Genomic DNA, 115,343 nt, shown 5'->3' on the forward strand with positions numbered 1-115,343 from the left:
AGCATTAAAGCCATTATTATCTGCAAATTGCTTCAGCCACATTGAAATAATGGAATGATATTGGACAGGCGAAGCCATATTATCCACCCAGGGCAGCCATTCTCTTAAATGCTGGCGGTTGCGGTCAACTAGGTTGAAAAGTTCTTCCGAATGATGAAGCTGAAATAATTGCCATTCGATTTCCTGGTCAACTTTTAAGCAAAACACAGCAACACTCCTTCAACTATTAAATAGTTTTATAATAATAGGAAACTATCAAAAAATACATATTATTATGGAAAATATATCAAAAAAGCGAATAAGTTTCGTTCATTAGCAAATAAGTTGTAAAATGGAAGTATTAACCAAAAAAGGATCCATATAAAACATTATGAGTGAAACACACAATAAAGGCTGAATCTTATAAACTAATAGTCAGCCTTAGTTAATTTATAGAATCTGTTCAGAGGTAGGAAGGATAATGCTAAAAACTGTCCGTTCAGTATCAGAGTCACACGTAAGTTTTCCCTGGTGTTTTTCAATAATTTCCCTGCAAACAAATAAACCTAGTCCCGTTCCAAGTGTTTTGGTCGTGACAAAAGGCTCGAAAATGGAAGAGACCAAATGATCAGGAATCCGAGGCCCATTGTTGGCGATATCTAGCTTGATTTGTCCGTTTTCTGTTAACCTGCTTTTTATATCGATGACTGGATCGCTACGGTATTGGGTTAAGACATCGATGGCATTAAAGATTATATTAATCAACACTTGCCGAATTTCATCTGAATAGCCGTTCAAGTAAATGCTGTCCTGCATATCCTGCAATATTTTTACTTTTCCGTCCAAAATACTCGGATATAGGAAAATCAGCACTTCTTCTATCAATTCATTTAAGGAGAAAGTGATTTTCTCTTTTCCAATCAATTCTTTCTTAGAAAGCAGCAAGAATTGAGATATGCGAAAGTTCAGCTGTTCCAGCTCATTGGATATAATGTCTAAATACTTCATGGAAGGGTGCTCTGATTTTAACAGCTGTATAAAACCCTGTACGGAAGTGAGCGGGTTTCTGAACTCATGAATGAAACTGGATGTCATTTGCCCAAGTAAAGTTAACCTGTCTTTATGGGTTGAATCAATAAATTGGGTTTTTTCTTTAATAATTTGGTCTTTAGCATCTGTATATCTTGAAACGGCATAATATAAAAATTTATCGAAGCAGTAATTGATCTTTTCATGGTATTCCTGCAGCTTCTGGAAGGTAATCTCAGAGTGATTCAAATATTTTTGAACAATTGACCGGCCCATATTCACATTATAAACAAAGTCTCCAATGTTTATGTCCGCTTCCACTCGCTGTTCTGCAATAGAGTAGGCAAGCTGCTGAATGAACTTTTCGAGATCATTCTCTTCTCTTGATAGAAATTGAATTATAAGATGGAACATCATTTCACCGTTGTCGCGAATCTTATCTTTATAAGGATCCTCATCGGTAATGAGGATTTTTTCTTTCCATTCACTCAAAAGGGCTTCTTTCTCGCTTCGCAAAAGTTCCAATACGACCTCATTTGTTTCGATTGCCATTTTAACCTCCACTCTTTCACATAAAAACAGTCTATTCCATAAATTTCGATAGAATCTATCAAAATCCTTTGTCAATTTAATGGAAAATTACAGCAGACTCCCAAAATAAGAAACTAATCTGATTGCAACAGTGATAAAAAAACTGCAATCCGATAAAAAAAATTGATATATAAAGAATTCCCTTAAACACAGATTAGGTAAAGAACATCCTTGGGACATTCATTACTGTGATAAAAGAATTAAACTTTAAAAAGGCTCAATTTACTGTTAGGAAAATAAACTGCTGTTTGGTCAGCTAGGTTATTTTATTTGTAATTTTGACACTATTTCTTTTATAATAAAATAAACAGTGTAAATTTACACCATAACAAAAAAGGAATGAAGCTGCATTGACAAGAGATGAAATTATTCTAAAGGTATCTGATAAAATTCGACTTATCCGCACTGAAGCGGGATATACACAGGATAAAATGGCAGAAATTATTGGCGTTTCCAAGAAAACTCTTGTACAAATTGAAAAAGGAAGAGCGGTGGCCGGCTGGTCAACCGTAGTGGCTGTTTGTGCATTGTTTAGGGAAACAGAAACAGTAAGATTTCTATTCGGAAATGAGCCGCTTGAGGTCTTGGAAACGGTAGCCAGAGAAGGTATTGATTATAGAAAGGAAAAGACGCTTGGCGGGAAAATCTGGTGGCGTGAAGTAAAAAAAAGCAATGGCCTCATATTGCAGCAGAACATAATTAGCCAGCATTACCGAATTATTGATCAGGATCATTTTAGGATTTATAGCAGTTTTGATGAGATTTCTTCGAAAGAACGGTTTGAGGAACTGGCAGCGGAAAACGATGGTTTTCTGAGTTAAGAGGTAAAAGCAGTTGTACACCACTTTTTTTATAAGTCCCATGTGCCTCCAATGAAAAGCATCTTTCAAGGATAGAAGAAAAAAGGACTTTAAAAGAAAAAGCAGCCCAGTTTCGAGCTGCTTTCAGATGGATTATGTTACTTCAGTTCTGCCTTGTCTTTGGCGACCAAAACAGGACATGGTGCATTTTGAGCAACTTTTGCACTTGTACTGCCGAGAAACATCCTTTTAATTCCGCCTTTGCCCGAGTTTCCGACAATAATCAAATCCGCCCCCTCAGCTGCAGCATATTCACATATACTATCAGCAGGGTTTCCCTCTAGAACATCAAACTTGGCATTAATGTTATAAGTCTTTAGAACTTCCCTTGCATTGTAAAAGGCCTGTTCCACACTATGTGTCACTTTTGCGTGTGTAGTGGTATTGGCTTCTTCATGATAGACCGGAAGTGGGGGGATTTGAATTCCTTCAAGCAGATAGCCATTTGTTCTGACTGGTTCCACCACTTTTTCATTGCTATTGCTAACAGGAATATTCTCAATTTTTTCTTCAAAGACCTGGGCTATCAGCAATTGGGAGTCAGGGTTTTCCTTGGCTAACCCAATACCCAGATTTAAAGCATACTTGCTTCCTTCTGTATCATCATAACCAACTACAATGCGGTTAAACTGCATGCCCATAATTATCACCCTTTCAGTGAGGAATAGAATTTAAATTTCCCATATACGTATATATACCCGCCTCAGCAGAAGTCAATCTAGTTATCTTCTTGTAGGAATAAGATTACTTAGATGCCCCCATAAACACCAACAAAGCTGCGTACACTTTAGTAATACTTTCACATTAAAAAATGTCTGCAGCAACGTGATCTCCTGCAGGGAGAACAAATCGTCTAAATAGATTGATGTAAGCAAAAACTGAAAGGTCCGCAAGATCGTCAGCTGCAGTTGGGATCCTGCACGGAATTGAAAAAGAAAGCATTCGGATTCTTCGATTGCTTTTTTTTGATGTGAATTAAGTCGATAAATTAAGTGTTTAATGGCATGGATATTGGGTAAATGTATATGTCATATGAATTTTGTTTTCTAGTTGGCAGCAAAATCCTATATGAACACTAGATTTTTGCAGTTATGCTGATAACGGTATAGACTAGTAGCTGGCTAAAGGAGTCATTTCATGCGGCAAAAATAAAGAAGTTTTATAGCAAGACACTGGAGGACATATGAGAAATAAAAAGACTTCATTTATTAACAGATTTCAAATAACTTGGAAAAAACTGCATTTAACCCAGGTAGCTATCCTGCTTGGATCCACTTTGGTTCTGGCATTTTTAAGCTTCGTTTATTTTTCATATAAAGATGCCGATATTAGTGCCCTTGAAGCCGGCTTGGCACAATCGACGATTATCTATGATGCAAATGGAGAAATTGCCAGTAAAATCTCGGCAAATAAAAATGAAGGAATATCGATCGACGAAATACCTGATCATATGAAAAATGCCATTATTGCGATAGAAGATCACCGTTTTTATGAACATGGCGGGATTGATTTGAAAGGGATCGGGAGAGCTTTTTTTACAAACATGAAGGCAGGGGAGATCGTTGAGGGGGGAAGCACGCTTACCCAGCAGCTGACAAAAAACGCCCTTTTGTCTGACGAAAGAACTTATAAGCGGAAATTGGAAGAATTTTTCCTGGCACTTGAGATTGAAAAGGAATATAACAAAGATGAGATCCTGCAAATGTATTTAAATCAGGTCTATTTTGGAGAAGGTGCCTGGGGAATTAAGCGTGCAGCAATGAAGTACTATGGAAAAGAAGTTCAGAATCTTACAATCAGTGAAGCAGCTTTACTGGGTGGGTTGGTTAAAGCACCTTCGGCGATCAATCCTTATCAAAATGAACAAAAGGCGATCGAACGAAGGGATTTAGTGCTTGATCGAATGAGGGAACTCAGCTTCATCACTGAACAGGAATGGGAACAAGCAAAAAATGAACAGCTTGTATTTGATGATAGCGGGGGAGATCCTTTTAAGGGGAAATATCCATACTATGTAGATGTTGTACTTGAGGAAGCCATAAAAGAATATAATCTGTCACTTAACGACCTTCTTAGTGACGGATACCAAATTTATACTGAGCTGGACCAGGAGATGCAAAGCAGTGTAGAAGAAGCTTATCGAAACGATGCACTTTTTCCAACAGGAACAGGCGACCAATTGGTTCAAAGTGGTGCTATCCTGTTAGATCCCCATAACGGAGGCATAAGGGCCCTTGCAGGAGGCCGGGGGGAACACACACTTCTAGGCCATAACCGTGCTGTCCACAAGGTAGGACAGCCGGGATCAACCATGAAGCCAATCGTTCCTTATACAGCTGCACTTGAAATGGGCTGGAACATCACAGATATATTAAAAGATGAAAAAATGACATTTGGAAAAGACTATGAGCCGAATAATTTTAATGGCCAATTCCGTGGAGATGTCCCCATGTATGAAGCGTTCAAGGACTCTTTAAATGTTCCAGCGGTATGGCTTCTTGATGAAGTAGGCATAGAAAAAGGTGTGGATGCTGCCAAAAGATTTGGAATCCCGGATGATGCTATAAACCGGAACCTTGCACTCGCACTTGGGGGGACAAGTGAGTGGGTCTCCCCATTAACGATGGCACAGGCATATGCTGTCTTTGCAAATGGAGGCGAAAGGCCTGAAGCTCACTCCATCACCAAAATAGTTGATAAAAGTGGCGAGACGGTTGCTGAGTGGAAAGGCAAGAATACGCGCGTCATATCAAAGGACATAGCAGATAAAATGACAACCATGCTGCTTGGTGTCGTTCAGCATGGAACAGGCAAGGCTGCTCAGATTCCTGGAAGAGAAGTAGCCGGAAAAACAGGCAGTACACAGCTGACAATTGAAGGAATAGATGGCGTAAAGGACCAATGGTTTGTAGGATATACGCCACAGCTGGTAGGTGCTGTTTGGGTCGGCCATGATAAAACAGATGCCCAAAATTACCTTACTACCTCCAGCAGCGAGGGTACAGCTCCCATATTTAAAGAAATCATGTCTGAGGCCATAAGAAACCAGGAACCAAAATCTTTTCATGTTCCCCAAATTGCGGCACTTATGGAGCAAAGACAGAAAGAGCAGCAAAGAAAAGCCTGGGAGGAGAGCATTAGAAAAGAAACAGAAAAGATAAGGGAAAAGATCGGAAAAGAAAAAGAAAAATGGAAAAAGAAATGGAATAAAGGGAAAGAAAAAGATAAGGGTAAGAATAAAGAGAAGAAGGATTAATGGTATTAAATGTTTAGAGGGTGTCCCAAAAGCATAATGTGGGCACCCCTCTTTTTAAACTCTATATAAAGTTAGAATAACCAGCTAATTAGAGCACCGATTACCACGATAGCTCCCACTACCATAAAAATAGTTCGTATCATAAATATTCACCCCGTCCCCATTTCAATCTTATCTGTATTTTGGATTAAATTTGAATGGTTTCTGAAGAATTAATAAAATGCTTCTCTGTCATGCGCAATACAGAAACATGGCTTGTGCACATTTCTTTGATTTTTTGAAGATGATTCTGAACCTCGCTTCCTTCAACAATGATTTTCAATGTTGTTTGAGGTTTGACTGTCAGCAAGAAAGAAACCAGTTTAGACAAGTTAGAGGCATCAACAGCTTTATGTTTGCTGTAAAGATATGTAGTGCCTTTGAATTGTTTTGATGTCTGATAGATTTCCAGCATTTTTTTCATGGTGAATTTATTCTGTACAAGAACGTTGGTAGAAATAATTTCTTTCATTTTAAAATCTCCTTTGCAGTAGTTTTTATATTAATCGATTAATAGGTGAAGTCGTTTGTACTAGGAATTTACCCAGGGTGCTAAAAAGGTAAACCCCCCCTATGAAAGTGTGAATATTTACCTAAAGATTTGAGAATAAGAGGCAAACGCAAGTTTTGAGGGAGGATACTGTATCTCAGTCAGCAGCAGGAGATAAAATTCTGGAAGTTTTTTATTGCAGCTTTTAGCCGATGTGAATTACAGCACTGTACAACCAAAGTTAACGAAAGCTCCGAAAAAAAAACCAGAAACACATTATTTGGAACAAACTGGTACAGTATAATGGTATTAGCAGGTTAAAGTCCCTCAAATAGGGATTTTTCGTGTGTAAGAAAAGATTTTATTAAATAATGAACGAATTCATCTCTTGAGCGTCTTATGAGTGAAAAAACAGTTAACAATGGAAGGATAAGGAAGAGAGGAAAGAAGCTAATGGAGGAGAAAGATCTTATAATAAGCGCCAAACGTGGAGATCAGCTCGCTTTTGCCATGCTTTTTAAAAATAACTATCCCTTTCTTGTTAAGTACTTAATCAAGATTACGATGAATCCTGACATAGCAGAAGAGCTTGCTCAGGAAACGATGGCCAAATGTGTGGAAAAAATCGACATGTTTAACGGCAAAGCCAAATTTTCATCTTGGCTGATTTCAATTGCGACCAATTTATATATTGATCAGCAGCGTAAGTCAATAAGAGAGAAAAAGTGGAAACAGCAGGAGAAAGATTTCAGGAGAATGAAGTGGCAGCTCGAAAGCCGAAAGGAAGAATGGAATGAAGCCTTATCTGCTCTTGGGAAGCTTAAAGAAGATGTCAGGATCCCTATTATTCTTAAACATTATTATGGCTATTCTTACGAAGAAATAGGAGACATGATGAATTTATTCGCTGGTACGGTTAAATCAAGAGTTCATAACGGAATAATGGATGTAAGAAAGGAGTTGAGACTTCATGACGAATCGAAAAGTGCTGCCGCTCGAACATGAACATCAAGATGAAAAGTATCAGGCTGCTTTAAAGCAATTAAAGGACGGATTGGGATCGCTCGAAGAAAATATTCCAGTGTATACACCTGATCTGCAATACTTTGAACAATTGGCAGTGGAGCAAAAACAAACAATGAGAAAGAAATTAATGAGGGATTTAGCTATCTTTACTGTTGTGGGGCTCCTCGTTGTAAGTTCTGTTTTATTCATGCTCTATCAGCTTCCGGCTGCATTTTTTATTCTGCAGGGCATTGTCACATTAATTATTTTTGCTTATAGTACAGTAAGCTATGTTAAGCAGGTGAATGGCACATGAATAATGAAGAACTTTCACTTCCTTTATTAATCGTTGTAGGGCTGATATTAATTGCTCAGAGTATTTTTTTATTTGTAGATGCACGAAGGCACGGCCATAATTATTGGCTATGGGGGATTGCTGGCTTGATTCAGGCTCCCATGCCCACGCTGTTTTACTTAATTTTTGTCAGGAAGATTTGGCAGAAAAAAGAAAAGTATTGAGGGATGGAAGAATGAAAAAGTTAAAGCAGATGCTGCTGCTTATAGCGGCAGGCGGCCAGCTTCTAGGCATTGCTATGCTTTTCATTAATATTAAAGCAGCAATTATGTTTTATATATTATATGCAATGATGATTTTTGCGATTTTTATTGTACTGTTGTTTGAGAGAAAGAAAGAAAAAGAGGAGGATGACCAAAATGATTATCTTAACTACTGATATCGTCCCTGGAAGAGAAATTAAGGATGTAAAGGGTTTTGTAAGAGGAAGTACAGTTCAGACAAAACATATTGGCAAAGATCTATTAGCCGGTTTGAAAACAATTGTAGGCGGAGAAATTAGCGAGTACACTGAAATGATGGATGAGGCACGACAAAAGGCAATTGGCAGAATGGTAGAGGATGCCAGAGCAAAAGGGGCAAACGCAATCATTGGCATGCGCCTTCAAACTTCAGCAGTTATGCAAAATGCTGCAGAAATTATTGCTTATGGAACGGCAGCAGTTATTGATGGAGATTAATAGTAAACGAACCAGCTGATTACAGACAGCTGTCTTAATTATGAATAGCCCTGGATTTTGCAGAAGAGCGAACGTATTTATAGAAAAAAGTTTTGGCAATAAATACTTTAGAAAAACAAGGTATATTAGATGATTTCTTTGATGAAACTCATACAATAAGGTGAAACATTTTCTTCAATCCGTTCAAAAGGTTAAAGAATAACCTTTCAGCCGGCTCGTCTTTTGCTTGTTGTCGGGGGTGGTCAAGGCGTCTTGTGCTTTTCTTATGTTTTATAGGGAGAAAGAAGAGAGATAAGTTTAACTTTCTTGAAATTGAAATTCACCATCCAATTTGCTAAGTGCCTTACAGAAGGCTGACAAGAGAGTGGAAGGGAACGAATAGCATTGAATAGTCTCACTAACTGAGGAAAGTTGAGAGCTGAATGGACTAATTACCTTAATAAGTGCTGTGCTTATTTAGGAGAATTCTTGTTCATAAAAAATTCACTTCTCCGACACAGAATAGTACCGAGTTAGGTGGTCCAGGTCAAAAATCCCATGATAATTTTAGAATATTATTTATATGGAGGGATGGAAGTGGAGGAATTTTCAATTACGTTAGTCATAGCAAGTATTATGGTACTTGGCTACTTCATCGGTTATACTATTATAAAAGCATAGCTGCCGGCTGGATCAGCCAGGCAGTTTTTTTTTATGGCAATTCTCACTAATTCCAATTTTTATCATTAAAGTTTGACAATCAGGGAAAAGAATATATATGAACAATAGTGACATTTTAAGGAGGTATGACAATTGGCTGATTTTCGGATTGAGCGAGATACGCTTGGCGATGTCAAAGTTCCAGCTGATAAATATTGGGGAGCGCAAACACAGCGGAGCAAGGATAATTTTAAGATTGGCATTGAAAAGATGCCGCTGGAAGTGATCTATGCATTTGCAAAGGTTAAACGGGCAGCGGCTGTTGTCAATCATAAAATAGGCAAGCTTTCGAATGAGAAAAAGGAAGCAATTACAAGGGCTTGTGACGAAATACTTGGTCATAAGTTTGACAGCCATTTTCCGCTGGCGGTTTGGCAGACTGGCAGCGGGACGCAATCGAATATGAATGTCAATGAGGTTGTGGCAAAAAGGGCAAATGAGATATTGGAGGAACAGGAACATTCAGACATGAAAATCCACCCGAATGATGATGTCAATATGTCTCAAAGCTCCAATGATACATTTCCGACAGCCATGCATATAGCGGCTTATATTGAAGTGGAAGAAACGCTGATTCCTTCACTGAAGGAATTAAAAGAGACCGTTGAAACGAAAGAAAATGCCTTTAACAATATAGTCAAAATCGGAAGGACCCATTTGCAGGATGCAACTCCGCTTACCTTAGGCCAAGAAATAAGCGGCTGGCGTGCGATGCTTGAAAAGAATGAAAAAATGATTAACGATGCAAGGCAATACCTTTTGGATTTGGCGATTGGAGGTACGGCTGTAGGAACAGGCATTAATGCAGATAAGGCATTCGGAGATGAAATGGCAGAAGAAATATCCAGGCTGACCGGCCATCCATTCCGTTCTTCGGAAAATAAATTTCAGGCTCTGACCAGCCATAATGAAATCGTCCATGTGCATGGGACGTTAAAAGCTCTCGCCGCCGATCTTATGAAAATGGCGAATGATGTCCGCTGGCTTGCAAGTGGCCCGCGCAGCGGAATAGGAGAATTATCGATACCAGCCAATGAGCCTGGCAGCTCTATTATGCCGGGAAAAGTAAATCCTACACAAAGTGAAGCTCTTACGATGGTGGTTTGTCAGGTTTTTGGAAATGATGCTGCTATTGGCTTCGCAGCAAGTCAGGGTAATTTTGAATTAAACGTATTTAAACCGGTGATTATTTATAACCTTCTTCAAAGCATAAGAATCCTTGGAGATGGAATGGCATCGTTTAATGAAAAATGCCTGTCAGGCTTAGAGGCGAACGAAGATGTGATATCAGGTCATGTTGAAAGGTCATTAATGCTTGTAACAGCCCTTAATCCATATATCGGATATGAAAAAGCAGCTGAGATTGCCAAGCTCGCATTCAAGGAAAATACAACATTAAAGGAAGCAGCACTAAAAACTGGTTACATTACAGAAGAGCAATATGAAGAATGGGTTGTGCCGGAAAAGATGGTGTAAATTAAAGGGCCCTCTTTAATGAAGGAGGGCCCAGCCAAATTTATTCAATTGTTATCTTGCTTTATTAGAAAGAACCGCCGCCAAGCTGTTGTTCTGCCATTTGTACAAGGCGTTTTGTGATTTCTCCACCAACAGATCCGTTAGCACGTGAAGTTGTTTCTGCACCAAGGTTTACGCCAAATTCAGTAGCGATTTCGAACTTCATTTGGTCAAGTGCTTGTGCTACTCCTGGTACTAGTAATTGGTTTGAGGAATTGCTTCTGCTAGATGTTTGGTTGTTCATGTGATTTTCCTCCTCATAAAATTTTGTTGGTTTTTGGTTGGGTTAGCTGGAATTGCACCAGCGCAAGGATCAAATCCTGTTCCACTGCCTGGCTTAACCCATCGGTATTGGTGTGCGGTGGCTTGCTGCCGCTGTGTTTACTCTCTATTATGTTTGATTTATAAAAGTTTATTCTTTAATTAAATCGGGAATTTTTTCCTGGAGTGTTACCTGTTTAGGTGTGTTATATAACAAAGCAGAAACAAACAAACTATATAAGAAATATACTCTGTAAAACGAAAGCGAGAGGTTCTGAAAATGGCAATTTGCCCTGTTTGCAATGGTTTTGAAAATTTGGAAGCAGCTTGCTGCTCTTGCGGAAAGAAAATGGAGGACAGCGGCAGAATCATGGATTTTTACGATGATTACAGTGCTTATATGCCTATTGATCAAATGAAAATGGAAGATGGCTTTCCTCAAGATTTTCAAAAAGAGGAATGTCCGCATCTTTTGAAATGTCCATCATGCGGCCAGGATTCAGTGATGTTTATAAAAGAGTAAATTAAACCAAAAAACCCCGTCTGCCTGGCCTGACGGGGTCTCTTTTTTTAATCTTAATGTGAGCGGATTCTGCTTTCCGTTTGGGCATCAAAGAAATGGGCTTTGTTCATATCAAATGCCAGCTCAAGGTTTTGCCCTGGGTTAATATCTGTACGGGAATCAACGCGTGCAACGAAATCCTGGCCTTCAATGCTAGAGTAAATCATTGTTTCAGCACCAGTAAGTTCGGAAACGTCAATCCGTGCATTAATTTTAGAACCTGAGGAAGCATCAATAAAAACAGGTTCGTCATGAATATCTTCCGGGCGTATGCCAAGAATGATATCTTTTCCCACATAGCTTTGGTCACGAAGTACCTTCATTTTTCCTCCTGGAACGGTAATTTGTGTTTGGCTGACAACAAACTTTCCGTCTTCAAGCTTGCCGTTGAAGAAGTTCATGGCAGGAGAGCCTATAAAACCGCCGACAAAAACATTTTCAGGTTTCTCATATACTTCTTTCGGTGCACCAACCTGCTGGATTATCCCATCCTTCATAACAACAAGACGGGTTGCCATTGTCATGGCCTCTGTCTGGTCATGTGTTACATAGATGGTTGTTGTCTGCAGACGCTGGTGCAGCTTGGCAATTTCTGCACGCATTTGCACACGAAGCTTTGCATCTAAATTGGATAATGGTTCATCCATCAGGAAGACTTTTGCATCACGGACAATCGCTCGGCCTAATGCAACACGCTGGCGCTGACCGCCTGATAAAGCTTTCGGTTTGCGGTCAAGGTATGGTTCAAGCCCGAGGATTTTCGCAGCTTCTTTTACGCGGCGTTCAATTTCGTTCTTTGGAAACTTACGAAGTTTAAGCCCGAAAGCCATGTTGTCATATACGGACATATGCGGATAAAGGGCATAGTTCTGGAAAACCATCGCGATATCACGATCTTTGGGCGGCACATCATTCACACGCTTATCATCGATATAAAAGTCACCCTTTGAAATTTCTTCAAGGCCTGCAATCATACGAAGTGTTGTAGATTTACCGCAGCCTGAAGGCCCGACAAATACGATAAATTCCTTATCCTGGATGTGGAGATTGAAATCTTCTACTGCAGTAATTTTGTTATCATAGATTTTGTAAATGTGATCTAATTTTAGTTCAGCCATTTGGATAACCTCCCAGTATTTTTTGCTTATATTCAGTTTAAAGGAAGCAGGGGTTTTCCCATATGGCTAATCTGCACAAAATTCCTGAAGGCGGTTTTATGCAAAGTGTTCAATTTTATGGCTGTTCATACAGCAAGCAAGCAAGATAAACTGTCGCAGCGCTGTTGAAGTCCTTCAATTGGAGCCCTGTTTTCTTTGTGAATTTGTCTAATCGATATTGCAGGGTATTGCGATGGATATACAGCTTTTTGGCCGTTAATGACACGTTGGAGCTATTTTGCAAAAATATCTTAATCGTGATTAATAGTTCAGGGTCATCTTTTAGCAAAGAAAGCCGGGAGAGCAGATTTCTTTTCAAAAAAGGATCCAGGTTTACCGTGACTAAGGATGGAAATGTCTTCTCGAAAGAAAAGATCCTTTCTGAGGGCAGCATTGTATAGGCATGCTGGAAAAATTTTATTTCCTCCTGAAATTGCATGGGAAGGTCATTTTCCAATGTATTGGGACAGCCAATATAAAAAGCTGTTTTAACGAAGAAGTCGCTCTCAAGGGCATTGGAAATTGCGAGAAATTCCATGTCAGCAAGCGGATCATTAAATTCTTCGACTATGACTCCTTTTGAAGGCTTATTCCATAAAATAATAATATCTTTCTCAAAAAATGCTTTAAAAGCATCTTCCATATCTTCGCGCATCCAATCACCCTCGGCTGTTTTAAATTGGATAAGCCGATATGCTGAATGCTTGGCTGCCTTTGGAGTACGTCCGTTAGAAAATAAAAAATCAAACCAGGTTTGGGCCTCAGGGTTATGATGGGGAGAGATATCATGAAATTCAAAAAGGGTTTTTAAGATCTTCAGACTATCTTCGGTTAAATCTTTTGCAGGAATGCCGAGCCATTGTCCTGTTTTCTGATAATAAAACCAGTAGGTGCTTGAAAATGAGTGGAAATTTGGTTTTGCTTCCATCAAGATAGAACCAGGATATTTGTCGTGTAATTTTTTTAACATATTTTTTTCCTTTAATTTGATAAATTTTTGTGTTTCTTATAGTATAGCAGTTATAATTTAATTGAAAAAACTATCGGAAACGGTCTGGTTTTTATAAATAAGGGGTGAGATGTATGGAATACACACCAGAGATGAAAAACCGCTTGAAAAGGCTTGAAGGGCAAGTGCGGGGCGTAATCCGTATGATGGAAGAGGAGAAGCATTGCAAGGATGTTGTTACACAATTATCTGCAGTGCGCTCTGCAGTTGATCGTGCAATGGGTTATATCGTAGCAAAAAACCTGGAATCCTGTATCCGTGATGCAAATTCAGAAGGCAAAAACGCTGAAGATGCGATCCAGGAAGCAGTCAATATGATTGTTAAAAGCAGATAATATCTTTTCTTAACTATAAAAGGCACCTGAACGGTAACCCGCTCATGGTGCCTTTTTTATTAATCTGCGTCCTTTGTGGGCAAGGCGCCTTGCGCTTTTCTTATTCCGCTTGATAAGGCGGCTTTTCTTCATGGAATTCTCTTGCCTGTTCGATATTCATATCATCCCCGCGCCCGTGGACGGACCCTCCTGACAGGCCTTCATTAATGATTCTGTCAATATCCATATAGGTTTTGTCACGGCCTTCGTAATCTAAATCCTCTGATGCCTTTGAATTTTTATTTTTTTCCATAATGTCCTCTCCTTTTAAGAAATTGATGATCTACCTGTTATTTTCTCAAAAGGGCATTAAAGTCATGCAAAATATTTAAAGGCTGAACGGAAAGTATATATCTTAATTATTCATAAACATGGTATAACATTAACTGATGAATTTGTGATTTCAGTTCTCCCTCCTGGCTCGCAGGATTTCCGGATGTCCATTCAATTTTTCCATCGGGATGGTAAATACCCGCGATCTTTTGTTTTTTGAAGTAAAAAGAAAATGTCCATCCCGGCAATTGTTTATTTACATATAGAGGCTTGAATTGAAAGTGTGTTAGCATTCTGCGTCCTCCCGGTTGTCTTTTCAAGATATCCGTTTATAGTCCCTGAAAGAGGGAATAGAATAGATGTAGAAATATTTTAACATTAAAAGGAGGCAAAAAATAATGAAAAGAAACAATACATTTATGATGTCAGCCATGGCACTTGGAGCTGCATACTTAATGAGAAACCCGGAAGCACGTCAAAAACTAAAAGACCAGTTTCGTTCATTTGCAGGCACCTCTACAAAGAAAAATAATGTAAAAACCCCTAAAAGGCCTGTAACCTCTTAAAACAATATTTACGATTGGACTAGCGCAAGTCAAGAAATACTGTATACTAATCGCATAAAAATAGCCGTACACCTTCAGTGTGTACGGCTATTTTCAATAACGGCCATTAGAACCCCGCCCTTGCAAAAAATAAATGGGTGAGCTCTTTAATCCTTTTCTTTTCAATGGAGAGTTCATCAAAGCTCATGGGCTTTGAATTGATTTCATAGATTACATAGTTACCTTCATCTGTTCTGCCTGCATCAATAGAGAATTCACCGTAGAAGCCTTTGCTTTTTTCAAGAAGCTTTCCGGTTTGTGCAGCTGCCATTTGAATAAAGTCATCATGCTCTTGGGTTCGAACCATTTCGTACGGAATCAAGATCCCGCCATTCGGGATATGTGTTGTAATTTCCTGTCCCTGAGCCTGCCGTATGCCAATTCCGGTAACTTGAAAGCTGCCATTGCAGAAATGAACAAGAATCCTAAAATCGAAGCGCTTGCCATCAATCTTGGCAGAGCTCATTGCTTCCTGTGCAATATATGCTTTGTCTGTCAGCGGGATACTCCATTCATTCCAAAAACCTTCAAAATGGGTGTAATTAAAAGCATGGTTCAGCCCGTTTATGATTACCTTTTCTCCATCTTGCATGCTTAGGCGGTAGATTCCTTTGCCTTTTGATCCGCTGGCAGGCTTCAGATAGATATTTTTATAAGTGTGGATAAAATGGCTCAGTTTTGATTTATCAGTGATAAGAATTGTGTCAGGAATATACTTTTGCAGAGGAGGATAGGCTTTCAATAATTGGCAGACTTCATATTTATCAAGAAAGCCCGGATTAAAAAAAGGGATCTTATTTTTCTTAAAAAACAGGAAAGCCTTTTGAAAAGTCTCCTTTTGTTCTAGCTTTCTAAAGGGCACTCTATTATAGACAAGGTGGGGAAGGGGAAATCTCGCTTCGGCCCATTTATCTTTTGCAGGCAAATAGATATAGCCGTTCACGGAATCATCTTGTATGTCTTCCGCTGTAAATACAAATGAAATTCCGTTGTTTTGCAGGATTTTTTTCTGCAGCGCCTTAAATAACGGGCCATTTCCGGCGATCGATTGGTCCTTCCCCTTTCCAGAAAGAATACCTATAACTGGTCCTGCATTATCTTTTTTGTTTAATAAATTTAAAGATAATACGTTTTCGGCCTCCGTGCTGCATGATTTTAAGGGCTGAGAATTGTTTCCGAGTGTGGCATTGGATGGGCCAAACCATTCTTTGCTGGTCCAGTCGTAATAAACTTTCATCTGAAAATTTCCTCTGGTTTCATGATGGAAGCTTCCGTAAGGAAAACGGCAAATGAAAGGGAAAGCTTTCTGGTTAGAAGGTCAAACTCGCGCAGCTGGGGGTGCTTGAATATGGATCTTCCCGGTTTGGAGTTTGCTTCAAAGAGCCACACGTTCCCTTTGCGGTCCAGCCCAAAATCGAAGCCAATCTCGCCAATTATGCCTTCCATGTTCCGTTCAAGAGCCTTGCTTATTTTAAGTGCTGCTTCAGTCAGTCTTTTTAGCGAATCTTCCATCTCATTTTCCGATTCAAAAATTTCATTGATTGTCTTAATTATCCCGCCGCTTTTTACATGAGTTGTAACACTGCCGGGACCTGCAATTTTAGCAGCTGTCGCGGTAATTCTCCATTCTCCGTTTTCATCTTTATTGGTATGAATTCGGAAGTCAACAGGCCTCTGGTCATGACGCAATAAATGGATCCCTTGCTGGACGAGAATCTTGCTTAAATTCCTGCCAGCAAAAACATTTCGCATCAAACTTTCCAGGCTATTGTACTTTCTTAGCCGATTTTCATCCCTTACACGGTATCTGCAATAATAGTTTCCTTCCTTTTTATCATAAATAATTTGATGGATTCCCAGCCCAAGGCTTCCATTGATTGGCTTTAGGAATACATGACCATAATCTGCAAGCATTCTTTCTATAACAGAAAAAGAAGAAAAAGAGTGTGTCTCTGGCAAATATACACTGATCTCATCTTCGTTTTGCAGTCTTTCGTAAACATCTAATTTATTAAAGAACCCAGGATTATACCATGGAATCAAGTAGTCCTTCTGCAAGCGGTCACGGACTTCTTTAAGTTCGTTCTTTTTTTCGCTTTTTCGATTTGGGAGCCGATCATACACGACATTTGGGAAGGGAACTTCATAGGTTTCAAAGCCCTCCTGATGATAAAAAAGGCCCCGGATTGTTCCTTGTTCCCAGTTGATATGCTGGTCGCCAAACAAGAAAGGGATTGCTCCCACCGTTTTCTTAACCGACAATAGTTTTGCAAAAAACAAGGTCCTGTCTCCAATAGGCCTCAATGGGAAAGAAGTGAAGCCTGAAGTAAAAATTCCGACGAGCGGCCCGATAAACAATGTTTCGTTATTGGCAAATGCGTGAAGCGGAATATTCAAATCTGGAAAGTTAAGTGCTTCTGCGACGTCTTTGCTTAGTATAATCGAGTTTTTCTTCGTTTTATGGAGAACGAAAGCAGCATCTTCTGAATGTGTCCCAAATGCAATTTTGGTCAAATGGGTATGAAGGTTTAGCTCATTCGGGATATAAACCGTTTTGGAGGGTGAATCCAAAATTTCAATTTGATACTGTTTTCGCATGATTTGGTCTCCTTTCTTTATCTATGCCCGCTTCGAGATATTTTGCATAAAGAAGGGGAGCGGTATATAATTCTTCCCTTTTTTCAGGTTCGGTGTTTAAGATCGTCTTTCTTCCAGGCTTGGAATTGATATCAAGAATCCAGAGGGAACCATTATCGCCGATCCCAATATCAATTCCCATTTCAAATAAGGGAGGGAGTTTTTCTTCAAGTGCAGCAGGAAGTGTTTCAATAATTTCATCAAGTTCATCTCGTAAATAATTTTTTAATGAAGATGGAAAAGCAGTGATCCAGTCATCAAACCGAATATTCTTACCGCCTGCACTTAAGTTTGAAATGATGCCATCCTTTTTTCCTGTCCGGATTCCCCGTCCAATTTCGTTCCAAGTGCCTTTAGAATCCTTTTGCAATAAAATTCTAATGTCAAAGGGATGGCCATCCTTATCAGAGAGAGTGACATAAGGCTGGATAAGATACTGCCGCTTAGCAGTTAGCCTATTTAACCAGCTGATAGCCTTTTCAGTTTTTTCAAAGTGATGGGTCACCTGGGCGTCCTTTTTATCTGTTTTAACCAGTATGCCTTCGCCGGCCTTTTTAATATGGAAGATGCCCTGCCCCTGAGATCCTCTGGCTGGCTTAATAATTAGGGACTGTTCAGCTAGCAGGCTGTCAATAAACGATTGCGGGTTCGTGAAAGGCATCGTTTTCACCAAATAAGGCGAAATGTTCGTATGGGTAAGGATATCATATAATTCAAGCTTATTTGGCAAGCCGTAGCCAAGAAAACGGATATCATCTCTTGCTTTTAGCCAATTAACAATGGACATGCATTGCTTTGAGAGGGAATCCTCACTATAAAAGCATCGATCATAGAGGATAGCGGGAACGGAAAACTCTTTGTTTTCCCATCTCCCTATGCTTGGATTATAAAAATCGCCGTTGATTTTTTCCGAAATGGGGTTGATATCAGAAGGGACAAATCGATAGCAGGCAATGCCGTACTTATATGCCCTTTTAGCCATTTCCAAGTAGTAAGATTTTTCGCTGCGCTTGTTTAACGTCATGATTCCGAATGAAAGCATCCTAGTAATCCTCCTTTAAGGGTCTGCCCGAAAATGATAAGGAAACAGCATATTCAATCAGCGCTTTGGCTGAAGGCCTTATTTTTTTACAGCTGTCTTCAAAGTTTTTGGAGGGTTTTGAATTGGCTTCAATGATCCATAGCTTTCCTTTATTATCTATGCCAATATCAATACCGAGTTCACCGATTAGACCATCGGATTTTTGACTGATTATGGAGGCGGTTTCAACTGCTAGCTCCTTCAACAGTGCAAGCTGCTGGATGGCTGTTTTTTGATCTGACAAAAGTGAAAAAATCTTTATCGGTTTCATCATCTCTCCGCCTCTTGCGATATTGGAAACAAATTGCTGCTCAGCAGAAACTCGGGCAACTGCCGAAGTTGCTTTCCACGTATCCTGAAAATTTTTATGGCAAAGAATACGAAAATCAAACTGTCTGTTTTTATAGGTTTGGAGGGGGATGGCCTGCTGGGCTAAAAAGGTTTTTTTCATAAGCTGGTGCTTAAACCAATGGGTGAAACGGGTATAGTTTTCAAAGAAAAGCGTTTCTTCTTTGCGGCTGCCGGATGATAATTGTGCTATAATTTCGTCCCCATTTAAGGTAGTTCGGATGATACTGCGGCCTTGGCTGCCATGGATCGGTTTAATATATATAGACTCATGTTTAGCTAACAATTCCTTGACTGTCTGTTCATCTGCAATAACTGTATCTGGCAGATAGGGCTCCATATGGTATTCGGAATGAAGCAGCTGGTGAACTTCTTTTTTGGATAAAAAGCGGTCATTAAACATGGGGATGGTTAGGCTGCTTATACTCTTTCTGAATGATTGGAAGGCGGTGCTGGCCTCCAGCAATCTTGAGTGAATCCGGTTATAAATTACACCTGGCAGCGGAACTTCCTTTTTTAGCCACATACCATCCTGATGGCAGTATCCCTGTAGTTTTCCTGCTTCAAAATCTTTGAAGTGGAAGACATAAAAGTAACCTCCCAAATTCGAAACAACCTCATGCAATTCATAGCAAAAGGCATGAATAGAGCGGAAGTCTGGTTCTTCTCCCGTATCATTTAAATCAGTCAAGAGGCCTATGACCGGCCCGAGTGTAAGGGAATGATCTGTGTTCGAGTAGGCTGCAACAAAGTTGAGCTCTTCTATAGGCAGTAAGCATTCCTGAAATAGACGATCACTGAATAAGAACTGGTCCTTCGTCATGTTAGCCCCTTCAATGGTAATCTGAATGGAGCGCCTCCCTATATGCAGAACATGGGGGATATGCAAATCTATATTCCAGTAATGAATAAGAGAATGGCTCATTTGGATGCGAAACAGATTTTCTTGAAACCTTTTTACCGGAATAATCGTAATAGGCAATAAAGAAACTGACATGATCATTCCTCATTTGCTCGTCTTTGTATGTGCGCGTATAATGAAAAAATAGGCAAAAGCTGATACGGTATCGTATGTAACAACGCAGAAAATGGTGCAATGACGAAGCGGGGATGCTTGAGAGCAGGGGTTTTATCCCGCTATATAAATTTTTGCATGGAAGGTAGTAGATGTTAATGCAGATAACAATTACAATTTTTATCATGATTATTATAGGGGCTGTCATAGGGGGATTTACCAACTCTCTAGCTATAAAAATGCTGTTTAGGCCATATAAGCCAATTTATATAAAGAATTGGAGAGTCCCATTCACTCCTGGGCTTATTCCAAAGCGAAGGGACGAGCTCGCTGCGCAAATGGGGAAAATGGTAACAGACCATTTGCTTACACCAGAAAGCATCCAGCGGAAATTTTTAAATGAAGGATTCCAAAAGGATATGACCGGTCTTGTTCAAAAGGAACTTGTGAACATGCTTGATACTGAAAAAACCCCGGAAGAGCTGCTTGCAGTTCTTGGGATTCATAATGCTCAGGTAAAAGCTGAAGGCAAGCTTAATCAGTTTGTTGAAGAGAAATATGAAGCGCTTAAGGCAAAATATCGAAGCAGACCTCTGAGAGATGTCATCTCGCCAGAAATCATTCAAAAGGCAGATGCCAAGCTCCCGATCATTTCTTCTTATATTCTGGAAAAAGGAGCCGACTATTTTTCCAGCATTGAGGGGAAGATGCGCATCCAGCGAATGGCTGATGATTTTGTCCGTGAGCGCAGCGGTGTACTCAGCAATATGCTGCAAATGTTCATGGGGAACATAAACCTTGCTGATAAGATTCAGCCGGAAATCGTAAGGTTTTTAAAAAATGAAGGTACTGCAGACCTTATTACCACAATTCTGAAGAAAGAATGGGATAAGGTGCTTAATTGGGAAGCAGAGCGAATTGAAGAGCAATTTGAAAAAGAAAAACTTGTTAACATGATAAAGAATTTTGTTCAAAAAGCAGTCAAGCTTGAAGGCTTATTCCAAAAGCCGTTCTCTGAGCTGACCAGTTCCTTCAGAGAGAAAGTAATTGAAGAGATAGCTCCGAAAAGCGTTGAATTACTTGGCGGGTGGCTTTCCAGCCGCATTGATGTTCTCATGGAACGCCTTCACCTGGCTGAAATTGTCCGTCAGCAGGTGGAAACCTTCTCCGTTGAGAGACTTGAAGAAATGGTATTATCCATTACGAAAAGCGAACTGAAAATGATCACCTATCTGGGTGCATTGCTTGGCGGTCTGATTGGGCTTTTCCAGGGGATTCTGGTGGTTTTCATTAATTAAATGGTATCGCCTCGCGTTTGCTGTCATAGTTTGTTATAGTGGAGTGGATGTTCAAAGTACGGGAAATATTGTGGTTATTATTCTCTTTTTTGAACGAGAATTGGGAGGAGTTTACAAATGGCAGTAAATTTATATGATTCAGCTTATGAATTGGAAAAAGCAGTGCGTGAAAGCGATGAATACAAGGCCTTAAGACAGGCGTACGATGAGGTGAATGCAGATCCGTCTGCAAAAACCATGTTTGAAAACTTCCGTAACATCCAAATGGAACTTCAGCAAAAGCAAATGATGGGCCAGGATATTACACAGGAAGAAGTAGAGCAGGCGCAAAAAACCGTTGCGCTTGTACAGCAGCATGAGCAAATTTCCAAGCTTATGGAAGCAGAGCAGCGCATGAGCATGATGATTGCTGAAATGAACAAAATCATCATGAAGCCTCTTGAAGAGCTTTATGGAGCTGTTGAATAAATAAGCACTTAAACCTCCCGTGATGAATGGCGGGAGGTTTTCCAATGGGAAAAAGGCTAGATGTTTACTGTATTAAACTACCTTAAGTTTGGGTACCTTTATGTTAAATAAGGTGTAAAGGAAAGAAGGTATTTAAATGAAAAAAGCGATTTTTCTCGATCGTGATGGTGTATTAAATGAGGTATTGTCTGATAGAGTCAAATTCGTCAACAAACCTGAGCAGCTTTTTTTACTGGAAGGTGCGGCAGAAGCGGTTGCGGATTTAACCAAGGCTGGTTATGAGATTTTCGTTGTAACAAATCAGGGCGGCGTTGGACTTGGATTTTTAAAAGAGAAGGAATTAAAGAGAATTCATGAAAGGCTGCAAGAGCTGGTGAATGATAAAGGCGGCCAAATTAGAGAGGTAGCTTATTGCCCGCATAAGCCTAAAGCAGGATGTGAATGCCGGAAACCAAATGCAGGCATGCTGCTCGATCTTGCAAAAAGATATCAGATCAACCTAGCTAACTGCGTTATGGTAGGCGATCACGAGCGGGACATTGAGGCTGGAAAAAGAGCTGGCTGTAAAACTGTTTTTATCGGATCAGAGCCAACAAGTGCGGATATTCAGGCAGCATCACTTTTTGAGGCTGTGGAGGACATTTTGGAAATGCTTAAATAATTGAGTGAAAACCGCTTCTTATTAGGGAAGCGGCTTTTTAGATCGGACTAACGTGATTGTTACAATCCTAGCTCTAGAAAGAAGAATATAATTTAGTCATTGTTTCTTCTGGTGATTAAGGGATTCTATTTTACCAGCCTTTAATTATGACTTTACGCACAAAATCATCATCTATTCTTTAAAGCTCACCGTTATAAAGCTGAAGAAAGCCGAAAAACCAGGAAATATAGGCACTTGCTAATACCATAGCTATAAAAAATGCGAAAAATAGCCAATCCTTCGGTGAAACTGCGATTTTATGATAGTAATTTCTGTTTTTATCTCCAGTAAACCCTTTTGACTCCATCGCCATTGCAGTCCTCTCGGCTTTACGGATAGCCCCCGCAAGGAGAGGAACTGCATATCTCTTAAGCTCCGCAATTTTTTCCGGAAGCGACCTCGCTTTAGGTACTCCCCTAATCCGGTGAGCACTTCTGATAATCTCAAATTCTTCTTTCATCAATGGCAGAAACCGATAGCCTGCCATGATCCCGTAAGCAAGCTTTGGAGGAAGCCGGCATTGCTGCATTAAACTGAGCAGGAATTCTGATGGCTTTGTGGTTAAAATGAACAGCAGGGATAGCGACGTAAAACTTAAAACCCTTAGTCCAAGGGAGAGGGCGCGCTGTAAGCTCTCCTCAGTCAGAATTAAAATTCCCCATGACCAAAGAATGGTTTCTCCTTCATGAGTTCTTGAAAAAATGAGAGCTGACCAAATATATATAAGAGCCATGAAGATAAACGGCGAGAAAAGCAGAATCCATCTTTTGAATGACACTTTTCCAAAAATAAACGTGGCCGCTGCTGTCACGGCTAGTGTCAGCATAGGAGTAACCGGGTCAAAGAAAACGGATAAAATCAATACGCACACGATTACAGTCAGCGCTTTTATACTTGGGTTGATATCATGTAAAAGCAAGTTTTTCCCTCCTTGACATGGCGCGCAATTCGTCCTTGAGTTTTTCTATATATGGAACCTTAAGGGAGGCCAGTTTCATAATTTCCTGTTCTTTCCATAATTCTGCGGGGGTTCCTTCGTATATCTTTTCTCCGTCTGAAAGGACTATTACTTTATCGGCATATGAATGTAAGATTTCCATGTCATGTGTGATCATAACGACAGAGCTGCCGCTTTGGATCTTTTCTTCCATTAATGCCATAAGCTCACGGGCCGTTTTGGCATCCTGTCCAAATGTAGGTTCATCAAGCAGCAGCAATTCCTGTTCATTAACAAGCATTGATGCAACACTAAGCCGCCGTTTTTGTCCCTGGCTTAAGGAAAAAGGATGCATGTCACCGTGATGAAGTAAGTTCACTTGCTTCAGTGTCGTTTGAACAATCTTTTGTATTTCGTTATCTGGCATATGCTGTATTTTTAGGCTGAAGGCAATTTCATCAGTGACTGTATCCGCAATTAACTGGTGTTCGGGATTTTGAAAAACATATCCCAATTTATTTCTTAATTCATGCTCCTTCCAGCTGGAAAGGGGGCGGTCATGGTATAAAATTTCGCCAGAGGAAGGAGAGAATAATCCAGCAAGCAGTCTGGAAAGCGTAGTTTTGCCTGACCCATTTGAACCGGAAATAGCCACAAATTCACCTTTTTTTACAGTAAAGCTGATACTTTTTAGCAATTCCTTGGGGCCTATATTAAAGGAAAGGTCTTTTGCTGACAGGATTGTCTGCTTCTCCAAGCATGTCGGTGTGTTCTTCTTATTATCTAAAAACTGAAGTGCTGAATCGGGACTTATAAGTCCAGCAATCATTTCCTCGTGGTTTAGCGGAAGCTCTTTCCCAGTGAATATTCCAGCCTTTTTGGTTAGCAGGCCCGCCTTTACTGTGTTTGGCAGCCAGATGCCCTCAGCTTGAAGTTCTTCTGCATATGTATTAAAGCAATCAGCATGGCTGCCGTTGAATAAAATTTCGCCTTCCCGGTTCAGGACTAAGCAGCGGTCGGTTAAATCAATCCAATCATCCAGCTTATGCTCAATAATTAGAAGGGATAAAGCTCGCTCATCTTTAATCCTTTTGATGATTCGGGTAAGTTCATGGCTTGAAGCGGGATCCAGATTTGCTGTCGGCTCGTCCAAAATCAGGATTTCCGGTTTTAATGACAATACACATGCAAGTGCAAGTTTTTGTTTTTGTCCTCCGGATAGAGTGTGAATTAAGGCATGCTTAAATGGCAGTAAATGAACAAGCTTCAACGCCTCGTCAATTTTACATCCGATTTCTTCGGGTGGTGTTTTCATGTTCTCAAGCCCGAATGCCAGCTCATCTTCGACTGTTGTCATGCAAAATTGGCTTTCAGGGTCCTGAAACACAATGCCAATGTGCTTATTTATTTCACCAGGACGGAATTCCTCCAGCATTTTTCCCTTATATGAAACTGTACCTTCTAGTTCGCCATCAACAGCTTCCGGATATAATTTATTTAAGCAGAAGGCAAGTGTACTCTTTCCACAACCACTGGGGCCCAATAATAAAATGGCTTCCCCGGGATAAAGGGTGAAATCAATACTTTTAAAAACAGGTTTTTGCTCATCTTCATGCCGGAAAGTAAGGTGTTCGCATTTTATTAAAGACTGATTACGCAGTGAAGCCATTTTCAGATTTTCTCCTTCTTTGTTCTTTTCCAATAGGGAAACTGCTTAATGCTCCGGTTTTAGCGAGACTCTCGCTCAGCCATTTACCGAGCAATCCTGCAAGTAAAGCACCGCTGATCAGCCTGACGAAAAACATGGCAGTCACGTAACTTGGTGAAAGGGCTGCATAGCCGGAAATGAAGTAGCCCCAAATAAAACTTGTAACAGAGGAACCCATGCCGGCAGCAATCAGAACCCAAGTTCTGTAATTATTCCATCTGGCAGCGGCAAAAACAGCTTCAGCACCTATCCCCTGAATCATACCGGAGAGAATTAGGCGCGGGCCAACAGCATTGCCAATCATAACTTCGATGGCTGCAGCGATGGTTTCTGATAAAAGGGCTGCACCAGGCTTTCTGATTATATAGGCCGCGATAATCGAAACAATAAACCAAATGCCAAAAATAAGATCATACCCAATTAAGCCGAACACCCCATACAGAACGTTGCCAAATTGAAGGAATACCAGGTATACAACTGCAAACACAACAGCAAGTACAGAAAGAACAATAACCTCGCGAAGCTTCCATTTTTCGAGCATATTATTCAGCCTCCTTTTTGGAAGGACTGTTTGCAGACATATTCACTGTCATGACGATATGAGTGGTGCCACCTTTTTTACAGTTTTCGAAAGAATCTTCCAGTGTTTTGAAAACAGCATGTGCATTTCCGTCTAATCTTGAAGCATAATGGACACCTTTTGTAAACGTCCCCTGATCCTTCGCGAATATGACTTGATCCATAATGACATTCATGTATGTAGGAATCCCCATTGGATAAAGGGCGAACTGTGCAGCAGCCTCCTGGTTAATTTCAGCTGCCTTTTTTTCATTCGCTCTTTCTTCATTTTCAGCAAGATAAGCGTCGCCCGCAGTATCCCCAGGGCATCCATTTGAAAAAGTGCCGTTAAAAACAACATGGTCACCATGTTTGGCTGCTTCCAGATAAATGGCTTTTACCACATCAAAAACATGAATGGAGCGTCCTCGCACACAGGTGCTCACATCATCTGTTTCCATCCATACCTTGCTGGTATCCACTTCTTTCAAAGCTGATAGAATAACATCTTCAAACCTGTCAGTCATTGGGTAAATCGAAAATCTGCATCCTGTAATCTCACTTGTTCCGCATAAGAAATTTTCTTGCATTTTGTCATTCCTCCAATTTTTAATAAAAATAAAAAACTGCATTCCCATAAGGAAATGCAGTTGAATGTTACCCGAAAAAAATGATAGCCCTTCACCTGCACTTCCCCACGCTGGTATTATCCAGATCGGGTGATAAGAGTCAGAACGGAATGTTCTTCTCAGCCAAAAAAGCTCCCCTAGTGCAAAAATTGATATGCAGTTTTTTGTTGACTCCATCTTAATACGGAGAATACAAATTGTAAATGAATAATTTATTATTCTTTGAATTAAACAACCATTGAAAAATAGATAAACGCTGCCATTATGCAGAAAAGCATCGAGAAAAATTTCTGCGTTGTCCATGTCATGTTCTAATCCCATGCATCTCCTCATAAAAGTGTAATAGGACAATTTTACATCGAGAATAGGGGGCAAAATCAGATGATTTATCGCTTGCTTGCTTTAAATATTGACGGAACACTTCTCCAAACGAATGGAAGACTTCATAAATCGACGAAAGAAGCGATTGAATATGTACAGCAAAAAGGAATTTATGTAACGCTTGTAACTTCAAGGAGCTTTCCTTCTGCAAAGAAAGTGGCAAAAGCCTTGAAAATTAATTCTTTGCTGGTTACTCATAGGGGAGCTTATATTGCCGCCACCCAGGAAAAACCAATTTTTGTAAAACGAATTCAGGAAGATGAGACATTTGAAATCGTGCGCCTGCTTGAAGGCTTTACTTGCCAAATCAGGCTGGTGCACGAAAAATATTCACTTGCCAATAAAACTAAGCTAAATTCCAATATGCTTGCCAAAACCGTTTTTACAACTGGTGATCCTATTTTTTACTCACAGCAATTCGTAGATTCATTGAGCGACACAATTTTAGATGAACCAGTAACGCCGCCTAAAATTGAAGTCTCCTTTGAAGATAAAGAGGATCTTCGGGATGCTCAGGCAGCAATTAAAGGCATGTTTGAAAATATCGATGCGATTAAATTGAATGACCTGCGCATGGATATTGTGCCTTCAGGCGTATCGAAGCTAAATGGCTTGCTGTATTTGGGTGAATATCTGGGAATCTCACGAAACAAGATGGTCGTTATCGGAGACTCTTCAGATGACCTGGAAATGATTGAAGCAGCCGGTCTTGGCGTGGCAATGGGCAATGCTCCGGCAGAAGTAAAAAAGGCAGCCGACTGGCTAACGCGTTCCAATAACCAGAACGGCGTCAGCTATATGGTTAAAGAGCATTTCCGCAAACAGCATCCAATCGAATTTTTGAAGAAAATGAATTTATTAAAATAAAGTGAGCAAAAGAGAGTGCGATTATACTAATCGGCTCTTTTTTGCGGTAATTGAAACTGGAGGAGAAAAGAGGAGGGAACGGCGCTGAGGTAAGCTGACTCAGCATGAATTCAGGATAGCAACGCAATAGAGGATGAAGTGGACGCAAACACAATCAGATTGATGCTAAAAAAGCTTAAACGGCAAAGATCAGAACCCTTCACTACATAGAAGTATTTCAATTTATTAGGAATGTTTACCCCTGTATTGACCTGGTTACCCCATTTCTGTACACTTAAAGAAGTTTGTCATCAAAGAAAAAAACTAAATAAAATAGACTTTCGGCTGCCGTTAGCAAACAGGAAAATGGCAGTCTTTATGATAATTTATAAATAAAAAGGTGATTGCTTTGAACATTTCGATTCTAGGTATACAGGATGAGCGTTTCCACCGCCCACTCCGTCTGATTGGGAATCTCTTTTTTGAAGAGTGTGAGGTGGTACTTGGTGAATCAGCAGAAGCTGATATCACGATTGCGTTTCAGCTTGAGCATGGAACCAGTATTAAAGCCCAAGCTGCACTTACTGATAAAGAAGGCAAAGAACTCTCTGCAGCTTTTGAAAAAGAATTTGTACCTGCTGAAAATGAAAAAGAGAATTTCAAACAAGTTAAAAATGCTGTTTCGCATGTTTATCTAACTGTGTTGCAGGATTGGACAGGCATTATTCAAAAATGGGGAATTCTGACTGGTGTTAGGCCTACCAAACTTCTCCACCGGGCAATGCAAACCCAGATTCCTCAACATGAGGTTCATCAAAAGCTTAAGGAAGAATATCTGATAACGGACGAAAAAATTCAGCTTATGCAGAGAATCGTGGACAGGCAGGTTTCGGTTGTTCCCGATCTTTATGAGCTGAAAAATGAAGTCAGCATTTATATTGGCATACCTTTCTGTCCAACAAAATGTGCTTATTGTACTTTTCCAGCGTATGCGATTAACGGCAGACAGGGATCTGTAGACTCATTCCTTGGCGGTTTGCATCACGAAATGCGAAAAGTTGGTGAGTGGCTAAATGAAAATGATGTAAAGATTACTGCCGTATACTATGGAGGCGGAACGCCAACCAGCATCACAGCTGAAGAAATGGATATGCTTTATGAGGAAATGTACACGTCCTTTCCGGATGTGAAAAATATCCGGGAAGTGACTGTCGAAGCCGGACGTCCGGACACCATTACTCCAGAGAAGCTTGAAGTTCTGAAGAAATGGAATATTGACCGGATAAGCATCAATCCTCAGTCCTATATCCAGGAAACATTGAAAGCAATTGGCCGACATCATACTGTGGGAGAAACCATTGAAAAATTTCACCTTGCACGGGATATGGGAATGAACAACATAAATATGGACTTGATTATTGGCCTTCCTGGAGAAGGAGTGCCAGAGTTTTCTTATACTTTGAATGAAACAGAGAAACTGATGCCGGAGTCACTGACTGTCCACACACTCTCATTTAAACGAGCATCCGAAATGACGAAGAATAAGCAAAGATATAAGGTTGCCGATCGAGCAGAAATTGAAAGAATGATGGAAAAAGCCGATGGGTGGACAAAAGAGCATAAATATGAACCGTATTACTTGTACCGCCAGAAAAACATCCTTGGGAATCTTGAAAACGTCGGCTATGCTCTTCCAGATCAGGAGAGCATCTATAACATCATGATTATGGAAGAGCAGCAGACGATTATCGGACTTGGCTGTGGCGCTGCCAGTAAATTTATAGATCTGCAAACAGGCAAAATCACGCACTTTGCCAACCCTAAAGATCCAAAATCTTATAATGAGAGCTTTGAACATTATACAAACGAGAAATTAAAGATATTAAGCGAACTATTTAATAACACGAATCCTTAGCCGAATAGGCAAGGGTTTTTGTTTGTATATTGTTTAGAAAATGTAGAAATGTTTAAAGGATTTATTTGAAAGTTAATAGAATGATATAGGTATAACAGCCCGTGAATTTTCATGGGCGAATAAATGTAAGCGTTTACTGAAAAGGGGAATTGTAATGATGATGCAAACACCTTTGACTATGACGCAGATGATCAAACGGGCTGAAAAGTATTTTCCAAAGAAAATGGTCATTTCAAGAACGGCCAGTTGAATTCAGAGATTAACATATAATGAGATTGCAGAACGAACCAAAAAGCTGGCGGAAAGCCTGCAAAATCTTGGAGTTGAAAGAGGAGATAAGATAGGGACACTTGCGTGGAACCATCATCGCCATCTGGAGGCTTATTTTGCAATCCCATGCAGCGGGGCGGTTCTTCATACGATCAATATCCGTCTGTCGCTGAAGCATATTTCCTCTATTATAAATCATGCCGAAGATAAGATGCTGCTCATAGATCCCGATATTGTTCCGTTAATCGAGAAGGTGAAGGATGAACTAAAGACAGTCAAGGCGTTCATTATTACGACTGATGATAAAGAACTGCCGGAGACATCTCTATCACCTGTTTATCATTATGAAAAATTGATTGAGGAAGCAAGCTGCGAATATGATTATCGGGATGATTTGAATGAAAACTCACCTGCAGGAATGTGCTATACTTCCGCTACAACGGGCAATCCAAAAGGCATTGTATATTCCCATCGCGGCATCGTTCTCCATAGCATGGCACTTGGAATGGCGGATAGTGCAGCGGTAAGCGAAAAAGATATCGCTCTTCCCATGGTGCCGATGTTCCATGAGAATGCATGTGGGCTGCCATTTGCAGCTGTTTGGTTTGGAACAACACTAGTCTTGCCGGGACCTTATTTTACACCTAAGCTTCTCGCTGAACTTATCCAATCGGAAAAAGTCACGATAACCGCAGGGGTGCCGACAATCTGGCTGGGCCTTTTAAAAGAACTGGATGAAAATGAACATGACATGAGTTCGCTCAGATCGGTTCTTTGCGGTGGTTCTGCAGCACCGAAAAGTATGATTAAAGCTTTCGAGCAAAAGCACAAGATTCCTTTCATGCATGCTTATGGAATGACAGAAACAAGTCCGCTTGTAGTCATCTCAACCCTAAAAAGCTATCAGGAAGAATTATCCGCCGAAGAGCAGCTTGAGATTAAAGCCAAGCAGGGCATTCTTGTTCCAGGGCTGGAAATGAAGGTTGCCGGCAAGAACGGGGAAGCGGCTTGGGATGGCAAGGAAATGGGTGAGCTTGCTATCAGAGGCCCGTGGATTGCTTCTGAATATTATAAAGAGATGCATTCTTTGATGGCTGGCTCTATACTGGGGATGTGGTAACCATTGATGAAGAAGGCTTTATCAAAATTGTTGACCGGACAAAAGACTTGATTAATAGCGGTGGAGAGTGGATTTCTTCGGTTGATATTGAAAATGCCCTAATGGGCCATGAAGCTGTGTTCGAGGCAGCAGTTGTTGCCGTACCCCATGAGCAGTGGCAGGAGCGGCCTGTTGCGTGTGTCGTTTTAAAAGAGCAGTTTAAAGGGAAAACAAGCAAACAAGAGTTATATGAATTCCTTAAACCGCAGTTTGCGAAATGGTGGCTTCCAGAAGATATTTTATTTCTTGAAGAAATACCGAAAACGTCTGCTGGCAAATTCCTTAAGAAGGCATTAAGGGATCAAGTCCATAAACAATATACAGGAAAAGCATAGAAAATTATTGAATAAAGCAGGATCCATCCCCGGATGCTGCTTTTTGGTGGTTCTTCCGATGATTTATCGATTGCTCGATCACTCTGCGGGAGGTTTACTAAATAAAAAAATCTAAAAAAAATAACAAAATTTAAAATTTTTGGATAAAATACTTTTTAAACATAATAATACTCTTTATAATAAAAGAAGCTATTAAAGGAGGGGGAAGGATTTTGGCAATAGATTTTGTAACTGATACTGTCAGCTTGGAGATTAATGGGCGCGTGGCAACTGTTGAGATGAACAGACCGGAATCACTAAATGCATTAAATGTGGAGATGCTAAAAGGGTTATTGGCTGTTATGAAGGATGTCAGCCAAATAAATGAGGTAGATATTGTTATTTTAAAAGGGAAGGGACGAGCTTTTTCCTCCGGCGGTGATATTAAAACCATGCTTTTGGAAGCGAATGAAAGCGATTTCTCTACTGTGATGGATTGCATCAATGAACTGGTGGTAACCATATACAGCTTACCGAAGCTGACGATTAGCACAGTGGCAGGTGCTGCTGCGGGCTTAGGTTTCAGTCTTGCGTTAGCCACCGATTATATTTTGGCAGATAAGAACAGCAAGCTGGCAATGAACTTTATTGGCATAGGATTAATCCCAGATGGAGGTTCCCATTTCTTCCTGCAGCAGCGTATCGGTGAGGATAGAGCGAAACACTTAATCTGGGAAGGAAAAGTGCTGACAGCAGATGATGCCTTGCAAATGGGGCTAATCCATGAAGTAGCACAGGGTGATTTAAGTGAAGCGGTTCATGCAAAGCTGAATAAATGGCTTAACAGTCCCACAGAAGCAATGATTAAAACAAAGAAAATCCTTGCAGATAAAAACCGTTCTGTATTATTAAAAGTACTCGAGCTAGAAAAACTAGGACAGCATAAAATGAGGCAAACCGAGGATCACAAGGAAGGAATTCAGGCCTTTATTGAAAAAAGAAAGCCGGTATTCGAAGGGAAGTAAACGAGTAATAGAAAAAAGCAAAGAGCCTATGCCTTTGCTTTTTTGTTTATAGAGGTAAGAAATTCAATTGTGGGTTGAATAAATGAAAGCTACTAGATTTATCTATGGAATAAAATTAGCTTTCCTGCAGGTGAAGTGCATCGGTGAGTTGTTTCTTCCAAACCCTTTTCTTTTAATAGTTTTTCTCCGAGATCTTTTGCTTCATCATCATTTGCCGCCTGGAAGGCCTCATCTAATATTTTTCCTCCGTCCGGCCCAAAAGCAGTAAGTTTATAAGTTAACATTCTGGTAAGCTCCTTTATTATAAAATTCAGATAGTTACTATTATTTTTGCATAATTTTTGCAAATGTGCAAAAGAAATTTGTTTAGTTGAGAAATAGTTAGAAGGTCCGTCCTAAATGGAGAGCTTCTCAGATGGGAAGCGATTCAAAAGGAAGTCCTCGTCAAAGTGTCAAAGGAAATAAATCAAGATCGGCATAATTAGTTTCATACTACAGAAGAAATAAGGAGCTCAATTTTTTTCAGGAAAAATGAACCTTTTTTCCTTTCTGTCCGTATTACCAGTTAGGCAAAGGAGGAATTAGAACAATGTCATTGTTGCTTGATCATGTTACAAAGCGTTTTGGCAAGTTTATGGCGGTTGATGATTTGTCTCTGGCCATTCCCGAAAGTGAGATGTTTGGCTTTTTGGGTGCCAATGGAGCGGGTAAAACGACAACATTTCGGATGATTCTGGGATTGCTGGATCCAAGCGAAGGGAAGATTACCTGGAATGGAAAGCGAATCGATTATTCAACGAGTCCGCAGATTGGCTACCTTCCTGAGGAAAGAGGCTTATATCCGAAACTAAAGATAAAAGACCAGATCGTATACTTGGCAAAGCTTAGAGGCATGGCCAAACAGGATTCCTTAAAGGAATTGGTCTATTGGCTGGAACGATTCAAGGTGCCTGAGTATGAGAACAAAAAGGTGGAAGAGCTATCGAAAGGGAACCAGCAGAAGATTCAATTCATTACCGCTGTCATCCATAAGCCGAAGCTTCTGATTCTCGACGAACCTTTCAGCGGGTTGGATCCTGTAAATGTGGAACAGATGAAGGAAGCAGTTCTGGAGCTGAAAGAGAGCGGCACGACAATAGTTTTTTCTTCCCATAGAATGGAACATGTAGAGGAATTATGCGAATATTTATGCATCATGCAAAAAGGACGGCCAGTCGTACATGGGTCATTGAAAGAAATAAAACGTTCTTTTGGAAAGAAGAATCTTGTCATCCATGCAGATTACGATTTAAGCTTTTTGGCGAATAGCCATGGAGTAATAAAAGCCAGACAGACTGCAGAGGGAATTCACTTGCAGATAGCAGGGGAAAAGACGGCAGAAGATATTTTCAAGGAGATTGCGGAGAAGGGCTTTGTCCGGAAATTTGTATTGGAAGAACCTTCATTGCATGATATTTTCATTGAAAAGGCAGGTGCTTCCTATGAATAATTTTATGACCATACTTTTTCATACCTATTTAAGCAAACTAAAGACCAAGTCATTTATAGTTACGACTATTATAACGGTTCTGATTGTCGTGGGACTTGCGAATTTATCAGGCATAATAGACTTTTTTAATAAGGATAGCCAGGAAGAAATAGCAGTAATTGATGAGACTGGTGAGCTATTTGCCCCTATAAGTGAACAACTGAAAGCAGTTAATAAGGAAATAGGATTAGAAAATTATAATGGCACAGTGGAAAATGGTGAAAAAGCTGTTAAAGAGGGAGAATATAAAGGTCTTTTGATTTTGTCATATGACCAGGATGAACTGCCGGAAGCAATCTATAAAGCAAAAAGCATAGCCGATTCTGCCATCCCTTCAGAATTGCAAAGTGTGCTGCAGCAGATGAAAACTCAGATGGCCGCTTCACAAATAAACCTCAGCCCTGAGCAGCTAGGGAAAATATATGAACCTGTTTCTTTTAAGCAAATAGCACTAGAAGAAAATGCAAAGACAGAAGAAGAATTAAATCAGGCAAGGGGTCTAGTTTATGTTTTGTTATTTGTTATCTATTTTGCAGTTGTTTTATATGCAAATATGATAGCTATGGAAGTAGCAACAGAGAAATCATCCCGGGTAATGGAAATACTCATTTCCAGTGTCTCGCCTATCAAGCAGATGTTCGCCAAAATATTGGGCATCGGGCTGCTTAGCCTGACACAGATGGCACTCATTTTATTAGTAGGCTACTATTCCATCAAACAAAATCTTAGTTCAATGGAAGGCGGCTTTTTTGAATTCTTTGGGTTTGGCAATATCCCCGCCTCAACGATCGCCTATGCTCTCATCTTTTTCATTCTTGGGTATTTCCTCTATGCGACATTGGCCGCTTTTTTAGGATCACTTGTCAGCAGGATCGAGGATATACAGCAGATGATTACACCCATGACGATGATGGTTGTGGCTGGCTTTATGATCGCTATGTTTGGCTTGAACCAGCCTGAGGCTTCGTTCGTCACCATCACATCTTACATTCCATTTTTCACTCCAATGCTTATGTTCATGAGGGCGGGAATGCTGTCCTTGCCGGTCTGGGAGCCAATCCTTGGTATTGCGATTCTCCTTGCTGCCATTATTTTATTAGCTGTCTTTGGTGCAAGGGTTTACAGAGGCGGCGTATTGATGTATGGAAATTCAAACTCTTTCAAAGATATTAAAAAGGCGCTTCTGCTAACTAAAAATGATTAAATAATGCTGTTTTCGCAAAGGTTGTTGCTTTCGAACCAATATTAATTAATCACTGAGTTGATTGGAGGAAGGCATGAGATCCTCGAAAATGCTACCGCATTTTCTTCGTGCGATGATCATTCAAGGATGATTATTCAACGTCCTACGGGAGTTGCGTTACAAAGGAGACCTCGCAGACGCAGAGCGTCGAGGAGTCTTCCGGTAGCCCCATGTGTTGCTAAGTACCAGCAGCAGAAATCAACGGGCAGAGTTCTTAAGCAAAAACAACAATCTATACTTAAAGAAAAAGCTCCGTTCTCAAGCGGAGCTTTTTCTATTGCTAAAGGCATTCAGCCGAACATTGCTATTAAGCCTTCAAATGCAAAGTAAACACCGAATCCAATCAGGGATAATCCGGACAGAATGGAGATGATGATAATTCCTTTGGAAGTGAGGAATTTGCGGAAGCCTGTGGTCAGCCCTGCTACAAATAAATCCCAGAGCATAAGTCCCAGAAAAATCATTGAACTATATAAAAAGAGTTCAGCATTGCCGTAGGCAGCTGCCGTTTTGGCGAGAACCGATCCGTAAATACCCAGCCAGAACAATATGGAAAGGGGACTCGAAATCGACATGATGAACCCTGAAAAAAAGCACTTGAACAACGAATCCTGGCTCCGAACATAGTTAATGGAAATTTTATTCGCATTTATAATGCTTTCAAATCCTGTATATAACAGAATAAATCCACCAAACAGCCACAAAAAAATTTGAACAATGGGAGTGTCTAAAAATTGTACAAGACCTAGATAAACAATAAGCATATAAAAGGCGTCAGCAAGCATGGAGCCAACCCCAACAATCCACGCATGCCAAAATCCATTTTTTATCCCCTTTTCAAGCCTGACTGCATTAACTGGCCCGATTGGAGCTGCCAATGACAGTCCGAGAAATATATAACTTAAATAAATTCCAATACCCAAAAGTACCACTCCGCCCATTTATTTTTTCCAAAGCCAGCCAACCAGCTCTTGAAAGAGTACTTGTACATTTTTATGCACTAGCTTCTAATGCTAAAACCGGATCGCCTAATCCTAGGAAACTTTTAGGAAGAAGTTTGGCTGCTGAATTTGAATAGGAACGTGCATTCGCCTTTTAGATGGGTTAAAATGAAAGAAAAGGAATGAAAGGAAGTTCACATGAAAAAGGTAACATTTATTCATGCAGCTGATTTGCACCTGGATAGTCCAATGGCTGGATTGAAACATTTACCGTCAGCTATTTTTAAAGTACTGCAGGAAAGTACGTTTACGGCATTTACCACCATTGTTGACGCGGCTATTTTTCATGCTGTTGATTTTGTTATTCTGGCCGGAGATTTATTTGATGGAGAAGACAGAAGCATAAGGGCGCAGACACGTTTTCGAAAAGAGATGCAGCGTCTTGCTGAAAAAGGAATTCCTGTTTTTGCGGTGCATGGCAATCATGACCATATGGAGGGCCAATGGGTTCATATGCCTATGCCTCAAAATGTCCACGTATTTTCCCATGAAGTTGAAGTTTTTAAGCACACTGCTGAAAATGGTACATCAGTCCATCTATATGGCTTCAGCTATCCGAAGAGACATGTAGTGGAACGCATGATTGATCAATACACCAGGAAAAACGGAGCAGATTTGCATATTGGAATCCTGCATGGGCAGTTTGAAGGGAACAGTGACCATGATCAATATGCTCCGTTCCGGTTAAAGGATTTGCTTGGAAAGGACTTTGATTATTGGGCTCTGGGCCATATACATAAACGTGAAAGCTTAAACCAGCAGCCGCCGATCATTTATCCAGGCAATATACAGGGACGTAATCGAAAAGAAACTGGGGCAAAAGGATGCTATTTAGTGGAGCTGGGCAGTTCGAGTGCAAAGTTGGAGTTTATGGAAGCTTCAGCTGTCCTTTGGAATGAAGAGCAAATAGATGCTTCAAATGCGAAAAGTTATCATGATCTTTATGTACTGTGCAAAAGAATGCTGGAAGACAAGCGGCAAAACAGGAAGGGTACCATTTTAAATCTGGTGCTCAACAATGTCAGCCTGCCTGACCATGAAATGAAAGGCATCATAACTGGCGAACTGCTTGAATCCTTGCAGGAGGACGAAACAGAGGAAGAGCCATTCGTTTGGATTTCCAATCTTACTGTGAATGAAAATAGAATGTGGGATAAAGAAAAACTTGCACATGAATCCGACTTTTTTAGTGAGCTTTTTAAGACTGCTGATCAATTTGCTGAAGATAGTGGTTGTACGCTGGCTTTGTATGCACATCCCCTGGCTAGAAGATATCTGGGAAATCTTTCTGAAGGTGAAAAACACAAAATTGCCGGGGAAGCTGAAGAGCTGCTGGTGAATCTTTTATACAAGAACCATTGATTGCCCAGTTAGAATAAGAGGTGGTGGAAGAATGAAAATTACTGATATACATATTTATGGATATGGGAAGTTAACCGATTTTAGTCTAACGGATATTCAATCCCTGCAAGTAATCTACGGTGAAAATGAAGCAGGCAAATCTACAATTATGTCTTTTATTCATAGCATTTTATTTGGCTTTCCTACAAAAATTCAATCTGATCTAAGGTATGAGCCTAAAGAAGGAGCCAAATATGGCGGCAGGCTGACCGCAACTTTCCCTGATAAAGGGAATGCAGTGATAGAGCGAGTTAAAGGAAAAGCTTCGGGAGATGTCAGCGTCCTGCTTGAGGATGGAACAAGAGGAGGAGAAGAACTATTAAGCGAGCTTCTCCACCATATAGATAAAAGCATGTTTCAATCGATTTTTTCCTTTAATATTCATGGCTTGCAGAATGTGAATCAAGTGAAGGGAGAGGACTTAGGGAGATATTTGTTTTCAGCAGGTTCGCTGGGGACTGACAAGCTGGTGACAGCTGAAATGGTCCTTCAAAAGGAATTGGAAAGCCGCTTTAAACCAAATGGAAAAAAGCCAACTTTAAATGTAAAGCTAAAAGAGCTGAAGCAGCTTCATTATGAGTTGAAGAAAGCGGAGCAGCAAAATGAGCAGTATTTTACATTGCTTTGTGAAAAGGAAAAACTGGAAAAGGATATTGAAAGATTGCACCAAGATTTGATGTATTCCCAGAAGGAGCTTTCCCGCATAAAAGAATGGCAGGAATTATCCCCGTTCATGTCGGAGGAACAAAAGCTGAAAAAGGAAAGGGAACAATATGCAGAGGTCTCATTTCCGGCAAAAGGGATGGCAGTCCTGGAAAAAATCGAAAATCTGATGGATCCGCTAAAAGGGCGTAAAGCGAGCCTGGAAGCGAGAATAAGCGGAATTGAAATAGATCTTAAGAAGAATCAGCCAGATTATGAAATTCTCCGCAGCGAACCTCTTATCCATGCTGCATTAGAAGGGCTTCCATTGCTGGATAAGCTTAAACAAGAGGAAAGTGAATTATCAATAAAGATTGGAAATCTTTCTGAAGAAATCTTAAATCTTCAGGAAAGACTTCATTTTCAAATTGAAGAATCACAGCTAAAGCAAATTGACACAAGCGTCTTTATGAAGGATAAGATTAATCATGCACAAAAGCGCCAAAACAGCCTTCATACAAAGAAGCAGGAACTGGATGAGCGCTTTAACGAAGAGAAGTCAGACTTGGAGGCAATCGAACAGAAGATAGCTGAATTGAAGAAGCAGCTTCTGACTGAAGCGGAACGTTCTGCAATCAAAGCAGAATTAAATCGGTCAGCTGATAGGCATATGCTTGAAAAAGAATGGCAGGATACACAAGATAGGCTTCTATTTCTTCAAAAAGCAGAGGAAAAAGAACGGAAAAATAAAGAAGAAAAAAGATATCAGGAAAAAAGGCAGCTTTTGGTTTTTGGCATTCTTTTTGCAGCTTTATTCGGCTGGGGGCTATGGAGTCAAACATGGATTCTTGCCTTTGCAGGTTTGTTTGGTACTGCCTTTTGTGTTTTCATGGCGATTAAGAAACAGCCGCAGACGAATGCCGGCTTCATTCAAGAAGAAATAAAAGCTTTGGCTAAAAAAGAAAGCTTGCTTCTTGAAAAATTGAAGCAGCCTGATAATCAGTTTGCATCAAACCTTGAGGCGAAGCTTCAAAGAGACAGTCAACTTCAAAACCAGCTGCGCCATTATCATTTTCAGCTGGAACAGTCGACTGAAAAATATGAAAAAGTGATTACAGCTTTTGAAAAATGGGAGAAGGAATCTGCCGATCTGGAGGAGGAATTGCTTCATTTTGGAAGACAGCTATTACTGCCTGCAGACATATCAAAAGCCCATTTGGGAGAAGCTTTTGGACTTATTGAACAGCTTAAATCCCTTTTCAGAGAAAAGAAATATGCAACGGAGAGAAAGGTAGCAGCTGAGAAGGCAAAAAATGAGAGACTTCATATTCTTCATCAGCTAAAAGGCCTGCTGGATGATGAACCTGGAAATGTTCAGGAAATCGCCTATCAGTTGAAGAAAAAGCTAAAGGAGGAGATGGAAAATCATATCAAGCTTTGTGAAAGGGAAGCCAAGCTAAATGAGCTAAAAGTCGAATACAGTACTGTTCTTGCCGAACTAAATCACTATGAAAAAGAGTATGAGGAACAGCTTGCTCTTGCCGGAACAGAAACTGCTGACGAGTATCGGAAAAAGGCTCTAGCAGCAGAGAAATTAGCTGATCTTGATGAGCAGATTAAACAAATTACAAAGCAAATCAATATGTACACCTTCTCGCAAGAGGAGATTGATCGATACTCAAATTTAAATGCACCCGAAATAGCCATTCAAGCCCGTACAGAAGAAATAAATAAACTTCAGGGCAAAATTCCCTCTTTGCAAAGCGAGCTTGCAGAGGTGAAATACGAACTTCACCTGCTTGAAGAGGGAGGGACATATGCTGAACTGCTTCATAAATTTGTCCTATTAAAAGCTGAGTTCGAGGAAGAAGCAAGGGAATGGGCTAAATATGCAGCTGCAAAGGATATACTAGAAAAAACCATCAGTACCTTTAAAAATGAGCGCATGCCTAAGATGCTGAAACAAGCTGAAGAATTTCTTTCTTCCTTAACAAAGGGCAACTATGTCCGCATTTTTCCTAAAGAGGAAGGGAGCGGCTTTCTCATTGAAAGCAGGACTGGTGCCGTTTTTGAAGCAAAAGAGCTAAGCCAGGCAACTGCTGAACAGATATATGTTTCCTTTAGGCTTGCGCTGGCTTTGACGATTTATGGTAAATATCCATTTCCCATTATTATTGATGACAGCTTTGTTAACTTTGACCATCTCCGTACCGAAAGAATGATTAGCCTGTTGAGGAATCTTCCTGGCCGGCAAGTATTATTTTTTACTTGCCATAAACACCTTCTGCCCTACTTTCAGGAAGAACAAATACAGTCTGTCAGCAAGGAAAAGCTGTCTGTACAACTATGACAGGCAGCTTTTTATTTTAGGTTTATTAAGTAAGACAGGGTGACCAAATGCTATACTTTCGGAACACCTGCTTCATCCATGTGTTAACAGCAAAATGGCAGAGATAAGTTTAGGAGCGAAAAGGATGTGTATGATATACTAGTTTAAAAGAATTGCATGTTTGGAAAGGTTACACAGAAACAATCTAATATTTTGGACCTTTTTAAACAACCTCTTGAAGGGAGAGTCGGTGCACGTATGTCCAAAGGAATTGTTTATTACGAAGTAGGAGAGCAAATTGAACTTTTTTTACTTATTAAAAATGCAACCAAAGGCGTTGCAAGCAATGGAAAGCCGTTCTTGACACTTATTTTCCAGGACCAGAGCGGGGAAATCGAAGCAAAACTCTGGGATGTCTCAGATGAAGATGCAAAGAACTACAGTCCGGAAACCATTGTAAAAGTGGCAGGGGATATTTTAAATTATCGTGGACGCAATCAGCTAAGAATCCGCCAAATTCGGCCGGCTTCACCGACAGATCCGGTTAAACTGGCAGATTTCCTTGAGACAGCGCCATTAAGTACAGATGAAATGATGAGTAAAGTCACTCAATATATATTCGAAATGAAAAACCCCAATATTCAAAGAATCACTCGGCATCTTTTGAAAAAACACCAAAAGGATTTTCTTGAATATCCGGCGGCTACCAAGAATCATCATGAGTTTGTTTCAGGCCTGGCGTATCACGTCGTATCTATGCTTGATTTGGCTAAAGCGATTGCCAGCCTTTATCAAACCCTTGATAAAGACTTGTTATATGCAGGAGTCATTTTGCATGATCTTGGAAAAATAACGGAGCTTTCTGGCCCAATTTCAACATCCTATACGATTAAAGGAAATCTGTTAGGCCATATTACGATTATGATTAATGAGATTGGAAAAGCAGCAGAGGAACTCGGGATCGACGGTGAAGAAGTTATGATCCTGCAGCACTTGGTTCTATCCCATCACGGCAAGGCTGAATGGGGCAGTCCCAAACCGCCTCTTATTAAAGAAGCTGAAATTCTTCACTATATTGATAATATAGATGCGAAAATGAATATGCTGGATCGGGCACTTGACAGGATTAAACCAGGAGAATATACAGAGAGGGTATTTGCTCTGGATAACCGTTCATTTTATAAACCAGCATTCCATAAATAAAAGCCAGCTGCCTATCCCATTTGGGAAAGGTGGCTTTTTATTGGTATCTAAACATATTTCCTTAGTACAAGCATACATTTTATAGTACCTGGACAAACATTTAATAGAAAGAGGGGAAAAATAATGATTCCATTTTGGGTATATTTTATAGCAGCCGGAATCGTTGTAAGTGCATATATGGCCGTTAAGACGGGCAGGGAAGAGAAAAAAGTGGAAAATGACAGCATTGAACGCGAAGGTGAAATCTATATGAAGCGCCTGGAACGGGAAAAGGAAGAGCGAAAAGCTGCACAGCAATCCGCAGGGTGAAGAGCTGATCAACGAAATGGGTCTCCATATCGGAGACCCATTTCGTTTAGGCAGGTAATTATTTTTCTTCCGTTCCTGTTTCAGCTTCAGGTTCTTTAAGAATGCCTTTAAGCTCTTTATCTTTAATGTCAACATCAGCAGCCTTTAATTCTCGTTCCATTGCCTGCTGTATTTTCTCGCCATCGAGCTTGGACACTTTAACTTGATATTCCATTTCTTTTTTCATTTCTTCAAATGGTTTTTTCTCTTTTTTCTCTATTACTTGGATGATGTGGAAGCCGTGCTCAGATTTGACTGGCTCGCTGATTTCATTTACATCAAGGGCATAGGCAGCTTCTTCGAATTCAGGAACCATTTGGCCTGGGCCAAACCATCCGAGGTCCCCACCGTTTGCTGCAGATCCAGGATCTGTTGAGTATTCTTTTGCCAGGTCTTCAAATTTTCCGCCTTCATCAAGCTTTTTCTTCACTTCGCTGGCAGTCTTTTCATCTTTAACAAGGATATGACGGGCCTTAATTTCAGGCTTGTAATGATCGTAGTATTCTTTTACTTCTTCTTCTGTTGCTTCGATATCCTTAATGGCAGCTTTTTCTTGGAGGAGGCCAGTTCTGAAGGTTTCTTTTAGATCTTCTTCATCTTTATAGCCATACTGCATAAGCGCCATTTCAAAGTTAGCGCCAAGCTGCTGCTTCAATTCATCTATTTTCTGGTTTAATTCTTCATCCGTTATTTCATATTTATCAGCAAGGACCTTTTCATAAATAAGCTCTTGAAGCGCCTGTTCACCGTATTTATCCTTCATCGCTTCATAAAGCTCGTCCTTCGTAATGTTTCCTGCCTTTGTTTCAACGACAACATCACCTGACTCACCGCCAGCATTGCTGCATGCGCTTAATCCAATCACTCCAGCTGCAATGGAGAGCGATAGCATCCATTTCTTCATGTTGAACACTCCTAAGTTTTTTTTCAGGGCCCTGTAAAATTTGCCTGTTGATGATTCTTCTCTCATCAAGTTGCAAAAATCGAAAATTCCGCCTTCACAGAGCATTTTTTATTTAATCATATTCACTACTATACCATAAATGTAAAAAATAACAAAAGCAGAAGAGCACCTTAGATGGATACATATCCGATATGGTTTTTAAAAATTCTGGGTATTTGCCCATCCCATTTCGTCCCTTTGTACATATGATACATGGAAACCCTCTGATAAGAGGTTTCAAGCAGCCTAAAAAAATTGTGGCAGCCGGGTTAAAAGCCTAGCCCACAAAAGAGGCGAATGAATAGGATATGGTAGCAACCTGAAGGGGAGGTGTTATCATGGGTGCTGGATACGGCGGAGGTTTCGCGTTAATCGTTGTATTGTTCATTTTATTAATCATTGTAGGAGCTGCGTGGCTGTAATTTTTAGAGAGGTATAAGGCCCTAGAAGGGGCCTTATGCCAGAATTTGAAAGGAGGATCCTATATGTCTGGAGGACATGGATGCGGCGGAGGTTTCGCTTTAATTGTGGTGCTGTTTATTTTGTTAATCATCATTGGAGCATCTTGGCTTTATTAAGCCTTTAAATAACAATTGTTAATATAAAAAAGCGGCGGAAATGTTTCCGCCGCTTTTGCTTTTTAAGGAATTTTTATTTAGAAGAAGCAAGTAATTTTGTGGAAAAGTTGCTTGCTTACAGCTTCAGCGCCCAGCTAAGCTTTCATTCAAAATAGCATCCTTTGATATCTTGCTCGAAGCATGAGATCTAAGGGTTCGAGCAGTTTGGGTCATAAGCAAAATACCAATTACTTCCGAAGTCAGGACAAAGAACGTTTCAACAGCGATACATCACCCGACCAAAGCTCTATTTGGGCATTTTCCTGTCTTATGCCTTCCTGACTTGCACTTAATGTGCTGAAGCTGATGTTCATTAATTCTAGGCGCTTCCGCTTTTGATTTATGCATACAAAATTTCTACAAAGGAAGATATAAGCAGTATGGTAACAAGAATGTTAATGGTTCTAAATACTTTTGGCTGCCGTTCCTCAGGAATCTCTCTTTGGAGACAAAGCGAATTTGTCATCTTGTTGATATAAAATAAAATAAAAACGGCAAAAATAATAAAGATGGAGATCATCCAAGATTCCCTCCTTGGGCAGTCATTGTGTTTTGTCTGTTATTTACAATAACAAAAATCACAAAAAAAAGATAGTATAAAAGATTGCCTGTGAAAAAAGCAAAAGGTATGTAAAGGTATCCTTTTATTAAAGATCAGAAAGGTACCTTTTGAACTTAGAGATCTGTCTAGCGCAAGCAGCCTAGCTCGAGGTCATAAGCCGATTTCTTCCAGAAGGAAATACGCCTTCTTACAGGAATCGTCTTATGCCTGTCGTCCCTGGGCAGTCGCCTCCACATTTCAGTTTGTCTAGTTGCGGCTCCTAGGGACTCGGGGTCCGCAGGACAAGGAAGGCTCCGTCAGCAAATCTTTTGACACGAAGAAAAAAGCAGTAGCTTTTTTGAAGGATAAACATCGCTCGACCGAAAGCGGCAGCTGTTGGGAGGATGCGGGTCATGCAGACGTTGCCACAGGACATGGCGCTTTTAGTCTGCGTTCCTTTGTGGACAAGGTGCACTGCGCCATTCTTATACTCGATATTTGTTTATGAAGTTATTGATTTGTATGGAGCAAAATTTCAAAGCCGTCTTCATTCTCTTCAATATATGAATGATTCGGCGCTGTAAGGACATTTTTTGCACATACCATATCTGAAAAAGAAATTCCAGCATGGTAGGCAAACAATATAATAAAATAATGGACATAATGTGGGAAAATAAAACATGCTGTCAGCAGCAAGCAATTTATCACGATTGTCGGCGCCAAAATGGCAGTCAGGAAAAGCTGCTTTGAAATAGGTTCAGTAATCCTGATATAGATAATTGGCATTATGCCATATCGAAATGTCACGCGTTTATTAACGATTTTTCCTAGATGCATGATAGGCAAATAATGAAGCAGCTTATGAAGCGGGTATATAAACCATAAAGCTGCCGAAAAGAATATGAAGTAGTTATCGTAAAAGGATTCGTGCATAAATAAATAAGTAGCAGGAACATAGGCAAAAATAAACGTAGCCAGCATGGTTAAGGAAGACAATATAAAAAGTCTTTGCGATCCATATTGCTTCGTGAAGTTAATCGTCTTCCAGCAGTTCATCATAACAGTACCCCCATAAGGAGAGAATAGTAATCTTCCAAACTCACTAAGATACTTTACGATGAATATAGAAAAAAATCAATAGGGAAAAGCAGAGCATTTTGTCGAAAAAAATCTTTTTTTAAAAAGGGGAAAATTCGAGATACACAGGGAAAGGGAGGGCAGTATATGTGAAGTTGTGAGCAATATGGCACAAGACACAAAGCGAATGTGATGCATTCGCTTTGTAAGGGTTGGCATTCCAAAAAGGAAGCAGAATTATTATTTTTCTATACAAGTTCCTTCTCAACAGTTTCTTTTTTCTTTAATTTTCCTTCCTCGTCCTCAAATTGATTTTCCAGGTTGGCGAATGATTTCTCAAAGATTTCCATAAAATCGTCACCGTAAATATTACGGACGATTGCCATAATTTCAATAATATCGGGAAACTTGCCATATAGGTCTCTTAATGGAAGGGCACCTGAAAACACAGCATTTTTATCCGGTGAATAGGTTTCCATTAAGCTTAGTAGAACCTTTTCTCCATCTTCAGTCAATTTGATATAAGTATTTCTTTTATCGCTCTCTTTTTTCGAGAATTGAAGAAAACCTCGTTCTTCAAGTTTTTTGGAAAAATTGAATGCAGTTGAAACATGCATTACTCCAAACTTTGCTACATCGGAAATAGATGCTCCATTCAAGTGATAAGCAATCCATAAAATATGGTGCTCGTTAATATTCAAATCATAAGGTTTAATCCATTGCTGCCAGTCCTTCTCAATGGACTTCCATAGAGCCTTGCTTAATTGTGCAATTCTTTGGCTGAAAATCATTGCTTCCTTCATAGATACTGGTTTATCCGACATTCAATTATTCACCTACTTTGAAATATTGATAAAAAACTTCTTTTCTATTAGAGCTCCAGCTGGTCTTACTTCTTTCTTATTATCATTATGCCAATAAAACAAAAATTAATAAAGATATAATTTACAAAATTTTTAGAAATATTATTCTGCATTTCTATAAAGGGCTCTAGGATAAGCATTTTAGCACCATTTACGAATAAGAAAAAAATGAAGCATTTTTATAATATATTGGTTTTCTCCTAAAAACGAAAAAATCCTTCTTTTTTAACCAAATAAAAAGAAGGACATTTTTGTAGAGCTATTTATTAAGGTTCAAGTTTGCTTCAAGTTCGCGGATAGCAGCTTCTATTTTCTGTAATTCCCGCTGCAGTTCCTGCTGATGGGGACGAATTTCGTTTTTCCAGTTGTTTAGGGAGAATTTAATGTCTTTTGAAAACTCTTTAAAGGCTGTTTTTCCTTCTTTAGATGCAAAGGAAGCTGAGCTTTTTATATCCATTATTTCAGCCTTTAAGTCTGTTAATTGGCTTTTAAGAGTTTCTTTGCTGTCTTTTAAGTATTGTCTTGCTTCCCTTCCGGAGGCAGGTGCTGTTAATAGTGCAGATATGCCTGCAGCAGCACCGCCAGCAAGGAATCCGAGCAATAAAGATTTGGCTTTCATGACCTTCACCTCAAAATCTGTTATATGTCTATTTTACTACATAATCCGTTTTACCAAAGCTATAAATTAACAAACTCTTCCTATATCTATATATCACAAAACGCGGAAGGGTAAACTATATCCTCTCATAGCTGGCCATGTTTTGGCATACAATTTCACTAAGGGACATTCCAGCTTGTGGAACGAAGGGGGGCGATTGGTTGGCGGGAGCGGCCGTTGGCTTATTCGCATTTAGTGTGGTGCTGTTTTTAGGGGGAATACATTTTTTGCTTTCAATAAAAAAACCTGGAGTCTACCCTCCGAAATATGTTCTTAAAAAAAGGGCTGCTGCTTTAGCGGCAGGTGGAGCCGTGTTATTCTTGCTTGCTCTGATTGTAGGGAGTTTTCAATAAACAACATAAGAAAAGCGCAAGAGCCTTGACCTTGAGGGGGAAGGCTGCTTGCGCTAGACAGTTATCTAAGTTCAAAGGGATATAAATTCTGATAACACAAAAAAGCCCGCAGGCTGCGGGCTTTTGATATTCATTTACTGGCTAACCGTTTGAGTAGTCAGTTTTGTTCTGTTTGCGATAGACTTTGCCACCGGGTAAAGGATAATCATAGCGACTGTATTAACGGCTGCAGCCGGCAATACTACTGCTGCAAATAAGGCAGCAAATGGTCCAGGAAGTCCGGCGATCAGGAATGCTGAAGTTAAAAATACAATTCCGGAAATGATGGTTCCAACCGCTGTTAGTACAGCAGCACTGACAATGGATTTGCGGAATTTCTTCAGCGCTAAATAAAAGGCGAAAAATGCAAATGCTGTGACTGGCTTATCTATGATATTAGGGATTAGACCACCAGGGAAGGTTGTAGTTAGCCCGGAAATTAAACCGGTTACTAGTCCTAACAGCAAAACGCTTTTTTTATCCGGAAAAAGGATAATTCCCAAAAACATCATTGTAAGCATCATATCGGGCTTCATTCCAAGGAAAAATCCCGGAACTACTGCGTGCAGCACTGCTCCCATTCCAGCCAATAGGGAAAGGGCGACTAAATTCTTCGTATTCATTTCTCATCTCTCCTCTGCTATTCTCGAACTCTTTTAATCTTGTTTCTCCTGCAGTGCACTCTTTGCCTGCAGCCAAAAACTTTACCTTATTATAACATATCTAACCTTAAATAAAAGGTGTAAGACTTTTTAATATTTGTTTTTGAAGGTTGTCATGAATTCAGCAAGCTTATGGACATGTTCGGGCGGAACAGCGTTATAGATAGATGCACGACAGCCCCCAATAGAGCGGTGTCCGCCTAGGCCGACAAAGCCAGCTTCTTTTGCCTGCTGCAAAAAGTCTTTGGAGGCTTCTTCGCTATGCAGGTTAAATGTAACATTCATCAGTGATCTGCTGTCTTGATGAGCATGCCCTAGATAAAAGCCTTCACTTTCATCTATGACATCGTAAAGAGCTTTTGCTTTCTTCTCATTCATTTTCTGGATTTGCTGAAGGCCTCCCTCCTCTTCTGCCCATTCAAGCACTAAGGATAGCAGATAGATTGCCAGAGTAGGTGGTGTATTATATAAGGAGTTATTGCTGGCATAAGTATTATAATTCAGCATGGCTGGCAAATTTTCAGGCGATTTATTCAAAAGGTCTTTGCGGATTATGACCACAGTAACTCCGGATGGACCAAGATTTTTCTGGGCTCCCGCGTAAATTAAATCAAAATTATTTATATCTAAGGGCCGGCTTAGAATATCACTTGACATGTCTGCAATCAATGGATTTTTCTCATTTGAAGGGAACGAATGCCACTGTGTCCCGTAAATGGTATTGTTGCTCGTTATGTGAAGATAAGCTGCATTACTTTGAATATCTGCATTATATTCCGGAATAAAACGGTATTTCTGATCTTTGCTTGAACCAGCAATTAAAGTACTGCCGATTTTATTTGCTTCTTTTAATGCTTTCTCCGACCAAGACCCGCTTAACACATACTGGGCAGTTTGGCCTTCTTCAAGCAGGTTCATTGGAACCATTGAAAACTGAAGACTTGCCCCTCCTTGGATAAACAGAACTTCAAAGTCATCAGAAATGGTTAAAAGTTTTCTTAGAAGCGAAATAGCTTTATCATGTACTGTTTGATATTCTTTGCTTCTGTGGCTAAGTTCCATAACTGCCATTCCGCTGCCATTAAAATTCAGCCAATTTTTTTCTGCTTCTTTTAAAACCGCTTCAGGCAAGGCAGCAGGGCCTGCATTAAAATTAAGTGCCCGGTTCATTAATTTCCCTCCAAATTCAAATAATAAGATAAATAATTTACTATAATGCTGTGAAGAAATAAAGATATTTTATATGTTATCAAAATTTACAGTTTTGTACAGAGAAAATAATGAACATTTAGAAAATTAATCAAAGATGGGTAGGCAATATCATAGAGGAAAGCAGAGTAAAAAGCTTTCCTGCGGTTACAGGAAAGCCTTCATGGATTAAAGATGTTTATTGATGGCTTCTGAAATTTCCTGGAGGTCCGATGCGGTGTATTCTGATTGATGCGATTTCCATACAACACCTAAACCGTCACCATTGCCATAACGCGGAATTAAGTGAGAATGAAAATGGAAAACAGTTTGACCTGCCAGTTCGCCGTTATTGTTAAGCAAGTTTAAGCCAGCTGGATCAAACTCGGCTTTAATGGCTTGTGCAATTTTAGGGACAGCTTCGAAATAATTCCGGGCTGTTTCCGTATCCATTTCATATATGTTTTCCTTATGTACCTTTGGGATTACAAGTGTATGTCCTTTTGTGACCTGGCTAATATCCAGAAATGCCATTATATGTTCGTTTTCATATACCTTGGCTGCAGGAATGTCACCATTAATAATTTTACAAAAAATACAATCACTCATTTTAAAACAGCTCCTATCATATTTTCATTCTTTTTACACGATTTTACCATATTCAGCAAAAAAACGATAAAGCTGACTATCATAATTGTTAGCTCATGCACATAAGGATTAGGAATATTTGGTTTAATTACATGAACATACAGAAGTTGATTGGCTTGTCAGACTGGCTAATGTATGCTCAATAGTAAAGGCAGGATCCGCATGGAATCCTGCCTTCGGTGAAGGGGAAGCTTCTTTTAGTACGTTTCTACTTCAGGACATTCTCTTTGACAAACACCTCATTTTTTAAATGAATGTGTTTATTCTGGAGAAAATCGATCTTTGTTCAATCGGACCATCCCCTTAATTCTTTATAGCTTACTTGGGCGTATAAAGCATGGATGATAGTCTTTAACAAACACCTCATTTAAAAATGACTTAGTGATCCCTTACGGGTAAAGCGATCAAGTGTTTAAGATCATAAGGTTATTCACACTATTGTGCAATGCAACCATCCCCTTGTTAGGAACGTTTGAAGCTTAGACTGAAAGGAAACTGTCTGCAACAGACACCTCATTTCGAGTTTTGATCATTCGATTGAATCAAATGACTTGTTTTCCCCTTCATAAATTAGAATGCCCGCTTTTGAATTTTATATGCAAGCGATTTTGAAGATTTTTTTCCAAACTGGACAACTTACTTTGGCTTTTTTTACAATAGTCATACAAGCATACGGGAAGGACGTTGAAAATGGCTTTATTAGAGATAAGAAATATGACAGGCGGCTATACAAGAAACCCGGTATTAAAGGACGTTTCTTTTGAAGTGGGGCAAAATGAAATTGTGGGGCTGATTGGTCTGAACGGAGCAGGAAAAAGTACGACAATAAAACATGTAATTGGCCTGATGGAACCTCATAAAGGCAGGGTCACGATAAATGGCATGGAATTTCTTAAAGATAAGGAGGGCTACCGCAAACAATTTACATTTGTTCCGGAAACCCCAATTCTTTATGATGAGCTAACTCTAGAAGAGCATTTGAGAATCACAGCCATGGCCTACCGTGTTCCGGAAGCAGAGTATAAAAAAAGACAGGAAAAACTTCTGAAGGAATTTCGAATGGAAAAAAGACTGAAGTGGTTTCCTGCCCATTTTTCAAAAGGAATGAAGCAGAAAGTCATGATTATGTGCGCTTTTCTGGTGCAGCCGTCTTTATATATAGTTGATGAGCCTTTTGTAGGGCTTGATCCGCTTGGGATCCAGTCACTGCTTGACCTAATGAAGAAAATGAAGGAGAGAGGGGCGGGCATTCTAATGTCTACTCATATACTTGCCACTGCGGAAAGATATTGTGACCGCTTCGTTATTTTACATGAAGGAAAGGTAAGGGCAAAAGGCACTTTGGCAGAGCTTCAGGAGCAATTTGACATGTCGGGTGCGACTCTTGACGATTTATATATCCAGCTCACAAAGGAAGAAGACTATGTTTGATGAAAAACAATTATGGAAGGAGCGGTTCGGAAGGACAAGCAAGGAGCTTTCCCGCTATCTGCGATATATATTTAATGGCCATATTGTCATTGTCCTGGTCTTCCTGCTTGGCACAGCAGCATACTATTATCAGGAATGGCTAAAGACGCTGCCGGAGCCATTTCCTGTTTCAGCAGTAATGGCAGTTATCCTGGCAATTTTGCTTACATACTGCCCGATTTATACCTTTCTTTCAGAAGCGGATAAAGTATTTCTTCTGCCGCTTGAAAATCGGCTTTCTGGCTATTTCAAACGTTCAATGATGGTAAGCTTTTTAGTGCATGCCTATCTCATTGTCATGGGACTCGGGGTTCTCATGCCGATCTATGCCCGTGTGAATGAAGGTGATTTCAGTGCATTTCTGCCGTTTTTGCTAATTATGCTCGCAGCCAAAGCACTTAACTTGCTAATCCGCTGGAAAGTCCAATACTATGTAGAAACGAATGTTCATCGATTGGATACCCTTGTTCGATATGCCATCAATGCTGTGTTTCTATATTTGCTGTTCTCTGGCGCATCTTTAATATTTTTGCTGGCTGTCGGAGTACTCTTTGTCGTGCTGTATATCTATTTTAGGGCAAGGTCAAAAGAAAGAGGCCTTAAATGGGAACTCTTGATTGATCAGGAAGAAAGAAGAATCACATCATTTTACCGGCTGGCCAATATGTTTACTGATGTTCCAAATTTAAGAGATCGCGTAAAGAGGAGAAAATGGCTCGACTGGCTGCTTGGAAGCATCCCGTATAAGCAGGAAGAATTATTCAAAAACCTTTATGCGAGGACATTTCTCCGATCAGGGGATTATTTTGGCCTGTTTATTCGCTTAACCATTATTGGGGGGATGGCGATTTATTTCATCTCCTATGGAATGGGCCAGGTTTTGATGGTGCTCTTATTTATGTATCTAACTGGATTCCAGCTTTTGCCGCTTTGGAACCACCATCAAAATAAAATATGGGTAAATCTTTATCCAGTTCATGGAGGGTATAAAGAAAAAGCCTTTAAACAATTGCTGTCAGCCATTTTATCTCTTCAAACTCTAATGCTTTCTTTAGCTGTTTGGGCAAATGGAGATTGGAAAGGTTCCCTTCTATCCTTAGCTGCAGGCCTGCTTTTCGCTTATGTATATACCCACTTTTATATTCAAAAGCGTCTTGGAACCGCTGATAAAAAATAATGAATCTTTTTCGTGCTGTTTTGCGTATTTATATCAATCCTGACAAAAGGAAGGTAATCCATGAAGCAGTATGAATTAAAAGCTTATCAGGAGATAGAGGAATGGAGAAGGCAAATCAATAAACGTTCGAGCCTCCTTAACCGACTTTCAAAAAAAGCGCAAACCAAGGTGAATAGCCTAATTCCTGAAAAAGCACATAAAATTATGACAGATAGCATTAAGAATATGGTTAAAGCAACGCTTATCGGATCCCATGCAACAACCAGAAAAAACCAATCTCCCGGAAGCACGTTGGCTGATATGGATCAAAAGCTGGAGAGAAAGATTGCCGCTTACCGCAAAACAGCTGCGGTTGAAGGAGCTGGAACAGGAGCGGGAGGAATCCTCCTTGGGTTAGCTGATTTTCCTTTGCTTTTAAGCATAAAAATGAAATTCCTATTTGAGGCAGCTTCTATATACGGATTTGATGCAAATGAGTATGAAGAGCGCCTCTATATACTTCATATCTTTCAGCTTGCGTTTTCAAGCGATGAAAGAAGGAAAGAAACCTTTAAACTGATTGAAGAATGGGAAGACCGCAAAGAAGGATTGGCAGAGCTCGATTGGAAAGTGTTTCAGCAGGAATACCGTGACTACATCGACTTTGTGAAAATGCTTCAGCTCGTGCCTGGAATAGGTGCAGCCGTTGGAGCATATGCGAACTATAATTTGCTTGACCATCTGGGTGAAACAGCTAAAAATGCCTATCGCCTTAGATTATTTAAAACAGCCCCACGGCCTGATTAGGCAGGGGCTGTTTGAGTTTTTGCAGGCATGAACAATTTGTTTGAACAGCTATAACCGCATTCCTAAAGAAATAACAAACGAACTTTCAAAAAGAAAGTGGGCTAGCACACTGGACCATTTTCCTTCCTCCTATTGTCCTACCTCAACTGAATCTGTGCTTTCTTTAAAACTGTGATAATTTAAAACAGCTGCGCCGAGTGTTTTTGCAGCGATTAGCATGGCTTTTTCGTCAATATCAAACTTAGGATGGTGGTGCGGATAGTTCTCATCTGCGTGTTCCGGCTTGGCACCTGTAAAGAAGAAGGTTCCTTTTGTATGCTGGAGATAATACGCAAAATCCTCCCCCCCCATTTCAGGGTCAGCTTCTTCAATACTATTGATGTCATTGATTTTGCCTGCACATTCAACCAGGTATTCTGTTTCTGCTTTATGGTTGACCAATGCAGGATAGCCTCTATGGTAATTGTATTCATAAGAAGAGTCTGCGGTATAGCAGGTTCCTTTTACAATGCGCTCGATTTCTGCCTCGATATTGGTGCGCACATCTTCATTGAATGTACGTACTGTGCCGATCAATTTAGCTTTATCGGAAATCACATTAAAGGCGTTATCAGCCACGAATGAACCGATAGTAACAACAGCGGAGTCAATCGGATTAATCTTTCTGCTGATAATTTGCTGAAGGTTAACTACAAGCTGTGAGGCTGTTACAATCGCATCCTTTGTTTTATGGGGCTGAGCTCCATGTCCGCCTTTTCCTTGGACTGTAATTTCAAATCTGTCTGCAGCTGCCATAAATGGTCCCACTCGATATTGAATTTTTCCTGTTGGCTCAGATGCCCATAAGTGAGTTCCGAAAATGGCATCTACTCCATCCAGACATCCATCTTCGATCATCGAAATGGCTCCGCCTGGTGCATATTCCTCTGCATGCTGGTGAATCATCACATATGTGCCTTCCAATTCTTCACGCAATTCATGAAGGGCTTTCGCAAGTATAAGCAAAGTGGCTGTGTGTCCGTCATGTCCACAGGCATGCATGACGCCCGGGACTAAGGACTTGTACGGTACATCCTTCTCATCCTGGATTGGCAGCGCATCAAAGTCTGCTCTTAATGCGATTGTTTTTCCGGGCTTTTCACCATAAACTTTGGCGACAACACCGTTGCCTCCTACATGGGCCTGGACTTCTATACCCAAATTCTCATAATAGGTTTTGATATAATGGGCTGTTTTTTCTTCTTTGAAAGATACCTCAGGATGCTGATGAAGATAACGTCGGATTGATACCATTTCTTCGTAATAGCCTTCAAGTTTGGTGAATAAATTCTCTGACATGCCATTCTCCCCTAACTAATTTAATTTTTCCATTATTATAACATTCTTTAATAAGATGAAGAGGGATTTATCCGTTTCTGTAAATTTTACATAAAAAAGGTGGAAAAAGAATGATAATATAGATGGAGGCAGATTGAGGTATATTATGGAAGGGGTTAGTGTGATTGGAAATGCGAAAATCTAAGTGGGCATATGTTTTTTTGATTGGATCAGCTGCTATTTTTCTATATTTTTTATTTGCTGTAAAAAGTGGGGAACAAATAAGCTTTGACCGCTCACTATCAACAGTTTTTACAGGCCTTTTCCCGGAGAGCACTTATCCCTTTTTTGAGTTTATGGATGGCCTGGGTGGCAAAATTGGCGTGGGAATCGTTACCCTGATTTTTTTGATTATGCTATGGGTTAAGCATGGGAATTATGCGGCCATGGCAGCACTTGTTTTTGCCGTTGCTATTGGAAATGAGGTAAACAAGTGGCTGAAAAATACAATTGGCAGGGCGCGCCCAGACCAGGAACATTTGGTAAGTGTAGCAAGCCTTAGTTTTCCAAGCGGCCATGCCATGATTGGCATGATTCTCTATACTTTTATCGCATTTGTAATTATAAATGGGCTAAGGACTTCAAAAGCAAAATGGATTACTGGCGTTTTGGCGGGGATTTGGATTTTTCTGATGGGAATAAGCCGGATCGTTATGGGGGTACATTATCCTTCTGATGTTGCAGCCGGATTTGCAGCAGGTTTTATTTGGGTGTTCCTGTCGATTGTCCTTTATGAAGCAGTAAAAGCAAAGACCACTAAGGTAAGCTATAAAAAACACTCTCCCAAAATTAGCCCTTAAAGAAAATGCATTGCATACAAAAAAGAGGCTACCTCTAAAGCGATAGTCTCTTTTTTTGTGCTGAGTTTAAATAAGAAACATGGCGATAATGGTTGTAACAATCAAACCAATTGTGACCGGAAGAAGGTTTCTTCTTGCAAGCTCGAAGGCATCTACATTACAAATGGCAGCGGCAGGAATTAATGCCCATGGAACCAAAGTTCCTCCGCCAACCCAAATAGCAGCTACCTGGCCAAGAGCAGTCAATGTAGCAGCGCCTGTACCAAGTGCTGCTGAAAATAAATTAGCAATCGAGCCTGCGAGTGAAATTCCTGAGAACCCCGATCCATCAAGGCCGGTAATGGCACCTACAGCTGTTAAAGTGATGGCACCGACTTCTTTGCTTAAAGGTACAACGGATGCAAGCCCGACACCCAGGTCGTTGACAATTCCATGGGAACCCGTTGGCAGGTAGTCTCCAATCATTTTCGTGAATCCAGAATCCCCCAGGTAGAAGAAAGCTGCAATTGGAATAACTGGGCCAAATACTCTAAAACCAAACTGAAACCCTTCAATTAAATAGCTAGTTGTTTTTTCCAGCCCTTTATTTCGGTGGGCTGCAAGCGTAATGATTAGGAGGATAAAAATCGATGTACCGCCTACTAACGCAGTGGCGTCACCGCCTTGTAAATTTAAAATAAACATCGCTGCCACGTCAGCTGCAAACAATAGAGGAATCAAAAGGGCAAAAATCCTTTTCTGATTAAGGGAAAGCAAATGAGTATTGCGGCTATCTGCATGAAGCTCGTTTGGCGAATCCTTTGTAATGCCCGTTGCTGCTGTCAGTTTTCCGTTCTTCATATCCCTTTTAATCAAATAAAAAGCGGTAATAGTGGTGACTGCACCCATCACAATAACAAGCGGGATACTCGCTGATATGACATCACCCACTGGCAGTCCAGCTGCATCTGCTGTTAGCTTTGGTGCAGCCTGGATAATGTAGTCGCCTGATAATGCAATTCCGTGTCCAAATAGGTTCATTGCCATGGCAACGCCAAGAGCAGGCAGTCCTACACGAATCGCTACTGGGAGGAGTACTGCACCCATAAGAGCCACAGCTGGAGATGGCCAAAAGAACCAGGAAATGACCATCATTAATATCCCGATTGTCCAATAGGCCAGTGCGGGGGTTCTGATAAACCTGGCAAAAGGAGATATCATTACATCATTTATACCGGTTGTTGATAGTGTGCGGCTCATTGCCACTATAATTGAAATGACAAGTATAGTAGAAAGAAGCTCGGTAATAGCAAATATAAAACTTGTAAAAATGCTGCTTACTGACCCGCTTAAGGATCCTGTCGCAGTGAGGGCAATCAAAAAGATCCCTGCTATACAAACAAGTGTTGTATCTCTTCTCATGACCATAAAGCCGATGATAAAAAGAATAAAAAGTACATATAGCCAATGAATAGCGGTTAATTCTGCGCCCATCTCAAATCCTCCTTCCGAATTCCTTGGTAGAAGCGCCCCTCTGGGCGAATCACCCGGTTTGGAATGTAATACAAAATATGATGGAATGGGAAAGTTGTGATAAGTATTGAATCAGACTTAAGACGGAGGAGGAAATACTCTGGGAACCGTTTCAGTGAATGGGATGGTTGATAGAATAAAGTTAAAACAGGCTTAAAGGAAATGGTTTAGTCTTTAGAGAATATAAGAATAGGAGAAAAGAAGGAAGGAAACGCCAATGAGATACAGGTCAGTCAATCAAATACTCCTCACAGTAGGTTTATCGAAAATGGGAGTTCTTCTTCTCCCATAAACATCGGTGTCATTTCCTTGGAAATAAAAGAGCTATTTGTCGCATTTTATCCTTTCATTATTTTAATGAGGGGTGCCTATTAAAAGAAAGGCCGGATATCGTCCTGATGGATCTCCCAATGGAAGACGGGAACGGGATTGAAGCAACAAGGGAGATATTGAATTGCTGCCCCAGCAGCAAGATCCTAAGCAAAATGGGCGTTTCTGACCGACCCAGGCTGAAGTTATGCCAATAGAAATGGCATTATAATGGCATTATAAAGAAACAGGCATAAGATAAGCGCAGGGCGCCTTGACCCCGAGTTCCTAGGAGCCGCAACTAGACAAACCGAAATGTGGAGGCGACTGCCCAGGGACGACAGGCATAAGACAAGCCCTGTAAGAAGGTGTTCTTCCCTTCTGAAAGGGATTGGCTTATGACCCCGAGTTCCTAGGAGCCGCAACTAGACAAGCTTGTGACCTCGAGGAGGCAGGCTGCTTGTGCTAGACAGTTCTCTAATTTCAAAGGGATATAAATTCTGATAGCCTAAAAAAGGATGAGCATTCGTGCCCATCCTTTTCAATTTTTATTTTGATACTGCCTATTCATCCTCGGGGATATAGTACTTCGTCACATAGGAAGGGCTTGAAAAAATTTGTGGCTGTCTGTCAATACCGCTTTCTGTCCCTCGTTTTTCGTGTGCTTTTTCATATGCATATGAGTCCTGCCAATCCCTAAAGGATTTCTCATTTTGCCATAGGGTCAGGATAATATAGGTGTTCGATTCAATCGGACGCAGGACCCGGATCGCTGCGAAACCAGGTTCATTTTCGATAAGGCCAGCCCTGTTTTTAAAACGGTGTTCAAAAAGAGGCCTGCCTTCATCTGTAACAGGAATGTTATTCAGAACTGCGAATCTCGCTTGATCAAAGGAACCCGAAGAATCGATCACTTCGTAGGAACGAGGCTCTTTAAAAATGGTATCTCCTGATGTTTCATGAATTAATAAGGCATTGCCAGGATTCTGCATGGTGATTATGTTTTCATTGGGATGTTTTTCTTCTATTTTCTTTAAGTAGTCATATGTTCCGATAGTCATATATATTTTCATTTTTTCACCTCAGTAACATTATTTTTATCCCATTATAAACATACGGACATCCAGTTCATAATTTTAGTAGGTTTTAGCGTTTAATTCTCTAATTATTTCCCTTATATAGACATTAAAAAACGTCTATTTTTTGACATTTGGCATTCAAATCTATACAAGAACAGTGAAAAAAGGATATATTCATTAAAGATAGACACTAGCGTGTTTCTAATTTGGATACATATATATTACAATAATATGCAGACAAGTCTTGAAAGGTGGATAAAATTTAATGACTAAATCATTTAACGATACATTTTTAAGGGCTGCCAGAGGTGAACAGACTGAACATGTCCCTGTTTGGTATATGCGCCAGGCCGGCCGTTCACAGCCCGAATATAGAGCCATAAAAGAAAAATACTCACTTTTTGAAATTACGCATCAGCCGGAGCTATGCGCTTATGTGACAAGGTTGCCGGTTGAACAATATAACAATGATGCAGCGATCCTTTATAAAGATATCATGTCGCCTCTTCCTGCTATTGGAGTGGATGTGGAAATAAAGTCAGGCATTGGACCTGTCATCTCAAATGCAATCCATTCGCTTGCCGATGTAGAGAAGTTAGGTGAAATACATCCAGAAGAGGACGTTCCATACGTTATGGATACCATTAAACTGCTTACACAGGAGCAGTTAACGGTGCCTTTAATCGGCTTTGCCGGTGCACCATTCACTCTTGCCAGCTATATGATCGAGGGCGGGCCATCAAAAAATTATAATAAAACAAAAGCATTTATGTATGCAGAATCAAAAGCTTGGTTTGCATTAATGGATAAGCTTGGTGAAATGACCATTACTTATGTGAAATCCCAGATCAAAGCAGGTGCGAAAGCAATTCAAATTTTTGATTCCTGGGTTGGTGCATTGAATGTCGAAGATTACCGTTACTTCATTAAACCAGTGATGAATCACATTTTTTCTTCCCTAAAAGAAGAACATGTACCGCTTATCATGTTTGGTGTCGGAGCAAGCCATTTGGCAATGGAATGGCAAGAGCTGCCTCTTGATGTAGTGGGGCTTGACTGGAGACTTCCAATCGGGGAAGCAAGAGCGAAGGGCATAACTAAAACAGTACAAGGGAATCTTGATCCGGCTATTCTCCTTGCTCCTTGGGAGGTTATCGAGGAAAAAGCAAAGGCAATTCTGGACCAGGGCATGGCCCAGCCAGGTTATATTTTTAATCTTGGGCATGGAGTTTTCCCTGAAGTGAATCCTGACACGCTAAAAAGGTTAACAGCTTTTATTCATGAGTATTCAGCTTCAAAACTGAACAATTAGTCCATTGCTGTTTTCTTAAAGTTTGTTGCAACCAAGTTCAACAAATGAGTTGATTGGAGCGGAGGGCATTTGACTCCTGCGGGAGGAGATGGAGTGGGAGACCCCACAGGCGAAGCCGAGGAGGCTCTCATTCCTTCCCTCGGAAAGCAAATGCCCGCAGCGGAAATCAGCGGACAGAGTTTATTAGTAAAACAACATTCTTTGAGAAAGTGCCTATAATTAAAAGCCGCTCTTTTTTGCCAGCAGATATTCCATGCTTTTTTGCGCACTTCATAAGCATTAGTGTTGGTAATCCGGTTATTTTTTGGCACAATAAGGGACTAGAGAAAGAAAATAATTGAGGTGGATAACATGGGTAAAAAGACGATGGGATTGCTTGTAATGGCTTATGGCACTCCTTATAAGGAAGAAGACCTTGAACGTTATTATACACATATCAGAAGAGGAAGAAGACCTTCTGAGGAAATGCTTGAAGATTTAAGAAGCAGATATAAAGCAATAGGCGGAATCTCACCCCTTGCAGATATTACGACAAATCAGGCTAAAAAGCTTGAGCAGCATTTGAATGAAATTCAAGATGAGTATGAATTCAAAATGTATTTAGGTCTCAAACATATTGAGCCGTTTGTTGAAGATGCAGTCAAGCAAATGCACGAAGATGGAATTGAAGAGGCTATCAGCATTGTTCTGGCTCCCCATTTTTCCACATTCAGCGTGAAGTCCTATAACGGGAGGGCAAAGGAGGAAGCCGAAAAGCTGGGCGGACCAGTTATTAACTCTGTAGAAAGCTGGTATAAAGAGCCTAAATTCATTAAATATTGGGCTGATCGGGTTAAAGAAACGATTGATCGGATGACATGGGAAGAAAAAGATTCTGCCGTTTTAATCGTTTCCGCTCACAGCTTGCCGGAAAAGATTCTGCAAGCTGGAGATCCATATCCTCAGCAGCTGCAAGAAACAGCTGATTTAATTGCAGAACAGGCAGGAGTCAGCGATTATGCTGTAGGGTGGCAAAGTGCAGGAAATACGCCTGAACCATGGCTTGGCCCTGATGTTCAGGATCTTACCAGAGAACTTTTTGAAAAGAAAGGTTATAATGCCTTTATTTATACTCCTGTCGGTTTTGTGTCTGATCATCTGGAAGTGCTATATGACAATGATTATGAATGCAAGGTTGTCACAGATGAACTGGGTTCAACCTATTACCGCCCGGAAATGCCAAATTCCAAGCCTGAATTTATTGAGGCCATGTCTGATGCCATTTTTAAGTTGCTGAAAGGGAGCAAAAAAAATAAGTAAAGAAGGCGATTTACTATGCAGGAAGAGAGACGGAAGGTTGTAATTATCGGAGGGGGAATCACTGGCCTTGCTGCAGCCTATTATTTGCAGAAGGAAGCCGAGGAAAAAGGATTGCATTTGGATGTAAAGCTGGTGGAAGCGTCACATCGACTGGGCGGTAAAATCCAAACGATCAAAAGAGATGGCTTCGTCATTGAAAAAGGCCCTGATTCATTTTTGGCCCGAAAACAAAGTGCGTCCCGGCTTGTCAGAGAAGTTGGCATGGAAAAAGAGCTTATCAGCAATACTTCAGGAAAGTCCTATGTACTTGTTAGGCAGAAGCTTTATCCAATGCCAGGCGGATCGATTATGGGGATTCCAACTCAAATCGCTCCTTTTATTACAACCGGATTATTCTCGCCTGCAGCGAAGGCAAGAGCAGCTGCTGACTTTGTGCTGCCTCGATCCAATCCTGCGCATGATCAGTCACTTGGTGAATTCTTTCGCAGAAGGCTGGGGGACGAGGTTGTTGAAAACTTGATTGAACCGCTTCTCTCCGGCATTTATGCAGGAGATATCGATCAATTAAGCTTAATGGCAACATTCCCGCAATTTTTCCAGGTGGAGCAGAAGTATAGAAGCTTAATTATGGGAATGAAGAAGTCCACTGGTTCACAGCCAATAGAGTCAGGACATTCCAAGAAAAAAGAGGGGATGTTTTTAACAATTAAGTCTGGGCTCCAATCGCTTGTCGATGCAGTTGAAAGCAAGCTTGAGCCTGGATCTGTTCTTAAAGGGCACCGAGTAGTATCTATTAGCAAAAACGGCCGCGTCTATACCATCAATATGAATGGGAGAAAAGAGCTGCAGGCAGATAGTATCGTGATGGCAGCTCCTCACCACACGGTAAATTCAATTTTTACCGATTGGGGGCTATTTGGAGAATTTAAGGGAATGCCTTCCACCTCTGTGGCAACTGTAGCTCTTGCTTTCCCAGAAGAAGCAATTGAGAATGATATTGACGGTACAGGATTTGTCGTTTCGAGGAATAGTGATTACACGATTACAGCATGTACATGGACCCATAAGAAATGGCCTCACTCCACTCCTAAAGGAAAAGCGCTTCTTCGCTGTTATGTAGGAAGAGCAGGGGATGAAGCCGTTGTAGATTTATCTGATGATCAAATGATCAAGATTGTGCTTGATGATTTGAACAAAACCATGAATATCACGGCTAATCCTGACTTTGCTTACATAACAAGATGGAAGGATTCTATGCCCCAATACACAGTTGGGCACAAAGAACGGATTGAAAGGGCTAAAAAACAGGCTAAAGAAAATCTGCCCGGGTTCTTTTTGGCCGGCAGCTCCTTTGAAGGCTTAGGAGTTCCCGACTGTATTGATCAGGGAGAAAAAGCGGTCCAAAGTGTTTTAAGTTATTTGTATAGCAATAAGAAAGAAGCTGTCCCATCGTGACAGCTTCTTTCTTGTATGGTTGCCTCTATTTTCAATTGCTTTTTTGGAAAAGATATGATAAATTACTTTTTGTACAAATTGACCGGAAATCTCATTCGGTCATAATGATGTGAGGTGAAGAAATGTCATTCGATCGGAAACAGCAAATTTTAGAAGCAGCCACGAAATCTTTTTCTTTGTTCGGTTATAAGGCAACAACCATGGAGCAGGTTGCAAAGCTATCGAATGTAGGAAAAGGTACGATTTATACTTTTTTCAAAAACAAAGAAGAGCTTTTCGATGAAATAATTCGTTCACTTATTGCAGAGATGAAGGCTGCTGCAGATGAAGCAATTGACCCTTCTCTTTCTTTTTACGAAAATGTTCATCGCGGTTTATATAAAATACTGGAGTTTCGCCTTAAACATCAGCTTACCATTAAGCTTTTCCAGGAAGAAAAAGAAATGGGAACACCTGCTGTAATGGAAGTCATTGGCCAGTTGGAGGATGCCATTTTAAATTACCTCAAGGATAAAGTGTCCCTGGCTATCGAAAAAGGTGTAATTCGGGAATGTGATCCGGAACTGACTGCGTTTGTCATGCTTAAAGTTTATATTGCCTTAATTTTTGATTGGGAGCAGCATCATGAACCTTTGGAGAAGGAAAAGATAGCGATGCTATTTGAACAATATATTATGAAGGGATTATCTCTTTAGATAGTCCTATATTTTTTTAAAATATTGACCAAATGAATGTTTTAGTCAATTAGTTATTTCAAGGTATGGGAGGATATTAAAATGAAGAACAGTCTATTTAAAAAGGAATTATCAGCGGTAGTACGGAATAAAAAACTGTTGATTCCTATATTAGCAGTTTTATTTATACCCATTTTGTATAGCGGCATGTTCTTATGGGCATTCTGGGATCCATATGATCATTTACAAGATTTGCCCGTTGCGATTGTGAATGAAGATAAAGATGCCGCTTTTGAAGATATTGAACTGCAGCTTGGGAATGAGCTTGTTGATAAATTAAGGGAAAGCAAAGACTTTAATTTTAAATTTGTCAGCAAAGAGGATGGATATAAAGATCTTAAAGATCAAAAGTATTATATGCTTGTAGAAATACCAGCCGACTTTTCAAAAAATGCAACCACTCTCTTAGAGGAAAATCCACAGAAGATGAAACTGATCTATGTGCCTAATGAAAGTTATAATTTCTTATCAGCACAAATAGGCGGTACAGCAGTAGACAGAATCAAAGCAACCCTATCTGAAAAAGTGACTGAGACCTACGCAGAAACCATGTTTGAAAAGATTGGCGAGCTTGCTGATGGCATTGAAAAGGCCAGTGATGGTGCCCTTCAAATATCTGAAGGAGCCGCCGATCTAAAGGATGGTTCAGCAACTTTACATGAAAAACTTTCACTTCTGGCTGATAAATCACTAGAGTTTAACAACGGAGTAAACAGTGCAAATAAAGGTTCACAGGAAATCGCAAAAGGGGCAGAATCTCTTTCAGAAGGTCTGGGGCAATTGGCCGATGGACAATTAAAATTACTTGAAGCTTCAGGCCAGCTGGAGTCTGGCAGCCAGGAGCTTTCAGCAGGTATTACCCAGGCTAAGGAAGGGATTGTAACAGTTATCGATAAATTCCCTGAAATCATCAACGGTACAAACCAGCTTCAAGATGGAGCCAACAGCCTTTCTTCCTCTTTGCAGCAATGGCAAGAGGAAGCACAAAAGCTAAGCGGCGGTACTGGCTTGCTGGAGAAGAAACTGCAGGGCTTACTATCACAGTTTCCTGAAGAGTCACCAGAAAAAGCAGAGCTTCAGGCTGCTTTAAGCCAGCTGAAAACAGGTTCAGCTCAGCTTGCACAATCAGCCGGTAAACTATCTGCAGGTGGTGCAGAATTATCCCAAAATATGGGTCAGCTTCAAGAAGGGCAAGTTCAGCTGCAGCAAGGAATGAAACAGCTTGAACAAGGAAGTTTTGCGCTGGAAGGCGGTGCCCAAAAGCTGGTGCAGGGACAAAAAGATTTTCAGACTGGAATGGATACGTTCAGGCAAATGTTTGCGGAAGCTCAAACGGGAGCAGACAGGCTAGCGGGTGGTGCGTCCGAATTATCAGGCGGGATGGGAAAGTTATCCCAAGGCTCTGCTGCTTTTACTGATGGCACAAAGCAGCTAGCAAATGGTGCAGATCAAGTCGCAGAAGGCAATACCAAAGTTTTTGAAGGGTCATCTGAATTGGCTGATAAGCTTGCAGATGGCGCTGAAAAAGCGTCCTCAACAAATGCCAGCGAGAAAACCTATAAAATGATGGCGGATCCTGTAAAGGTAGATAACGAAAAAATCACTGAAGTTCCCAACTATGGTACAGGTTTTGCTCCATATTTCCTTTCACTGGGCTTATTTGTTGGCGCGTTGCTGCTTTCAATTGTATTCCCGCTTCGTGAGCCGGCCGATACGCCGAAATCTGGATTTAGCTGGTTTGCAAGCAAGCTTGGCATACTTGCTGGTATAGGGATTATTCAAGCCCTTTTAGCAGCACTTATTCTGTTAACAGGACTTGGCCTTGAAGTTCAAAGTGTTCCGTTGTTTTTATTATTCACCATGTTAACAAGCGTTGCGTTTATGGCTTTAATTCAATTTTTAGTTACCGTCATGGGTGACCCGGGACGATTTGTGGCAATCATTATTTTAATTCTGCAACTAACGACAAGTGCCGGAACCTTCCCGCTTGAATTGATTCCTAATGCACTGCAGCCAATTAGTGCATACTTGCCGATGACTTATTCTGTATCAGGACTTAAGGCTGTCATATCCAGTGGAAACTTTGATTTCATGTGGGAGAATGCGGTCATTTTATTCATTTTTGCAGCTGTTTTCATTGCAGGCACATTTATATATTTTACTGCAATGCACAGAAAAAGATTTGCAGCTGTTGCAGAACAGGCAGATTGAACTAACAACAAAAGCCAGCCCTTACAAGGGCTGGCTTTTAATATATGATTCTATAAATCTGTCATTCCCATACACTTGTCACACTTGTTTCCATAGCACTCATGCTGCTCATCAATTGACTTCCCACACTCTGAACATTGCTTTGCCGGCAAATTTCTGAAAAATTCCATAATGTTTTGGATCATGCTGAAGCCTCCTAATAATTTGTTATTTTCTTCTAAATAGTTTGATTATTTATATTTATTGTACTATAACAGTTTTTGTATGTCAACAACTGTCTAAGAACAATTTTAAAAAAGTGAAAAAATAGGCATAATCGAGTAGATTGGACTTAGGAAAATGAAGTTTCTTTTTACCATAAACATTTTCCGTACAGCACCTTGTGCTTTTTATAGGGAGGAATTGTGATGAAGTTAACAGTAATCGGTGGCTGGGGCGGTTATCCTAAAGCCGATGGGGCAAGCTCTGGCTACTTACTGGAGCATGAGGGATTTCATCTGCTGATTGACTGCGGAAGCGGTGTTCTGGCAAAAATGCAAAATTTCTTTCAGCCTGAAGATCTAGATGCAGTAATTATTTCGCATTATCACCCAGATCATATTGCGGATATTGGAGTTTTGCAGCATGCCAGGCTGATACAGGGATTTTTGGGCAAAAAAACAAATACACTTCCGATTTATGGGCATTGCCTGGATCAGGAGGAATTTAAGAAACTTACATACAAGGAAGTTACAAAGGGAATTGCTTATAACCCTGAAGATGTTTTGTCTGCTGGGCCTTTTCAAATCTGCTTCTTAAAGACAAACCATCCCGTGCCATGCTTTGCAATGAGAATTGAAGCAGGGGGAAAGACGCTAATATATACGGCAGACACTTCTTATAAGGAAGAATTGGAACCATTCAGTGAAGGTTCTGATTTGCTCGTTTGCGAATGCAATTTTTATGGGCATCAAAATGGGAAAAATGCTGGACATATGACAAGCTTGGATGCAGGGACCTTAGCAAGAAGATCTAAAACTAAGAATCTGTTGCTGACTCATTTGCCTCATTATGGAGAGCTTCAAAAACTGAAGGAAGAAGCGTCAAGTAAATATAACGGACCTATATCGATCGCAGACTATCAATGGTCCCATACTTTTTAGGAGTGAAAATAGATGTTATTTATAGACAATCAGGGAATAACAGATCCAAGAATCAATCTTGCAATTGAGGAATATGCACTGAAAAATCTGGATATAAATGAAACCTATCTGCTTTTTTACATAAATGAACCTTCCATTATAATTGGAAAAAATCAAAATACAATTGAAGAAATTAATACTGATTATGTAGAAAGTAATGGGATCCACGTTGTGAGAAGGCTTTCTGGCGGGGGGGCTGTTTATCATGATTTAGGGAACCTTAACTTCAGCTTTATTACAAAGGATGATGGAGAGAGTTTCCATAACTTTCTCAAGTTTACAGAGCCAGTCATTAATGCTTTGAAGAAGCTGGGTGTAAATGCAGAGCTGAGTGGGAGAAATGACTTAACTGCAGAAGGAAGAAAAATTTCCGGGAATGCCCAATTTTCTACGAAGGGCAGAATGTTCAGCCATGGCACACTTCTGTTTGATTCGGAAATAGAAAGTGTAGTATCGGCGCTGAAAGTAAAGAAAGACAAAATTGAATCAAAAGGCATTAAATCCATTCGGAGCAGGGTTGCAAACATCTCGGAGTTTTTGGAAGAGAAAATCACTATAGAAGAATTCCGAACGCTGCTTCTTAAGAATATTTTCGGTGATTTAGATGAGGTTCCAGAGTATAAGCTGAGGGAGGAAGACTGGGAAAAAATTCACGAGCTTTCCAAAGAACGTTATCAAAGTTGGGACTGGAATTACGGAAAATCACCTAAATTTGATTTGCAGCATTCCCACCGATTTCCTGTTGGGCAAATTGATATCCGATTAAATGTGGCAAAAGGGAAAATCGAAAACTGTAAAATTTACGGAGACTTTTTTGGGGTAGGCGATGTTAGTGAAATTGAAAATATGCTTATTGGAATTCGCTATGAAAAATCAGAAATTGAAAAAGCTTTGGAGAATGTCGATATTAAACATTACTTTGGCAATGTGACAAAAGAAGAATTTATTAACCTTGTTTATTAAGGCGTGAAACCGGCGATTGCCGGTTTTTTATATTTATATATAGATATTAAGACTCAGGAGCAAGGAAAGAAAAGAATTTGTGAACAATTCGCTTTCCTACTTGAATACAAAAATTTCTTTCAATATAATATATTTAGAAAATTTTTTAAATAAAAATGAATGATTATTCATTCACTAGAGGGGGATTGAAGATGAATTTAACAGAGCAGCTGCATGAAACTGCGAAAAAGATGGGCAATAAACCTGCCTATTATTTCATGGACCAGTCCAGTACATATGCAGAGCTTGATGGCGCTGTTACAAAATTTGCAGATGGCCTATCGAAATTGGGGGTGAAACAAGGTGACCATGTTGCCTTATTGTTGGGAAACTCGCCGCATTTTATGATCGGCCTCCATGGAGCAATGAGGCTTGGGGCTACCGTCATACCGATTAACCCGATCTATACACCGGATGAAATCGGCTATATTGTCAATAACGGTGATGTCAAAGCGGTTGTTACGCTAGATTTATTGGTGCCACTGGTTGAAAAAATGCATCATGCACTTCCTAAAGTTGAACATTATATAATTTGTGAAACACCTCAGGGCCGAGCATCCGAATTGGATGCAAAAGTTTTATCTGTTTATCCTAAAATGAAATCGTTTACACAGCTTGCAGCTTCAGGGGATTTAGGATTCGAGGGGCCAGTGCTGGATGATGAGGAAACAGCGATCATTCTTTATACATCCGGTACAACAGGAAAGCCAAAAGGGGCAATGTTATCTCATAAAAACCTTTACAGCAATGCAAAGGATGTCAGTAATTACCTTCATATGAATGAAGATGATCGAGTTATAACTACTCTTCCTATGTTCCATGTGTTTTGTTTAACAGTTGCTCTAAATGCACCTTTAATGAATGGGGCCACTATTCTCATAGACCCAAAATTCAGCCCGAAAGAAATTTTTAGGCTTGCCAAAAAATATGAACCTACTGTATTTGCAGGCGTACCGACCATGTACAATTTCCTTCTTCAGTATGAAGATGGCAATCCGGAAGATTTACAGTCTTTAAGACTTTGCATTTCCGGGGGCGCTGCCATGCCTGTTGCGCTTTTGCATGGCTTTGAAAAAAAATTCAATGTGATGATTTCTGAAGGGTATGGACTGTCCGAGGCTTCTCCGGTAACTTGCTTCAACCCGCTGGATAAATCAAGGAAACCTGGATCGATTGGCCAATCAATCCTCAATGTTGAAAATAAGGTTGTAAATGAACTTGGTGAAGAAGTTCCGATTGGAGAAGTAGGGGAATTGATTGTACGAGGGCCTAATGTAATGAAGGGCTATTATAAGCTTCCTGAGGAAACAGCTGCAACCATCCGTGATAACTGGCTCTATACTGGGGATTTGGCAAAAAAAGACGAGGAAGGCTATTTTTATATTGTTGACCGCAAAAAGGATTTAATCCTGGTAGGCGGTTACAATGTGTATCCAAGAGAAGTAGAAGAGGTTCTTTATAACCATGTGGACATTGTTGAAGCGGCAGTGCTGGGGGTGCCGGATCCAAACCTGGGAGAGGCCGTCAGATGCTTTGTCGTTTCGAAAAATCCTGAGCTCACAGACGAACAGCTTCTGGCATATTGCTCTCGGTATTTGGCTAAGTACAAAGTGCCGGCTTCAATTGAATTCCTGGACGAGCTTCCGAAAAACACAACAGGCAAGATACTGCGCAGGGCATTGAAGAATCAAGTGCTTCAGACAAAATAAGAGGACTTAGGCAGACATTAAAACGTGTCTGCCGTTTTTCTTTCTTTCTTGAAAGGGTTTTCAGGATGTTTATCGAATTGAGAATGTGTAGCAAAGCAAATGAAGGAGAGATGCACATATGAGTTCTATTACAGTTGAATTAAAAGAACATATTGCGCTCGTGACCCTTAATCGTCCCGATGCGATGAATGCCTTTAATTTTGAAACATTATGTGAGCTTCAGGCTTCCGTTGAAAAGTTGCGTACAAATCCTGGAGTGCGAGTGGTTATCTTTACAGGATCAGGAGAGAAAGCATTTAGTGTGGGAGCTGATTTAAAAGAGCGCAGAACGTTATCGGATGAAGAGGTAAGAAGGAATATCTATAAAATTGGTGAGGTTTTTTCTCTAATTGATCAGCTTCCGCAGCCAACGATCGCTGCCATCAATGGTTTTGCCTTCGGAGGTGGGATGGAATTGGCCCTTTCTTGTGATTTTCGTATTGCGGCGGCAGGGACTTCCATGGGACTTACAGAAACAAGCCTTGCCATTATACCTGGAGCAGGCGGTACACAAAGGCTGCCTAGATTGATTGGCCAGGCAAAAGCGCTCGAACTTATCTTGACTGCTAAAAGGCTTACCTCAGAAGAAGCGCTTGAGTATGGAATGCTTACAAAAGTAACAGACCGAGATATTCTGTTAAATGATTGCTTCGAATTTGCCGGACAAATGCTTGCAAACGGGCCGCTTGCTCTCCAGCAGGCAAAGTTCGCCGTTAAGCAGGGAATAGGTGTTGATTTGCAAACCGGTTTGCAAATTGAGCGAAAAGCTTACGAAGTCATTATTCCTACAGAAGACAGAGTGGAGGCACTTGCTGCTTTTGCTGAAAAGAGAAAGCCGGATTTTAAAGGGAAATGATTTAACCGTTAATAGAATTTTTTAAGTTAGCACGGCAGAATAATGCCGTGTTTTTTCTATTAAATTATTAAATTTTTAGAAAACAGTAAAAAAGATCTTGAACAAAGACAATGTTACCTATATAATTTAGTGAATAAAAGCATAAAAGCGTAAAAGTGATGAAGCGAAAAAAGAGAGATAAGAGGGGGATCATCTAAAATGCTAGAGAATTTAAAATCAATCAAATCAATCGCTGCAGCAGGTGTGATGGGAGCGGTGCTGCTGAGCGGCTGCGGCAGTGAAAGCAGTAATGGAGGAACTGATTCTTCAGATACTGAAAAAGAAGATTCATACAAAGTAGGAATTACACAGATAGTTGAACATCCTTCGTTAGATGCTGCACTTGAAGGATTTAAAAAAGCATTGGAACAGGAAGGACTTGAAGTAAGCTATGATGTCCAAATTGCCCAAGGTGACCAAAATAACAACCAATCGATTGCCAATAACTTTGCAGGAGACGGAGTGGATCTGATTTTTGCCAACTCCACACCAAGTGCACTGAGCGCCCTGAATGCAACGAAGGAAATACCTATCGTATTCACATCCGTAACCGATCCGGTTGGTGTGCAATTGGTAAAATCAATGGAAGTCCCGGATGGAAACATTACAGGTACAACAGATACTCATCCTGATGCCATTCCAAACATGATTACATTTATTGATGAACAGTTTGATGCCAGGACTGTTGGTGTGATCTATAATTCTGGCGAACAGAACTCTGAAGTTCAAATTGAGAAAGTGAAGGAAGCTCTTTCGGGTACGGATATGAAACTGGCTGAAGCAACGGTTTCCAATTCATCGGAAGTAAAACAGGCTGCTGAATCATTAGTTGGAAAAGCGGATGTCATCTACATTATCACTGATAATACAGTAGTTTCTGCTTTGGAATCCGTTATTCAGGTTTCAAATGACATTGATATCCCATTATTCGTTGGAGAGCTTGACTCTGTCGAACGCGGCGGGTTCGCAGCTTATGGCTTTGACTATGAAGATATCGGATATGAAGCTGGAGAAATGGCTGCCCAAATTTTAAAGGAAGGCAAAAAGCCATCGGAACTTCCTGTTCAGTATCCGCAAAATTTAAAACTGGTTATTAATAAAAAGGCCGCTGAAGAAATGGGCATTGAATTAAAAGAAGAATGGAACGATCTTGCTGAGTTTGTAGAATAACACCAGCAAAAAATTAGCGCTTACACTTTTCTAATAGATAATAATAAAATCTTTGAACTTCGAGAACTGTCTAACGCAAGCAGCCTACGCCCTCGAGGTGTCGGGAGTGGACAAGACGCTTGCTTATTTCTAATTGAAAGGAAGATTACTATGCCAACAGCCATCTTTGGTTCCATCGAGGCAGGAGCGATTTACGCCTTGATGGCACTGGGCGTTTACCTATCATTCAGAATATTGGATTTTCCTGACCTGACCGTTGATGGAAGTTTTGTTACCGGTGCTTCTGTAGCGGCAGTTATGATTGTCGGGGGATATAATCCGTTTTTGGCTACAATTGCTGCCCTGCTGGCCGGATTTGCAGCTGGCTGCCTTACAGGACTGCTTCATACAAAAGGAAAAATCAACGCGCTCTTATCAGGGATCTTAATGATGATCGCCTTATACTCTATTAATCTCCGGATAATGGGCAAGTCAAATGTCCCTCTTTTATCAGAGGAAACGGCTATGACGAAGCTTACAGAATTCTGGCAGGGGCTTGGGATTGATCAAGCCATCCAAAGTCTGACAGCTGCACTGGGAATGAACTTTATCCCGAAAACCTGGGGAATTCTGATCTTAATGCTTATTTTAGCACTTGCTGTAAAGGTACTGATTGACCTCTTCTTGAAGACAGATGTTGGTTTGGCAATTCGCGCGACGGGTGATAATGAAACAATGATCCGTAGCTTTTCGGCTGACACAGACCTTCTTAAGATTTTTGGATTAGGAATTTCAAATGCGCTGGTTGCTTTTTCAGGAGCATTAGTGGCGCAGTATAACGGGTTCAGTGATGTCGGCATGGGAATAGGAATGATTATTATCGGCCTGGCATCTGTTATTATCGGTGAAGCCATTTTTGGTGCAAAAACAATTGTTAGGGCTACTCTGGCCGTTATCGGCGGAGCCATTTTATATCGGATTATTGTAACACTGGCATTAAGGGTCGAATTCCTGGAAACGGGAGATATGAAGCTGATTACAGCAGTAATCGTTATTAGTGCACTTATCCTTCCAAAGATTATTCAACAGCAAAAAGAAAAGCAAAGAAAGCGTCGGAGATTATTGGAAGCGAAAAAAAATCAGGCATCTAATGCTTATGGGAAAAGTGGTGAACATCTTGCTGCAATTAAATCAGATTCATAAAGTGTTTAATGAGGGAACACCTGATGAAAAAATTGCTTTGCACCGTATCAACCTCCAATTAAAGCCTGGCGACTTCATGACGGTTATCGGCAGTAATGGCGCTGGGAAATCAACTCTAATGAATATGATATCAGGAAAACTAATTCCTGATATGGGCGATGTTCTGATTGATGGGTCAGATGTTACCCTTGTAAAAGAGCATAAAAGGTCTAAACTAATTGGGCGGGTTTTTCAGGATCCGATGGCAGGCACAGCTCCATCCATGACGATAGAGGAAAATCTGGCTATTGCATACTCCAGGACAATGACGCGCAGTTTGCATAAAGGCGTATCTAAGAAAAGAAGGGATTTTTTTCAGGAAAAGCTTGAAATGCTTCACTTGGGGCTGGAGAATAGGCTTTCTGCTAAAGTGGGGCTATTATCAGGGGGTGAGCGGCAGGCCTTATCATTATTGATGGCTACTTTTACCGAACCGAAAATTTTGCTATTGGATGAGCATACAGCTGCATTAGATCCAGCACGTGCAGAGCTGATTACCAATCTTACAAAAGAAATTGTGGAAACTTTCAAACTTACAACCTTAATGGTTACCCATAACATGCAGCAGGCACTTGATCTCGGCAACAGGCTGATCATGATGGACAAAGCCCAGGTCATCTTTGAAACAAATGAAGAACAAAAACAAAAATTGACTGTGGAAAAATTGCTGGAAGAATTCCAGAAAATCCGCGGTGAGAAAATGAGTAGCGATAAAGCTGTATTGATTTAAATAGAAGACCGGACAGGGCGTAATGCTTGGTCCGGTTTGTTTAGTTTGAAAAGACAGCGTTTGTGCGGCAGAGGACCACAGTGAAACTAAAATTTATCTGAATGTTAATTAGGGCTTAAAATTGTCACACCTAGCATGAATTGGACCAAATGTAAGATAAATTTTTTTTAAGATGCTAGATAAATTTTCAATCTTGTAAGATAAAAAGAATTCATTCGATGCCGGATAAATGCCTAATGCTGTCAGATAAAATGGAAAATTTGCTGGATAAATGGAAAAAGCCCAGAAAAATGCATACCGCCTGTCAGCCATATGCCAATAATTTTATGGATAATACATAACTGCCTGATATCGGATCAATTCTTTGCCCATATTTTTATACGTATGGGCTTTGTTTGCAAGAAATTTAATGGAGTTGCCGGCTCGGACTGTAATTCGCTGGTCGCCAATCTCCATTTCCAGAATGCCGGACATAACTGTGATATATTCTTCAACACCTTCATTATGTTTATCGGAGGTGTGCTGGCAGCCTGGTTCGACTTCGACCGTAAAGATTTCAAATTTCTTGCGCGGATCAAAAGGGAAGACCGGATAAACCTTGTAATTGCCCTTGCTTTCCATAATTGGCGTAATTGTTTGTAATTCAATAAAGTGTACATCTGAAGATTCTTCATTAATTAAAGAAGAAAATGAGACTTGTAGACCGCTTGCAATTTTCCAAAGGGTGGTTACAGTCGGATTTGATTCTCCTCGCTCAATTTGCCCCAGCATGGCTTTGCTGACGCCTGTCATTTCAGCTGTGGCATCAAGGCTGTATCCTCTTGCTTTTCGAATATTCCTCAGATTTTCCCCTATACTTTTTTGAATATTCTCCATTACATCCTCCAAAATCATTGTGTAATATAACGCACGAATGTATAATATATCATAATAAAACATCAATAATATATATTATGTCTATTATAGTATATTTTCAGAACCTATTTTTATTTTTTTGGACGGTGAACGTAATGGCAGAAATTGCAGTTAACAAGCCTGCTACAGAGTACAGGAGGGGATTACAGTCTGGGATTAGCATTGCAATTGGATATGCGCCGATTGCTTTAACCTTCGGGCTGCTGGCAAAAACAACCGGTCTGTCAATTGGTGAAACAGCCTTAATGAGTTTGCTTGTGTTTGCAGGTGCAGCACAATATATATCCTTGAGCCTGCTTTCGCTGGGAACAGGCATTTTTGAAATTATACTTACAACCTTTATAGTGAATATCCGACATTTTTTGATGTCCACTTCACTTAATGAAAAATGGGAAGACAGCCAGACAGCCAATAAGGCGATTTTGTCATTTGGTATTACGGATGAAACCTTTTCGGTTGCTGCAGTCCGGGATGAGAAGGTAACAAGCGGCTACATGCTTGGTCTCATCTCTATTTCCTATTCCAGCTGGGTAGTTTGTTCAGGTCTTGGCCATCTGATTGGTGCAAGCCTCCCGCAAACCTTGCAGGAAAGCATGTCTGTAGCTCTTTATGCAATGTTTGTCGGCCTGCTTGTTCCATCCATGAAAAAAAGCGTGAAAGTCGTTTTCCTTGCCGCACTTGCTGCTATCTTTAATATCATTTTTACTTTAACAAATGCTTTATCGACAGGATGGGCAATCGTACTGGCAACTCTTTTATCTGCTGTAATTGTTGAATTGATTGAAAATGCAAGAAACAGGCAAAGGAGGCGGGAGCATGAGTAGCCAAATTGTATGGATGATTGCAGGCATGGCGATCGTTACCTATATCCCAAGGCTATTGCCTTTCGTGCTTTTCAAAGGGAAAGAACTTCCTGTATTTGTTCAGGGAATATTAAAAAATGTCCCTTATGCGACATTGGGTGCCCTTATCTTTCCAGGAATCCTGTTTATAAACGAGGATATTTGGTTTGGGCTGCTCGGAGCTGCAGCCTCTTTTACCGCAGCCTTTTTAGGAGCAAATGTAATTATTGTTGTTTTAGGCTCTATCGCCGTTTTATCTGTATATTCGTTCTTGTTTTAGAAAAAATAATGGAAGATCTTTAGCCGGTTCAGTCTAGAACCGTTTTTTTCATAATAACAGAATTTATATCCTATTGAACTTAGATAACTGTCTAGCTCCAGGCGCCTTGCGCTTTTTTTATGAAGAAGTGTGAATACATTGATTTTAGCTGATAAAACTGACTGTGCGGCTGTAAAATTGTTAAATTTGGCCGATAATTCACAGCAAACATGAATGCAATGTCAGAACACAGTGCCGAAGAAGGGAACGGCGTAATCGTCGAATGAATGTCCAATTAAAATAGTTCTATTTGCAGATTTTTATACTAAACTAAATAAAGAAGGGCTGTACCAAAAGGGGGGAATCGGATGGCACGAAATTTAGGATTTTACGGCGCGTTAGCCTTTTGTTTATACGGTTTGTTTTTTTATTGGTATTTATTTTACTTTGCGGATAGCAGTCTCCCATTTGAATACGAAGATTCTCGTGCGGACCCCGCAACTTTCCTGAACGGCAGGGAGCTGATGCTGACTGAGGAATATTCTAAAATTAGAAACTTGCTGTTTTTCATTTCAACACCTTTTGAATGGATATTCTATTTATTCATTCTTTTATTTGGCTTGTCAAAGGCTTTTAAAAAATGGGCAGAGCAAACAACGCCATATAAGTTTCTGCAGACAGCAATCTATCTCATCTGGCTTTCATTTTTCGCATTTACTGCCACAATGCCGTTAAGCTATATTAGTTATTCTTTATCGAAAAGCTATAATATTTCAACCCAGAGCTTCAGCGCGTGGATGAAGGATGAGCTCATTGATTTTTGGGTTAATTATGGAACCATGCTTCTGATTGTTTCTGTTTTATACTGGCTGATCAATAAGAGCAAGAAAAGATGGTGGCTTTACGCCTGGTTCTTATCCATCCCTTTTACATTGTTTATGATGTTCCTTCAGCCTGTTGTCATTGATCCTCTCTATAATGATTTTTATCCTTTGAAAAATAAAGAACTTGAAACGAAGATCCTTGAACTGGCTAATCAGGCCAATATCCCGGCTGAACATGTTTTTGAAGTGGACATGGCGGAAAAAACGAATGCACTGAACGCTTATGTAACAGGGATTGGCTCTAACTCAAGAATTGTGCTTTGGGATACAACTCTTAGCAAATTAAATGAAGATCAAATTCTGTTTATTATGGCGCATGAAATGGCCCATTACGTAGAAAAGCATATTTACATCGGCATCGCAGGCTATTTGTTGCTCTCGCTTCTTGGCCTGTATTTAACCGCCAAGCTAATGGAAAAGGCTATTGATAAATGGGGAAGGGCGCTTAAAATTCCTGCTGTGAATGATATTAGGTCACTGCCGTTATTCTTTATGATCCTTTCGATGCTTTTATTCATGTCAAGCCCATTTACTAACCTCGTTTCACGCTACCAGGAAACCCGGGCTGATCGGTATGCGGTCGAAATGACCGAAGATTCGGATTCAGCAATTGAAACATTTCAGGAGCTGACACGTGCTGGCTTGAGTCAGGTGAACCCGCCGCTCCTCGTAAAAATATTCCGATACGGCCATCCAACTATGCTGGAGAGGATCAGTATGATGGAAGAGTTTGAAATTGAACAGAGAAAAAAGGAAAGGAAATAGTCCCGATAAAGTGAAACTTCAATCAGCGGGGTGCATTATCCCCGCTGATTGTTAGTTGAACCAATCGGGCCTTTACGGGCGGTTAGCTGTGCTTTTTGTCAAGCCACTTTGATAGAACTGAGTCATGAAGAGAGAGTTTTACTGCCCGTTAGTCTGCTTTTAGGTTTTTTTATAAGTATGTATGTTGCCATTCATAGTAGCCGGCACCTCACTTTTAAAATAAATGCCGGCACCATCATCGATCCCATAGCCTATTGAGGCATCAATATTCTTAGTGGCAGCTTCTAGATTTTTCTTTTCATTCCATTTTGAAAAATGAACACTGATGGCACAACTATTGATTAATCCAATGCCTTTAAGAAAGAGATGCTGTTTTTTTTCGTGTATCAACGGGAGGAATAGCGCAAGGATCTGGACAAATTAATGCCCCTGCCGAAAAGCCTGCAACTGGAATGCCTTCTCTATACATATTCTGTATTCTTCTGCCAACTGCTGTGTCCATTATATAGTTCCTGTATTTTTCTGTTTCGCCTCCTCCAATTATGATTCCTGAACAAAATTCCAATTCCTTAAGAAGACTGGCGGATGGCGAATCAGAGAGTGGAAGATAATAGAAGTCTTCAGCTCCATAGCGCTTTAAATCCCTCGTATATTTGTTCATATAGTCTCGCCAGCCTTCCCTTTTTATAAAAAGGACTGCGGTTCTTTCGAGAGAAAGCTCTGCAAATATTTTTCTTATTGTTTCTCCAAAAGGCGGGCTGCCGCCCATTAAAAATAAGTGCCTGTTTCTTAAGATTATTCTCCACCCATTAAAAATAAAATCCCCGCTTTGTCGGCGGGGGCAATTATACGTTCTAAGTTCCAAAACGTTTGCTAAGCTCTTTGTATTGGTTGGATAATTGAATAAATTCCAGTTTGTTTCCTTCGTCGATGGCTGCATCTACTTTTTTCATTAATCTTTCCTTTTCAGAGTTCAGCAGGATTTCAGAAATCAGCATATCAATGTAAAGGTCAAGGACAAAGGACTCTTTCTGCTGCTTGCGCTTCATGTCGCTAGCTTTCATTAATTCGGTGTATGATTTTTCCTTCATGGAAATCACCCCTGTTGCTTTTTAATATTATATGGAATTTCCCTCTAATATTCAACTGAATATTTTTAATTTTTAGAAAATATTTTTATGGGTGTCGAAATTGTGAACATTTTAGCAACTATTTTCGAAAATTAGTAATTTTTTGATTAATTGGTGCTATGATGGAAAAGCGCGGTAAATTAGATAAGGAGATGAAAAAATGAGAAGCCCAAATACTCACCTAATTGAGGAATACGAAATCAATCCCAATACAATGATTATCCAGCCTCTCCCATATGGCCTAAAAGTATATTCGCAAATTTGGGAGCTTGAAGAAGAATTAACTTCCCCCTTTAAACCCATCGATATTATAAAGAAAGGCTGCAGGTTTTTCGGTTCCAGCTATGAAGGCAGGAAAGAGGGTACACGGCAATTGACTGGAATAACCCATAAGGCTCCGATTACAATTGACCCCACAAACTTCATTTATTTTTTCCCGACAACCTCTCCAACCAACCCTGAATGCATTTGGGTCGCGCAGGCCCATATTCTCTATTACAAGCGGACGGAAGACGGAAATACACAAGTGATTTTCAAAAATAAGCAGAGTTTTAAAATCCCAGTGTCTCATAACACCTTTAATAACCAGCTGCTAAGAACAGCATTGCTAAAAACAACTTTAATAAGCAGGATAGAAGATTCAGAGAGAAAGTCACTTTACTTTTTTAATGGTTCGAGAAGTATGAATGCTTCGGAGAGAGCCGGAGCGTACAGCTCAATAAGGGATTAGAAGGGATATGCCAGAAGCATGCCGGGTTTTCATGCTTCTGCTTTCTGTGTATATTAGAATATTATAAGCAGGCTCTTCCTATTACAACATGACCGATTAATTTGCTTTCAAGTTTTTTCCTGTACCTGATGCATGCCTTTTAAACAGATAGTGCACCATTAGCTCCTGTACTTTGTTGCGTATGCGGGGATTGAAATAGTTATGATGTTCCTCATAGTCTTTGTAGAGAAACATGAACATGGTAAACGCGTCATCCCGTTTGATTTCCTGGACTTTGAGCTGGTTTTTATTCAAATAGCGCTTTACCTCTGAGAGCTCCCTTTGTATGACTTTCATCGTTTCTTCAATTAAATCCAGGTAAGGCTGTTTTAGTTTGAAGGGGCTTTTATTGATCACAATCAAATCGCGGTTCAGTATGGTTAAAACCATCGGCAAGTAGATCGCCTGTTCCATCACATTGCGGTCTTCCTCAGGAATTCTCGTCATAATTTTTCTACTCCCTTAATCAAAAGTTGCCTGCTGCTGCATGAGCAAGTAGGTATATATTAACAGAATATATGTTCTATATTTAATTTTACAGAGGATAGGTTTCTCTTTCAAGAGCCATTATTTGTCGAATAAATTAATTTTTCTTTTTATCACCATCCTTTCCATTCTGCCAAAAAAAGTTTCAGCGATATCCAGAATGAGAAGAAGGGATTTTATTTCTAATGTCGAAATAAGTAGAGCAGCTTAGTTAGGAAGGGTGAAAGCAATGATAAAAAAAAGAGTAATAAAACCTGAAGATCTTTCCATATTAAAATCAGTTGCAGATCCACAGCTATCCTCGAATGGCACCGATTTGGCATATGTGGAAACAAGAATGCTTCAAGAGGAAAATACATACAGTTCCAATTTATTTTACATAAATACCAGCAAAGAGAATAAACCAGTCCAGTGGACTTACGGGAAGCATCGGGATCATTCGCCGCGGTGGTCCCCAAATGGAGAAATGCTTGCATTTGTTTCCGATAGAGGAGAGAAACCGCAGATTTATATTATTAGCAAAACCGGCGGTGAAGCACGGCAGCTGACTCATTGTGCAAATGGAGCCTCAAACCCTGTTTGGTCCCCAGATGGAAAGCGGATTGCCTTTACTATTTCTTTGAAACCAGGCGAAGATGCTCAAGAGAAAGGAAAAGGGAAAATGAAGGATGAAAAACCTCTCCCTCTTGAAATTGATATAATGAAACACAAATCGGATGCTCAAGGGTTTTGGAGCGGCAGATACAGCCAAGTGGCAACTGTGGATATTGACAACGGCGAGTTTGAGCAGCTTACCTCGGGAGAGCATGACTATCAGCTGCAAAGCTGGTCCCCGAATGGAAAATCAATTGCTGTTACAGCTGATTTGAACGAAGATAAAGATTTCTCTTTTGCAAGCCATGTCTTTTTAGTTAATCTGGAAACCAAGGAAATGAAAAAGGTGACAAACGGAAAAGGCTATTTCGGCAGTGTCACATGGTCCCCAGATGGAAGGCAATTGGGAATGTTCGGTCATGAGAGAGAGTATGAAAATGCCACACATACAAAAGTCTGGGTTTATGATCTTGAAACGGAAAATCTGCAGTGTCTGACTGCGGAATCAGATATTTCAGCTGGTGATTTTGCTATCGGAGATTTCCAGCAGGGGGTCGTCACACCAGGAATCCTTTGGTCAGAGGATAGCAGAAGTTTTTATTTCCTTGCTACAGATCATGGTAATACAGTCGTTTATTATGGGTCTATGGAAGGCGAGCTGTACCCTGCATTACTGGATCAGCAGCATGTGTATGGTTTGACTACAGGCGGGTGCATTAATAAAGCAGTTGTTGCTATCAGCAAACCGGCATATCCGGGAGACTTATATTTGCTGGATGTTCCAACGGGAGAATTAATACAGCTGACCAATGTAAATGAAGAGTTTTTGAATGAGGTCGAGGTGGCAGATGCAGATCCGATTCAGTTCAAATCTTCGGATGATTGGGAGCTTCATGGCTGGATCATGAAGCCTATTGGTTTAGAAGAGGGGGTAAAAACACCGCTTGTTGTTGAAATTCATGGAGGGCCGCATGCGATGTATGCCAATTCCTATTTCCATGAATTTCAATGTCTTGCAGCGAAAGGCTATGCCGTCTTATTTATCAACCCGAGAGGAAGCCATGGGTATGGCCAGCATTTTGTTAACGCTGTCAGAGGGGATTATGGCGGCAAGGATTATGAAGATATTATGGATGCAGTAGATTATGCGCTGGAAAGCTTTGATTTTATCGATAAAGACCGGCTTGGTGTGACAGGTGGAAGTTATGGCGGGTTTATGACAAACTGGATTATCGGTCATACGAACCGTTTCAAAGCAGCTGTCACTCAGCGTTCAATCTCCAATTGGATCAGCTTCTATGGTGTAAGCGACATTGGCTTTTACTTTACTGATTGGCAAATCCAAAGTGATTTGAATGATATCGAAAGGCTTTGGAAGTATTCACCGCTCGCTTACGTGAATGAAATGGATACTCCATTGCTTATACTTCACAGCGAAAAAGATTACCGCTGTCCGATTGAACAGGCTGATCAGCTATTTATTGCCTTAAAGCATCGTAAAAAAACAGCCCAATTTGTCCGCTTCCCTGAATCGAACCATGAACTTTCAAGGAGCGGAAAACCGAATCTAAGAATCAGCCGCTTAAACTATATTGCAGGCTGGTTTGATAAGTATCTGTAAAAGATTGCCGCAGGCTTCGGTCTTGCGGCATTTTTAGTTTGATTTTTGCGAATTGACCCAAACTTAAAAGAAGAAAAATTGATATATCAACTAAGGCCAGCGTAAGATCAGCAAATTTCCCAAAAAAGTAACGAAAAGAAAAAGCTGTATATTTCAACGAAAATACCGATACCAACGAAAATAAAATTTCCAATCGGTAAACCGAAACAGCAAAGGTTTTATTTTAAAAATGCCGATAATAATAAAATAATTTGCAAAGAAAGTAATTCAACTGCAAAATAAAAGGTATACAGGATATACCAGCATCGATATCGAAACCTTTTTATAGAAACATCAGTCTAATATATGTGAAGGTCTGGTGGGCACTTTCAAAGCACATCCTGCATTATTAACAGGCAGGCTTAATCATTTTATTGCAAAGAAAGGACTTATTCTTATGAGATCTGATAGATACGAATATAAAAAACAGAAAAAGAAAAGGAAATGGAAATCTGTTCTATTAATTCTTTTTCTATTGTTTGCTGGTACGCTTGGTTATTCTTATTACCAGTTTAAGCAGGGGGTTTCCCAATCAAAAGGCGAAGCAAATATAGAAACTGAGGAATTTGAATTTAACGGAGAAAAAGACAAGTATGGAGGAACGAACATCCTGATTCTTGGAAGTGATGCAAGAGGAAAAGAGAAATCCAGGGCAGATACCATTATGGTTGCGCAATATCATCCTGTTAAGGGGACCTATAAGCTTATTTCTTTTATGAGAGATATGTATGTAGACATTCCGGGCCATGGACAAAATAGAATAAATGCAGCACTTGCTTACGGAGGGCCAGAGCTATTAAGGCAGACGATTAAGGAAAACTTTGATATCGATATAAAATATTATTCAATCGTTGATTTTGAGGGATTTGTCCATTTAATCGATGAAGCTTTCCCAAGAGGAGTAGAAATGAATGTCGAGAAAAAAATGTCTGCCAATATTGGTGTTACGCTTGAACCGGGACTGCAGCGTCTAGATGGAGAGCATCTCCTTGGATATGTCCGATTTAGACAGGATGCTGTCGGCGATTTTGGAAGGGTCGAGCGCCAGCAAAAGGTAATGAAGGAAGTGGCAAGCCAGTTTACAAGCTTTCAGACCATCACGAAGCTCCCAAAGTTAATTGGAGTGGTAACACCTTTTGTTAATACAAATATGGATACGGGAGATATCCTGTACATTGGGAAAGACTTTTTAAGCAAAGATAAACGGAATGTAGAGACCCTCCGTGTTCCAGTTGATGGAACATTTGAAAACCAGAGAATCAATGGGGCAGCAGTATTGGGGATCAATAAAGAGGCAAATAAAGAAGCAATCCATGATTTTCTATCAAAATAAATTTTAAACATTCTTTTTCCCCCGATTAGGTGTAGAATAATAGGGGAAGTGGTAAAACTAGGGTAATTGTCCTTATATGATCATATTTGCACTGGGAAAATTATTATATAGATGTTTGCTGCATATGAACAAGGAGATACTACATGGATTTTGAACTGTTCAAAGATTGGTTTACATTGGAAAATATAATGGATATAATTCAGGAATATCGTTCATTCGGTCCGCTTCCTGGCATCCTGCTTCCTATGCTTGAAGCATTTTTGCCGCTCCTGCCCTTGTTTTTATTTGTTATGGCAAATGCGAGTGCATTCGGTCTTTGGCTTGGATTTTTATATTCCTGGCTGGGTGCTGTTGCGGGAGCGTTAATTGTTTTCTTGCTGGTTAGGAGATACGGACAAAAGAGAATCCTTCGGTTTTTAAAAAAACAACGTCAGGTGCAGAAGCTTATGAAGTGGGTGGAAAAGCATGGATTTGGCCCTTTGTTCATTCTGCTGTGTTTTCCGTTTACTCCATCCGCTATTGTAAATATCGTGGCGGGGCTATCAAATATCAGCATTGCCCAATATATGCTGGCTGTCCTGACGGGAAAAATGGTTATGGTTTTTACCATTAGTTTTGTGGGATATGATATTAAATCATTAATTACTCAGCCTATTCGGACTGCCATCGTTGCTCTGGTCATTTTCATTCTTTGGTATGTCGGCAAAATTATTGAAATAAAGATGAATATGAGCGTAGAAAAAGATCGCACAAAAAAAGAATAACAATTGCAGTAAGCCTTGAGGGAGATGACGTGTGAAGGAAGAATTGAAAAAAGAAGGGGCAGAATGGCTAAAGGCCTTTGCCGTCGGCATCATAATCTTTGCTTTTATACGGACTTTTTTCTTCTCTAATTATGTTGTGGAAGGCGAATCCATGATGCCGACCCTTCAGGATGGCAATAAGCTGATCGTTAATAAAGTTGGCTATCAGGTGGGCGATTTGAATCGTTTTGACGTCATTGTTTTTCACCATAATGATGAAGAGGACTTTGTTAAAAGAATTATCGGGCTTCCAGGAGATAAAATTGAATACCGAAGAGATGAATTGTATATCAATGGGAAGAAAGTGGACGAGCCATATTTGGACAAATATCGGAAAGAAGTAATTGGCGGAAGGCTGACGGGAGATTTTACCCTTCAAGAAATGACGGGAGTCGAAACGGTGCCTGAAGGAAAGCTCTTTGTGATGGGGGATAACCGTCTTGGAAGCTGGGACAGCCGCCATTTTGGATTTATATCAGCAGATCAGGTTGTCGGAAAAGTAAACTTGCGTTATTGGCCGCTGGATGAAATGGATGCTTCTTTTTAAAGAAAAACCTATAATGCACTAAAAGGACTCGATAAAATTCGAGTCCTTTTTTATAATATCAGAATTTATATCCTTTTGAAATTAGATAACTGTCTAGCTCCAGGTGCCTACCCCTTCGAGGTCAGAAGCTTGTCTAGTTCCGGCTCCTAGAGACTCGGGGTCATAAGCCGATTCCTTCCAGAAGGGAAAACACCTTCTTACAGGAACCGTCTTATGCCTGTCGTCCCTGGACAGTCGCCTCCACATTTCGGTTTGTCTAGTTCCGGCTCCTAGAGACTCGGGGTCATAAGCCGATTCCTTCCAGAAGGGAAAACACCTTCCCGCAGGACAAGGAAGGCTTCGTCAGCAAAAACATCGCACGGCCGAAAGCGGCAGCTTTTGGGAGGACGGGGGTCATGCAGACGTTGCCACAGGACGTGGCGCTTTTAGTCTAGGTTCCTTCGTGGTCAAGGCGCCCTGCGCTTTTCTTAGTCGGACTGTGGGGAAAGGGCCACTTCTTTTGATAAAAATTTCCCAAAAACCATGTTCATCAGGAAAAAGGCGAGCAGCAGCTGCAGAACATATTCAAATTGAAGAACCATTACAATAGGCGAGGCAAGACCGGCCCCCGTTAAAAGGATAAATGAATAGAGGGAAAGTGCTTTTGCCCGGTCTGTCCCTGCAATCATGCCAATAAGGGTAATCACTGTAGGAACAAGCAGGGAGATAGAAGACACAAATATTATGGAAAAGGCCATTAAAGCAGTTGTACTGCTGAATACAGCCATGTTAATAATGCTAAATACCCCCAATATTAAACCGAGTTTCATGGTAGAATATATGCCCATCCTCTCGATTAATTTCCCGGTAAACAGAGACAGAACTGCCCCAATTAATCCGAACGCTCTTAATGTAAATAAATCATCCCTGCTTCCCTGAAAAAATCTGCCAATCGCATCGTATAAAGCTACAAAAGAAAAAAGTAAAGTAAAAGCAATCGCGTAGCATTTCAGCAGGCTCCGGTTCTTTAATAATTTCCTCATTATAAAAAGCACAGAAGCCTTTGATTTAGATGGCTGAGAAGTGAGCGGCAGTATTTTGTACGATATAAGGAATAGCACGAAATAACAAAAAGCAAAAAAATAAAATGCATAGCCCCACTCATAATAAAATGTGATAGTGGAGCTGATCAGCTGTCCAAGGATGCCTGCGACAAGAAAACCTGTGTTGATAAAAACAAGAAGCAGTGTGCGGCTTTTAGGGGGAAAAAGATCAAAGGAATAAGCAAATGCAACTGGTGCGAAGCTGCCTAAAGTAAGCCCCTGAATAGACCTCGTGATATATAGCGCCTCTATGCTTGTAGATAGCCCAACCGTAAAAGTGGATAAAGCGGAGGCGAACAATCCCATAATGATTATTTTTCTTCTTCCGAATCTATCGGACGCCGGACCGAAAAACAGCAAGCCAGCCGCATAAAAAAAGGCAAACAGGCTGCCGCCGCCGACAATATCATTTTCTTTCACGTCAAATGAGTCTGCAATGTCACCATAAATAGGGATCAGTGTATAAATATTGCTGGCAACAAAAATGCCTGTTACAGTCAAAATAATAGAAGTTGCCAGTAGTACTTGTTTTGAAATCATCCATATCACCTGCCACCATAATCTATGCATGGATGCCTGTATAGGAAAGTTGTTTATTTACTAGTTTGAAAGACCCCATCCGAAAAATTGAACTGCTTATATGATAAAATAATTCTATAAATGAAATAAAATTAAAGAATACTAGCCAGCAACTTATTGGCAGAGGTTTGCTTTTATTTGAGATGCTTGTTTAATTATAGCTCAAAGTGTTACCCGGCCGGGATGATTGCTGATGGGCGGGGAGCGATGCTTTTTTTGAGGAGGAAAAACATGACCGTACGTTTATTGATAGGCCGTTCAGGTAGCGGCAAAACAGAATACTGCCTGAATGAAATCCGTGATGAACTGCGGTTTAATCCGGATGGCGATCCGATTATTTATTTAGTTCCGGAACAGATGACGTTTCTATCAGAATATAAATTAATTACAACACCAGGATTGGGCGGAATGGTCCGCAGCCAGGTGTATTCCTTCACACGCCTTGCCTGGAGAATACTGCAGGAAACTGGCGGCATGAGCAGATATCATCTAAATAGTGTTGGGATCAGTATGCTGATCCGCAAAATTATTGAAGATAAAAAGGATGAGCTGAGGCTTTTTCAGCGTGCTGCAGATAAAAATGGTTTTATTCAGCAAGTTGAACAGATGATGACAGAGTTTAAGCGTTATTGTGTCAATCCAGATGAACTTGCAGAGAGGCAAAATCAGCTATCATCAGGCGGGAAATCCAGTAAAGCATTGCAGGATAAGCTACATGACCTGGAATTGATTTTTCAAAATTTTGAAGAATCCCTTTCAGGTAAATATACAGATTCTGAAGATTATTTCCGATTGCTTACGGAAAAAGCCTCTCAATCACACTATCTCAACAATGCAGAGATTTATATAGATGGCTTTTACAGCTTTACACCGCAAGAGTATCTAATCTTGGAGCAGCTTATGAAGCAGTGCAAAAAAGTAACGATTACTCTTACGCTTGATCGTCCGTATAGACAGAAGGTTCCCGATGATCTTCATTTATTCAGAATGTCGGGAGAGAACTGCCAGACCATTTATGAAATGGCTTCCCGCAACGGGCTGAATGTGGAAGTAATGAAGCTTCATGATCAAAAAAGATGGAACTCCTATTCTCTAAAGCACCTGGAAGCCCATTTTGACAGCAGGCCGGCTGCCGAATATGCGGGAGAGGCTGATGTACACATTGGACAGGCTGTCAATAGGAGGGCAGAGATCGAAGGGGTTGCCAGAAAAATCAATCAGCTCATACGAAACGAAGGCTATCGCTACAGAGATATCGCTGTGCTTGCAAGGAATGGACAGGATTATCATGACATAATTGAGACTGTGTTCCATGACTATGATATTCCTTATTTCATAGACCAGAAAAGGATCATGCTGAATCACCCTCTTGTGGAGTTAATCCGTTCGACTCTTGAAATTTTCAATGGGAATTGGCGTTATGAACCAATCTTCAGAGCGATTAAGACTGAGCTGATTTTTCCGACCAAATTAAATTCTTCCCGACTGCGCGAACAGATGGACCGGCTTGAAAATTATGTTCTTGCCAATGGCATCCAAGGGGGGAAGTGGACGAAGAAGAAAAGGTGGATATATAGAAGGATCAGAGGACTGGAGTTTGAAGCAGTAGCTCAGACAGACGCCGAAAAGAAAATAGAAGATGAGTTAAATGATCTGCGTGAAATGATCACCGGTCCCATTTTAAGGTTGTCCCGCCGCTTTAAAAAAGCTGACAATGGACGTAAATATTGTGAAGCGCTGTTTTTATACCTTGAAGAACTGAATGTTCCATTCAAGCTTGAACAGTGGAAAACAGCTGAAGAGGAGAAAGGAAATCTTGTTAAGTCAAGGGAACATGGCCAAGCCTGGAATGCCATTATGGAGCTATTGGATCAATATGTTGAAATACTGGGCGAGGATGAAGTCAGTCTCAAGCGTTTTGCTTCGATACTTGATGCTGGAATAGAATCTTTGCGCTTTACGCTTGTTCCGCCTGCTATAGATCAAGTTATGGCAGCTGATCTGGAGAGATCCCGATTAACTGACACTAAAGCGGTTTTTGTTATTGGACTTAATGAGGGAGTACTCCCTGCCAAATTCACAGTGGACGGCGTGCTGGCGGATGAAGACAGGGAAATGCTGCAGGCAAACGGCATGAAGCTAGCCCCCGGAAGCCGCACACGACTACTGGATGAGGAGTTTTTAGCCTATAAAGCTTTTGTCACTCCTTCAGAAAAACTGTTTATCAGCTATCCCCTGGCAAATGAAGAAGGCAAAGCGCTTATGCCATCTCCTTTTATAAAGAAAATGGGAGATCTATTCCCTGACTGCAGACAGCATGCCTTCGTGTCAGATCCGCTAGAGCTGCCTGAAGCAGAACAGCTGGAATATGCAGATAATCTGAATACAGCACTTTCTTATCTTACTTCACAGCTTCAGCTCAAAAAGCGGAACTATCCGATCTATGACTTATGGTGGGATGTTTATAATTATTATCTTAAAAATGAGAAATGGAGAAGTTCTGCATTAAAGGTGCTTTCCAGCTTGAATTATGAAAACCGGACTCAACAGCTAGGTGAGGATATCAGTAAAGAGCTCTATGGTGACCACATTCAGGCAAGTGTATCTAGAATGGAATTATTCCACAGCTGTCCGTTTTCCCATTTTGCACAGCACGGCCTAAGGCTTAGAGAGAGGCAGGTATATCGCCTGGAGGCGCCTGATATCGGGGACCTGTTCCATGCTGCATTAAAATATATTGCTGAAACAGTTATGACCCAAAAGCTTTCGTGGACAGATATGACAAGAGAACAGTGCGAAATACTCGCAAAAGAAGCAGTTGAGATGCTGGCCCCAAAACTGCAAAATGAAATTCTCTTAAGTTCGAATAGGCATCACTATATTAAGAAAAAGCTAGAGCAAATCATTAGCCGTGCATCTTTTGTTATTAGCGAGCATGCTAAATCAAGCGGATTCTCACCAGTTGGGCTTGAGCTTGGATTTGGCCCGAAAGGAGAACTGCCTTCACTTGTATTCCCGCTTAAAAATGGGACAAAAATGGAGCTTATCGGCAGAATTGACAGGGTAGATAAGGCACAGGATACCAGCGGCACCTTTTTAAGAGTCATTGACTATAAGTCGAGTTCCAAAGACTTAAATGTCAGTGAAGTGTACTATGGCATTGCCCTGCAAATGCTCACATACTTGGATATTATTATTGCCCATTCCAATGCTTTGATCGGAACGGAAGCAGATCCGGCAGGAGTCCTTTACTTCCATGTCCATAATCCAATTGTAAATACATCGAAAATGCTGACGCTGGAGGACATTGAGCAGGAACTTTATAAAAAGTTTAAAATGAATGGCCTCATGCTGGGGGATGAAAATGTCATCAGGCTGATGGATCAGACTCTTGAGACAGGTGATTCATCCATCATTTCTGCAGGCTTTAAGAAGGATGGCACACTCTCAAAACGTTCGAAAGTTGCAAGCAAGCAGGAGTTTGACTATTTACGCCGTTATGTAAGGAAAATGTATCGAAATACGGGCAATAGCATCACAGAAGGAAACGTAGAGATTGCTCCTTATAAAATGAAAGAAAAAACACCTTGCACTTTTTGTGCTTATAAATCTGTTTGTCAATTCGACGAATCGCTAGAAACCAATGATTTCAGACTTTTTGCACCTAAGCCTAAAGAAGACGTTATAGAAATCATCAGGAAGGAGGTGGAGGAAGATGAAAATGAAAATGAAAATGATTATACCGCCTAAGCCGGCAGAAGCAACTTGGACAGACGACCAATGGAAAGCAATTATAGCAAAGGGCCAGGATATTCTGGTTGCTGCAGCAGCAGGATCAGGAAAAACTGCTGTTCTCGTTGAAAGGATCATTAATAAGATTATCGCGGTAGAGGATCCCATCAATGTCGATGAACTTCTAGTCGTTACCTTTACCAATGCTTCAGCAGCGGAGATGAGGCATCGAATCGGTGAGGCTCTTGAAAAAGCGATAAATGCCAATCCTAAATCTTCCCACCTCAGAAAACAGGTAAGCTTATTAAATAAGGCATTCATCTCCACTCTGCATTCATTTTGTTTGGAAATGATCAGGAAATATTATTATATGACCGATATTGATCCAGGCTTTCGGATTGCAGATGAAACGGAAGCGCAGCTATTAAGGGATGAAGTTCTCGAGGATTTATTCGAAGAGGAGTACGGCAAGGAGGGCAATGATGCTTTCTTCGCTCTTGTTGATGCATTTACTAATGATAGAAGCGATACAGCCCTACAGGATATAATCCGGGACTTATATGATTTTGCCCGTTCCAATCCATCTCCAAATCAATATCTCGACTCGATTGTAGACATGTATAATGTGGACGGCAATTCAAAGCTTGAACAGCTGCCATTTGTACAATCCCTGTTGAAAGACGTTGATCTTCAATTGAAAGGAGCCAAGCAGCTGCTAGAGCATGGCCTTGAGCTGACCAAGCTTCCGGAAGGACCTGCACCGAGAGCGGAGAACTTTATTGCAGATCTGCATGTGGTGAATACACTTATCGAAGCCAAGAACGATTCATGGTCAACACTTTATGAAGCGATGCAAAAATGGTCATTCGGCAGAGCCAAGACTTGCAAAGGCGATGATTATGATCCAGTTTTAATTGAGAAAGCCAAAAAGCTGAGGGATCAAGCAAAGAAGATTATTTCTGATCTTCAGGAGGAGCTATTTGGACGCCCGCCGGAAAGCTTTATTCGGGACATGGCTGAAATGAAGTCCCATATTGAAACACTGGTTTTGTTAGTGAAAGATTTTTCCGTCCGCTTTGATCAGGTGAAAACAGACAAGGGACTTGTTGATTTCGCTGATCTTGAGCATTATTGCCTTGAAATCCTTTCATCTTCTGGTGAAGATGGACATCTGTTGCCCTCAGAGGCTGCCTTTGCCTGCCGAAATCAGTTTAAAGAGGTTTTGGTTGATGAATACCAGGATACCAATATGGTGCAGGAAGCCATTTTACAATTAGTAACAGCAGACACCGAAAAACACGGCAATCTATTCATGGTTGGAGATGTGAAGCAGTCGATTTACCGGTTTCGCCTGGCTGAGCCTAATTTATTTTTGGGGAAATATACACGTTTTGACCAAAGCGGAGAAGAGACAGGGCTTAGGATTGGCCTGGCACGCAATTTCAGAAGCCGGCAGGAAGTTCTTCATGGCACTAATTATATTTTTAAACAAATCATGGGTGTAACCGTTGGTGAAATTGAATATGATGGAGCGGCTGAGCTCGTAAAAGGAGCTCCTTACTCAGAAGTCCAAGACCATCCGATTGAGCTGGCTATTATTGATCTAGAAGGAAATGAAAAAACCGAACCGCAGCCTGAAGTGACGGAAGACGCCTTCGATAGCGAAGATCTGGCGCAGTCACAGCTTGAAGCAAGGTATATGGCCGCAAAAATAAAAGAAATCATCGCAGAGCGCAAAGAAGTGTACAATCCGAAAACTCAGTCTGGCTGTCCTGCCAAGTACAGGGATATCGTGATACTGCTTCGTTCCATGACATGGGCGCCGCAGATTATGGAGGAATTTAAGCAGCAGGGGATACCTGTCTATGCAAATCTTTCAAGCGGTTACTTTGAGGCAACGGAAGTCGCCATCATGATGTCCCTTTTAAGGGTGATTGATAATCCGTATCAGGATATTCCGCTTGCTTCAGTGCTAAGATCTCCTATTTTGGAATTAACAGAAGAAGAGCTTGCCCAAATTAGAATCCATAATAAAAGAGGATCTTATTACGAAGCGTTGATTTCCTTCTGCCGTAATGAGCCTAATCTTCAGACGGGCGAATTATATGAAAAAGTCCGCCCGTTCTTTGATCAGCTGAAGGAATGGCGTGTGATGGCTCGCCAGGGTTCACTTTCAGAGCTTATATGGCATTTGTATAGAGAGACGCGCTTCTATGATTTCGTTGGCGGCATGCCGGGCGGGAAACAGAGGCAAGCGAATCTCCGGGCATTATATGACAGAGCCAGGCAATATGAAGCGACTTCCTTCAGAGGATTATTCCGCTTCTTGAGATTTATCGAGCGGATGCGTGATAGGGGTGATGACCTGGGCGCTGCCCGTGCACTGGGCGAACAGGAAGACGTGGTTCGCCTTATGACGGTCCACAGCAGCAAGGGTCTAGAGTTTCCATTTGTATTCATAGCAGGGCTCGCCCGTAATTTTAATACGATGGATTTGAAAAAGCCGTACATGCTGGATAAAGAATTCGGATTTGCAGCTAAGTACGTGAATGCTGAAAAAAGGATTTCCTACCCATCTCTTCCGCAAATTGCTTTTAAACGAAAAAAGAAGATGGAAATGCTAGCAGAGGAAATGCGGGTTCTATATGTAGCCTTTACCCGTGCAAAAGAAAAGCTATATCTGGTTTCTTCTGTAAAAAGTGCGGAAAAGAAACTGAATCAATGGCTTCAGACTGCTGAGCATAAAGATTGGCTCCTGAATGAGTTCGATCGGGCTTCAGTGAACAGTTATCTGGACTGGATTGGTCCATCACTGGTCAGACATAAGGATTGTGAAACATTGAGAGGTGAAGGCAATTCATTAAATCCTCTGGTTCCGTCAGAGATAATTGAGCATCCTTCTTGCTGGGATATTGCCATTGTGAAAAGTGAAGAAGCTGCCAGGCTATCATCGGAAACCAACGGTGGTGAAGAAGATCTGCTGAAAATGGTTTATGAAGGCAAAACGATACCAGCTGAATCGGCTTATAAGGAAAAGATTGAGAAACAGCTCTCTTGGAAATATTCTTATAAGCAGGCTGCCCAGCATCGTTCCAAACAATCTGTTTCAGAAGTGAAGCGGCAGAGGGAGATTTTTTCTGAAGAAGACAGTGGAACAGAGTTAATTCGCAAACTAAATAAACCGCTGCTTAGCCGCCCGCGGTTTATGCAGGAAAAAGTACTTTCACCGGCTGAACGGGGAACAGCCATGCATGCGGTCATGCAGCATATTGATTTCAGCAGACCGGCAACAACTGAAACCATTTCTGCCAAATTGGATGAGATGGTTAACAATGAACTGCTTACAGAAGAGCAGCGCGAAAGCATCGATTCTCAAGCGATTGTGCAGTTCTTTGAAAGTGATATTGGACCTAGAATAATTAAGGCATCTGCATCGATTCGAAGAGAAATCCCGTTCAGTTTATCGTTCCCTGCCCGGGAAATCTATTCCGATTGGCAAGGCGAAGACGAACCTGTACTCATTCAGGGGATTGTGGACTGTCTGTTTGAGGATGAAAAGGGTTTGGTGCTCCTGGACTACAAAACAGATGGAATCACCGGCCGATTCAAAGGCGGCTTTGCAGAAGCAAAACCGGTTCTTGAAAACAGATATAAAGTGCAAATTGATATGTATACGCGTGCACTTGAACAAATTCTTAAAAGGAAAGTTAATGAAAGATACCTATTTTTCTTTGACGGAGCCCATACTATTAAGCTGGAACACTAGGAAAACGGCAAGAACTGCACCCCATTGTTAGCCTTGGCTAACAATAAGGGGGCAGTTTTTTATATTTTGGTCTTTTCTATAAATGACCAATCAGCGCCCATAAAAAGTGATCAATCCCGCGTACAACAGTAACCTATGTGCATATATCCTGTCCATGCAAATAAATTACGAATCCGGCATTAATAGTCCCCTTCTTTATTAAGTCTATTATAGGGGATTCTATATGAAAGGTGGATTCCCTTGGGAAAAAAGAGGACAGTAACAGGAACCTGTGAATTATGCCTTAGAAATGAAGCTGACATGACACTGCACCATTTGGCACCGAAAGAAATGGGCGGAACCTTCCTGCCAATTTATGCATCCCCTTCCATAAGCAGCTCCATGCTTTATACACAAATGTAGAGCTTGCAGCAAGGCTGAATACAATTCAATTATTGCAGCAGGATGAGAAGATAGGAAAATTTCTGAAATGGTAAAATGGATTAGAAAGCAGCCTTCTTCTAAGTTAACAAAAGCGAGGAAGTCGAATGCTAGAAAATGAAAAGGACGATAACAGCTCTGCTACCGCCCTCTAAACATTAGTTATTCCCGACAGTAGGCTGGTCTATTAGATTGGTATCCAGCACATTGCTGGCATTAAGTCCATTATTAGTAATGATGAACCCGCCTGTGTTTAAAGCTCCCTGTCCGGATGTGGATTTGGAATTGCTCTTTGGTGAAATGTATAGAGAGTCTCCAAATTGGACAATTCCTCCTCCGACATTAATAATTTGTACCGGTCCAATTATAGCTGGCATAAAAAACATCCTTTTTAAAGTTTATTTCGCAGCATTCCCTTAGTCTCTACTTGGATTCCTGTTATTGTTTTTTTGAAAGAGCTGGCGAATATGCTTGACACGGGACTCCATTGAAATATTGCCGCTGTTTCCAATATGAACGATAGATGACGAGGAAACCCCGATTATATCAATAGTTTGAACTTTAATAATCGGATTTAATTGTGATGTATGGATTGTAAGCTCTTCTTCAATGGGAAGCAGGGGGATGGGTTCACTGAAAATGGGATACACACTATAATTGCCTTCGCGGGTGTTGAAGTACTCTGCTTCACGCTGGAGGGCAATTGCCCTGGAGAAACCTTGAATCGAACAAGAATCCCCAATTTCAAAAACAGAAGAGAATGACATGGTATCAATGTTAATTTTATCAACAAAAGAAGTTCTGTTCAGCATGCATATTACTCCGGTGTCAGCGGCACAAAAGGCCCGACAAGAAGTGATTCTGCAGGCGTATCAAAAGTAGCCGCCAGCTGGATGCTATTCGTATCCCCAACTATTAGGACCGATGAACTGGATACCCCCAGCACTCTAATAGTCCCTACGCATACATCCCTGTTATATACTTGATAATTCACTCTTTATTCATTCCTTTCATGTTCTCAGGCAAATGAGAGATAAAAGCATGAACCCCACTGTGTATTTCCTTTTTTAGGCTTTCGATTATTTCATCATTCTCATTCGGATTTTTGTGATCTCCCCTGTTTGCAGCCTGCTGCTGTTTCATATAGAAATCTATTCTGTTTGGCAGCTGCTTTTTAATATCCTCTCTGATAAAAGCAACATATGAATCATCCACATTTACATTTAAGTTTTGCTTAACAGCAGCAACTACTTCCGGGAGCTCGCTTTCTAAATATTGATAAATGGCATCTTCAATCTCCATCGTTCTTTTCATCTGTTTTTTAGGCGATATGGGTGCTTTGATGTTTTTATTATTAACATCAAAATCTTCAATGTTTTGCAGCTCGGATGGATTAAGTCCGATGTTTAAGGTACCTTCAAGGGACTCCACTTTAAGCTGGTCGAATTTGTATTCAATCCGGTCAACTTGCATAGGAGGACGGCTTTTAAGAACTTTAGTTTCCTCCTGTAGTTTTTTGACCGCTGCTTCCAGGCTCCGAATTCGCTTTTCTTGTGCCTCGATAAAAGCATGCAATTGCTGAAGATAGGAATTTATTTGCTGATTCAAACGCACCACCTCGCTTTTAAAGCTATATAATCACTATGGCTTGGTTATACCTCCCAAGGGAACTGCAGGAGTAGTTAGTAAAGAGTCTGAGTGGACCGAAGGAACTGAAACCTCAGCTTCTGGAGCAGGTTCTGTAAACCCTCCTGTGTTAAACAAATAGGAAGCTGGCTTGATTATGCCTGCACTCCCAATCTGCATAACAGAAGAGTTTGTTATTCCGCCTATTTTTATAAAATTAATATGAATAGATTGCTGTATATAAAAATTCATGCGATCACCCATTTTTTAAGCATTAAAATAGTTGCCCTGATCAACACCATCTGAATCGTACGTATTCGTTGTGCTCCGGTTATTATAAACATTCAATCCGTCACCAGTATTAAAAGATCCAGCACCGGAAAATGTTTTGGCGTTCGATACAGGCATGATTTTGTATACATCTCCAATATTGAAAACCGCGCTGCTTCCGATTGAAATAACCTGTGCGACTCCAACAATAGCTGGCATCATCAACACCCTTTTAAATTATTTCTTATATATCCTATGTGCCTAAAAGCTGATTGTGATTAGTTAGCCCAAATATCTTTGGGTGTGACCGTAAAATGATGTATTCATGGGTCCAGATAAATCGAAATCAAAATGCTTAAATGTTATATAACAGACAAAATTTATGTAAAACTGTTCCGCTTTATATGATAATATAAACATAAATACAGAATTGCTGTTCCACATGAAAAATGGGGAGAAACACCGCATGCCTTTGTTGTATTGCGAAGCGGAGAAACCATAAAAGAGCAGGATATCATTGATTTTACGAGGGAAAAAACTTGCTCACTTAAAAGCAGTAATCGGAGTAACGTATGTCGAAGAGCTTCCAAAGACTGCATCAGGAAAAATCCAAAAAATACATCTTCGTAACGATTACTGGGATTCCAAAGGAAAGACCGGACGGTTTGTGAATTGAATAAGTGACCTGCAGCATGCATGATGCTGCAGGCTTTTCATTTTTACTGGACAACCTCAATAGGGCTCTCTATTATAATGAATAGGATTTGGTTTCCCAAAAAGGAGGCATTTTATGAACAAACTAGTTAGCCCAGTTCTGGAGCAGGACAGGATTATCTCCTTGGATATGATGAGAGGCTTTGCCATACTAGGTATATTTCTAGTAAACATGCTATCGTTCCATTCACCGTTATTATATCTTGACCCATCCCAATGGTGGAATAGCCTTGCTGATAAAACTGTTTATGCATTCATTGATATCTTCATACAGGCAAGCTTTTACCCATTGTTTTCAATGCTTTTCGGATATGGTTTAGTCATATTAAGAGACAGAGCGGCTGCAAAAGGGCTTCCTTTCAGGGGGATGGCTCTTAGAAGGTTTTCATTGCTTTTATTGATAGGCATTATACATGCCTTTCTTATTTGGCATGGAGATATCCTAATCAATTATGCAATTTTTGGCTTTGTTTTTTTGCTTTTTATCAAAATGAACGGAAAGAATATGCTCTTGACCGGTTTATTGCTCTACATCATTCCTAATCTGTTATTCGCTCTCCTGTTTTTTGTAACCGTCCTGTTTGTACCTGGTGATGACCTTTCCATTTATAACTCTGCAGCAGCGGAAGCCTCAATGGAGGTTTATAAAAATGGAAGCTTCTTGGAAATCACAGTACAAAGAATTGAGGATTGGTCAGGAGTCAATAATATAGCTTCATTGCCCATCATGCTTGCATCCATATTTCCTTTATTCTTAATAGGCGGCGGGGCTGCCAGGCTTAAGTGGCTCGAAAAGACTGAGAAAGTTCGGGGCTTTCTAAGTAAAATAATGATAGCTTCTTTGGCTGCAGGTTTGCTTTTTAAAGTGCTCCCTTATTTATATGAAAGGAACATGGCTTTGGAGTTCATTCAAGATATTTTTGGCGGTCCGCTTTTAGCGATCGGATATGGCATGGTGATTGCCTTATCTATAAAGAAGGGGGAAGTACCTAGGGTATTGCTGCCGCTAGCCTATGTTGGGAAACTATCTCTTTCCAACTATCTGCTGCAATCCATTGTTTCGACTTTTATTTTCTACAGCTACGGATTAGGCTTTTATGGAGAGTTATCCGCTTTTGGAGGAACGGTTATCGTTATAATCATCTTCGCTCTTCAAGTAATAGCAAGTCGCTGCTGGGTTACCCGCTATTATTATGGCCCGGTTGAATGGCTTTGGAGGAGCTTTACATATTTAAAGCTGCCAAACTGGAGTCGCCGTTCTTCATGAGGAGGATTTTGATTGTTGAAGCATCTCATACCCCTTCAGAAAATAAAAGCATTTTTTGAAGAGTTATAGAGTGGGAGGCTCCTAAAGGGGTCTCTTTTTTAATAAAGGATGCTAAATAGTCTCGTAAATCTGAAAATTGTATTATACTTAAAATGCGATGAATAATAATGAGGTGATGAGAGATGAAGTTTGTTACAGCAAAAGATAGCGGCAGAAGATTTGTGGGACTTATTGATGAATCATCCGAAAGGGTGCTGCCTCTTTCCCATGCTTTAGAAAAAATGGAAGGGAAGAGTGACTTGCCCCCAACACTTAAAGAATGTATTGCATTAGGGGATGCTTTTATTAAAAAAGTACATAAACTAAAGGATTGGATAAACAGCAATCCTGAAAGGGAGGAACTTTATCTCCCGCTGGATTCTGTCTCATTGGGTGCGCCAATTCCGCGGCCGGATAAAAATATCTTTTGTGTAGGAAAAAATTATGCAGAGCATGCAATCGAAATGGGCAGCAAAGAAGATATTCCAGAGCATATTATGGTTTTTACAAAAGCGCCTACTACAGTGATTGGACCGGATGAAACAGTCCTAAACCATAAAGAAGCAACAACGCAGCTTGATTATGAGGGCGAACTTGCTGTTATTATCGGAAAAAAGGGACGAGCCATCTCAAAGGAAGATGCTTTGGACTACGTATTTGGCTACACAATTATTAACGATGTGACTGCAAGAGATCTCCAAGCCCGCCATAAGCAATTCTTCCTAGGGAAGAGCCTTGATGCTACCTGTCCGATGGGCCCATGGGTTGTCCATTCATCTGCAGTAGAAAATCCAAACAAATTGGATATTCGAACAAAGGTGAACGGGGAAGTGCGACAAAGTTCAAATACGGAAAACTTCATCTTTTCAATCGAGGAAATCATCACGGTCCTATCAAAAGGTATGACCCTTGAGCCGGGAGATATAATCGCAACTGGTACTCCTGCTGGTGTCGGCAAAGGATTTAAGCCCCCAAGGTTTCTTCAGCCGGGAGATCAAGTAGAAATAACAGTTGAAAAGATCGGTACTTTAAGGAATTCAATTGAGGAATAAAGTCTAGAGTCTGGGACAAAAGTGTTTTAATCAAATAAAAATCCGAACTATAACTTAGAATTTCTTAATTAGAATTCTAGTTACTTTGGATTTTTTCTTTATATAACTATTTTGTTTTATAATTATTCGCCTTTAGAACTGAATGATTTAGTTTTGTCCCAGCCTCATTTATTTTATTATCAACAGATATGAGGAATCAGTGTGAAAATATTAGTGTTACCTATCTATCAAAGATGTAAGAGCTGATGTCTATGATAGAAATCTCATTTCTCCTGTAAAATTCACATATTTGCCTTATATAACGCATATTCGGCACCGTTATTTTAGGATTTTCCATTTCAATATGATATGATGGTATCGAATTTTACAATAGGAGGCACTGGAATGATACATGCCCACATAACGACATGGTTTTTGGCACTTGTTTTCTTTATTGTTGCCCTTTTTATGCATAATAGCGGCAAACAAAGAGGTTTAAAGGTTGTTCAGATGATTTTGAGGCTGTTTTACCTGCTGATCATTGGGACAGGCGTTTGGATTCTAAGCTCCCTAAACAGCATTGACATGATGTATGTATTAAAATCATTGGTTGGATTATGGGTAATTGCTATGATTGAGATGATCATTATTCGTACTGTAAAAGGCAAGAAAACCACCATTCTATGGATTCAGTTCATTATTGCTTTAATCCTTGTTTTATATTTAGGGTTTGTGCAACTGCCATTAACATTTATGACGTAAATAAGAATATTTTATGAAAAAGCTGCTAAAAAAGCAGCTTTTTCTAATTTTATCATGTTATGACTGCCCTTAATATGGTATTTTTAAAAAGATAGGAATAGAGGTAAACTTTAACAGTGAGCACTTTCCGAATGACATCTGCTTTTAGTGGATGCAGAGGATTAATCTTTAGAAATGATACTACTATGATGGTGGGTTTTTATGGCGAAAACAATAACATGTCTTTATGAGAATATGAGCCGGCTGAATAGTTTTATAGATGAGCACGAATTAGATGAGTACCCAAATTTGCTTGTACAGATTTTCACAGGAAGAATAAAAGAATCTTTTATCGAGGACTTGAGGCTGCAATTGTCAAATCGGCTTCCGTTTGCTGATATTGCCGGCTGCTCAACATCAGGGGAAATATTTGAAGGCCGCATCACGGAAAATCAAACCGTTATATCTTTTACCCCCTTTGAAAAAACAGAATTAAAGTCATTCTTGCTGCATCAGGATGATTTTACAGACAGCTTTGAGATGGGACAGGTTCTGTCAAAAGAGTTGGATATGTTTAACACAAAGGTTTTAATTCTGTTTCCGGCAGGCTTTGATGTCGATTCTTCTTCATTGCTGGAGGTTTTACATGAAACAAACCCGGAAATGGTTATTGCTGGGGGAATTGCAGGTGATAATGGAGCATTTCAGGAAGGCATTGCTTTTACACAAGAAGGGATTACGAAAAATGGAGTCGCGGCAGTCGCCATTCAAAAAGGTCATCTAACGGCACATTCCTTTGCAAACTATCGATGGCAGGAAATTGGGAAAAGTTTTGAGGTTACGAACGCATCAGGTTCCATTATCTATTCCATTGACCATAAAATCCCCTTAAATATATTAAAACATTATCTGGGAGAGACCTTTATAAATAACCTTCCTCAATCAGGGATAGAATTCCCATTTTTAGTAACGTATCGAGGCGAAAAAGTAGCAGTTTTCATTATAAAGCTGCTTGAAAATGGTGCCATTCAAGTTAACCGAACTGTAAAAAAAGGGGATACGTTAACATTTGCATACGCCAATTTGGAAGAAATCATCGACAGGTCTCTGCAGGATTTGAATAGATTAAGCCAAACATCAGCAGAATCAATTTTTATCTTTAATTGTATGGCACGGAAGCAGTTTGCCAGAGATTTTTCGGAAAAAGAACTGTCAATGTTCCAAAGGATTGCCCCTGCAAATGGCTTTTTTTCCTATGGGGAAATTGCCTCAAGACAAGGTGACTCCCCCAAGATTGTCGGGCATTCGCTGACTTATTTAGCTATATCCGAGAATTCCTTCCGTTCGGCCAAAGGGAGAGAAGAAACATACATTTATGAGAGGCCTGCCCACTTTAAGACCATATCTTCACTTACACATCTAATGCATGCTTCCCAGGATGATATAAAACGATTGAACAGCAGCCTAAAGATTTCCGAACAATATTATAAATCTCTTTTTGATAACAATGCCGATTTTGTTTATTCAACAGACTTAATGGGTCACTTCACGAGCGTTAATCCAGCATTTGAAAAAACATTTGGATACAGCAGCGATGACATACTGGGAAAATCAGCGCTTGCCTATGTACGGAATGACGATATTTCACGTGTTCGAAAGCACTTTTATCGGGCAATTAAAGGGAAAGAGCAGTACTATAATCTTTATATTGATTCTAAATCAAGGGAAACAAACTTGTTTCAGCTGAAAAATATTCCAATTACAGTGAATGGAGAATGCGTAGGCATCTACGGGATTGGCAGGAATATTACTGAGCAGAAAAAAATTGAAGAGAAAATTACAGAACTCGCTTATTTTGATCAGGATACAGGCCTTCCGAACAGAATGAAATTCACAGAGCAGCTGGATCTGCTTTTGAAGAAAGCAAAGAAGAAAAGGAAGATGCTTGCAGTTCTTTCAATTGATATTGACCGCTTTAAAATCATTAATGATAGCCTCGGCCATTTTGCAGGTGACATGGTTTTAAAGGAAATTTCTGAACGAATTGAAAGAGTTTTGCCTTCCGGTTCTTATTTAGGCCGGTTTGGAGGCGACAAATTTAATTTGATTTTATCACGGGATATTTCAATTGAGAACGTCATGAAACTGTCTGAAAAAATTCTGGATGAAGTTTCAAAACCTTTATTTCATGCAGATCAGGAGTTTATTGTCACAGCAAGCATAGGTGTCAGCTTTTTTCCAGGAGATGGATTGGATGAGCATACCATGCTAAAAAATGCAGATGTAGCAACCAATCGTTCTAAGCAGCATGGCGGTAACAGAGTAACTTTTTTCTCGATGGAAATGAACGAGCAGGCATTGGTCAGGCTTGAACTAGAAAGCTATCTAAGAAAGGCTATGCAAAAAAATGAATTTTACTTATGCTACCAGCCTCTGATTGATCTTGAGTCAGGAAACCTTTATGGAAGCGAGGCTTTAATCCGCTGGAATCATCCGAAGCTAGGACTTGTTTCGCCAGCAGAATTCATTCCCCTTGCTGAAGAAACTGGTCTTATAGAGGAAATTGGCAGTTGGGTATTGCGCACTGCATGCAAGCAGAATAAGAGGTGGCAAATGCTTGGCCATGAATCGCTCTCCATCTCCGTAAATGTGTCCGCCTATCAGTTCCAGCAGCCAGGTTTCCTGAACGAAGTAAAGAAAGCATTAGAAATTTCCGGCTTAAAACCGCAGTATTTGACTTTAGAGTTAACTGAAAGTACGATGCTGAGGAATGTGGAATACAGCATCCAGGTCATGCAGGCTCTCCAGACATTGGGAGTTAAAGTTTCAATTGATGATTTTGGCACGGGCTATTCTTCTTTAAGCTATCTGAAAGATTTTCCAATTAATACATTGAAGATAGACCGGTCTTTTATAAATAACCTGAGTTTAAACACATCTGACATTGCTATTGTAAAAGCAATCATTACAATGGGGCATGGACTTGCTGTAAAAGTAGTGGCAGAAGGGGTGGAAACGAAGGAGCAGATTGAACTTTTAAAAGAACTGAAATGTCATTACGCACAAGGCTTTTATATTCATAAGCCGCTTAGAACAAATGAATTTGAAGAAGGATTATCAAATAAGGTGCGGACGTAACAGCTAAACAAGGACAGCATCAAATGCCGCTTGAAGAAGGGAAGGAAAGATATTGGGGCTTGGGTTCTGATTATTTTAATTGCAGTACTTATTATAAGTGTTTTTGTTGTCCAGGCTGTTACCAAACATGGAGATCATCCTGTATTAACGCAAAAGGAAATTATTGAAGCATTAAAAAAACGGGAGCAAGAGGAGAAAGCTGGCCCTGGTTAAATAGCAGCCGTCTGCCGGGAATTGGCAGACGCTGCTTTTTTTTATAATATCAGAATTTATATTCTTTTGAACTTAGATCTGTCTAGCTCTAGGCGCCTCCCCTTGCTATGAGGAAATCTTTTCAATTACCATTCGCTTCCCGCTATTTAAGGTGAATTCAAATCGATCACTCATTTTTTCATAATAGCAGAAATGATGCTGAACATTGCAAATGTGATCCTGGTTATCAAAAATGATAAAATTTACCCCGCTCTTCCGATCTTTATCATTGAAAAAGGCTAACTGGTTATAGCAATAAATGCAATCATAGACTGAGAATTGCATTGAATTCAAAGTTGTTACAAACTGGTAAAATGCATCATCATTCATTTCCTCCAGCAGCCTCTCCAATGAGAAAACGAGATGTTTTCTTATTCGGATTGCATCCTGATCCTTTAAATGAAAAACTTCATCGGCCAGGGTAATTTTTCCCTCTTCAAACAAAATTCCTTTTTTCCAGCGCTTGAAGCGAAATAGTTCTAATTCCTGATGGAGGAATTCATCTAACAAAGATGCCTCATCTGTTTCATGATCAAAAAAAATCCATTGATCATTGATATACTCTACAGTGCCTTCTGTAAAGGCACGGGATTGATGCTCAATAAGCTTTATTCGCTGCTGTCTATTCATAAAAAACCTCCATTTACTTCCTCAACTTCTTTTTAGACAGTTTTGGCGATTTTTATAACCGCTGAAAGTGGACAATTAACTTTTTTCTAGGCCGTGCATAGAATAGCATCATGAAAATTGTGCCCAAACGATTCCGCTGGAAAGGATGATGTAGAATGTGTGGAATTACAGGCTGGATTGATTTCCAGAAGGATTTGAGAAAGGAAACGGCTGCAATTGGAAACATGGCGGATACGTTGACTAAGCGAGGTCCGGATGATACAAACGTCTGGACAGATGGGCATGCAGGATTCGGCCATAAAAGGCTAATCGTTGTAGACCCGGCTGGCGGAAAGCAGCCAATGACAAGAGAAAAACATAATAACCGCTATACCATTTGCTATAATGGTGAGCTATATAATACGGAAGATCTTCGTAAAGAACTCCTTATAAAAGGATATTCGTTTGAGGGCCATTCTGACACTGAGGTTTTATTGACTTCTTATATGGAATGGGGAGAAAATTGCCTTGAATATTTGAATGGAATTTTCGCGTTTGCTGTATGGGATGAAGAAAAGGAACAATTATTTATAGGAAGAGACCGTTTAGGGGTCAAGCCGCTATTTTACAGTGAGATCAAAAAGGGAATCATCTTCGGATCAGAAATAAAAGCCATTTTGGCCCATCCGGATATAAAGGCTGAAATAGATAGGGAGGGGCTGGCTGAAGTCTTTGGCTTAGGTCCATCAAGGTCGCCGGGTTCAGGAGTTTTCAAAGGGATTGATGAATTGAGGCCAGCACACGCTTTAAATTTCTCCAGAAATGGGCTTAAGGTCTGGCGCTATTGGAATGTAAAAAGTGAACCTCATAGGGATAACGTTGATGAAACAGCAGAAAAAGTAAGATACTTATTTACTGATGCAGTAACAAGACAGCTGGTATCCGATGTACCGCTTTGCACATTTCTCTCTGGAGGGGTCGATTCTAGCGCAATCACTGCTATTGCTGCAAAAACATATGAGAAAGAGGGAAAAGGCCAGCTTCATACCTATTCTATCGATTATGAAGGCAACGATGTTTTCTTCAAGGCAAATGAATTTCAGCCAAACTCGGATGGCGCATTTATCCATAAGATGTCTAAAGCCTTTAATACCAAGCAAAATAGTTGTATCATAACTCAGAAGCAGCTCGCAGAGGATTTAATAGAATCTGTACACGTAAGGGATCTTCCCGGTATGGCTGACATTGATTCGTCCCTACTCTGGTTTTGCAGGGAAATAAAGAATGACTTTGTTGTAAGTTTATCAGGTGAATGTGCGGACGAAATATTCGGAGGGTATCCATGGTTCCACAGGCAGAAAGACTTGCAGCGCAGGGGCTTCCCATGGATGAGATCTCTCGAAGCCAGAAATGGGCTATTGAAAGAAAACTGGCGGGAAAAGTTGAAGATCCAAGACTATGCCATGGAAAAATATAGGCAGGCAATCTCGGAAACTCCTAAGCTCGAGGGAGAGAGCGGAGAGGATGCCAGCCGAAGAGAGCTCTTTTATATTAACATGATTTACTTTATGACTACTTTATTGGATCGGAAAGATAGAATGAGTATGGGTGCAAGCCTTGAAGTAAGGGTGCCTTTTGCTGATCATCGCCTGGTGGAGTATGTGTGGAATATTCCATGGGAGATGAAAATGCATGGCAACCGTGAGAAGGGAATTTTGCGAAAAGCACTTGAGGGCATTTTGCCAAATGAAGTCTTATATAGAAAAAAGAGCCCTTATCCGAAAACCCATAATCCTGAGTATACTGATGCAGTCCAAAAAATGCTAAATGGATATTTAGAGGACCGATCTTCTGCACTTTATGAATTTTTCGATCATAGCCAGTTAAAGAAAATCATTGATTCCGGGGGAGAAGCGTTCAAGGAGCCTTGGTACGGCCAGCTTATGACCGGCCCTCAGCTGCTGGCGCATCTTGCACAGATTCATGTCTGGTTTAAAGATTATAATATTAATATTGTGGAGTAGAAAAAAGCGGCAGAAACCCCTGCCGCTTTTCTTTTAAAACAACTAAGATGTTCATGCGCATGTTTATATACATTATATTTCTGGTGAATTTTAAAACGAAAAAGGAAAGTCTTAAGGCTTTGCACCTAAGAACTTTTCTTAATTAAAACGATCTAAATCTTGCTTAAAGAGGAAGGGAATGATAGAATTTCAAATTCGAAACCAGCCAGATTTACTTTAAGGCTATCGGCCTCTGCAGCAAACTCTTCACCTGAAAGCAGGTTTGTAATTTTAACGCCCTTCATATTATAAGGCAGTGTAAAATCAGTTTTTTCATCCAAAGGGTTAGCTACTACAACAATCGTTTTTGACTCATTATATTTTCGATAGGCAACTATATTACCGGTTGTTTGGAAGAATTCGAACTGGCCTTCGTTGGCAAGCAATTTTTCTTCCTGGCGCAATTGGATCAGCTTCTGAACATGGATGAAAAGGTCCCGGTCCTGTTTCGCTTCATCCCACTCCATACATTTTCTGCAGCCTGGATCTATTTCCCCGCTTAGGCCAATCTCATCCCCATAATAAAGGCAAGGGGATCCCATAAAAGTAAATAAGATGGTGTAAATAAGTTTTACCCTTTTTTTATCTCCATTACATTCACTCAGAATTCTGGGTGTATCGTGGCTGCCGACAAGATTGAAGGCAGCTTCGTAAAAATTGGCAGGATAACGGTGGATTTCACCAGTTATGTTATAGGCGAATTCAGTGGCGGATATCGTTTTCTTCGCAATAAGGTTCAATAAATTGGCTGTGAAAGGATAATTCATGACTGCGTCAAATTGATCGCCGCGCAGCCAGGGCATGGAGTTATGCCAAATCTCCCCCAAAATATAGAGATCAGGTTTAACGCTTTTCACTGTCTGCCTGAACTCACGCCAGAACTGATGGTCAACTTCGTTTGCTACGTCCAATCTCCACCCGTCAATATTAAACTCTTCAATCCAATAGTTAGCCACTTTAAGCAGATAATCTTTTACCTCAGGATTTGCCGTATTTAGCTTTGGCATTTGTTCTACGAAAGCAAATGTTTCATAGTTAGGATATTTGCCGCCTTTTAATGGAAAGCTGTGCGGATGAAACCAATCTTTAAACTTTGATTTTTCTCCGTTTTTAAGCACATCCTGAAAAGGGGGAAAGTAATATCCACTATGATTAAATACGGCATCAAGCATAACACGGATATTTCTTTTGTGGCATTCTTCTACCATTTTCCTTAAAGATTCCTTCGTTCCAAACTGGGGATCAATTTCCAGATAATCGATTGTATCATATTTATGATTGGAAAAAGCCTTAAAAACTGGTGTGAAATAGATGCCTGTAATACCAAGATTCTGGAGATAATCCAAATGTTCCATTACACCCTCAAAATCACCGCCAAAAAAATTCGTCGGGGACGGGTATGTACTGCCCCATGCAAGAGTTCCAACAGGATCATTATCGGGGTTGCCATTCGCAAACCTTTCAGGAAAAATCTGATACCAAACTGTATCCTTTACCCAGGAAGGGGCTTTGAACACTTCTTCCGGGTGTAGATATGGAAAGTTAAAGTAATAGCCGGAATCCGCAGGAACCGTATCGCAAAACCCTTTTTCAGTTAAAATTAATTCTTCTTTTTCGGATTTCAATATAAAGCCGTACCGTGACCTTCTAAAAGGCGGAACAATAAAAGTGTGCCAAAAATCATGAATCCCATCTGTTCCGGACTTTGACATTTTTGTTACTTCATATTGCCATTTGCCATCCGTCCAGAGGTATTGGTCACCGTGTATTAAAGACACTTCCAAAACGTCATCTTTTTTTGTCTGTATTCTAATATGCAGGGTTTCTTCATCAATTGGGTATACATAATGATCAGCAGGATAGTGGATGATAGCTGCCTTTTCCATGGTTTTTCCCCTTTCAAAATAATGCAATCGTTTGCATTATATCATATCGCTAAAAGGATGATATCTTTACTGCTTTTTATTTAATCATTGCTTTAATGAGTTTTATTGTTATCTATCCGCTTTTTCAGTACGCTGACGATGATATTTACTATTATTACTGTGTCATTCAAAGCCTTCTCATTTTCGCGTTATTAGTTTGTAGGAAGGAAAAATGGACTGTTGACGTTTTTAATCCTTCAAATGATTCCTAACTTTGCCCCATTGATTTCCATTTTCGTTTTAGCAACGAGAACAGGAATGATTGATGCTCAACTTGGATTAATTCTTGTGTGTGCAGGCGGTCAGATTCCAATAAATACATGGCTAATGAAAGGATATCTTGATACAATTCCTAAGGAACTTGATGAGTCTGCAAAAATGGATGGAGCAAGCCATTTCCGTGTGTTCTGGCAAATTATTATGCCTTTGGCAAAGCCCATTATAGCGATTGCTCATTTATAGCCCCATTCGGTGACTTTATTTTAGGTAAATCTTATTAAGAACAGATGAAAAATTTACTATGGCGATAGTTTATATGAAATGGCTGCCAAGCAGTTCGGAAATGAATTTACATAGTTCGCTCGCTGCAGGATCAGTCTTGATTGCGATTCCGATAGCAGCTCTGTTCCTGATGTTCCAGAAATACTTTGTTTCCGGATTGACGTCAGGGGGAACAAAAGGCTAATCTTAAAGGGCTGAAACTTTTACATGCCGTTGCCGCAGTCATGTTTTTCTGCCTCTGCAATGGCTTGAAAAATGAAGGAGGAGCGGCGATGAAACAAGGATTTATAACCTTCATCTTAATCTCGTTTCTTATTTTTTATGCCCTGCCGGTAGGAGCAGCTGAAAAAGAAGAGCGTAAATGGCAAGATGAAACAATTTATTTTTTAATGGTGGATCGATTTAGCAATGGTAATCCAAATAATGATTTTAAGGTGGATGTTGAAGACCCCAAGGCCTATCATGGCGGTGACTTTAAAGGCATTATGGATCGCCTGGATTACATTAAAGATATGGGATTTACGGCAATTTGGCTGACACCTGTTTTTGATAACGAAGAAAAAGGCTACCATGGTTATTGGATTAAAGACTTTTACAATACAGAAGAGCATTTCGGAACGTTGGATGAGTTCAAACAGCTTGTACAGGAAGCCCATAAAAGGGATATGAAAGTGATTCTGGACTTCGTTGTGAATCATGTAGGATATAATCACGATTGGGTAAATGATCCAAAGAAAAATGATTGGTTCCATGAGGAACGGGATATAGCCAATTGGACAAATCAGACTGAAATTGAAAATGGATGGATAAATGGTCTGCCTGATTTAAAACAGGAAAATCCTGAAGTGCAGGACTATTTAATTGATGCCGCTCAATGGTGGATAAAAGAAACGGACATCGACGGCTATCGCCTGGGTACTGTTAAGCATGTTCCAAAAACCTTCTGGGCAGAATTTGCAGGCAGTGTGAAAAGCGTCAAAGAAGATTTTTATTTGCTTGGGGAAGTTTGGTCCGATGATCAGAAGTATATCGCTGAATATGAAAAAACAGGTATAGATGGCTTTGTTGATTACCCATTGAATGACCATTTAAGAACAGCTTTCGCAGAACCTGATCAATCCTTAGGCTGGCTTTTTACAAGCTGGGATGGAAATAAAGCTTTATATGATCATCCTTATTTAATGGGAACTTTCATGGATAATCATGATACGGTCAGATTTACAAGAGATGCTGTTTTAAAAAACAACCACCCTGGACCAAGATGGAAACTGGCATTGACGTATTTGTACACAACTCCGGGAATTCCAATTGTTTATTATGGCAGCGAAATTGCGCTCGATGGCGGTGAAGATCCAGAGAATCGCAAGCAGATGGATTTCAGGACAGATAAAGAACTGATTGACTATATTTCGAAGCTCGGAGAAGTAAGACAAATGCTTCCTTCATTAAGAAGAGGCGAAATGGAACTTTTAGCAGAAGAGAATGGATTTGCTGTTTACAAAAAGAAGTATAAAGATGAAACCGCTGTCATTGCCATCAACAATTCAACCAAATCGCAAAAGGCTGTTCTGGATTCATCACAGGTGGAAGAAGGAAAAGAACTTCGCGGCCTTCTTACAGATGACCTAGTCCAAAGCGAGAATGGCAATTATAATCTCATAATGGACCGGGAACAGGCGGAAGTATATATTTTGGATGAGAAATCAGGTATAAACATTCCTTTGATAGCAGCATTAGCTGCAGTATATACTGCTTTTATGTTCTTTATCTTTCTATTGTGGAAGCGGTCAAAAAAGAAAAAGGCAGAATAAAACTCAAAGAATGGCAATTGCAGCATCCTGCTGACCCTTCATTGCAGCTTTTAACCGCTTCTTCCAAGAGTTTGTTATGAATAGGCATCCTGTTTACAAAAGGAAAGAAATATATTACTGTTTTGATTATAATATAAATAACAGAGACCTCATGGAGTGGGTGATGATATTGGCAGTTACAATTAAAGATGTTGCAAAGGTGGCAAAAGTTGCGCCTTCGACGGTTTCACGAGTTATTGCCAACAATCCTCGCATCAGCGAAAAAACGAAACAAAAAGTCAGAGAGACGATGGAACAATTGGGGTACCATCCCAATTTCATTGCCAGGAGTCTTGCAAGTCAATCAACACGTGCTATTGGCTTAATTATGCCAAGCTCTACAGATAAAGTTTTTCAAAATCCTTTCTTCCCAACCGTATTAAGGGGGCTGAGCGAGGGTGCTCATGAGAGGCATTATGCTCTCCATATGACAACTGGAAAAACGGATGATGAAATATATGATGGGGTAGTCCAAATGGTGCAAGGCGGACGTGTAGATGGTGTAATTCTTCTTTACTCCAAAGTGGAAGATAAAGTCCTTGCCTTTCTAAAGGAAAAAGACTTTCCCTTTGTAGTGATAGGAAAACCCTTTTCGGACGAGGAAGAAATCACGTATGTAGATAATAACAATTTCCGTGCTGCGAAGGAGGTTACGGAATATTTAATCAAGCTTGGACATAATCAAATTGCCTTTGTAGGCGGGAACTTGAACCTGACTGTAACGGTTGAACGTTTGCTTGGTTATGAAAAAGCATTAAGAGAAGCAAATATTGAGCTTGTAAATGATTATATTGTCCATGAGGAATTCCTAAAAGAAGGCGGGCAGGAAGCTGTTAGAGGGTTAATATCCCTTGAACAGCCGCCTACAGCCCTTGTGGTTGCCGACGATTTAATGGCACTTGGTGTCTTAAAAACATTGGATGAGCTTGGGATCAAGGTTCCTGAAGACATGTCTATCATTAGCTTTAATAATGTGCTATTGGCTGAAATGTCCAGACCGCCGTTAACCTCAGTAGACATCCATATATTTGATTTAGGATTTGAATCTGCGAGAAGTTTAATTTACAGAATTGAAAATCCGCGGGAACCTGTTAAAAGAATAATAATTCCGCATAAAATTGTAAAACGCTGCTCATGCAGCAGTCCGAATCAGGAAAAACCATTCATAGTTTCTTAAAAAGGGAAGCCTGCGGAGGCTTCCCTTTTAGTTATAAAAACTGTCTAGCTGCTTTATAAAGGCTTTGACAGGTTCATCATGACACGACCAATAGCCAGCAGCATTTGGGAGGCCATGGCGTTTTTTTAGCCAGTGTTCTTCGTGGGCACGGTGTCTTACCCGTTTACAATAGTGCCGCCATTCACATGAATCATTTGGCCGCTTACGTAAGAGGAATCATCGCTTGCAAGATACACATAAGCAGGAGCCAGTTCATACGGCTGGCCAGCTCTGCCCATTGGTGAATTTGAACCGAATTTGGATACTTTTTCTGCTGAGAAGGTAGACGGGATCAGCGGTGTCCAAATCGGGCCAGGAGCTACACCGTTCACTCGGATTCCTTGGCCTGCAAGTGACATTGCCAAGGAACGAGTAAAGGAAACAATTGCTCCTTTTGTAGATGAATAATCAATTAATTGTTCATTTCCTTCATATGCTGTAATGGAAGCAGTATTGATAATGGAGCTTCCTTCTTTGAGATGAGGAAGAACTGCTTTTGTTAGATGGAAAAATGAAAAGATATTGGTTCTAAAGGTTCTCTCGAGTTGATCAGCTGTGATGTCCAGCAGACTTTTCTGCGGATGCTGTTCAGCTGCATTATTAACAAGCACATCAATTTTTCCGAATTGGTCTATCGTCTTATTGACTACATCTTTGCAGAATGTTTCACTTCCAATATCACCTGAGATTAGCAGACATTCCTGGCCTTCAGCTTTGATAGCCTCTTTTGTTTTCTCTGCATCCTCATGCTCATCCAAGTACACGATTGCCACATTCGCACCTTCTTTTGCAAAATAAATGGCGGCTGATTTTCCGATGCCGCTGTCTCCGCCTGTAATTAAGGCTACCTTTCCTTTCAATTTTTCAGAACCCTTATAATTCGGGTCTGCACATTGAGGTTTAGGCTGCATAGGATCTTCAGTGCCAGGCTGATGATCCTGATGCTGCGGCGGGAATTCCTTAGGGTTATTTTGATTGTTAGACATTGCTTCATCCCTCCAAATGATTGATACTAGTTAAATTCCATTTTATTATGATAAAAAAACATGGAAATTATTTGCAACGGCCCATATTTAAGATCTAAAAATATAGAAAGGAGAGAATCTGCATGCAAATTCTTTAAATCCATATTAAACCAAAATTCTTGATGCAAGGTAAGTGATGTCAAGTAACATAATTGATAGTTAGCCGCCTTTTTATCATTCATTTCTATAATAAGTGCGATGACGGCTTTTGGTGCTATTTTCAAATAAAAAAGCAAACGGATAAAGACCGTTTGCTCTCATTTAGCGGTAGTTAACGAACTGGACGTCAACCGTTATATCAGCTTCTTTAACTGCTGTAATAATCTTCTGAAGATCATCACGGTTTTTCCCCGTTACACGAACCTGGTCATCCTGCACTTGACTCTTAACTTTTAAGCCGCTGTTCTTAATAAGGGTATTAATTTTCTTTGCATTCTCTTTATCAATGCCCTGAACAAGTTTGGCTCTTTGGCGTACAGTTCCGCCCGATGCTCCTTCAACTTTGCTGTAATCAAGGTTTTTTATCGGGATCCCTCTTTTAATTAACTTGCTTAATAAAACATCCTTAAGCTGTTCAAGTTTAAACTCATCATCAGAGACCAGTACAAGTTCTTCCTTATCCAGTTTGATGTCACTTTTGCTACCTTTAAAGTCATAACGTGTGGAAATTTCCTTCATCGCAATATTAATTGCATTGGTTACTTCTGAAAATTCTACTTTAGATACAATATCAAATGAGCTTTCTTTAGACATGGCAGCCTCCTTGGACATTACAATTTTCATTTAAAAGAAGTTTCACTTTTCCGCGTTATAACTGTCCGTAGAAGATAGTATATCAAGAAGCTGAAACGGACAGTAAAAACCCGATAAGTTCAACTAACTTTTTGAAGGAAAAGCGCCTTCAAAAAGAAGTTTCACTTTACCTTCTTATTATAGTAAAATATAGCAGTTCGAACAACTTTAGGAGTTATAAGATCTTTATAGGGAAAGATTTAATATAATGAATATTTGGTGTTTACAGTGATAAAAAGGAGGTAACAAGCAATGGCATTAGAGGAGTACTTGGGCCGTACAGCCGCGCTGACTGTATCAAGGGAAGCGGCATTTGGGTATTTTTTGACTGATGGAGAGGAAGATATCCTGCTCCATGAAAATGAAACAGAGGGTAAGCTTGAAGAAGGACAGGAGGTTGAGGCTTTTCTTTATGTAGATTCTCAGGGGAGAATTGCCGCGACAACCAGGATTCCCGAAATACAGGCTGGTACATATGGCTGGGCGCAAGTAAGTGATGTAAAACCCGGGATAGGGGTATTTATCAATATTGGTGTGCAGAAGGATATGCTTCTGGGAGAAGAAGATTTGCCTGTTCATAAAGCTGTATGGCCGCAAGAAGGGGACAGGCTGTATATTACCCTTCGTGTGAATAAAAACAACCGAATTTATGTAAAAATGGCTACCGATCCTTTAATAAGTGAAATGGCTGTAAAGGCTGTAAGAAGTGATTTTAATAAGAACATTCATGGGCATATTTACAGAACAGCGAAGGTCGGAAGCTGGATTTATACAGCAGAGGGTTTTAAGGGTTTTATCCATGAATCCCAGCGAAAAAGGGAGCCGCGCCTCGGTGAAAAGGTTGAAGGGCGTATTGTGGATGTAAAGGAAGATGGAACTGTGAATATTTCTTTAATCGCGAGAAAGCACGAAGTACTTGATGAAGATTCGGAAAAGATCCTTTCCTACCTGGAAAGCCGTAATGGTGCGATGCCATTTAGTGATAAAAGCGCACCAGAAGACATTCAGGAGCGTTTCCAGCTTAGCAAAGCTTCCTTCAAAAGAGCTTTGGGCAGGCTGATGAAAGAAGGTAAGGTGTATCAGGAGGACAGCTGGACATATATAAAGAAAGACTAGCTATTAATGAAAAAAAGGACAAGCTAAATGCTTGCCCTTTTTTATTAAAGATGGTCTGTTTTTTTAGAGTACTGATTTTTTCCTGCTTTCCGGTTTTTCTCGCGCATCATGTTTTTTTCATGACGCAGCGCGTTATTGTCTTTTGCCTTTTTATCATTATCAGAAGTATGCGGCATAATAAAAAATACCCCTTTCCATTCTGTTAGAATTAGTCTTCAGCAAGAAACCGGCTGAAGTGCAGTCTTATTGTCTGTCAGAATAGAAAGGAGTATGTATAGATTTATGATAGCATGTTTTACAGTTTGTTTTGGAAGAAGATGGCGATTGAGCCAGGGCCGGTATGTGATCCAATAACAGAGCCAATCGATGTGACATAAACTTCTTTTGCGTTTAGCTCGTTCATTATAAGAGTTTTCATTTCAATTGCCGTTTCTTCATCATCAGCATGGCTAATGCCGACAGTCTGGGATTCAAATGAAACTCCTCTTTCTTTCATCAGTTCAATGATCCGCCGAAGAAGTTTTTTCTTGCCACGCAGCTTTTCAATCGGAACGAGTTTACCATCCTCCACATGTAAAAGGGGTTTAATGTTCAGCAGTCCTCCTAAGAAGGCAGAGGCTCTAGAAACGCGGCCGCCTTTTGCTAAATACTCGAGATCGTTAACAGTAAATAAGCTTTCCAAATGCTCGCAGCGAAATTTGATATCCTTTACCAATTCTTCTTTGGAGGCGCCAGATCGCATTTTATTAACAGCTGCCATTACAATTAATCCGTATCCCAAAGAAGCAGCCTTGGAGTCTATAATGGTTAAGTTAAAGTCAGGATACTTCTCCTTAACCTGTTCGAGAATCATTACAGCTGTTTGATATGTACCCGAAAGCTCGGAGGAAAAAGCAATATATATGCCGTCTTTATTTTCTTCTGCCATTTTTGTGAATGCTTCTTCAAAAAGCAGCGGAGATACTTGTGAGGTTTTTGGCACCTGGCCTTCACGGATGGCATCATAAACTTTTTTAGGTTCAATTGTAACTAAATCTTCATACTCAGTATCGTTTAAATGAACCTTTAATGGAAAAAGTGTGACATCATTTTCCTTAAAAAAATTTAAAGGTAGGTCACACGCACTGTCAGCGAGTAATTTTACTGACATTCTTTTTCACCTGCTTTCAAACTATATGAATTAAGTGTATAGAAATAAGTAAGAAAAAACAATGAATTGTATTGAAAATGCCTCATTTTGGGTAAAGATTAAATAAGTGAAATTAGGGGGTTTACAATGGTTTGGTTAGAGACTAAGAAGGTTTTTATTGTATTGATTGGAGCGATTTTAAATGCGATCGCCATGAATTTCTTCCTGATACCGGCAAATGTCTATGCAAGCGGGTTTACGGGTGTGGCACAGCTGCTTTCCAGTATTTTGGGCAGCTTTGCATCTACAGGTATATTGCTCTTTATTTTGAACATCCCTGTAACCATTTTAGCTTGGAAGAAGGTTGGGAGATCATTCACAGTTTATAGCTTCCTTAGTGTGTTTTTACTGTCATTTTTTTTGGAAGCCATCCCCATTATTCGTGTGTCCGGGGATATTCTGCTAAATGCAGTATTTGGAGGGGTCATAGCTGCTGTCGGTGTGGGGATTACACTAAAGTGGGGGGCTTCTACTGGAGGTATGGATATTATAGCTATGGTATTGTCTAGAATGAAAGATAAACCAGTCGGTACATATTTTTTCACGCTTAACGCCATTATTATAATATCGGCCGGATTTTTATATGGCTGGGAAAAAGCTCTGTATACACTGGTAACCCTGTATGCCTCTACA

General features: G+C 40.3%; 110 protein-coding genes, 4 pseudogenes and 1 riboswitch (2 of these 115 only partly in view). Of the genes and pseudogenes, 66 read left to right on the forward strand and 48 right to left on the reverse strand.

All coding sequences use genetic code 11. From position 1 onward, the window contains the following. A protein-coding gene (locus NCCP133_RS04630) for a GNAT family N-acetyltransferase (protein ID WP_264803769.1) crosses the window boundary here: on the reverse strand, positions 1-207 show its beginning. The gene continues 330 nt to the left of window position 1, outside the view; only the first 207 of its 537 coding nucleotides appear in the window; its start codon is at positions 205-207; its stop codon lies beyond the left edge, outside the window. Between the two features lie 222 nt (positions 208-429). Beyond that, positions 430-1,560 carry a histidine kinase N-terminal domain-containing protein gene (locus NCCP133_RS04635; RefSeq protein WP_264803770.1) on the reverse strand — a complete coding sequence of 377 codons (1,131 nt, stop codon included), beginning with the start codon at positions 1,558-1,560 and terminating at the stop codon, positions 430-432. Positions 1,561-1,949: 389 nt separating this feature from the next. Here NCCP133_RS04635 and NCCP133_RS04640 point away from each other — a divergent pair, with 389 nt between their 5' ends. Then, positions 1,950-2,420, forward strand: a complete 471-nt coding sequence (locus NCCP133_RS04640; RefSeq protein WP_264803771.1) for a helix-turn-helix transcriptional regulator — start codon at positions 1,950-1,952, stop codon at positions 2,418-2,420. A 137-nt stretch (positions 2,421-2,557) separates the two neighbouring features. On the opposite strand, the gene NCCP133_RS04645 is transcribed toward NCCP133_RS04640, so the two are convergent. Further along, positions 2,558-3,100, reverse strand: coding sequence for a universal stress protein (locus NCCP133_RS04645; protein ID WP_264803772.1), 543 nt, complete (start codon positions 3,098-3,100; stop codon positions 2,558-2,560). A 542-nt stretch (positions 3,101-3,642) separates the two neighbouring features. On the opposite strand from NCCP133_RS04645, the gene NCCP133_RS04650 reads away from it, so the two are divergent. Then, the gene (locus tag NCCP133_RS04650) at positions 3,643-5,715 is read left to right on the forward strand and encodes a transglycosylase domain-containing protein (protein WP_264803773.1); all 2,073 of its coding nucleotides are present in this window, start codon (positions 3,643-3,645) and stop codon (positions 5,713-5,715) included. Between the two features lie 187 nt (positions 5,716-5,902). Here NCCP133_RS04650 and NCCP133_RS04655 read toward each other — a convergent pair whose 3' ends face one another. Next, a complete protein-coding gene (locus NCCP133_RS04655) occupies positions 5,903-6,226 on the reverse strand; it encodes an HPr family phosphocarrier protein (RefSeq protein WP_264803774.1) in 324 nt (107 codons plus the stop codon). Positions 6,227-6,697: 471 nt separating this feature from the next. Here NCCP133_RS04655 and sigY point away from each other — a divergent pair, with 471 nt between their 5' ends. The 6 genes from sigY to fumC all read left to right on the forward strand — a co-directional run bounded on the left by sigY (position 6,698) and on the right by fumC (position 10,459). Then, positions 6,698-7,249, forward strand: a complete 552-nt coding sequence (sigY, locus tag NCCP133_RS04660) for an RNA polymerase sigma factor SigY (protein WP_264803775.1) — start codon at positions 6,698-6,700, stop codon at positions 7,247-7,249. Beyond that, entirely contained in the window at positions 7,215-7,565 is a 351-nt protein-coding gene (locus NCCP133_RS04665) for a YxlC family protein (protein ID WP_264803776.1), read from the forward strand. Before sigY ends, NCCP133_RS04665 begins: the two co-directional genes overlap by 35 nt. Further along, positions 7,562-7,768, forward strand: coding sequence for a sigma-Y antisigma factor component (locus NCCP133_RS04670; protein ID WP_264803777.1), 207 nt, complete (start codon positions 7,562-7,564; stop codon positions 7,766-7,768). The genes NCCP133_RS04665 and NCCP133_RS04670 overlap by 4 nt, the downstream gene beginning before the upstream one ends. Before the next feature lie 11 nt (positions 7,769-7,779). Next, a complete protein-coding gene (locus tag NCCP133_RS04675) occupies positions 7,780-7,983 on the forward strand; it encodes a hypothetical protein (protein WP_264803778.1) in 204 nt (67 codons plus the stop codon). Next, complete coding sequence (locus tag NCCP133_RS04680) at positions 7,964-8,284, forward strand: YbjQ family protein (protein ID WP_264803779.1); 321 nt, start codon at positions 7,964-7,966, stop codon at positions 8,282-8,284. The genes NCCP133_RS04675 and NCCP133_RS04680 overlap by 20 nt, the downstream gene beginning before the upstream one ends. 792 nt (positions 8,285-9,076) lie before the next feature. Further along, entirely contained in the window at positions 9,077-10,459 is a 1,383-nt protein-coding gene (gene fumC, locus NCCP133_RS04685) for a class II fumarate hydratase (RefSeq protein WP_264803780.1), read from the forward strand. A 64-nt stretch (positions 10,460-10,523) separates the two neighbouring features. Here the strand turns inward: fumC and NCCP133_RS04690 are convergent, their stop codons facing one another. After that, complete coding sequence (locus NCCP133_RS04690) at positions 10,524-10,742, reverse strand: alpha/beta-type small acid-soluble spore protein (protein WP_026585109.1); 219 nt, start codon at positions 10,740-10,742, stop codon at positions 10,524-10,526. 297 nt (positions 10,743-11,039) lie between these two features. On the opposite strand from NCCP133_RS04690, the gene NCCP133_RS04695 reads away from it, so the two are divergent. Further along, positions 11,040-11,282 (forward strand): hypothetical protein, encoded by a 243-nt coding sequence (locus NCCP133_RS04695; RefSeq protein ID WP_264803781.1) that lies wholly within the window; start codon positions 11,040-11,042, stop codon positions 11,280-11,282. 53 nt (positions 11,283-11,335) lie between these two features. Here NCCP133_RS04695 and NCCP133_RS04700 read toward each other — a convergent pair whose 3' ends face one another. Further along, the gene (locus NCCP133_RS04700) at positions 11,336-12,439 is read right to left on the reverse strand and encodes an ABC transporter ATP-binding protein (protein WP_264803782.1); all 1,104 of its coding nucleotides are present in this window, start codon (positions 12,437-12,439) and stop codon (positions 11,336-11,338) included. A 115-nt stretch (positions 12,440-12,554) separates the two neighbouring features. Further along, positions 12,555-13,448: a PucR family transcriptional regulator gene (locus tag NCCP133_RS04705; protein WP_264803783.1), complete on the reverse strand. Its 894-nt coding sequence runs from the start codon at positions 13,446-13,448 to the stop codon at positions 12,555-12,557. 113 nt (positions 13,449-13,561) lie between these two features. Here NCCP133_RS04705 and NCCP133_RS04710 point away from each other — a divergent pair, with 113 nt between their 5' ends. Next, positions 13,562-13,822: a metal-sensitive transcriptional regulator gene (locus NCCP133_RS04710; protein WP_264803784.1), complete on the forward strand. Its 261-nt coding sequence runs from the start codon at positions 13,562-13,564 to the stop codon at positions 13,820-13,822. A 100-nt stretch (positions 13,823-13,922) separates the two neighbouring features. Here the strand turns inward: NCCP133_RS04710 and NCCP133_RS04715 are convergent, their stop codons facing one another. Together NCCP133_RS04715 and NCCP133_RS04720 are read right to left on the reverse strand one after the other, a co-directional pair. Further along, entirely contained in the window at positions 13,923-14,114 is a 192-nt protein-coding gene (locus NCCP133_RS04715) for a hypothetical protein (protein ID WP_264803785.1), read from the reverse strand. 106 nt (positions 14,115-14,220) lie between these two features. Continuing rightward, positions 14,221-14,427 carry a YheE family protein gene (locus tag NCCP133_RS04720; protein ID WP_264803786.1) on the reverse strand — a complete coding sequence of 69 codons (207 nt, stop codon included), beginning with the start codon at positions 14,425-14,427 and terminating at the stop codon, positions 14,221-14,223. A 105-nt stretch (positions 14,428-14,532) separates the two neighbouring features. Here NCCP133_RS04720 and NCCP133_RS04725 point away from each other — a divergent pair, with 105 nt between their 5' ends. Continuing rightward, entirely contained in the window at positions 14,533-14,700 is a 168-nt protein-coding gene (locus NCCP133_RS04725; RefSeq protein WP_264803787.1) for a hypothetical protein, read from the forward strand. A gap of 106 nt (positions 14,701-14,806) precedes the next feature. Here the strand turns inward: NCCP133_RS04725 and NCCP133_RS04730 are convergent, their stop codons facing one another. The 4 genes from NCCP133_RS04730 to NCCP133_RS04745 are packed head-to-tail and all read right to left on the reverse strand — an operon-like array spanning position 14,807 to position 19,802. Continuing rightward, positions 14,807-15,976, reverse strand: coding sequence for a YheC/YheD family endospore coat-associated protein (locus NCCP133_RS04730; RefSeq protein ID WP_264803788.1), 1,170 nt, complete (start codon positions 15,974-15,976; stop codon positions 14,807-14,809). Continuing rightward, entirely contained in the window at positions 15,973-17,337 is a 1,365-nt protein-coding gene (locus NCCP133_RS04735) for a YheC/YheD family endospore coat-associated protein (RefSeq protein ID WP_264803789.1), read from the reverse strand. The genes NCCP133_RS04730 and NCCP133_RS04735 overlap by 4 nt, the downstream gene beginning before the upstream one ends. After that, positions 17,315-18,418 (reverse strand): YheC/YheD family endospore coat-associated protein, encoded by a 1,104-nt coding sequence (locus NCCP133_RS04740; RefSeq protein WP_264803790.1) that lies wholly within the window; start codon positions 18,416-18,418, stop codon positions 17,315-17,317. The genes NCCP133_RS04735 and NCCP133_RS04740 overlap by 23 nt, the downstream gene beginning before the upstream one ends. Position 18,419: 1 nt before the next feature. Next, positions 18,420-19,802 (reverse strand): YheC/YheD family endospore coat-associated protein, encoded by a 1,383-nt coding sequence (locus NCCP133_RS04745; protein ID WP_264803791.1) that lies wholly within the window; start codon positions 19,800-19,802, stop codon positions 18,420-18,422. Between the two features lie 170 nt (positions 19,803-19,972). Between NCCP133_RS04745 and NCCP133_RS04750 the strand changes: the two genes are divergently transcribed. The 3 genes from NCCP133_RS04750 to NCCP133_RS04760 all read left to right on the forward strand — a co-directional run bounded on the left by NCCP133_RS04750 (position 19,973) and on the right by NCCP133_RS04760 (position 22,247). After that, positions 19,973-21,118, forward strand: a complete 1,146-nt coding sequence (locus NCCP133_RS04750; protein WP_264803792.1) for a DUF445 domain-containing protein — start codon at positions 19,973-19,975, stop codon at positions 21,116-21,118. Positions 21,119-21,235: 117 nt separating this feature from the next. Next, a complete protein-coding gene (locus NCCP133_RS04755) occupies positions 21,236-21,586 on the forward strand; it encodes a YlbF family regulator (protein WP_264803793.1) in 351 nt (116 codons plus the stop codon). 136 nt (positions 21,587-21,722) lie between these two features. Next, complete coding sequence (locus tag NCCP133_RS04760; protein ID WP_264803794.1) at positions 21,723-22,247, forward strand: D-glycero-alpha-D-manno-heptose-1,7-bisphosphate 7-phosphatase; 525 nt, start codon at positions 21,723-21,725, stop codon at positions 22,245-22,247. 178 nt (positions 22,248-22,425) lie between these two features. Here the strand turns inward: NCCP133_RS04760 and NCCP133_RS04765 are convergent, their stop codons facing one another. From NCCP133_RS04765 to NCCP133_RS04780, 4 genes are read right to left on the reverse strand one after another with little or no spacing between them, the layout of a single operon-like run. Beyond that, complete coding sequence (locus tag NCCP133_RS04765) at positions 22,426-23,205, reverse strand: energy-coupling factor transporter transmembrane component T family protein (protein WP_264803795.1); 780 nt, start codon at positions 23,203-23,205, stop codon at positions 22,426-22,428. Then, positions 23,192-24,892 carry an ABC transporter ATP-binding protein gene (locus tag NCCP133_RS04770; protein WP_264803796.1) on the reverse strand — a complete coding sequence of 567 codons (1,701 nt, stop codon included), beginning with the start codon at positions 24,890-24,892 and terminating at the stop codon, positions 23,192-23,194. Before NCCP133_RS04770 ends, NCCP133_RS04765 begins: the two co-directional genes overlap by 14 nt. Beyond that, positions 24,876-25,472: an ECF transporter S component gene (locus NCCP133_RS04775; protein ID WP_264803797.1), complete on the reverse strand. Its 597-nt coding sequence runs from the start codon at positions 25,470-25,472 to the stop codon at positions 24,876-24,878. The genes NCCP133_RS04770 and NCCP133_RS04775 overlap by 17 nt, the downstream gene beginning before the upstream one ends. Position 25,473: 1 nt before the next feature. Continuing rightward, a complete protein-coding gene (locus NCCP133_RS04780; RefSeq protein ID WP_264803798.1) occupies positions 25,474-26,079 on the reverse strand; it encodes a Ykof family thiamine-binding protein in 606 nt (201 codons plus the stop codon). An 85-nt stretch (positions 26,080-26,164) separates the two neighbouring features. Continuing rightward, positions 26,165-26,267: riboswitch (TPP riboswitch) on the reverse strand. A 232-nt stretch (positions 26,268-26,499) separates the two neighbouring features. Between NCCP133_RS04780 and NCCP133_RS04785 the strand changes: the two genes are divergently transcribed. The 4 genes and pseudogenes from NCCP133_RS04785 to NCCP133_RS04800 all read left to right on the forward strand — a co-directional run bounded on the left by NCCP133_RS04785 (position 26,500) and on the right by NCCP133_RS04800 (position 32,028). Then, positions 26,500-27,366 carry a Cof-type HAD-IIB family hydrolase gene (locus NCCP133_RS04785; RefSeq protein WP_264803799.1) on the forward strand — a complete coding sequence of 289 codons (867 nt, stop codon included), beginning with the start codon at positions 26,500-26,502 and terminating at the stop codon, positions 27,364-27,366. A gap of 388 nt (positions 27,367-27,754) precedes the next feature. Next, positions 27,755-29,260 carry a coproporphyrinogen III oxidase gene (locus NCCP133_RS04790; RefSeq protein ID WP_264803800.1) on the forward strand — a complete coding sequence of 502 codons (1,506 nt, stop codon included), beginning with the start codon at positions 27,755-27,757 and terminating at the stop codon, positions 29,258-29,260. 157 nt (positions 29,261-29,417) lie between these two features. After that, positions 29,418-31,024: pseudogene (locus NCCP133_RS04795) on the forward strand (long-chain fatty acid--CoA ligase). 212 nt (positions 31,025-31,236) lie between these two features. Next, a complete protein-coding gene (locus NCCP133_RS04800; RefSeq protein ID WP_264803801.1) occupies positions 31,237-32,028 on the forward strand; it encodes an enoyl-CoA hydratase in 792 nt (263 codons plus the stop codon). Positions 32,029-32,126: 98 nt separating this feature from the next. On the opposite strand, the gene NCCP133_RS04805 is transcribed toward NCCP133_RS04800, so the two are convergent. Continuing rightward, on the reverse strand, positions 32,127-32,312 hold the full coding sequence (locus NCCP133_RS04805) for a YhzD family protein (RefSeq protein ID WP_264803802.1): 186 nt from the start codon (positions 32,310-32,312) through the stop codon (positions 32,127-32,129). Positions 32,313-32,617: 305 nt separating this feature from the next. On the opposite strand from NCCP133_RS04805, the gene NCCP133_RS04810 reads away from it, so the two are divergent. Next, positions 32,618-33,517, forward strand: a complete 900-nt coding sequence (locus NCCP133_RS04810) for an ABC transporter ATP-binding protein (protein WP_264803803.1) — start codon at positions 32,618-32,620, stop codon at positions 33,515-33,517. Next, positions 33,510-34,760, forward strand: a complete 1,251-nt coding sequence (locus tag NCCP133_RS04815) for an ABC transporter permease (RefSeq protein ID WP_264803804.1) — start codon at positions 33,510-33,512, stop codon at positions 34,758-34,760. Before NCCP133_RS04810 ends, NCCP133_RS04815 begins: the two co-directional genes overlap by 8 nt. A 329-nt stretch (positions 34,761-35,089) precedes the next feature. Here the strand turns inward: NCCP133_RS04815 and NCCP133_RS04820 are convergent, their stop codons facing one another. Continuing rightward, on the reverse strand, positions 35,090-35,722 hold the full coding sequence (locus tag NCCP133_RS04820; RefSeq protein WP_264803805.1) for a LysE family translocator: 633 nt from the start codon (positions 35,720-35,722) through the stop codon (positions 35,090-35,092). A gap of 216 nt (positions 35,723-35,938) precedes the next feature. On the opposite strand from NCCP133_RS04820, the gene NCCP133_RS04825 reads away from it, so the two are divergent. From NCCP133_RS04825 to NCCP133_RS04840, 4 genes are all read left to right on the forward strand, one after another. Then, entirely contained in the window at positions 35,939-37,162 is a 1,224-nt protein-coding gene (locus tag NCCP133_RS04825) for a metallophosphoesterase family protein (protein ID WP_264803806.1), read from the forward strand. Positions 37,163-37,193: 31 nt separating this feature from the next. After that, a complete protein-coding gene (locus tag NCCP133_RS04830) occupies positions 37,194-40,193 on the forward strand; it encodes an AAA family ATPase (RefSeq protein ID WP_264803807.1) in 3,000 nt (999 codons plus the stop codon). 237 nt (positions 40,194-40,430) lie between these two features. After that, the gene (gene yhaM, locus NCCP133_RS04835) at positions 40,431-41,375 is read left to right on the forward strand and encodes a 3'-5' exoribonuclease YhaM (protein WP_264803808.1); all 945 of its coding nucleotides are present in this window, start codon (positions 40,431-40,433) and stop codon (positions 41,373-41,375) included. Positions 41,376-41,498: 123 nt separating this feature from the next. Further along, positions 41,499-41,684 carry a sporulation YhaL family protein gene (locus tag NCCP133_RS04840; RefSeq protein ID WP_264803809.1) on the forward strand — a complete coding sequence of 62 codons (186 nt, stop codon included), beginning with the start codon at positions 41,499-41,501 and terminating at the stop codon, positions 41,682-41,684. A gap of 58 nt (positions 41,685-41,742) precedes the next feature. Here NCCP133_RS04840 and NCCP133_RS04845 read toward each other — a convergent pair whose 3' ends face one another. Beyond that, positions 41,743-42,627, reverse strand: a complete 885-nt coding sequence (locus NCCP133_RS04845) for a peptidylprolyl isomerase (RefSeq protein ID WP_264803810.1) — start codon at positions 42,625-42,627, stop codon at positions 41,743-41,745. A 377-nt stretch (positions 42,628-43,004) separates the two neighbouring features. Between NCCP133_RS04845 and NCCP133_RS04850 the strand changes: the two genes are divergently transcribed. Beyond that, positions 43,005-43,088 (forward strand): YjcZ family sporulation protein, encoded by an 84-nt coding sequence (locus NCCP133_RS04850; protein ID WP_064503397.1) that lies wholly within the window; start codon positions 43,005-43,007, stop codon positions 43,086-43,088. Positions 43,089-43,151: 63 nt separating this feature from the next. Continuing rightward, positions 43,152-43,244: a YjcZ family sporulation protein gene (locus NCCP133_RS04855; protein WP_144543361.1), complete on the forward strand. Its 93-nt coding sequence runs from the start codon at positions 43,152-43,154 to the stop codon at positions 43,242-43,244. Between the two features lie 379 nt (positions 43,245-43,623). Here NCCP133_RS04855 and NCCP133_RS04860 read toward each other — a convergent pair whose 3' ends face one another. The 7 genes from NCCP133_RS04860 to NCCP133_RS04895 form a co-directional block, all read right to left on the reverse strand. Beyond that, entirely contained in the window at positions 43,624-43,803 is a 180-nt protein-coding gene (locus NCCP133_RS04860; RefSeq protein WP_264803811.1) for a hypothetical protein, read from the reverse strand. Positions 43,804-44,334: 531 nt separating this feature from the next. After that, on the reverse strand, positions 44,335-44,883 hold the full coding sequence (locus NCCP133_RS04865; RefSeq protein ID WP_264803812.1) for a DUF3267 domain-containing protein: 549 nt from the start codon (positions 44,881-44,883) through the stop codon (positions 44,335-44,337). Positions 44,884-45,149: 266 nt separating this feature from the next. Further along, positions 45,150-45,725, reverse strand: a complete 576-nt coding sequence (locus NCCP133_RS04870) for an HTH-type transcriptional regulator Hpr (protein WP_264803813.1) — start codon at positions 45,723-45,725, stop codon at positions 45,150-45,152. A gap of 298 nt (positions 45,726-46,023) precedes the next feature. Then, positions 46,024-46,383, reverse strand: a complete 360-nt coding sequence (locus NCCP133_RS04875; protein ID WP_264803814.1) for a YtxH domain-containing protein — start codon at positions 46,381-46,383, stop codon at positions 46,024-46,026. Between the two features lie 526 nt (positions 46,384-46,909). Further along, complete coding sequence (locus NCCP133_RS04885; RefSeq protein WP_264803816.1) at positions 46,910-47,437, reverse strand: tryptophan transporter; 528 nt, start codon at positions 47,435-47,437, stop codon at positions 46,910-46,912. A gap of 129 nt (positions 47,438-47,566) precedes the next feature. Continuing rightward, positions 47,567-48,646, reverse strand: coding sequence for a 3-phosphoserine/phosphohydroxythreonine transaminase (gene serC, locus NCCP133_RS04890; protein WP_264803817.1), 1,080 nt, complete (start codon positions 48,644-48,646; stop codon positions 47,567-47,569). Between the two features lie 207 nt (positions 48,647-48,853). Next, a complete protein-coding gene (locus NCCP133_RS04895; protein WP_264803818.1) occupies positions 48,854-49,273 on the reverse strand; it encodes an HIT family protein in 420 nt (139 codons plus the stop codon). A 729-nt stretch (positions 49,274-50,002) separates the two neighbouring features. On the opposite strand from NCCP133_RS04895, the gene NCCP133_RS04900 reads away from it, so the two are divergent. The 3 genes from NCCP133_RS04900 to NCCP133_RS04910 are packed head-to-tail and all read left to right on the forward strand — an operon-like array spanning position 50,003 to position 52,745. Continuing rightward, on the forward strand, positions 50,003-50,743 hold the full coding sequence (locus NCCP133_RS04900) for an ABC transporter ATP-binding protein (RefSeq protein ID WP_264803819.1): 741 nt from the start codon (positions 50,003-50,005) through the stop codon (positions 50,741-50,743). Then, entirely contained in the window at positions 50,736-51,959 is a 1,224-nt protein-coding gene (locus NCCP133_RS04905; RefSeq protein WP_264803820.1) for an ABC transporter permease, read from the forward strand. Before NCCP133_RS04900 ends, NCCP133_RS04905 begins: the two co-directional genes overlap by 8 nt. Before the next feature lie 60 nt (positions 51,960-52,019). Next, complete coding sequence (locus NCCP133_RS04910; protein WP_264803821.1) at positions 52,020-52,745, forward strand: EcsC family protein; 726 nt, start codon at positions 52,020-52,022, stop codon at positions 52,743-52,745. 129 nt (positions 52,746-52,874) lie between these two features. On the opposite strand, the gene NCCP133_RS04915 is transcribed toward NCCP133_RS04910, so the two are convergent. Next, positions 52,875-54,083, reverse strand: a complete 1,209-nt coding sequence (locus NCCP133_RS04915; RefSeq protein WP_264803822.1) for a M20 family metallopeptidase — start codon at positions 54,081-54,083, stop codon at positions 52,875-52,877. A 170-nt stretch (positions 54,084-54,253) separates the two neighbouring features. Here NCCP133_RS04915 and NCCP133_RS04920 point away from each other — a divergent pair, with 170 nt between their 5' ends. Beyond that, complete coding sequence (locus NCCP133_RS04920) at positions 54,254-54,922, forward strand: phosphatase PAP2 family protein (protein ID WP_264803976.1); 669 nt, start codon at positions 54,254-54,256, stop codon at positions 54,920-54,922. Between the two features lie 66 nt (positions 54,923-54,988). On the opposite strand, the gene NCCP133_RS04925 is transcribed toward NCCP133_RS04920, so the two are convergent. Both NCCP133_RS04925 and NCCP133_RS04935 read right to left on the reverse strand, forming a co-directional pair. Continuing rightward, the gene (locus NCCP133_RS04925) at positions 54,989-56,395 is read right to left on the reverse strand and encodes a hypothetical protein (RefSeq protein WP_264803823.1); all 1,407 of its coding nucleotides are present in this window, start codon (positions 56,393-56,395) and stop codon (positions 54,989-54,991) included. Between the two features lie 911 nt (positions 56,396-57,306). After that, complete coding sequence (locus NCCP133_RS04935; RefSeq protein WP_264803824.1) at positions 57,307-57,816, reverse strand: antibiotic biosynthesis monooxygenase family protein; 510 nt, start codon at positions 57,814-57,816, stop codon at positions 57,307-57,309. A 271-nt stretch (positions 57,817-58,087) separates the two neighbouring features. On the opposite strand from NCCP133_RS04935, the gene hemE reads away from it, so the two are divergent. The 6 genes from hemE to NCCP133_RS04965 all read left to right on the forward strand — a co-directional run bounded on the left by hemE (position 58,088) and on the right by NCCP133_RS04965 (position 64,833). Next, positions 58,088-59,134, forward strand: coding sequence for a uroporphyrinogen decarboxylase (hemE, locus tag NCCP133_RS04940; protein ID WP_264803825.1), 1,047 nt, complete (start codon positions 58,088-58,090; stop codon positions 59,132-59,134). Between the two features lie 93 nt (positions 59,135-59,227). Beyond that, the gene (locus tag NCCP133_RS04945; protein ID WP_264803826.1) at positions 59,228-59,353 is read left to right on the forward strand and encodes a hypothetical protein; all 126 of its coding nucleotides are present in this window, start codon (positions 59,228-59,230) and stop codon (positions 59,351-59,353) included. Between the two features lie 132 nt (positions 59,354-59,485). After that, positions 59,486-60,433 (forward strand): ferrochelatase, encoded by a 948-nt coding sequence (gene hemH / locus NCCP133_RS04950; protein ID WP_264803827.1) that lies wholly within the window; start codon positions 59,486-59,488, stop codon positions 60,431-60,433. A 15-nt stretch (positions 60,434-60,448) separates the two neighbouring features. After that, complete coding sequence (gene hemY, locus NCCP133_RS04955) at positions 60,449-61,888, forward strand: protoporphyrinogen oxidase (RefSeq protein ID WP_264803828.1); 1,440 nt, start codon at positions 60,449-60,451, stop codon at positions 61,886-61,888. 122 nt (positions 61,889-62,010) lie between these two features. Further along, positions 62,011-62,583, forward strand: a complete 573-nt coding sequence (locus tag NCCP133_RS04960) for a TetR/AcrR family transcriptional regulator (RefSeq protein ID WP_264803829.1) — start codon at positions 62,011-62,013, stop codon at positions 62,581-62,583. An 81-nt stretch (positions 62,584-62,664) separates the two neighbouring features. Continuing rightward, positions 62,665-64,833 carry a YhgE/Pip domain-containing protein gene (locus NCCP133_RS04965; RefSeq protein WP_264803830.1) on the forward strand — a complete coding sequence of 723 codons (2,169 nt, stop codon included), beginning with the start codon at positions 62,665-62,667 and terminating at the stop codon, positions 64,831-64,833. Positions 64,834-64,883: 50 nt separating this feature from the next. Here the strand turns inward: NCCP133_RS04965 and yhfH are convergent, their stop codons facing one another. Further along, positions 64,884-65,018 carry a protein YhfH gene (gene yhfH / locus NCCP133_RS04970; protein ID WP_144543383.1) on the reverse strand — a complete coding sequence of 45 codons (135 nt, stop codon included), beginning with the start codon at positions 65,016-65,018 and terminating at the stop codon, positions 64,884-64,886. Between the two features lie 222 nt (positions 65,019-65,240). Here yhfH and NCCP133_RS04975 point away from each other — a divergent pair, with 222 nt between their 5' ends. The 7 genes from NCCP133_RS04975 to NCCP133_RS05005 all read left to right on the forward strand — a co-directional run bounded on the left by NCCP133_RS04975 (position 65,241) and on the right by NCCP133_RS05005 (position 72,780). Next, a complete protein-coding gene (locus NCCP133_RS04975) occupies positions 65,241-65,975 on the forward strand; it encodes an MBL fold metallo-hydrolase (RefSeq protein WP_264803831.1) in 735 nt (244 codons plus the stop codon). 12 nt (positions 65,976-65,987) lie between these two features. After that, positions 65,988-66,977, forward strand: a complete 990-nt coding sequence (locus tag NCCP133_RS04980; protein ID WP_264803832.1) for a lipoate--protein ligase — start codon at positions 65,988-65,990, stop codon at positions 66,975-66,977. Positions 66,978-67,168: 191 nt separating this feature from the next. Then, a complete protein-coding gene (locus NCCP133_RS04985) occupies positions 67,169-68,725 on the forward strand; it encodes a fatty acid--CoA ligase family protein (RefSeq protein ID WP_264803833.1) in 1,557 nt (518 codons plus the stop codon). A 118-nt stretch (positions 68,726-68,843) separates the two neighbouring features. After that, on the forward strand, positions 68,844-69,620 hold the full coding sequence (locus NCCP133_RS04990) for an enoyl-CoA hydratase-related protein (RefSeq protein WP_264803834.1): 777 nt from the start codon (positions 68,844-68,846) through the stop codon (positions 69,618-69,620). Between the two features lie 198 nt (positions 69,621-69,818). Beyond that, on the forward strand, positions 69,819-70,829 hold the full coding sequence (locus NCCP133_RS04995) for an ABC transporter substrate-binding protein (protein WP_264803835.1): 1,011 nt from the start codon (positions 69,819-69,821) through the stop codon (positions 70,827-70,829). A gap of 150 nt (positions 70,830-70,979) precedes the next feature. Then, positions 70,980-72,011 (forward strand): ABC transporter permease, encoded by a 1,032-nt coding sequence (locus tag NCCP133_RS05000; protein ID WP_264803836.1) that lies wholly within the window; start codon positions 70,980-70,982, stop codon positions 72,009-72,011. Then, positions 71,986-72,780, forward strand: coding sequence for an ABC transporter ATP-binding protein (locus NCCP133_RS05005; protein ID WP_264803837.1), 795 nt, complete (start codon positions 71,986-71,988; stop codon positions 72,778-72,780). The genes NCCP133_RS05000 and NCCP133_RS05005 overlap by 26 nt, the downstream gene beginning before the upstream one ends. Before the next feature lie 324 nt (positions 72,781-73,104). Here the strand turns inward: NCCP133_RS05005 and NCCP133_RS05010 are convergent, their stop codons facing one another. Then, complete coding sequence (locus NCCP133_RS05010) at positions 73,105-73,656, reverse strand: helix-turn-helix domain-containing protein (RefSeq protein WP_264803838.1); 552 nt, start codon at positions 73,654-73,656, stop codon at positions 73,105-73,107. 134 nt (positions 73,657-73,790) lie between these two features. Between NCCP133_RS05010 and NCCP133_RS05015 the strand changes: the two genes are divergently transcribed. The 3 genes from NCCP133_RS05015 (at position 73,791) to NCCP133_RS05025 (ending at position 76,445) form a co-directional block, all read left to right on the forward strand. After that, positions 73,791-74,519 (forward strand): AzlC family ABC transporter permease, encoded by a 729-nt coding sequence (locus tag NCCP133_RS05015; RefSeq protein WP_264803839.1) that lies wholly within the window; start codon positions 73,791-73,793, stop codon positions 74,517-74,519. Continuing rightward, entirely contained in the window at positions 74,512-74,817 is a 306-nt protein-coding gene (locus NCCP133_RS05020; protein WP_264803840.1) for an AzlD domain-containing protein, read from the forward strand. Before NCCP133_RS05015 ends, NCCP133_RS05020 begins: the two co-directional genes overlap by 8 nt. Positions 74,818-75,164: 347 nt before the next feature. Further along, positions 75,165-76,445 carry a M48 family metallopeptidase gene (locus NCCP133_RS05025; protein ID WP_264803841.1) on the forward strand — a complete coding sequence of 427 codons (1,281 nt, stop codon included), beginning with the start codon at positions 75,165-75,167 and terminating at the stop codon, positions 76,443-76,445. Positions 76,446-76,800: 355 nt separating this feature from the next. Here the strand turns inward: NCCP133_RS05025 and NCCP133_RS05030 are convergent, their stop codons facing one another. Further along, a complete protein-coding gene (locus tag NCCP133_RS05030; protein ID WP_309298033.1) occupies positions 76,801-77,385 on the reverse strand; it encodes a Type 1 glutamine amidotransferase-like domain-containing protein in 585 nt (194 codons plus the stop codon). After that, complete coding sequence (locus tag NCCP133_RS05035; protein WP_264803843.1) at positions 77,300-77,536, reverse strand: IDEAL domain-containing protein; 237 nt, start codon at positions 77,534-77,536, stop codon at positions 77,300-77,302. Before NCCP133_RS05035 ends, NCCP133_RS05030 begins: the two co-directional genes overlap by 86 nt. Positions 77,537-77,735: 199 nt before the next feature. Here NCCP133_RS05035 and NCCP133_RS05040 point away from each other — a divergent pair, with 199 nt between their 5' ends. After that, entirely contained in the window at positions 77,736-78,305 is a 570-nt protein-coding gene (locus NCCP133_RS05040; protein ID WP_264803844.1) for a competence protein ComK, read from the forward strand. A 96-nt stretch (positions 78,306-78,401) separates the two neighbouring features. Here NCCP133_RS05040 and NCCP133_RS05045 read toward each other — a convergent pair whose 3' ends face one another. Continuing rightward, the gene (locus NCCP133_RS05045) at positions 78,402-78,791 is read right to left on the reverse strand and encodes a hypothetical protein (protein ID WP_264803845.1); all 390 of its coding nucleotides are present in this window, start codon (positions 78,789-78,791) and stop codon (positions 78,402-78,404) included. Positions 78,792-79,059: 268 nt separating this feature from the next. Here NCCP133_RS05045 and NCCP133_RS05050 point away from each other — a divergent pair, with 268 nt between their 5' ends. The 4 genes from NCCP133_RS05050 to lepB all read left to right on the forward strand — a co-directional run bounded on the left by NCCP133_RS05050 (position 79,060) and on the right by lepB (position 83,767). Further along, on the forward strand, positions 79,060-81,045 hold the full coding sequence (locus NCCP133_RS05050) for an alpha/beta hydrolase family protein (RefSeq protein WP_264803846.1): 1,986 nt from the start codon (positions 79,060-79,062) through the stop codon (positions 81,043-81,045). A gap of 436 nt (positions 81,046-81,481) precedes the next feature. Then, complete coding sequence (locus NCCP133_RS05055; RefSeq protein ID WP_264803847.1) at positions 81,482-82,417, forward strand: LCP family protein; 936 nt, start codon at positions 81,482-81,484, stop codon at positions 82,415-82,417. 143 nt (positions 82,418-82,560) lie between these two features. Next, entirely contained in the window at positions 82,561-83,181 is a 621-nt protein-coding gene (locus NCCP133_RS05060) for a TVP38/TMEM64 family protein (protein ID WP_264803848.1), read from the forward strand. Between the two features lie 31 nt (positions 83,182-83,212). Then, positions 83,213-83,767 carry a signal peptidase I gene (gene lepB, locus NCCP133_RS05065; protein ID WP_264803849.1) on the forward strand — a complete coding sequence of 185 codons (555 nt, stop codon included), beginning with the start codon at positions 83,213-83,215 and terminating at the stop codon, positions 83,765-83,767. A 467-nt stretch (positions 83,768-84,234) separates the two neighbouring features. Here lepB and NCCP133_RS05070 read toward each other — a convergent pair whose 3' ends face one another. Beyond that, a complete protein-coding gene (locus tag NCCP133_RS05070) occupies positions 84,235-85,389 on the reverse strand; it encodes an MFS transporter (RefSeq protein WP_264803850.1) in 1,155 nt (384 codons plus the stop codon). Positions 85,390-85,659: 270 nt separating this feature from the next. Here NCCP133_RS05070 and addB point away from each other — a divergent pair, with 270 nt between their 5' ends. The 3 genes and pseudogenes from addB to NCCP133_RS05085 all read left to right on the forward strand — a co-directional run bounded on the left by addB (position 85,660) and on the right by NCCP133_RS05085 (position 93,467). Beyond that, a complete protein-coding gene (gene addB / locus NCCP133_RS05075) occupies positions 85,660-89,178 on the forward strand; it encodes a helicase-exonuclease AddAB subunit AddB (protein WP_264803851.1) in 3,519 nt (1,172 codons plus the stop codon). After that, complete coding sequence (gene addA, locus NCCP133_RS05080; RefSeq protein ID WP_264803977.1) at positions 89,150-92,926, forward strand: helicase-exonuclease AddAB subunit AddA; 3,777 nt, start codon at positions 89,150-89,152, stop codon at positions 92,924-92,926. Before addB ends, addA begins: the two co-directional genes overlap by 29 nt. Before the next feature lie 300 nt (positions 92,927-93,226). Further along, positions 93,227-93,467 (forward strand): annotated as a pseudogene (locus tag NCCP133_RS05085) (HNH endonuclease). A 37-nt stretch (positions 93,468-93,504) separates the two neighbouring features. Here the strand turns inward: NCCP133_RS05085 and NCCP133_RS05090 are convergent. Genes NCCP133_RS05090 through NCCP133_RS05115 form a run of 6 tightly spaced genes read right to left on the reverse strand, consistent with a single transcriptional unit; the run spans position 93,505 to position 95,461 of the window. Further along, a complete protein-coding gene (locus NCCP133_RS05090; RefSeq protein ID WP_264803852.1) occupies positions 93,505-93,723 on the reverse strand; it encodes a spore germination protein in 219 nt (72 codons plus the stop codon). A gap of 39 nt (positions 93,724-93,762) precedes the next feature. Next, positions 93,763-94,158: a spore germination protein GerPE gene (locus tag NCCP133_RS05095; protein ID WP_264803853.1), complete on the reverse strand. Its 396-nt coding sequence runs from the start codon at positions 94,156-94,158 to the stop codon at positions 93,763-93,765. A gap of 5 nt (positions 94,159-94,163) precedes the next feature. Then, a complete protein-coding gene (locus tag NCCP133_RS05100) occupies positions 94,164-94,340 on the reverse strand; it encodes a spore gernimation protein GerPD (protein WP_264803854.1) in 177 nt (58 codons plus the stop codon). Then, positions 94,337-94,954, reverse strand: a complete 618-nt coding sequence (gene gerPC, locus NCCP133_RS05105; protein ID WP_264803855.1) for a spore germination protein GerPC — start codon at positions 94,952-94,954, stop codon at positions 94,337-94,339. Before gerPC ends, NCCP133_RS05100 begins: the two co-directional genes overlap by 4 nt. 33 nt (positions 94,955-94,987) lie before the next feature. Next, positions 94,988-95,224, reverse strand: a complete 237-nt coding sequence (locus tag NCCP133_RS05110; protein ID WP_264803856.1) for a spore germination protein GerPB — start codon at positions 95,222-95,224, stop codon at positions 94,988-94,990. Positions 95,225-95,239: 15 nt separating this feature from the next. Then, a complete protein-coding gene (locus tag NCCP133_RS05115; RefSeq protein ID WP_264803857.1) occupies positions 95,240-95,461 on the reverse strand; it encodes a spore germination protein in 222 nt (73 codons plus the stop codon). A gap of 210 nt (positions 95,462-95,671) precedes the next feature. Here NCCP133_RS05115 and NCCP133_RS05120 point away from each other — a divergent pair. From NCCP133_RS05120 to NCCP133_RS05145, 6 genes and pseudogenes are all read left to right on the forward strand, one after another. Beyond that, positions 95,672-95,918: pseudogene (locus NCCP133_RS05120) on the forward strand (AMP-binding enzyme); the annotation flags it as partial. A 114-nt stretch (positions 95,919-96,032) separates the two neighbouring features. Further along, positions 96,033-97,223, forward strand: a complete 1,191-nt coding sequence (locus NCCP133_RS05125) for a DUF418 domain-containing protein (protein ID WP_264803858.1) — start codon at positions 96,033-96,035, stop codon at positions 97,221-97,223. Between the two features lie 182 nt (positions 97,224-97,405). Beyond that, positions 97,406-98,314: a fumarylacetoacetate hydrolase family protein gene (locus NCCP133_RS05130; RefSeq protein ID WP_264803859.1), complete on the forward strand. Its 909-nt coding sequence runs from the start codon at positions 97,406-97,408 to the stop codon at positions 98,312-98,314. Between the two features lie 384 nt (positions 98,315-98,698). Then, positions 98,699-99,055, forward strand: a complete 357-nt coding sequence (locus NCCP133_RS05135) for a YisL family protein (protein WP_264803860.1) — start codon at positions 98,699-98,701, stop codon at positions 99,053-99,055. Between the two features lie 201 nt (positions 99,056-99,256). Beyond that, entirely contained in the window at positions 99,257-102,172 is a 2,916-nt protein-coding gene (locus tag NCCP133_RS05140) for a bifunctional diguanylate cyclase/phosphodiesterase (RefSeq protein WP_264803861.1), read from the forward strand. Between the two features lie 30 nt (positions 102,173-102,202). Beyond that, positions 102,203-102,385, forward strand: coding sequence for a hypothetical protein (locus NCCP133_RS05145; RefSeq protein ID WP_264803862.1), 183 nt, complete (start codon positions 102,203-102,205; stop codon positions 102,383-102,385). 105 nt (positions 102,386-102,490) lie between these two features. On the opposite strand, the gene NCCP133_RS05150 is transcribed toward NCCP133_RS05145, so the two are convergent. Then, positions 102,491-103,054 carry a DUF2777 domain-containing protein gene (locus NCCP133_RS05150; RefSeq protein WP_264803863.1) on the reverse strand — a complete coding sequence of 188 codons (564 nt, stop codon included), beginning with the start codon at positions 103,052-103,054 and terminating at the stop codon, positions 102,491-102,493. 155 nt (positions 103,055-103,209) lie between these two features. On the opposite strand from NCCP133_RS05150, the gene asnB reads away from it, so the two are divergent. Continuing rightward, complete coding sequence (gene asnB, locus NCCP133_RS05155; protein WP_264803864.1) at positions 103,210-105,057, forward strand: asparagine synthase (glutamine-hydrolyzing); 1,848 nt, start codon at positions 103,210-103,212, stop codon at positions 105,055-105,057. A gap of 152 nt (positions 105,058-105,209) precedes the next feature. Here the strand turns inward: asnB and NCCP133_RS05160 are convergent, their stop codons facing one another. Continuing rightward, on the reverse strand, positions 105,210-106,982 hold the full coding sequence (locus tag NCCP133_RS05160) for an alpha-glycosidase (RefSeq protein ID WP_264803865.1): 1,773 nt from the start codon (positions 106,980-106,982) through the stop codon (positions 105,210-105,212). A gap of 126 nt (positions 106,983-107,108) precedes the next feature. Between NCCP133_RS05160 and NCCP133_RS05165 the strand changes: the two are divergent. From NCCP133_RS05165 to NCCP133_RS05175, 3 genes and pseudogenes are all read left to right on the forward strand, one after another. After that, positions 107,109-107,706: pseudogene (locus tag NCCP133_RS05165) on the forward strand (sugar ABC transporter permease); the annotation flags it as partial. Positions 107,707-107,794: 88 nt separating this feature from the next. Next, entirely contained in the window at positions 107,795-109,333 is a 1,539-nt protein-coding gene (locus NCCP133_RS05170) for an alpha-amylase family glycosyl hydrolase (RefSeq protein WP_264803866.1), read from the forward strand. A gap of 169 nt (positions 109,334-109,502) precedes the next feature. Continuing rightward, positions 109,503-110,549, forward strand: a complete 1,047-nt coding sequence (locus NCCP133_RS05175; RefSeq protein ID WP_264803978.1) for a LacI family DNA-binding transcriptional regulator — start codon at positions 109,503-109,505, stop codon at positions 110,547-110,549. Positions 110,550-110,704: 155 nt separating this feature from the next. Here NCCP133_RS05175 and NCCP133_RS05180 read toward each other — a convergent pair whose 3' ends face one another. Together NCCP133_RS05180 and NCCP133_RS05185 are read right to left on the reverse strand one after the other, a co-directional pair. Next, positions 110,705-111,574 (reverse strand): SDR family oxidoreductase, encoded by an 870-nt coding sequence (locus NCCP133_RS05180; protein WP_264803867.1) that lies wholly within the window; start codon positions 111,572-111,574, stop codon positions 110,705-110,707. A 300-nt stretch (positions 111,575-111,874) separates the two neighbouring features. Beyond that, positions 111,875-112,366, reverse strand: coding sequence for a YajQ family cyclic di-GMP-binding protein (locus NCCP133_RS05185; RefSeq protein ID WP_264803868.1), 492 nt, complete (start codon positions 112,364-112,366; stop codon positions 111,875-111,877). Positions 112,367-112,657: 291 nt separating this feature from the next. Between NCCP133_RS05185 and NCCP133_RS05190 the strand changes: the two genes are divergently transcribed. After that, the gene (locus tag NCCP133_RS05190) at positions 112,658-113,521 is read left to right on the forward strand and encodes a CvfB family protein (protein ID WP_264803869.1); all 864 of its coding nucleotides are present in this window, start codon (positions 112,658-112,660) and stop codon (positions 113,519-113,521) included. Positions 113,522-113,565: 44 nt separating this feature from the next. On the opposite strand, the gene NCCP133_RS05195 is transcribed toward NCCP133_RS05190, so the two are convergent. Together NCCP133_RS05195 and NCCP133_RS05200 are read right to left on the reverse strand one after the other, a co-directional pair. Beyond that, on the reverse strand, positions 113,566-113,697 hold the full coding sequence (locus NCCP133_RS05195) for a DUF3941 domain-containing protein (RefSeq protein WP_071976845.1): 132 nt from the start codon (positions 113,695-113,697) through the stop codon (positions 113,566-113,568). Between the two features lie 119 nt (positions 113,698-113,816). Then, entirely contained in the window at positions 113,817-114,671 is an 855-nt protein-coding gene (locus NCCP133_RS05200; protein ID WP_264803870.1) for a DegV family protein, read from the reverse strand. A gap of 126 nt (positions 114,672-114,797) precedes the next feature. Here NCCP133_RS05200 and NCCP133_RS05205 point away from each other — a divergent pair, with 126 nt between their 5' ends. Further along, on the forward strand, positions 114,798-115,343 hold the 5' portion of the coding sequence (locus NCCP133_RS05205; protein ID WP_264803871.1) for a YitT family protein. Its footprint extends 285 nt past the window's final position; the window shows 546 of its 831 coding nt (coding positions 1-546); its start codon is at positions 114,798-114,800; the stop codon falls past the right edge of the window.

The organism is Cytobacillus sp. NCCP-133, from assembly GCF_026011715.1.
Lineage (GTDB): Bacteria > Bacillota > Bacilli > Bacillales > Cytobacillaceae > Cytobacillus.

What these genes read in the sequence shown, in the direction of transcription:
- NCCP133_RS04635 (WP_264803770.1), bottom strand. Translation starts at nt 1,560, where the DNA reads ATGGCAATCGAAACAAATGAGGTCGTATTGGAACTTTTGCGAAGCGAG.
- NCCP133_RS04645 (WP_264803772.1), bottom strand. Translation starts at nt 3,100, where the DNA reads ATGGGCATGCAGTTTAACCGCATTGTAGTTGGTTATGATGATACAGAA.
- NCCP133_RS04650 (WP_264803773.1), top strand. Translation starts at nt 3,643, where the DNA reads ATGAGAAATAAAAAGACTTCATTTATTAACAGATTTCAAATAACTTGG.
- NCCP133_RS04655 (WP_264803774.1), bottom strand. Translation starts at nt 6,226, where the DNA reads ATGAAAGAAATTATTTCTACCAACGTTCTTGTACAGAATAAATTCACC.
- sigY (WP_264803775.1), top strand. Translation starts at nt 6,698, where the DNA reads ATGGAGGAGAAAGATCTTATAATAAGCGCCAAACGTGGAGATCAGCTC.
- NCCP133_RS04665 (WP_264803776.1), top strand. Translation starts at nt 7,215, where the DNA reads ATGACGAATCGAAAAGTGCTGCCGCTCGAACATGAACATCAAGATGAA.
- NCCP133_RS04670 (WP_264803777.1), top strand. Translation starts at nt 7,562, where the DNA reads ATGAATAATGAAGAACTTTCACTTCCTTTATTAATCGTTGTAGGGCTG.
- NCCP133_RS04675 (WP_264803778.1), top strand. Translation starts at nt 7,780, where the DNA reads ATGAAAAAGTTAAAGCAGATGCTGCTGCTTATAGCGGCAGGCGGCCAG.
- NCCP133_RS04680 (WP_264803779.1), top strand. Translation starts at nt 7,964, where the DNA reads ATGATTATCTTAACTACTGATATCGTCCCTGGAAGAGAAATTAAGGAT.
- NCCP133_RS04690 (WP_026585109.1), bottom strand. Translation starts at nt 10,742, where the DNA reads ATGAACAACCAAACATCTAGCAGAAGCAATTCCTCAAACCAATTACTA.
- NCCP133_RS04695 (WP_264803781.1), top strand. Translation starts at nt 11,040, where the DNA reads ATGGCAATTTGCCCTGTTTGCAATGGTTTTGAAAATTTGGAAGCAGCT.
- NCCP133_RS04700 (WP_264803782.1), bottom strand. Translation starts at nt 12,439, where the DNA reads ATGGCTGAACTAAAATTAGATCACATTTACAAAATCTATGATAACAAA.
- NCCP133_RS04705 (WP_264803783.1), bottom strand. Translation starts at nt 13,448, where the DNA reads ATGTTAAAAAAATTACACGACAAATATCCTGGTTCTATCTTGATGGAA.
- NCCP133_RS04710 (WP_264803784.1), top strand. Translation starts at nt 13,562, where the DNA reads ATGGAATACACACCAGAGATGAAAAACCGCTTGAAAAGGCTTGAAGGG.
- NCCP133_RS04715 (WP_264803785.1), bottom strand. Translation starts at nt 14,114, where the DNA reads ATGGAAAAAAATAAAAATTCAAAGGCATCAGAGGATTTAGATTACGAA.
- NCCP133_RS04720 (WP_264803786.1), bottom strand. Translation starts at nt 14,427, where the DNA reads ATGCTAACACACTTTCAATTCAAGCCTCTATATGTAAATAAACAATTG.
- NCCP133_RS04725 (WP_264803787.1), top strand. Translation starts at nt 14,533, where the DNA reads ATGAAAAGAAACAATACATTTATGATGTCAGCCATGGCACTTGGAGCT.
- NCCP133_RS04730 (WP_264803788.1), bottom strand. Translation starts at nt 15,976, where the DNA reads ATGAAAGTTTATTACGACTGGACCAGCAAAGAATGGTTTGGCCCATCC.
- NCCP133_RS04735 (WP_264803789.1), bottom strand. Translation starts at nt 17,337, where the DNA reads ATGCGAAAACAGTATCAAATTGAAATTTTGGATTCACCCTCCAAAACG.
- NCCP133_RS04740 (WP_264803790.1), bottom strand. Translation starts at nt 18,418, where the DNA reads ATGCTTTCATTCGGAATCATGACGTTAAACAAGCGCAGCGAAAAATCT.
- NCCP133_RS04745 (WP_264803791.1), bottom strand. Translation starts at nt 19,802, where the DNA reads ATGTCAGTTTCTTTATTGCCTATTACGATTATTCCGGTAAAAAGGTTT.
- NCCP133_RS04750 (WP_264803792.1), top strand. Translation starts at nt 19,973, where the DNA reads ATGTTAATGCAGATAACAATTACAATTTTTATCATGATTATTATAGGG.
- NCCP133_RS04755 (WP_264803793.1), top strand. Translation starts at nt 21,236, where the DNA reads ATGGCAGTAAATTTATATGATTCAGCTTATGAATTGGAAAAAGCAGTG.
- NCCP133_RS04760 (WP_264803794.1), top strand. Translation starts at nt 21,723, where the DNA reads ATGAAAAAAGCGATTTTTCTCGATCGTGATGGTGTATTAAATGAGGTA.
- NCCP133_RS04770 (WP_264803796.1), bottom strand. Translation starts at nt 24,892, where the DNA reads ATGGCTTCACTGCGTAATCAGTCTTTAATAAAATGCGAACACCTTACT.
- NCCP133_RS04775 (WP_264803797.1), bottom strand. Translation starts at nt 25,472, where the DNA reads ATGCTCGAAAAATGGAAGCTTCGCGAGGTTATTGTTCTTTCTGTACTT.
- NCCP133_RS04780 (WP_264803798.1), bottom strand. Translation starts at nt 26,079, where the DNA reads ATGCAAGAAAATTTCTTATGCGGAACAAGTGAGATTACAGGATGCAGA.
- NCCP133_RS04785 (WP_264803799.1), top strand. Translation starts at nt 26,500, where the DNA reads ATGATTTATCGCTTGCTTGCTTTAAATATTGACGGAACACTTCTCCAA.
- NCCP133_RS04805 (WP_264803802.1), bottom strand. Translation starts at nt 32,312, where the DNA reads ATGTTAACTTATAAACTTACTGCTTTTGGGCCGGACGGAGGAAAAATA.
- NCCP133_RS04810 (WP_264803803.1), top strand. Translation starts at nt 32,618, where the DNA reads ATGTCATTGTTGCTTGATCATGTTACAAAGCGTTTTGGCAAGTTTATG.
- NCCP133_RS04815 (WP_264803804.1), top strand. Translation starts at nt 33,510, where the DNA reads ATGAATAATTTTATGACCATACTTTTTCATACCTATTTAAGCAAACTA.
- NCCP133_RS04825 (WP_264803806.1), top strand. Translation starts at nt 35,939, where the DNA reads ATGAAAAAGGTAACATTTATTCATGCAGCTGATTTGCACCTGGATAGT.
- NCCP133_RS04830 (WP_264803807.1), top strand. Translation starts at nt 37,194, where the DNA reads ATGAAAATTACTGATATACATATTTATGGATATGGGAAGTTAACCGAT.
- yhaM (WP_264803808.1), top strand. Translation starts at nt 40,431, where the DNA reads ATGTCCAAAGGAATTGTTTATTACGAAGTAGGAGAGCAAATTGAACTT.
- NCCP133_RS04840 (WP_264803809.1), top strand. Translation starts at nt 41,499, where the DNA reads ATGATTCCATTTTGGGTATATTTTATAGCAGCCGGAATCGTTGTAAGT.
- NCCP133_RS04845 (WP_264803810.1), bottom strand. Translation starts at nt 42,627, where the DNA reads ATGAAGAAATGGATGCTATCGCTCTCCATTGCAGCTGGAGTGATTGGA.
- NCCP133_RS04850 (WP_064503397.1), top strand. Translation starts at nt 43,005, where the DNA reads ATGGGTGCTGGATACGGCGGAGGTTTCGCGTTAATCGTTGTATTGTTC.
- NCCP133_RS04855 (WP_144543361.1), top strand. Translation starts at nt 43,152, where the DNA reads ATGTCTGGAGGACATGGATGCGGCGGAGGTTTCGCTTTAATTGTGGTG.
- NCCP133_RS04860 (WP_264803811.1), bottom strand. Translation starts at nt 43,803, where the DNA reads ATGATCTCCATCTTTATTATTTTTGCCGTTTTTATTTTATTTTATATC.
- NCCP133_RS04865 (WP_264803812.1), bottom strand. Translation starts at nt 44,883, where the DNA reads ATGATGAACTGCTGGAAGACGATTAACTTCACGAAGCAATATGGATCG.
- NCCP133_RS04870 (WP_264803813.1), bottom strand. Translation starts at nt 45,725, where the DNA reads ATGTCGGATAAACCAGTATCTATGAAGGAAGCAATGATTTTCAGCCAA.
- NCCP133_RS04875 (WP_264803814.1), bottom strand. Translation starts at nt 46,383, where the DNA reads ATGAAAGCCAAATCTTTATTGCTCGGATTCCTTGCTGGCGGTGCTGCT.
- NCCP133_RS04885 (WP_264803816.1), bottom strand. Translation starts at nt 47,437, where the DNA reads ATGAATACGAAGAATTTAGTCGCCCTTTCCCTATTGGCTGGAATGGGA.
- serC (WP_264803817.1), bottom strand. Translation starts at nt 48,646, where the DNA reads ATGAACCGGGCACTTAATTTTAATGCAGGCCCTGCTGCCTTGCCTGAA.
- NCCP133_RS04895 (WP_264803818.1), bottom strand. Translation starts at nt 49,273, where the DNA reads ATGAGTGATTGTATTTTTTGTAAAATTATTAATGGTGACATTCCTGCA.
- NCCP133_RS04900 (WP_264803819.1), top strand. Translation starts at nt 50,003, where the DNA reads ATGGCTTTATTAGAGATAAGAAATATGACAGGCGGCTATACAAGAAAC.
- NCCP133_RS04905 (WP_264803820.1), top strand. Translation starts at nt 50,736, where the DNA reads ATGTTTGATGAAAAACAATTATGGAAGGAGCGGTTCGGAAGGACAAGC.
- NCCP133_RS04910 (WP_264803821.1), top strand. Translation starts at nt 52,020, where the DNA reads ATGAAGCAGTATGAATTAAAAGCTTATCAGGAGATAGAGGAATGGAGA.
- NCCP133_RS04915 (WP_264803822.1), bottom strand. Translation starts at nt 54,083, where the DNA reads ATGTCAGAGAATTTATTCACCAAACTTGAAGGCTATTACGAAGAAATG.
- NCCP133_RS04920 (WP_264803976.1), top strand. Translation starts at nt 54,254, where the DNA reads ATGCGAAAATCTAAGTGGGCATATGTTTTTTTGATTGGATCAGCTGCT.
- NCCP133_RS04925 (WP_264803823.1), bottom strand. Translation starts at nt 56,395, where the DNA reads ATGGGCGCAGAATTAACCGCTATTCATTGGCTATATGTACTTTTTATT.
- NCCP133_RS04935 (WP_264803824.1), bottom strand. Translation starts at nt 57,816, where the DNA reads ATGAAAATATATATGACTATCGGAACATATGACTACTTAAAGAAAATA.
- hemE (WP_264803825.1), top strand. Translation starts at nt 58,088, where the DNA reads ATGACTAAATCATTTAACGATACATTTTTAAGGGCTGCCAGAGGTGAA.
- hemH (WP_264803827.1), top strand. Translation starts at nt 59,486, where the DNA reads ATGGGTAAAAAGACGATGGGATTGCTTGTAATGGCTTATGGCACTCCT.
- hemY (WP_264803828.1), top strand. Translation starts at nt 60,449, where the DNA reads ATGCAGGAAGAGAGACGGAAGGTTGTAATTATCGGAGGGGGAATCACT.
- NCCP133_RS04960 (WP_264803829.1), top strand. Translation starts at nt 62,011, where the DNA reads ATGTCATTCGATCGGAAACAGCAAATTTTAGAAGCAGCCACGAAATCT.
- NCCP133_RS04965 (WP_264803830.1), top strand. Translation starts at nt 62,665, where the DNA reads ATGAAGAACAGTCTATTTAAAAAGGAATTATCAGCGGTAGTACGGAAT.
- yhfH (WP_144543383.1), bottom strand. Translation starts at nt 65,018, where the DNA reads ATGATCCAAAACATTATGGAATTTTTCAGAAATTTGCCGGCAAAGCAA.
- NCCP133_RS04975 (WP_264803831.1), top strand. Translation starts at nt 65,241, where the DNA reads ATGAAGTTAACAGTAATCGGTGGCTGGGGCGGTTATCCTAAAGCCGAT.
- NCCP133_RS04980 (WP_264803832.1), top strand. Translation starts at nt 65,988, where the DNA reads ATGTTATTTATAGACAATCAGGGAATAACAGATCCAAGAATCAATCTT.
- NCCP133_RS04985 (WP_264803833.1), top strand. Translation starts at nt 67,169, where the DNA reads ATGAATTTAACAGAGCAGCTGCATGAAACTGCGAAAAAGATGGGCAAT.
- NCCP133_RS04990 (WP_264803834.1), top strand. Translation starts at nt 68,844, where the DNA reads ATGAGTTCTATTACAGTTGAATTAAAAGAACATATTGCGCTCGTGACC.
- NCCP133_RS04995 (WP_264803835.1), top strand. Translation starts at nt 69,819, where the DNA reads ATGCTAGAGAATTTAAAATCAATCAAATCAATCGCTGCAGCAGGTGTG.
- NCCP133_RS05000 (WP_264803836.1), top strand. Translation starts at nt 70,980, where the DNA reads ATGCCAACAGCCATCTTTGGTTCCATCGAGGCAGGAGCGATTTACGCC.
- NCCP133_RS05010 (WP_264803838.1), bottom strand. Translation starts at nt 73,656, where the DNA reads ATGGAGAATATTCAAAAAAGTATAGGGGAAAATCTGAGGAATATTCGA.
- NCCP133_RS05015 (WP_264803839.1), top strand. Translation starts at nt 73,791, where the DNA reads ATGGCAGAAATTGCAGTTAACAAGCCTGCTACAGAGTACAGGAGGGGA.
- NCCP133_RS05020 (WP_264803840.1), top strand. Translation starts at nt 74,512, where the DNA reads ATGAGTAGCCAAATTGTATGGATGATTGCAGGCATGGCGATCGTTACC.
- NCCP133_RS05025 (WP_264803841.1), top strand. Translation starts at nt 75,165, where the DNA reads ATGGCACGAAATTTAGGATTTTACGGCGCGTTAGCCTTTTGTTTATAC.
- NCCP133_RS05030 (WP_309298033.1), bottom strand. Translation starts at nt 77,385, where the DNA reads ATGCAGCCATCGACGAAGGAAACAAACTGGAATTTATTCAATTATCCA.
- NCCP133_RS05035 (WP_264803843.1), bottom strand. Translation starts at nt 77,536, where the DNA reads ATGAAGGAAAAATCATACACCGAATTAATGAAAGCTAGCGACATGAAG.
- NCCP133_RS05040 (WP_264803844.1), top strand. Translation starts at nt 77,736, where the DNA reads ATGAGAAGCCCAAATACTCACCTAATTGAGGAATACGAAATCAATCCC.
- NCCP133_RS05045 (WP_264803845.1), bottom strand. Translation starts at nt 78,791, where the DNA reads ATGACGAGAATTCCTGAGGAAGACCGCAATGTGATGGAACAGGCGATC.
- NCCP133_RS05050 (WP_264803846.1), top strand. Translation starts at nt 79,060, where the DNA reads ATGATAAAAAAAAGAGTAATAAAACCTGAAGATCTTTCCATATTAAAA.
- NCCP133_RS05055 (WP_264803847.1), top strand. Translation starts at nt 81,482, where the DNA reads ATGAGATCTGATAGATACGAATATAAAAAACAGAAAAAGAAAAGGAAA.
- NCCP133_RS05060 (WP_264803848.1), top strand. Translation starts at nt 82,561, where the DNA reads ATGGATTTTGAACTGTTCAAAGATTGGTTTACATTGGAAAATATAATG.
- NCCP133_RS05070 (WP_264803850.1), bottom strand. Translation starts at nt 85,389, where the DNA reads ATGATTTCAAAACAAGTACTACTGGCAACTTCTATTATTTTGACTGTA.
- addB (WP_264803851.1), top strand. Translation starts at nt 85,660, where the DNA reads ATGACCGTACGTTTATTGATAGGCCGTTCAGGTAGCGGCAAAACAGAA.
- addA (WP_264803977.1), top strand. Translation starts at nt 89,150, where the DNA reads ATGAAAATGAAAATGATTATACCGCCTAAGCCGGCAGAAGCAACTTGG.
- NCCP133_RS05090 (WP_264803852.1), bottom strand. Translation starts at nt 93,723, where the DNA reads ATGCCAGCTATAATTGGACCGGTACAAATTATTAATGTCGGAGGAGGA.
- NCCP133_RS05095 (WP_264803853.1), bottom strand. Translation starts at nt 94,158, where the DNA reads ATGCTGAACAGAACTTCTTTTGTTGATAAAATTAACATTGATACCATG.
- NCCP133_RS05110 (WP_264803856.1), bottom strand. Translation starts at nt 95,224, where the DNA reads ATGAATTTTTATATACAGCAATCTATTCATATTAATTTTATAAAAATA.
- NCCP133_RS05115 (WP_264803857.1), bottom strand. Translation starts at nt 95,461, where the DNA reads ATGCCAGCTATTGTTGGAGTCGCACAGGTTATTTCAATCGGAAGCAGC.
- NCCP133_RS05125 (WP_264803858.1), top strand. Translation starts at nt 96,033, where the DNA reads ATGAACAAACTAGTTAGCCCAGTTCTGGAGCAGGACAGGATTATCTCC.
- NCCP133_RS05130 (WP_264803859.1), top strand. Translation starts at nt 97,406, where the DNA reads ATGAAGTTTGTTACAGCAAAAGATAGCGGCAGAAGATTTGTGGGACTT.
- NCCP133_RS05135 (WP_264803860.1), top strand. Translation starts at nt 98,699, where the DNA reads ATGATACATGCCCACATAACGACATGGTTTTTGGCACTTGTTTTCTTT.
- NCCP133_RS05140 (WP_264803861.1), top strand. Translation starts at nt 99,257, where the DNA reads ATGGCGAAAACAATAACATGTCTTTATGAGAATATGAGCCGGCTGAAT.
- NCCP133_RS05150 (WP_264803863.1), bottom strand. Translation starts at nt 103,054, where the DNA reads ATGAATAGACAGCAGCGAATAAAGCTTATTGAGCATCAATCCCGTGCC.
- asnB (WP_264803864.1), top strand. Translation starts at nt 103,210, where the DNA reads ATGTGTGGAATTACAGGCTGGATTGATTTCCAGAAGGATTTGAGAAAG.
- NCCP133_RS05160 (WP_264803865.1), bottom strand. Translation starts at nt 106,982, where the DNA reads ATGGAAAAGGCAGCTATCATCCACTATCCTGCTGATCATTATGTATAC.
- NCCP133_RS05170 (WP_264803866.1), top strand. Translation starts at nt 107,795, where the DNA reads ATGAAACAAGGATTTATAACCTTCATCTTAATCTCGTTTCTTATTTTT.
- NCCP133_RS05180 (WP_264803867.1), bottom strand. Translation starts at nt 111,574, where the DNA reads ATGTCTAACAATCAAAATAACCCTAAGGAATTCCCGCCGCAGCATCAG.
- NCCP133_RS05185 (WP_264803868.1), bottom strand. Translation starts at nt 112,366, where the DNA reads ATGTCTAAAGAAAGCTCATTTGATATTGTATCTAAAGTAGAATTTTCA.
- NCCP133_RS05190 (WP_264803869.1), top strand. Translation starts at nt 112,658, where the DNA reads ATGGCATTAGAGGAGTACTTGGGCCGTACAGCCGCGCTGACTGTATCA.
- NCCP133_RS05195 (WP_071976845.1), bottom strand. Translation starts at nt 113,697, where the DNA reads ATGCCGCATACTTCTGATAATGATAAAAAGGCAAAAGACAATAACGCG.
- NCCP133_RS05200 (WP_264803870.1), bottom strand. Translation starts at nt 114,671, where the DNA reads ATGTCAGTAAAATTACTCGCTGACAGTGCGTGTGACCTACCTTTAAAT.